Consider the following 115,343-nt stretch of genomic DNA (forward strand, 5'->3'; position numbering starts at 1 on the left):
AGCTACAGATAGATTGTACGGAGATGAAGATATTACTTACCACAACAACTCTAAAGATCATTTAGAGTATTTATGGTTACAGTTAGATCAAAATATGCGAGCTCCAGATTCTAAATCTCCCTTGGCAGAATCTAATGCAGCAAGAAGTTTTCAAACTCCTGATAAATTTGTGAGTGACAATATGGATAAACCAAAAGCATTTGGTTTTAATATTGAAGCCGTAAAATATGCTGATGGTAGAGATTTATCTCATACTATTAATCGCACAATGATGCGTATTAACTTACCTAAACCATTAGCTCCTGGTGAGGTTTTTAAATTCAAAATTAAGTGGAACTACTTAATTAACAACTCTGTTGAAGACGGTGGTCGTTCTGGTTTTGAATCTTTTCCTGACGGAAATAAAAACTATACTATCGCTCAATTTTTTCCAAGATTATGTGTGTACAACAATGTTGAAGGATGGCAAAACATGCAATTTTGGGGGCGTAGTGAATGGGCTTTAGAATTTGGTGATTACGATGTAAAAATTACTGTTCCTGCCGATCATATTTTAGAGGCTACAGGTGAACTACAAAACGAAAAAGAGGTATTAAGTAGAGAACAACGTAAACGTCTTGAAAAAGCTAGAAAGTCTTTTAAAGACCCAGTGTTTATTGTTACTCAAAAAGAAGCTGAAGAAAACGAAAAGCAAGGAACTACTAAAACTAAAACTTGGCACTTTAAGGCAAATAAAGTACGTGATTTTGCTTTTGCTTCATCAAGAAAATATATTTGGGATGCTATGGCTGTAGATATTAATGGTAAAACCGTTATGGCATTATCTTTATATCCAAAAGAAGGAAACCCGCTATGGGAAGAGCACTCTACTCGTGTTGTTGCGAATACATTAGAAGAGTATTCTAAAATGACTTTTGACTATCCATATTCTAAAGCTGTATCAGTACACGCTAAGCGTCAAGGAATGGAGTATCCTATGATTTGTTTTAACTACGGACGCCCAAATCCTGATGGAACCTATTCTGATAGAGTTAAAAATGGAATGATTGGAGTAATTACTCATGAAGTTGGTCATAACTTCTTCCCTATGATTGTTAACTCTGACGAGCGTCAGTGGACTTGGATGGATGAAGGCTTAAATTCATTTGTTGAAATTTTAGCTGAGTTAGACTACGACCCAAACTTTAACACTGGTAACTTACCTAAAGATATTGTTCGTTACATGAGTTTAGATCAAGATAGGTTAAGCCCTATCATGTCTCAAGGTGATTATGTACATAATTTCGGGCCTAATGCCTATACAAAACCAGCTGCTGGTTTATACATGTTGCGTCAAACAATTATGGGACCTGAGTTATTTGACTATGCTTTTAGAACATACTCTAAAAGATGGATGTTTAAGCACCCTACCCCTGCCGATTTCTTTAGAACAATGGAGGATGCTTCTGGTATGGACTTAGACTGGTTTTGGAGAGGTTGGTTCTACACCACTGATTATACTGATATTGGAATTAAAGAGGTTAAGCCTTTATATTTAACCAATAAGCCAAATGAAGAAAGTAAGAAGTTACAACAGCAATATCCTTCTTATTTTGCGCAATTAGGTAAGTTAGTTTACTTAACTACTAAAAAAGAAGATGCTGATAAATCTGAAATAGAAGCGTATATTAATAGCTTACCTTCAGACAAGAAAGCTAATTTAAAAAATATACCTAATTATATTTATCAAGTTGAGTTTGAAAAACCAGGTGGTTTAGTAATGCCTATTATTGTGGAATTAACGTATGCAGATGGTTCTAAAAAACGCCAAACTTTCCCTGCTCAAATTTGGAAAAAAAATGAGCATAAAGTAAAAAGAGTATTTACATCTACTCAAGAAATTAAAAGTATTGTTGTAGATCCTGATTTAGAAACTGCCGATATTGATACTTCAAATAACAGTTGGCCTAAACAAACAACAAATAAGTTTGATGCTTTTAAAAAGAAAGCTAAAAACTAATATAGTTTTATTTAAACCTAACAAAAAAGCAGCCTATAGGCTGCTTTTTTGTTGCTGTTATTTTAACTATTTGCTAAATAACTTATTTACTTCTTCATATGTAAGTAACTTAGAAACTGTCATAATATCTGGATCTCTACTTACATACTGTTGAATTTGTAACATTACTACTCCATCAACTTTAGTATATTTTAACCAGATTACATCTCCATTTGCTTTAATTTTATAAGGATCTCTAGGGTTTTCTTCAAAGCCTTTTACAATTATTTGATGTAATTTTTCTACATCATTATCTAAGTTTTTAAATGAAAAATGAACATATTCATGAATAGGATCATTTATATTCTTATAGTAAAAGTTGTAAGCTTTATCTCCTATTTTCTCTAAATAAACGTACTCTATTTTTCCTACTATTTCTGTTTTAGTAGTTTCAATAAATTCAATCTGAGAATACGAGGCTACAGAAAATAAAAGACCTGCTAATAAAAAAAGTTTTTTCATGAAATTTAAGGGTTTAAGTTTTATATTACTTTTTAAAAATTTTTTAAATATAACTAAAACAACAACGCTTTTTACTTATAAAAAGTATTTTCTCTTTTTATTTACATATTATCTTATTATGTTCTTATAACATTTTTTTAGAAATAAACTAACTTACTGTAAATCAAAAATAGAATAGAAGAAATAGCTTTCTTGTTAAATTATTTTTATTTTGCAACTACTATTAATTTTCCTCTAACCCTTCAAAAAAATTATGTTAAAGCAAATTTTATTTCTCTTCTTAGTAATTTTTAATTGTATTCTTTCTTTTTCTCAAGAAATAGAGAAGTATAACGAAAGTGACTTGATAAAAATTAAAAAAAAGTTCTATTTAAATAAAGAAATTGGTGTTGATAGTTCTTTATACTACATGAACAAGCTTCTACTAAGTAATAATACTGCTTATAAAACTTTTGGATATGCTGCTATAGAATATTTAAAAGTAAGAGAAAAACAATCTATAAACACTTCTTTTAAAGATAGTATTAATAAATATCTTCCTAAAATAGTAAGAGTAAATAAAAATTTTCCTTTACTGTTTGATATTCATATTCTCTTAGGCAACTCTAATAAAAGAAGAAAGTTAATTAAACCAGCTTTACAAAATTATATTACAGCCGAAAATTACGCTTTGTTAGCCAAAGATATTGAGCGAATTATTAAAATAAAAGGGAACATCGCACTTATTTATCAAGACATGGGAGAGCTTGATAAAGCTCTTAATAAAGCAAAAGAAACTCTTGACCTTATAGAAGCTAATAAAGAATCCCTTTCAAACAAGTATTATAGTAGCAAATATAAAAGAATGTTTAATGTTGCTGCTATTTACGCTACTTTATATAAAAAAAATAGAGAAAAACAGCAGTATGCAGACTCTTCTTTACATTACTATAATTTGATACTAAAAACAAAAGAGTTTAATCTTAATAGCTATTATACCGGCAAAGTTTATTATGGAAAAGGGACTATTTATACTTTAAAAAAAGAATACTCTAAAGCTAGTTCTTTTCTTGAAAAAAGTTTAGCGTTATTCGAAAAAAGCAAGTCACAGTCTTATTTATACAAAGGATACTACAACAATGGTCTAAACTATTATAATTTAAATAAATTCGAAAAGGCTAAACATAACTTTTTAACTGCTCTTAAAATAAAAAAAGACACCATTTTAGATGATAATTATATAAAAATGAATGGATACCTTTCACAAATTTATACTTATCAAAATAAAGTAGACTCTGCAAATTATTATTTAAACACATATGTAAATAATCATTCAAAAGTTTCATTAAGAGATAAAAAACAGTTTAAAGAAGCAATTAAAGTTGATTTTGATAAAAAAATTAAAAAGTTAAAAGAGGATAGTAACAAAAAGAATTTTTATTATGAAATTATAGTTATAGGATTAATATCTACAGTAATAGTTATCTCTTTTTTAGTATTTAAAAACGCTAAAGAAAAAAAGAAAACAAAGAAAAAGTTAAGTGAACTATTAAATAAAATTTCAAAAAAAGAAGACCTAACTGAAAAGCCCTTTTCTTTACCTAATCCATTAAAAATAAAAGACGAACAACATCAACAAATTATTAGCGGCTTATTAAAAATAGAGGAAAAGAAATACTTTTTAAAAGAAGAGTATAATTTATATAATGCAGCTAAAAAAATAGGAACCAATACTACTTACCTATCAAAAATCATTAAAGATTATAAAAAAATGAGCTTTAATGATTATACGAATGAGTTACGTATTAATTACATTATTGGAATATTGAGTAATGATAAGAAAGTGAGGTCTTATACAACACAAGCTATTGGAGAAATTGCTGGATATAAAAATGCGAAGTCTTTTACTCGAATTTTTAAAAAATATATAGGTATAACTCCTTATCAATTTATAGAGAAAATTAATAAGGAGTTATAATACTTTCTTGTAATTATTTTAAACCTTAAAATTATTTTTACGATCGTAGCATTTATCTTTTTCTGCACTTGGTGGTAAAACAAAACAGTCTTCTTCTCCATCTGTATCTGGTCCGCCAAAATCTATTTTTTCATAATTCGCCTTAACTGGATCTCCTGCTAATATCTTTGTTTTTTCCTCTAATGTTAATTTATACTTTGCTAACATCTCAATAGATAAACATTTCATAAGTTTTAATTTTTAAGTTATATGTAAAGTTAATTTTTTAATCTATTGTTTTTGTTTTTATCAAACTCACCAAAAAACAAAACACACAAAACACTACAAAACAACAACTTAAATCAACAATAATAATGTCATTATTTTTAAATAGTACCTCCTGTTTTCATAAATAGTACCTGTTTTTACTTCTTTTGTAACTAACAATGTTTAATATTTGTTATAAATCAAGCTTGTTTTAATGCGTCCCCCGAAAAGCATTTAATAGAGTAGGGATAACTCAAATTAATTAATCATGTTAAAATCAATTTCTAAATTAGGAAACGTTCTGAATAAATCAGAACAAAGAACTATTAATGGTGGACAAATTGTTTGCCCTAGAGGAACTTATTTAAAATGTAATTGGATAAGATGTTGGTGTGAACCAGAATATGTTGAAGAATTACCTGTAGACTTTGACCACTAAAAATTATCAATAACCAAAACTAATTAATTATGAAAACAAAAGTTTTAAACCTAGGTACTATTATCAGTAAAACAGCACAAAAACAAATTTTAGGAGGTGAATCTCCTATGAGGTGCCCAGGAGATGGAGTATTAGTATGCAAAGGTGAAAAACCTCACACCAATTGTTGGTGTTATTATAAAGCATACGAAGTACTTAGACCTGAGTAACAAATTAATAATTATGAAAACAAAAATTTCAAATTTAGGTACTATTATTAATAAAGCAGCGCAAAAACAAATTTTAGGAGGTACACCTGCAAAATGTCCTGGAGATGGAGTATTGAAATGTAGAGGAAAAGAGCCTTATATTATGTGTTGGTGTGAATATGATAAGAAGAATTTTTTTGAACCTAACTATTAGTAATTAATTAAAAATATAATTATGAAAACAAAAATTTCAAACTTAGGTACTGTTATCAATAAAACAGCGCAAAAACAAATTTTAGGAGGTACACCTATAAAATGTCCTGGAGATGGAGTATTGAAATGTAGAGGAAAAGAGCCTTATATTATGTGTTGGTGTGAATATGATAAGAAGGATTTTCTTGAACCTAACTATTAGTAATTAATTAAAAATATAATTATGAAAACAAAAATTTCAAACTTAGGTACTGTTATCAATAAAACAGCGCAAAAACAAATTTTAGGAGGTACACCTATAAAATGCCCTGGAGATGGAGTATGGACATGTAGAGGAAAAGAGCCTTATATTATATGTTGGTGTGTATATGATAAACACTATGACCGTGAACCTAACTTTTAAGTAACAAAGCAATGTATATTCATGAAGTTTCTTAAGTAAAACTCTACTTAAAAAACAGCCAATAGAACTATATTGGCTGTTTGTTTAGTTTTTCTAATATTATAAAAGTTTCTTAGCTTTTTTTACTTTTTGCTTGGTAAGTGCTATATCAATTACCTCACTCATGTCGGTTACATAATGAAATGTTAACCCTTTTAAGTAGCTCTCTTTTATTTCTTCTATATCCTTTTTATTATCAGCACACAAAATAATTTCTTTAATATTTGCTCGTTTTGCTGCTAATATTTTTTCTTTAATTCCACCAACTGGAAGTACCTTTCCGCGTAGCGTGATCTCTCCAGTCATGGCTAATTTATTTTTCACCTTACGCTGTGTAAATACAGAAACTAAAGAAGTTAACATCGTAATACCTGCACTTGGACCATCTTTAGGGGTAGCTCCTTCAGGCACGTGAATGTGTACATCATATTTATCTAATACTTCAGGATTAATTCCAAATTCTTCAGCATTAGATTTTATATATTTCATTGCTATTGTTGAAGACTCTTTCATTACAGTACCTAAGTTACCTGTTATTGAAAGATTTCCTTTTCCTTTAGAAATAATAGATTCTATAAATAAAATATCTCCTCCAACACTTGTCCAAGCTAACCCAGTAACAACACCTGCAACATCGTTATTCTCGTACTTATCACGTTCTAAACGTGCAGGTCCTAAAATAGTTTCTATATCTTCATTTGTCAAAACAACATTGTACTCCTCTTCCATCGCAATAGACTTAGCGGCAAAGCGAACTACTTTTGCTACTTGTTTTTCTAAACCACGGACTCCAGACTCTCTAGTGTATCCTTCAACTATTTTCTCTATCTGCTTTTTACCTACTGTTAAATGTTCTTTTGATAATCCGTGCTCTTTTAATTGCTTTGGGAACAAGTATTTTTTAGCTATTTCTACCTTCTCTTCAATAGTATACCCTGTTACGTTAATAATTTCCATACGATCACGTAATGCCCATGGAATTTGATTAATGTTATTAGCTGTTGCTATAAATAATACTTTAGAAAGATCATATCCCACTTCTAAATAATTATCATAAAAAGCTGTGTTTTGTTCTGGGTCTAATACTTCTAACATTGCTGAAGAAGGATCTCCTTGATGACTTTGACTTAACTTATCTATTTCATCTAACACAAATACAGGATTTGAAGTTCCTGCCTTTTTAATATTTTGGATTAAACGACCAGGCATTGCTCCAATATAGGTTTTACGGTGTCCTCTAATTTCAGCTTCATCACGTAAACCTCCTAAAGACATACGTACGTACTTGCGTCCTAATGCTTCAGCTACCGATTTACCTAACGATGTTTTACCTACTCCTGGAGGTCCGTATAAACAAATAATTGGCGATTTCATATCACCACGTAATTTTAAAACCGCTAAATGCTCTAAAATACGCTCTTTAACTTTCTCTAACCCAAAATGATCTCTATCTAAAATTTTTTGAGCTCTTTTTAAATCAAATTTATCTTTTGAATACTCGCTCCAAGGTAACTCTAACATTAACTCTAAGTAGTTACGCTGTACACCATATTCTGCCATTTGAGGGTTCATACGTCTTAAACGCCCTAACTCTTTCTCAAAAGTTTCTCCAACCTCTTTATTCCATTTTTTAGACTTAGCCTTAGTACGCATTTCATCTAGCTCTTGCTCGTGAGAAACACCACCTAATTCATCTTGAATGGTTTTTAATTGTTGATTTAAATAGTATTCACGTTGTTGTTTATCTAAGTCAGAACGTGTTTTAGATTGAATATCGTTACGTAATTGTAACTTTTGAAGCTCTTTATCTAAATTCTTTAACGTTAATAATGCACGTTCTTTTAAATTGTCTTTCTCAAGTAATACCTGCTTTTGCGATACACTTAATTCCATGTTTGACGAAATAAAATTCACCAAAAATGAATTGGATTGAATATTTTTTATCGCAAAAGATGCTTCTGAAGGTAGCATAGGGTTTTCTTTAATTACCTCTAATGCTAAGTCTTTAATCGAATCGATAATTGCATCAAACTCTTTTTGATCATCAATTTCTCGCTCATCAACAGCTTCTTTTACTTTTGCTTTTAAATAAGGAACTTCTTGCGTAATTTCCTCTATTTCAAAACGCTTTTTACCTTGAATAATTACAGTTGTATTACCATCAGGCATTTTTAATACACGTAAAATTTGTGCCACTACACCTGTTTGATAAATATCATCAATTCCTGGATCTTCAACCTCACTATCTTTTTGTGCTACAACACCTACAACTTTATCTCCCTTGTTGGCATCTTTAATTAACTGAATAGATTTATCTCTACCTGCCGTAATTGGAATTACAACTCCAGGAAATAACACTGTATTACGCAATGGAAGAATTGGTAATTCTTCAGGAATACTTTCTTGATTTATTAACTCTTCATCTTCTGGTGTTAATAATGGAATTAACTCTGAATCCTCATTAAAAACATCTTGAAGCGACAAATTGTCTAAATGTAATATTTTTGATTTACTCATATCTTATTTATTCTGTCATAGTGGCACTTATCACTCTTTTATTGAAAAAAAACCACTTTTAAAAAACCTTAATCTACTGATAAACAAAAGAATAAACTAAAACTCTTATCTATCTCGTTATCTATATTTCAATTCTTATGCCAACGAAAGCTATAAATAATTTAATTTGTAACTTATTTGGTTCTAAATCGTCTTACTAACATCTTATTTCAACATAAAACTAACCAAAAATGAAATTTAATTTTTTAATTCTTTCACTTATCTTACTACTAATTAGCTGTACTTCAAAAACAAACTCTTCTGAGTTTATTGAAAAAGCAGCAGGACGCTATTATTTTAATGCTGATGAAATTATAGAAGTTACTTTTAATAATGACAATAAATTACTTATAAAATGGCGTAATCAAAACTTAGAACCTTTAAAAGTGAATGATTCTTCTTTTTACGTTAGAGAGTTAAATGAAAAACTAATTTTTAATACTTCTAAGAATATGATAGGGTTAGCTGAAAAGCGTGAGCATGAAGGTGAAAAGTATGTCTTTAAAAAACTAAAAAAAGGAGAAAAAACTCCCAGCGAACATTTAGCAGAAGGTAACTTTGAAGCTGCTTTAAAAGGTTACAAAGCTATAAAAGAAAAAGACAGTTTAAATCCTGTAATCAGAGAACGAAATATAAATAGGTTAGGATATCAATATCTTAGAAAAGATGAGTTTGAAAATGCCCTTAATGTTTTTAAAATTAATATTGAATTGTATCCTAACAGTTCAAATACTTATGATAGTACCGCTGATGCTTATACCAGAATGAAAGATACAGCGAACGCTATTGAATACTATAAAAAAGCTTTAACCATTAACCCTGAAAATAGAAGTTCTAAACGTGCTTTAGAAAAACTTACTTTAAAGAAAGAGGAATAAATAATCTTGAAAGTTTTTTAAAGTAAAATTAACATCGCTATACCTATAAAAACTACAATTTGCGCCCATTTTAAATATATTCCCACCTTTTTGTGCTGTTTAATGTAATTAGAAATTTTTCCTGCCAAAATAGCAATGGAAGAAAATATTAAAAAAGATGTTAAAATGAATAATCCTCCTAATACATAAAACTGGAGTACGTTTGACAAGCTGTCAGAAAACAAAAACTGCGGGAAGAATGCCAAAAAGAAGATTGTAACCTTCGGGTTTAATACATTCATCCAAAAACCTGTTTTGAATAACTGCATTGTTGATTTTTTCTGAACATTCTCAGTAGAAAAGGCAATTTTAGCATCACTTTTATATACTTGAAATGCTAAATACAGTAAATATCCTGCTCCAAATAACTTGATGATAAAAAACAAATTCTGATTCTGTTTGATGATTTCCGATACGCCAAAAGCCACCAAAGTTGTATGAATGATGCATCCTGTCATTAAACCAGTAACCGTAGCTAATCCATATTTTTTACCATTAACAATACTTTGTGTTAAGACAAAAATATTATCAGGACCTGGTGAAATAGCTAAAGTAGCCGTAGCAAATACAAAAGATATGAGGGTTTCTAGCATAAATTATTTTAAAGAAAGATATGTACTTATATTTTTAATAGAATTTACGAGCCTATCTCTACTATTATCTCCTTAACTCCATCTTCAGGAGGACCAAATCTCAACTTTGCTTTTGCTCCTTTCATAAAATGAGTTTCCTCTAATGTTTCTTTGATTCCTTTAAAAAGAGATTCAGCATTAGAACCGTACATATAAAGAAAACCATCACTAAAATCAGTTGCCATTTCATGTCCATCATATTCACCTAATTGGTTTTTATTTATAACTAACTCCAGTTTATTTTTTAATTTATATAATTCGTCCATTCCTTGAATTCCATAGTCAAAATGAATTATCACAGCATGCTCAATTTCTTGTACTCTATTTATATTTTCTTTTTTATTTGAACCAAATATTTTGTTTAGAAACCCCATTCAGCTTTATTTATTTCTATTAACTTTCAGCTAAAATAGCCTTATTGATTCTTTTTACCAAGCTTGGTCCTTCATAAATAAATCCTGTATAAATCTGCACTAAGTCTGCTCCTGCTTTTAGCTTTTCTAAAGCATCTTCTTCAGAATGGATACCTCCTACTCCTATAATTGGAAACGCTTTATTAGAATTATCCGTTAAGTATTGAATTACTTTGGTACTTCTATCTTTAACTGGTTGTCCGCTTACACCTCCATTACCTATTTCTTGTAAACGTTCTTTAGAAGCTTTTAAATTATCTCTATTTACCGATGTATTCGATGCTATTACTCCATCAATTTTAGTTTCAGCAACCAACTCAATAATTTCATCTAATTGTTGGTTATTTAAATCTGGAGCTATTTTTAATAAAATTGGTTTTTGCTGTGCTTCTACATTATTTAATTTCTGAACTTCAGTTATCAATTCCTTCAAATAATCAGCATCTTCTAATTTTGCATGGCTAGATACATTCGGGCAGCTTACATTCAATACAAAATAATCTACATACGGATGCAACCCTTTAAAACACGCTACATAGTCTTCCGTATAATTTTCAGGGGCTGTATTCGTGTTCTTACCAATGTTTCCTCCAATAATTATTTTTCCTTTGTTCTTTTTTAATTGCTCAATCGCTGCTTCTAAACCTTCATTATTAAAACCCATTCGGTTGATAATTCCTTTATCATCTTTTAAACGGAATAAACGTTTTTTCGGGTTTCCTTCTTGACCTTTTGGTGTAACCGTACCAATTTCAACAAAACCAAAACCAAAATTAGCCAACTCATTATACAGTACTGCATTTTTATCAAATCCTGCTGCTAACCCTACAGGATTTTTAAACGTTAATCCGAATAAATTACGTTCTAACTTTTTATCGTTTACTTGATACATTCCTCTAAAAATAGAAGACATTCCTGGTATTTTAGATAGAAACTTTACGAGTGAAAATGTAAAGTGGTGAATCTTTTCAGGATCAAAAAGGAAAAAAATTGGGCGAATCAGTAATTTATACATTAGTTTATTTTAAGTATTGTTCTTTATTAAATATAAAAAAAGCTCCAAAAATGGAGCTTCTGAATTATCGTAATACAGCATCTAAATTCTTTTCGAATGTTTGCTGTAGTTTCTGCATTATTTTGTCTATTTGCTTATCTGCTAATGTTTTGTTTTCATCTTGTAATACAAAGCTTACTGCATACGACTTTTTACCTTCTGGTAATTTGTCTCCTTCATACACATCAAACAAATCTACTTCTTTTAAAAGCTTTCTTTCTGATTGAAATGCTAAGTTATAAATTTCTTTGAATTCAACTTTATTATCCAATAACAAGGCTAAATCACGTTTTACAGCTGGAAACTTAGGTAAATCGGCTACTTTTATTTTTTTCTTGCCTACTAAATCTAAAATATTCTGCCAGTTAAAGTCTGCAAATAAAACCTCTTGTTTTATTGAAAACTCTTTTAAAATTGCTCTTTTAACAACTCCTAACTCTACTAACTTAGTTTTTCCTAAACTTAACGTAATTCCTTCAGAAAACACATCTGATTTTGTTGGAGTGGTTTTTAATTTATCAATTCCTAAACGGCTTAATAAAACTGTTACAATCCCTTTAACATAAAAGAAATCTGATGTCTGTGTAGCTACCTTCCAGCTATCTTGTGTTCTATTACCAGTAACAAATAATGTTAAATGCTTGTCTTCTTGGTATCCGCTTTCATATTTATGATACGTCTTACCAAACTCGTAAAACTTTAATGAATTATTCTTTCTGTTAATATTGTACGCTACAGATTCTAAACCACTAAATAGTAACGATTGACGCATTACTTTTAAGTCGTTACTTAACGGATTCAACATTTCAACGTTAAAATCAGCGTTTAAGTTCTCAGATAACTCAATATAGTCTGCCTTTGTTAACGAATTTGCCATGGTTTCATTAAACCCTAACGATGTTAACTGGTCAGCAATAATATTCTCTATTTTAACTTCTTTATCACTATCAAAAGAAATAGACGTATTTAATTTATGAGAAAATTCCACATTATTATATCCGTAAACACGTAAGATTTCCTCTATAATATCTGCTTCACGTTGTACATCTACACGATACGATGGTACTACCAATCCTAAACCAGCTTCAGTAACACTATTAATTTTAATATCTAATGAAGCTAAAATCTTTTTAATCGTTTCCTTAGGTATTTCTTGACCTATTAATTTATACGCATTTTCAAACGATAAAAACACTTCAAAATCTTCCACCTTTACAGGATAAAAATCTAAAATATCAGAAGACATTTTTCCTCCTGCATATTCTTCAATTAATAAAGCAGCACGTTTTAAAGCATATTTTGTTGTGTTGATGTCAATACCTCTTTCAAAACGGAAAGAAGCGTCTGTATTTAACCCGTGACGTTTTGCAGTTTTACGAACAGACACAGGGTTAAAATAAGCACTTTCTAAGAAAATAGAAGTTGTATGCTCTGTAACTCCTGATTGTGCTCCTCCAAATACACCTCCAATACATAATGGATTATCATCTGCATCACAAATCATAATATCCTCAGATGACAACTCTCTTTCTGCATCATCTAACGTAGTAAACTTAGTATCTTCTTCTAAAGTTTTCACTACTACTTTGCCTCCTCTAATTTTAGAGGCATCAAAAGCGTGTAGTGGTTGTCCTAACTCATGCAATACATAATTAGTAATATCTACAATATTATTTTTTGGAGTTAACCCAATTGCTTTTAATCTGTTTTGAATCCATTCTGGTGATTCTTTTACTTCAACATCAGTAATGGTTATACCACAATAGCGAGGTGCTAAATCTTTATCTTCAATTTCAATATCAATTTTATGAGTACGCTCATCAACATGAAAATCAGAAACAGAAGGAGATATTAACTCAATATTAGTTCCTTGCTGAATTAATCCAGCTCTTAAATCGCGTGCAACACCGTAATGACTCATGGCATCTGCTCGGTTTGGTGTTAACCCAATTTCAAAAACATAGTCTGTCTCAATGTTAAAGACCTCCGAACAAGGAGTACCTGGAGCTAAATTCTCGTCTAACACCATAATACCATCATGACTTTGTCCTAAACCTAATTCGTCTTCGGCACAAATCATTCCGTGACTCTCTTCTCCTCTTATCTTTCCTTTTTTAATTTTAAAGCCTTCTCCTTTTTCATCATACAACATGGTACCAACAGTAGCCACAGGAACTTTTTGTCCTGCCGCGACATTTGGTGCTCCACATACAATTTGTACAGGGGTACCATTTCCTAAATCAACAGTAGTAACCTTTAACTTATCTGCATTAGCGTGCTTTTCACAAGTTAAAACCTCTCCTACAACTACCCCTTTTAGGCTTCCTTTAATACTCTCTACAGTTTCTATTCCTTCAACTTCAAGACCTAAATCAGTTAATAACTCACCTGTTTTCTCTGCCTCCCAGTCTGTCTGTAAAAATTGTTGTAACCAATTGTATGATATCTTCATAATCAATCTCTAATTTTAGCGTGCAAATTTACGCAAAATAAAGGAAAAACTATAAACTAGTTACCTACAAAAGATATACTATTGATTATTAACCTTTTGATAACATCAAAAAATTATATTTTTTATTGATTTGCAGGAGGTTAACAAAAATTTAACTTTTTTCAATAAAATATTATGAAACACAAACTACTCTTCTTCTTTTTAATAGCTTCATTAGCTGTTTTTTCACAAATTCCTTCATATTATAACGATGTTAATTTGAATTTATCTGGTTCAGCATTAAAAAATGAGCTCGCTACTAAAATTATTAATACACATACAACAAACCTGTCATACACACCTGGTGTGTGGAATGCACTTAAACAAACTGATTTAGATCCTAACGACGCTAGTAAGGTTTTATTAATTTATGGGTATAGTGATACTGACGGTAATTATGTAACCGATAGAACTAGAAGTAAAGATGCTAATGGTGGTAGTGCTGGTACACAATGGAACAGAGAACATGTATACCCTAAATCATTAGGAAGTCCTAATTTAGGAACTTCTGGTCCTGGTGCAGATGCACATCATTTAAGACCTTCTGATATTTCTTTCAACTCTCAAAGAGGTAGTAAAAAATTTGTAAATGGTTCTGGTAATGCTGGTAGTGTTTCTGGAGGTTGGTATCCTGGAGACGAATGGAAAGGTGATGTTGCTCGTATGATGATGTATATGTATTTACGTTACGGTAACCAATGTTTACCTACGGGTGTTGGTACAGGAGCTACGATGGCTTCGGACTCTAACATGCTTGCTTTATTTATTCAATGGAATGTAGACGATCCAGTATCAGACTTTGAAAAGCAACGTAACCCTATTTTAGAAGGAATTCAAGGAAATCGTAATCCGTTTATTGACAATCCTGCATTTGCTACTAAAATTTGGGGTGGACCACAAGCTGAAGATTTATTTGGAGGCGGTAGTGGATCAGACACACAAGCTCCTACTGCTCCATCTAACTTAGCTGCTTCAAATATTACAGAAACTACAGTTGATTTAACTTGGTCTGCATCTACTGATAATGTTGGTGTATCAGGGTACGATGTGTACAATGGAGCTACGAAAATTGCTACCGTTACAACAACTTCGTATAGCATTACAGGTTTAACAGCAGCAACTAATTATACTTTTTCTGTAAAAGCTAAAGATGCTGCAGGTAATCAATCTACTTCTAGTAATTCTGTTTCTGTTACAACTAACACAAGTTCAGGTGGAGGAAATGGAACAGCTACGGATTTATTAATTTCTGAGTATGTAGAAGGTTCTTCAAATAATAAAGCTATTGAAATTGCTAATTTCACTGGAGCCAGTGTAAACTTATCAGGGTATTCATTAAAGAAAGCTGCCAATGGTGGTGGATGGACCAATACATTAACTTTAAGTGGTCAACTAACAAATGGTGATGTTTATGTTATAGCTAATAGCAGTGCTTCTAGTACGATATTAAATAAAGCTGACAGAACAGATACTGGTGTAATTTCTTTTAACGGAAACGATGCTGTTGGTTTATTCAAAGGAAGTACTCTTATCGATTTGATTGGAGATCCTAATAGCTCTTCAACTTTTGCACAAGACAAAACAATGCAAAGAAAATCTTCTGTTACATCTCCTAACAGTACATATACAGCTTCTGAATGGAATATATTAGCAAAAGATACATTTAGCGGCTTGGGAAACCACAATATTAATGGTGGAACTTCTACCCCAGACACAACTGCTCCATCTGTGCCAACTAATGTTGCTGCTTCAAATATTACACAAACTTCTGTTAATTTAAGCTGGACTGCTTCAACTGATAATATTGATGTTACAGGATATGACATATATCAAGGAAGTTCAAAAATAGCCACTGTTACTACTACAAGTTATTCTGTAAGTGGATTAACAGCCTCTACAAGCTATACTTTTTCTGTAAAAGCCAAAGATGCTGCAAACAATATTTCTTCTTCAAGTAATACGGTAAACGTAACAACTCTAGCAAACACAATTTCTTATTGTAGTACTAAAGGAAATAATGTAAATTATGAATGGATTGATAATGTTGTTATTGGTGGAATTTCAAACGCTACTAGTGCCAACGGTGGATATGCTGACTTTACTTCTTTAACTGGAAACTTACCTTACGGAAGTAATACTATTGTAGTAAGCGCTGGATTTGCTAGTTCTTCATACACAGAATACTGGAAAGTTTGGATTGATTTTAATAAAAATGGAACTTTTGAATCTTCTGAAGAAGTTGTTAGTGGTTCTTCATCTAGCTCTGGTAATTTATCCTATAATTTTTCTATCCCTACCTCTGCTTTAGCAGGTACCACAAGAATGCGTGTATCAATGAAATGGAATGCAGCTCCATCTGCTTGTGAGACTTTTTCTTATGGTGAAGTTGAAGATTATACTGTTAACATAGGTAGTAGCTCTAAAGGTTTAGGATACAACAACATCACTATCGATGGAAAGTTGGGCAATGAAGCTTCTATTTTTGATGCTAATGTTTCACCAAACCCTAGTATAGACTTCGTAAGAATTAAATTAGCTGATGACAGAAATGCTACTTTTAAAGTTACGACCTTAACAGGACAACAAGTTTTAACAGGAAAAGTTACTCATAATAATCTTGATGTTTCAAACCTACATAACGGCATATATATTCTTGAAGTAAACGATGGTCAAAAATCATTTACAAAAAAAATCATCAAGAAATAGTTTATAAGTTATAGAATACTAAAAAGAGCTTCCTAAATTGGAAGCTCTTTATTCTTTTATTCGACTTAAAAGGCTAAACTTCAATCGTAGTTTTTGTTTCCTTTGAAGAAAAAACATAAGTATATAACCACATAAGAGTAAATGTTGGCACAACATCTAACCCAGGCATCGCTTCTTCAATAAAAGCAATAGCTCCTGCGACTTTACCTTTATTTCCTTTATACATTTTTGTCATTATGTACGCTGACGCTGGTGCCCAAACAATATCAGACAACTCTCCAAGCCCAGGTATTAAATAAGATACATACCCAATAGCGTCAAACAACAAACTTAATGCTAGTTTTTGGTACTTTTTTTCTTTATTCATTTAGTATTAAATTAATTCCACACCTAACAAATCAAAATTCAAGCCAAATTTTATAATTTTTATCTTGTAAATTGATAAGTTTGTTCTAAAATACTAAAAACGAATGACTTTTTCTGATTTTATCAATCAAATAGAAAGATTGCAGCAAAAGCAACTAGGTGGTTTAACTTCTCAATTTAAGTTAGCTCCAAAATTAAGAACACGGTTTTCAGAAGAATTAATACTAAGCAAAAATCCAAGAAAAGCAGCTGTTTTAGCGTTATTTTACCCTGACAATGATAACCAAACACGCTTTTTACTTACTGAAAGAGCGAGTTATAATGGAGCGCATTCATCTCAAATTAGCTTTCCTGGTGGGAAATTTGACAAAGAGGATAGTAGCCTACAAACAACTGCTTTACGGGAAACTTTTGAAGAAGTTGGTATACACTATAAATCTATTGAAATAATACGACAAACTTCAGACGCATATATTCCTCCTAGTAACTTTTTAGTAGCTCCATTTATAGGTGTTTCAGAAAAAACACCTCATTTCACTCCAAACGAAGAAGTTGCAGAAATTATTGAAGTTTTATTAGCTGACTTATTAGACGATTCAAACTTGACTTCAGTAGAAATGGAAACCTCATACATGAAAAATATTGAGGTACCATGCTTTAAATTAAACGATTACATTGTATGGGGTGCAACTGCCATGATGCTTTCAGAAATTAAAGATTTATTTAAATAGTTTTTTTTATGGTTTTCTTTTGTAATTTAGCATTTACACTAATAAAACCAGATTATAAAAATGCCTTTATTTAAAAGGAATCCTTTTGGACATATATTGTTCATTAAAAGATTTTTAATACAAGTTCTCGGAGTTATTTCTCACGGACGTTACCGTAAGTTTAATGACCTGCAAATAGAGGGAATGGATGTTTTAAGAAGTCTCCCCGACCAAAAAGTACTATTTATCTCCAATCACCAAACCTATTTTGCCGATGTAGCAGCCATGTTTCACGTATTTAATGCCGCTTTAAAAGGTAGAGATGACAATATTAGAAACGTAGGGTATTTATGGAAACCTAAACTAAATATTTATTATGTTGCTGCAGGTGAAACCATGCGTTCTGGTTTGCTTCCTAAAATTTTTGCTTATGTAGGTTCTGTCTCTGTTGAAAGAACTTGGAGAAGCGCAGGAAAAGATGTAAACAGACAAGTAAAAATGTCTGACATTTCTAATATAGGTAAAGCATTAGATGATGGCTGGGTAATTACCTTTCCACAAGGTACAACTACCCCTTTTAAGCCTATTCGTCGTGGTACAGCCCATATCATTAAAACCTACAAGCCTATTGTAGTTCCTATAGTAATTGACGGATTTAGACGTTCTTTTGACAAAAAAGGATTGATGATAAAAAAACGTAACGTGCTACAATCTATGGTTATTAAAGAACCTTTAGAAATTGATTACGAAAATGAAGATGTGGCTAGCATTGTTGAAAAAATTGAGTATGCAATAGAGCAACACCCATCTTTTTTAAAGGTGTTAACACCAAAACAACTTCAGGAACAAGAAGAGTTTATTGAAAAGAGACGTTTTTGGGGAGCTGATAAACCTAAAGAAAAAGAAAAGAAAGATTAATAACATTAAAATTAACGTTTAAGTTATGGCTGATAAATCTATTTTAAATGAAAAGTCTATTGACTTTTTAGAAAAATACTTGAATAATGCTGCTCCTACAGGATACGAGTGGGAAGGGCAAAAAATATGGATGGACTATTTAAAACCTTATGTTGACGAGTTTATTACTGACACTTATGGTTCTGCTGTAGGAATTATAAACCCTGATGCTAAATATAAAGTAGTTATTGAAGGACATGCTGATGAAATTTCTTGGTATGTAAACTATATTTCTGATGACGGATTAATTTATGTAATCCGTAACGGAGGTAGCGACCACCAAATTGCTCCTAGTAAAATTGTAAACATTCACACTAAAAACGGAATTGTAAAAGGTGTTTTCGGATGGCCAGCAATTCATACACGTAATAAAGCGAAAGAAGAAGCTCCAAAACCAGACAATATTTTTATTGATTGTGGTTGCAGCACTAAAGAAGAAGTTGAAAAATTAGGTGTGCATGTTGGTTGTGTTATTACCTACCCAGATGAGTTTCACATTCTAAACGAGAACAAGTTTGTATGTCGTGCTTTAGATAACCGTATGGGAGGTTTTATGATTGCTGAAGTAGCACGTTTACTACACGAAAACAAGAAAAAATTACCTTTCGGTTTATATATTACAAACTCTGTTCAAGAAGAAATTGGTTTGCGTGGTGCGGAAATGATTACCGAAACCATTAAGCCTAACGTAGCTATTGTTACTGATGTAACACATGACACTACCACACCAATGATTGATAAGAAAAAAGAAGGTCATTTAGAGTTAGGTAAAGGTCCTGTAGTAGCTTATGCTCCTGCGGTACAACAAAAATTACGAGATTTAATTATTGATACTGCCGAAGCTAACAAAATTCCTTTCCAACGCTCTGCCCTATCAAGAGCTACAGGAACTGACACTGATGCATTTGCATACAGCAATGGTGGAGTTGCTTCTGCTTTAATCTCTTTACCATTACGTTACATGCACACTACCGTTGAAATGGTACACCGTGAAGATGTTGAAAATGTAATTAAAATGATTTACGAAAGTTTATTAAAAATTGAAGACGGAGAAGATTTCTCTTACTTTAAATAATATAAATAATCAAACGTCATTACTTATTTGTAATGACGTTTTTTTTACCAGCTTTTTATGGATGAACTTATAGATATTGTCGATGAAAATGGAAACTATACAGGAAAAACTTGTTTAAAATCTGAGGCTCATAAACATGGCTACTTTCACCCTACTATCCATGTTTGGTTGTACACTTCTAATAAACAAATACTACTTCAAAAAAGAGCACTAACTAAAAAAGTTTTTCCTGGTTTATGGGATATTTCAGTTGCTGGTCACATAGCTGCCGGTGAAAACATTAAAATTGCTGCTGTTAGAGAGGTTAAAGAAGAAATAGGTTTTGATATTCTTCCTGAAAACTTACATAAAATAGGTACTCGAAAACACATGGTAAATCACCCGAATGGAATTATCGATAATGAGTTTCATCATGTATTTATTGCTGAATTAACAGTTTCTGTCCAAGAATTAAAACTTCAAGAAGAGGAAGTAGCAGACTTAAAGCTATTTAGCTTAGAAACAATACTGCATACAAAAAACTACGAAAACTTATTACTTCCTCAATATCAAGACTATTATTCTTTTGTTCATAAACATATTTTAAATATTTTAACTTAATTTTTTAGCTTTAATAATTTAGTTTTAATTTTAAAATCAATTAGTTATATTTAGAATGAAAACTATCAAACTATGCTATCAAAACAAGAAAAGTCTGCGTTAAGGAGTAGGTTGTTTCGTCACTTAGACGGAATTGTTACTTGTCCAGCAGCTTACACTTTACATGAAAAAGGAATTACTAACTACTTATTAAAGAAGAAATCTGTTAGTTTAAATGAAATTACTTCCGAATTTAACGCTAATGACGGTTATTTAAATGTGGCTTTAAGAACATTGTGTTCTCAAGGCTGGTTAACACAACATGTAGATAATACACATAACACTGTTCAGTTCGAAATCAATGAAGCTTCAGCTATAGCTTTTTCTTATTTTCACTTATATAAAGAAGCTTTTTTATTGTTGAAATTTTCAGAAAATTATAGCGCTCGAAAATTTGAAATTGAACCTTATGAGAAGCTTGAAAAGCTTTATAAAAACTTTACAAACAACTTCGGAATTAAAACTCCATCAACTTCTGAAGAAAAAGAAGCTCTAGCTCAGATCCTTACACATATCGAAGGTATTATTGTTGGTCCAACAACAGTTTTATTAGGTATGAGCGGTATGTTTCATAAATACTTTATGCAAACAAAATTCAGTGCTGATGAGTTTCATAAAGACGCTGATAATTTTAGTCGGCTACTTGATTTATTAACCAATCTAGGTTGGTTTTTCAAGACTAAAGACTCTTATGAGTTTACTGATGAAGGCTTGTTTTTTGCTCGAAGAGCAAGTGCTTACGGAGTTACAGTTTCCTACATCCCTACTCTTAGAAAATTAGACAAACTTATATTTGGAGACCCAGACATTTTTAGAACTTCAGAAATTGGAAATGACGAAATTCATGTAGATAGAGAAATGAATGTTTGGGGAAGTGGTGGCGCGCATTCTACCTACTTTAAAGTAATCGATGAGATTATTATTAACCTATTTAATAAACCTATCAACGAACAACCTAAAGGTATTTTAGATGTTGGCTGTGGTAATGGTGCATTTTTAAAACATTTATTTAATGTAATTGAACATCAGACTAAAAGAGGTACTATGTTAGAGGATTATCCTCTATTACTTATTGGTGTCGATTATAACGAAGCTGCATTAAAAATCACTCGAAAAAACCTAGTACAAGCAGATATTTGGGCTAAAGTGATTTGGGGAGATATTGGAAATCCGAAAGCGTTATCAGAAGATTTACAAGATAAATACGGAATTAACCTTTCTGATTTATTAAACGTTCGTACCTTTTTAGATCACAACAGAATTTGGCAAGAGCCTGCTCCTAATGATAATTCAACTATTACCAATTCAACTGGAGCTTATGCTTACAGAGGAAAACGTTTGAATAACAACTTGGTAGTAGAATCTTTAAAACAGCATTTTACCAAGTGGAAACCGTTTATTAGTAAATTTGGCTTATTGCTAATTGAATTACACACATCAAAACCTGAATTGGTTGCTAAAAACTTAGGAAAAACAGCGGCTACTGCCTACGATGCTACACATGGTTATTCTGATCAATACATTATTGAGCTTGATGAATACATGAATACTATGGAAGCTATTGGGTTGACTTATGATAAAAACACGTTTAGAAAATTTCCAAACTCGGAATTAGCAACGGTTTCTATAAATCTTTTTAAATAGAAAAGCGGGGTTTAAACCTCGCTTTTCTATAATTTATATGACTCTTTTCAATATTCTATTTCTCCACGGTATTTTCTTTTACCGATAATAAGTTTGCAAATAACTTATAAGCACCTGAAACTCCTGCTGGAAGCTCTCTAAAGAAGCTTAACCCTGTATAGATATAGTTTCCTTTACCATATTTAGCAACTAACAAACTTCCATCTTTTGCTGACTCTCCTTTATCATGCATAGATAATATCGAAGTGTATTCTTTACTCCATTTGTTAGGAAAATATAAGCCTCGTTCTTGTACCCAACCATCAAAATCAGCTTCAGTAATTTTGTTTGGGTAATTTAAAATAGAATGTTCTTTAGCTAACAAGGTTACTTTAGAATGTTCGTCTGTTACTCTATCACGTGATAATTGTAATTCATACGGCGCTTGTACATCTACCCCTCTATTCGTGTTGTATTGCACTATTAAATTTCCACCATTTTTTACATATTCTAACAAGTATTTTTGCTTAAACTGCAATTCTTTTATAGTGTTATATGCCCTAATACCAACAACAATTGCGTCAAATTGCTCTAAATTTCCATTAATCTCATTTACATTCAATTCTGTTACCTCGTAGCCAATTTGTTGTAAACTTTCTGGAATAGCATCTCCTGAACCTTGTATATACCCTATTCTTGTACCGTTCTTTTTTATATCCATACGTACAACTTTTGCTTGTGATGGTAATAATACTGACTGTTTAGGAATATGACTATAATTAATTTCTATCAATTCTTTATCATAACTTTTACCTTCAACTTTTGCTATAGCTTTTAAAACTCCTTCTGATTCATTTTGTGTTGGAGTAACCATAAAGTCAATCAACTGAATATCTCCCTTTTGGTCTATAGAAAATTTTGCTTCGTTTGGAGTAACTTTCCACCCTTTTGGTGCTTTTAGAGTAACTATTCCATTTGTATTTTTCGCTCCAGAACGAACTTCTACAGTTACTTTTTGAGATTTTTCTGAAGAAAAAACAAGTACCTTATTCAATAGCTTTGTTGTTACTTTCGGTAACACCTCAAAAGGTTCATAAATTTCTCCTTTATCTCTTTTAGCGTATCTATGTACCACTGGAATTGTAAATGCAATTGGTTGGTCTTCAATTATAATATTGTATTGAATTTGAATTGGCCTTAAAGACTCTGGATTACCTATTAATTTTTGATCGTTTACTTTGTACATTCCCAAATCCCACTGAGTAGCTAACCAATATGGCGAAGAGTAAGAAACATCTTTAGCGATATTGATTTTACTTTTAAAGTTTTGTTTTCTATTGGGTGCTAAATCCAATTCTTTTTTGATGTTTTTCCCTTCAGGAAGAATGGTAATTGACGACAACTCCATAGAAATAAAGCTTCTATTTAGTGCTTCAAAATTTACATTAATTGTACTACTTGGAATTGAACTAGAACTTTCTGCCGATGCTTCTAAATATAAACCTGCACAAGCTTTGATAATTTCATTCAATTCTTTTGTCTTAATAGTTCTCCAATGAGTATTTTTTAATTGCCTAACTTTTTTGTATGCCTTTAACAAGTCTGGCAGGTGCTTTGATGGATTTACAAAATCAAAATTTTGTTCAACATCATATAAAATATCTCCTATTTCTCCTCCACCATCTACTCTATTCCATGTTGTATTTATTCCTGAAAAAATATCTTTTTTGTCTTTAGGAAATTCTCCTTTTAAAAACTCTACATATTCTGTTTGACTTCCTCTAGTGGTTAACCTTCCAAACCCTTGGCATAAATGTTGACTGCTTGCTATTGCTGCTACTTCATTATTAGACAATCCTTTTAAAGGGTAGTACGTTCCCATATCAAAGCTTAACATATTACTTTTGTCTGCTTTTTCAAAAGCTTCTTCACTTCCGTAAAACCACCAAGAAGTATTAAAAAACAACCTATTAGGCCTCCATGTATCTGTATACTTTAATTGCTCAGGGTATTTTGATTTATCATTAGCTAAATCAAAAGCTTCAACACTTAACATCGCTGATGAAGTATGGTGACCATGCGTTGTTCCTGGTGTTCTATGATTAAAACGATTGATAATCACATCGGGTTTGAAAGTACGAATTGCCCAAACTACATCGGCTAAAACTTTATCTTTATCCCAAATTTTTAACGTTTCATCAGGGTGTTTTGAATATCCAAAATCATTAGCTCTAGAAAAACGTTGTTCTCCTCCATCTACATTTCTTGCAGCTAACAGCTCTTGAGTACGAATAACTCCCAAAAGTTCACGCATTTCAGGACCTATTAAATTTTGCCCTCCATCTCCACGGGTTAACGACAAATATCCTGTTCTTGCCCTTTCATGATTAGATAAATATGCGATCAAACGAGTATTTTCATCATCAGGATGCGCAGCGATGTATAATGCAGAGCCTAAAAAGTTTAATTTTTGAACTTTCTCGTAAATCTGATTTGAAGTAAGTTTTTGTGGTTTTTGTGCGCTTATTGTTAGTGAAATCAATAAAAAAGATAGTAATAAAAGTACTTTTTTGTGCATTTTTAATAGTTTGAATACTACACAAATGTAACTTTTTTAACTAAAGTATAAAGCACATTAACAAAATGCTAACATATTGGAAAGTAACATCTATATGTTAAGCAATAAAAAAACTCAAACTTCACTTGAAGTTTGAGTTTTTTTTGCCTTTTAAAAATATGTTTTATTGTATATAGTAATATTTTCTGTCATATCTATTTCCGATAACTTCAAATTCTATGGATTCACCCTTATACCCAAAATTCATATCTACTAAGTAAAAATTTTTATCAAAAATAAACTTATACTTATTAACCCCTACTCTTTCCCATTGAAATTCTTCTAACTCTTCTATACATTCGCCTGTTGAACTATTAGAACTAAACCAGTCTCTTTTAACCTTGTTATTACTGAAAAATTCAATAGTACTTAATTTTTCGCAACTTGTAAGAGTCATCGGAATATCTGTCTCCTCTAACTTATCAAATACTTCTGCTTCTCTTAAAAATCTTTTTCCTAAAATAGGATCCTCAATAACAACTTCATTACTTTTAGTTTTGCTTCCTCCACCTTTAACAACTAGATATATAGTAACAGGAAAACTCACAGTATTATCTAAGTATAAACTTCCATTATAGTTATTTCCTCCTTCATATCCCGTAGTTATTGTCTCTGAGTCTTTTAATTGCCCATTCATGTATAACTCAAAAGTTAATTTCCCTCCTTCTTCAAACTCATCTGACCGAATACTTAACGAGCTTCCTACATTACTCCAGTTTATTTCTATAAACGGATTACTAGACGCTAAATCATCACTATTACTGCATGAAGAAAATGACAATAGTAGTACTAAGGAAAAAATTAATGCAATTTTTGTTTTTGTAAAATACATTTTCATAGTTTTAAATTTTAATTTGACGCGAATATAGTTTTTTAATCTAAAAAATACTCATCTTTAAAACCTATTAAATACAATTTTTCTTGTGCACGGGTAACAGCCGTATATAACCAACGTAAATATTCAACCGAAGCTCCATCTGGCAAGTATGGTTGTTCTATAAAAACTGTTTTCCATTGACCTCCTTGAGATTTATGACAGGTCATTGCGTAAGAGAACTTTACCTGAAGCGCATTGAAATACTTATTTTTCTTAACACCCATAAATTGCTTGTACTTTGATTTTTCATGTGCAAAATCTTCTTTTACAGCTTCATATAATCGGTTAGATTCTTCATACGTTAATGACGGACTTTCACTTGTAAGAGTATCTAACAACAACACTGTTTCAAAAGGTTTCATATCAGGATAATCAATCATGCGAACTTCAACTTCTGCAAACTTAAAGCCGTATAATTCTTTAATTGAATTGATACGCATAACTTCACAAATATCTCCATTTGCTATAAATCCTGCCGAAGAAGAGTCTTTTAACCAGTAGTAATTATTTTTCACTACCATCACGTAATCTCCTGTAGAAATTTCATTTTCTTGTCCGCGAATTTTAGTTCTAATCTGTTGATTGTATTGATTAGCTCTCTTATTTGAACGTACAATAATAGCAGTATCTTCCACTCCTATATCTCCATCATAAGCCATTGTTATAGCATCTTGAATATCATAACCATCTTGTAGACGAATAATGTCGGGATAATTTAAATCAAATTGAAAATGTATTGAATCATTCTGAATTAACAAACGTAAATCGGTTGCATTAGCCAAAATCCCTGAGCCTTCTTCTTGTCTAACCACTTCGTCTAACTCAATTTCTGTAACTTCTTTATTAAACTCAAACGAAAGTTTGTCAGCTTCTAAAGCTGGACTCATAGTTAACTTTACAGGTGGTAACTGTGCCGTATCTCCAATAAAAATAATTTTACAATTTTTTCCTGAGTATACATATGAGATTAAATCATCCAATAAAGAACCATTTTCAAATAATTTCGCGTTCTGCTTTTCATCAGAAATCATAGAAGCTTCATCTACAATGAAAAGAGTATCAGTATGCTTATTAGGTTGCATTACAAAATTTACAGCTCCACTACTTTGCTTTTTAGGAAAGTATATTTTTTTATGAATCGTAAATGCCTGTCGGTTAGAATATCCTGAAATTACTTTCGCTGCACGACCTGTTGGCGCTAGTAAAACTGCTTTTTGTCCTATTTTCCATAAATTATGTACAACAGTACTTATTATTGTTGTTTTACCTGTTCCTGCATACCCTTTTAATAAAAATAAAGCACGATTATCATCTGAAAAAATAAAATCTGTTAAGACATCTAGTAACTCATTTTGTTTTTCTGTAGGCGAATACGGGAATTTTTGTAGTATTTCTTTATAAAATTTCGGAGCAGTTTGTATCATATATCAAATAATATTCAAAGATAAGTCTATTTCTAAATAATTATTTTCATCATTGAAAAAAAATTGTAGATTTGCGAATATCATACATTAAAAATTAAAAAAATGAATTTATTATTAATGATTTTAGCAGCTGTTGTAGTTGCAGTTCTTTTAGCATTACTTGTTGTTAAGTTTGTTCCTCTAAAAATGAGATGGTTAGTCTCTATATTATTATTAGGAGCAACTGTCTTTTTAGTATATAAAATTTATAATGGTGTTATGGAACCTATTAATTTTAACAAAGACAAGAGAGTACGTTATGCTAAGGTTATTAAGAATTTAAAGTTGATTCGAGACGCTGAAGTAAAATATAAAGAAGTTTACGGAACATATACTAATAATAAAGATACTTTGCTTGCCTTTATTAAAAATGGTCAATTAGCTATTACAGAAACTAAAAACGTTGAAAAAACTGTTGAGTTAGGTGGTGGTATTACTAAAGATATATCTGTTAAAGTTATTGATACTGTAGGGTACGAGCCTGTTTTAAAATACTTTGAAGGTAAAGAGTATGCTACTATGTTTGATGTTCCTGGTACAGAAGAAAAATTTGAATTAGCTACAGGTAGAGTTGAAAAAGTTGCTGGCTTAGAAGTTCCAGTTTTTGAGGCGAAGGTTTCTAAGAAACCTATCTTAAAAGGAATGAATCCTTCTTTAATAAAGCAAGAATTAGAAGCCATTGAGACAGATCAAATTAAAGGTGAGTTTGTTTCTGTTGGTTCTTTAACTGAAGTAACTGTAGGTGGTAACTGGCCTCCTTATTACGATAAAGGTGACGCAATTGCAAAAAAAGAGTAAAAAAATTAGCGCTAATGCGCAGTATAAAAGTTTATCCATCCAATTTAGTTTGGATGGATTTTCTTTTTGTATATCAAACTCAGAAACAAAAGAAACTCTTCTTTTTACCAAGTATACATTTTCTGACTCTATTGCTTCTCCAGAACTATTACTAGATAAAATCATCCGTGTTTTTGATACTGACAAAGATTTACAACAAGACTTTACAGCTGTTTTTGCCATTCATCAAAACAATTTAGCTACGTTGGTTCCTAACAAGCTCTTTGATAGAAATAATTTAGTTCCATATTTAAATTATAACGTAAAAACGTTAAAAACAGATTTTATAACCTACGATTTACATACTGTAATAGCTGCTAATACAGTTTATATACCTTATGTAAATATCAACAACTACCTTTTTCAAAATTTTGGGGAATTTGAATACAAACATCATTCAACGGTTTTAATAGATAAACTACTAAACTATTCTGAGAATGATTCTGAAGATCAATTCTTTGTATATGTTTCTTCTTCTTATTTAGATATCGTTGTTTGTAAAGAAGGCAAACTGTTATTTTATAATTCATTTTTATACAATACAAAAGAAGATTTTATATATTACATTCTTTTCACTGCTGAACAATTACAAATGGATCCAAATTCTTTCCAATTGACATTTATCGGTGATATTGAGAAAGAATCAGATATATATTCTATTACTTATTCATACATTCGAAATATTCACTTTATTAATCCAATTAATAGTTTTTTTGCCGATAGTAAAGACTTTTCGAATCACTCTAATTTTATACTCATAGCCTAATGCGAATTATTTCTGGAAAATATAAAAGTAAAAGAATTACAGCTCCTAAAAACCTGCCTGTAAGACCCACAACAGATATGGCAAAAGAGTCTTTATTTAATATTTTAAATAACTTCTATTATTTTGAAAACATTTCTGTACTAGATTTATTTGCTGGAACAGGAAACATAAGTTACGAATTTGCTTCTCGAGGTACTGAAACCATTAATGCTGTTGACGCTCATTATGCTTGTATAAAATTCATTAATCAGACAGCTAAGGATTTAAACATGTCTATTAACAGCTATAAAAGTGATGTATATAAGTTTTTAGAAAAAACGCCCCTTAAAGTAGATGTAATTTTTGCTGACCCTCCATATGACTTTGAAGAAAAACAATTTTTAAAAATAGCTGACATAGTTTTTGATCGCAACTTGTTAAATAATGATGGGCTTTTGATAATTGAACACTCAAAACATACAGATTTATCTCAACATCCCTATTATAACTATGAAAAACGTTATGGTGGTAACGTTTTTAGCTTCTTTGAAATAGTTAATGATAACCAAGAGTAATACTTATAACTAATTTATCTATTAAAACAACCTAATCAACTATAGAAAACTGAATTCCAACGAAATAAGCTATTTATTTTAAAAGCAAGTTATAATTTTATAATATAAATTTAAAACTATGTATTATGGAATTTAAAATTAAAAGCTCTAAAAATTATTTAAAGATATCAGGTGACTTAACTCTTACCAACGTTCAGCTTTTTGAAGTAATGATTTATTCTTTTATAAAAAAATATAAAGACATTAGCATAGATATTAGTAATGTTACTAATATTGATACTCTAGGGGTTAACTCAATTGTAGAAGCTTATCAGTTTTCTTTAAAAAATAAAAAGAATTTGCTTTTTTGTGGCAAAGGCTCAAAAGATATTATGGATGAATTATATTACAGAAATGTGGCATAAAAAAACAGCCATAATTTTATATGATATTATGGCTGTTTTTTTTAATTAATAATTTAAGAATACATTTTCTCTCTTAATTCTTTTACTTTAGAGTCCTCTAAATATTCATCGAAAGTAGCATACTTATCAATAATCCCTTTAGGTGTAATCTCTATTATTCTATTAGCTACTGTTTGTGCAAACTCATGGTCATGTGTAGTAAACAATACAGTTCCCTTGAAGTTTATTAATGAATTATTCAACGCTTGAATAGACTCTAAATCTAGGTGATTTGTTGGTTCATCTAGCATTAAAATATTAGCTCTTGTCATCATCATACGAGATAGCATACAACGTACTTTCTCTCCTCCAGATAATACATTACTTTTCTTTAAAGCCTCTTCTCCTGAGAAAATCATTTTTCCTAAGAAACCTCTTAAAAATACTTCCTCTCTCTCCTCTTCAGTTTGTGCGTATTGACGTAGCCAATCTACTAAATTTAACTCTCCATTTTGAAAATAAGCAGAATTATCTGCTGGCAAATATGATTGTGTTGTGGTTACTCCCCAACTATACTTACCTGAATCTGCTTCTTCATTACCTGAAATTACTTGATAAAAAGCTGTAGTTGCTTTAGAGTTTTTAGAAATAACGGCAACTTTATCTCCTCTATTCAAATTAATATCAACATTTGAAAACAATAAATCTCCTTCTGCATCCTTTTTTGATAAACCTTCAATATTTAAAATCTGGTCTCCCGCTTCTCTATCTCTTTCAAAAATAATTGCAGGATAACGACGTGAAGAAGGTTTAATTTCATCAACATTTAGTTTCTCAATCATTTTCTTACGTGAAGTTGCTTGTTTAGATTTAGCCACGTTTGCAGAAAAACGACGAATAAACTCTTCTAATTCTTTCTTTTTATCTTCTGCCTTTTTATTTTGTTGAGCTCTTTGTTTAGCTGCTAATTGAGAAGACTCATACCAGAAAGTATAATTTCCTGAATAATGATTAATTTTTCCAAAGTCTATATCAGAAATATGCGTACAAACAGCATCTAAAAAGTGACGGTCATGAGATACTACAATTACTGTGTTATCATAATTTGCTAAGAAATTTTCTAACCAAGAAATAGTTTCAAAATCCAAATCGTTTGTAGGCTCGTCCATGATTAATACATCAGGATTCCCAAATAAAGCTTGTGCCAATAATACACGTACTTTTTTCTTAGAGTCTAATTCTGATAATAATGTGTAATGATCTTCTTCTTTAATACCCAAATTTGACAGTAAACTTGCAGCAGAAGCATCGGCATTCCAACCGTCCATTTCTTCAAAACGAACTTGCAACTCACCAATTTTTTCTGCATTTTCGTCAGAATAATCAGCATATAATGCATCTATTTCTGATTTTATTTTGTGCAGTTCTTTGTTTCCCATTAACACAGCTTCTAAGGCAGTATACTCATCAAAAGCATAATGATCTTGTGTTAATACAGACATTCTCTTTCCTGGTTCTAAATGAACTTGCCCTGAAGTTGGTTCTTGTTTTCCTGATAAAATCTTTAAAAATGTAGATTTTCCCGCTCCATTTGCTCCGATAATTCCGTAGCAATTTCCTTGAGTAAACTTTGTGTTTACTTCATCAAACAAAACACGTTTTCCAAACTGAACTGATAAATTAGAAACTGATAACATGTATATTTTTTTAAATTCCGTGCAAAAATATAAAAACTAAAGACTATAAAAGAATTTGCATTAAAGTTTTTAACATCTTACTTTTGGCTCGTTTTAATTCGTTTTTAACAACGAATTAACAGCCTAATATTAAAGAGTTATCTATTTTTGAACTTTAATATTTAGGATAATTTGAATTATGATTAAGTATTTTATACCTCTTATATTAATTGTGTTTATTGGATGTAATAAGTCTGATAAGGATAAGCCTACCTATTTTGGAGGTAAAATTATCAATCCTAAATGTGATTTTGTTGTATTATCAGACAATTACGATTTTAACGACACTATACCTCTTAGCAAAAACAATACGTTCCTAGGTAGCTATAAGAAATTTAAAGAAGGTTTATACATCTTTCATCATGGTAATGAGCTTCAATATGTATACATGCAACCTTCTGATAGTTTGTTAATTAGACTGAATACATGGGACTTTGATGAATCATTAGTTTTTAGCGGTATAAATGCTGAACGTAATAATCTCTTGTTAGAGTCCTTTTTACAATATGAGCAAGATTTTAAAAATACCTTCGCATATCTTTCTTTACCTAAAAATGAATTTTTGGCTAAGATAGATTCAATGAAATCAGATAAAAAGATTATTCTTGAAAACTATAAAACTAACAGTAATGATGTTTCTGGTTTTTTAGATGTTTTTGATATATCTTTAAACTTCCCTTTATATACTAGATTAGAACAATATGCTATTAAAAATTTAAATAATAACATTCAAAATTTTAGTAGTTCTTATTACAGTTACCGCGAAAAGGCTCCTAATAAAGACTCTTTGATGTTTTATGGACCTTACTACAGATTCGTGATGGAAAAAATTAATAATGATGCTTATCAGAAAAGTAACGGAGTGAAAACTGATAAATTCACACAAAATCTTTTGCATGCCATTAACGAAAATGTAACTCTCGAGACGGTTAAAAATAAAATGTTGTACAATGCTGTTATTCGTAATTTTTACGAAGAGCCTAGTAGCGAAGTTAAAAGTGAAGCATTTTTTACTTTTTTTAAGTTAAACACCAACAACGAGCATAAAAAAAATGTTCAGCGTTTGATTAATGATTTAAAAGTTCTAAATAAAGGAGAGAAATTACCTCCTTTCAAACTAATTGCAGCAGACGGAGAGTTAAAAGAGTTTTCTAACATTTCTAAAAATAAAAACACTGTTGTTTTATTAAAAAACTACGAGTATGCATCAGATGATTGGGTTTCTTCTCGTTTCAATTATTTAGTTAAAAAAAATCCTGATATTAATTTTGTTCTTGTTAATTTGTGCGACTCTTCTAAAAGATTTACAAAAAACGTAGATGTAAAATATCAATACACCATACCTAGCGAAAGTGCCGTATGTGATTTTACCACCAGTAAATTTCCTCGTATGATTTTAGTTGATAAAAACGGAATTATTCAAAATGGTTATACTAGCTTATCTGCTAAAGATATAAATCTAGAAATAAGCAACTTACAAAAAACAAAATAGTTAGCCTCTATTCATTTTATTTAGTGTACTTTTGCACCGTCCAAAAAAAATCGTGCTAAAACGATTTAATTAATATTAATTATAGAATTCGCGGAGGGGCATCTGTGGGTTCTCTAAAAACACAGTATGTCAACATTTTTAGATTTAGGTTTACAAGAACCTATCAATAAGGCATTAACCGATTTAGGTTATGAAAAGCCAACAGTAATTCAAGAAAAAGCAATTCCACAAATAATTTCTTCTACAGAAGATTTAAAAGCATTTGCACAAACAGGTACAGGTAAAACTGCTGCCTTTAGTTTGCCTATTATTGAACTTGCTGATCAAACAAGCACACACACACAAGCAATCATCTTATCTCCTACTCGTGAACTAGCAGTACAAATAGGAAAAAACATTGAAGACTTTTCAAAGTATTTACCTAACTTAAAAGTAGCTACTGTTTATGGTGGAGCTAATATTGAAGAGCAAATAAGAAAACTTAAAAAAGGTGTTCAAATAGTTGTAGGTACTCCTGGTAGAACTGTAGACTTAATTAAAAGAAGAGCTTTAAAGCTTGGTAATGTACAATGGTTAGTACTTGACGAAGCTGATGAAATGCTTAACATGGGCTTTAAAGATGAACTAGACCAAGTTTTAGAAGCTACACCAAACACCAAACAAACATTATTGTTTTCTGCAACTTTTCCTAGAGAAGTAGAAGATATTGCAAAAAACTACATGACTAACCCTGTAGAAGTTACATCAGGACAAAAAAACCAAGGTTCTGATAACGTTAGTCATGAGTATTATTTAGTAAACGAAAAAACTCGTTACCCTGCTTTAAAAAGAGTAGCTGATTTAAACCCTGATATTTACGGAATTGTTTTCTGTAGAACACGTAGAGAAACACAAGAAGTAGCTAATAATCTTATTAGAGATGGTTATAATGCTGATTCTTTACATGGTGATTTATCACAAGCTCAACGTGACTCTGTAATGGAGAAGTTTCGTAAAAAGAACATTCAAATATTAGTAGCTACTGATGTTGCTGCTCGTGGATTGGATGTTAACAACTTAACACACGTTATTAATCATAAATTACCAGATCAAATTGAAAACTACAATCACCGTAGTGGTAGAACTGGTAGAGCCGGTAACAAGGGAGTTTCTATTGCTTTAGTAAGCAAAAAAGAACAAGGTAGGTTACGTCCTATTGAACGTATTATAAAAAAACAATTTGTTCACACTCCTATTCCATCTGGCAAGGAAATATGTCAAAACCAATTATTTCATTTAATTGATAAAGTTCATAATACTGAGGTAAACACAGAACAAATTGAAGGTTTTTTACCAAGTATTTACGAAAAATTAGAAGATTTAAGTCGTGAAGAGTTAATTCAAAAGTTTGTTTCTTTAGAGTTTAACACCTTCTTATCTTACTACGAAAATGCTCCTGATTTAAACAACTTATCTTCAAGAGAAAATTCAAGAGGACGCTCTTCTAGTGAAAACATGACCCGTTTCTTCATCAATTTAGGAAGAAAAGATCGTTTAAACCCAGCCAAGTTAATTGGTTTAATCAACGATCAGAACATAGGTGATAAAATTGAAATTGGAGCTATAGATATATTAGATACTTTTTCTTTCTTTGAAATCGATAAAAACTTCGAAAAAGAAACTTTAGATGCCTTTGCAGCAAATGATCCAGATTTTAATGGGCGATCAGTGAATATCGAAATTACTAAAAACGATCGTAGTGGTGGTGGAAGAAAATCACGTAGAAGTGGTGGCGGATTCAATGGTAAAAAACGTAGAAGTGATAAGCCTACTGATAGCAGAAAAAGTTTTGGTAGAAGACGTAACGAAAACAACTCCTCAAGAAGAAATGATAACAAACCTGCTGCAGGTTTTGGTAGAAAACGTAGAAGAGATTAACACGAAAACTTATTATAAATAAAAAAAGCAGCTCAAATGAGTTGCTTTTTTTATTATAAAATTCAAAATAAAGTTTATTGATTCCCTAAAATAATTGGCATTCCACTTTTACCAGAACCAATAATAACAACTTTGCTGTTAGTAGAATTAGCTAACCTGTTTGTAGCTTCAATACCTTTATCTTGTAAAATTTTATCTGTTAACGATGCACTTAAAATTCTATTGGCGTCAGCTTTACCTTTTGCTTCAATAATTTGCTTTTCTGCTTCTTTTTGAGCTGTTACTAATCTAAACTCATATTCTAAAGACTCTTGCTCTTGTTTTAATTTTCGTTCAATTGCTTCTTTAATAGTTGATGGCAAGGTTACATCTCTAACTAAGATTTCATTTAACTGAACATACTGTTTTTCTAATATTTTTTTTGTCTCTATAAATATTTCGTCTTGAATAGCATCTCTTTTACTAGAATATAATTGCTCTGGTGTATAACGACCTACTACACTACGCGCTGCAGAACGAATAGCTGGTTGAATTACACGTTGTAAATAATTTTCACCTAGTGTTTGATGTAAGTTTCCTAAATCTTTATAAACTGGTTGGTACCAAGCGGATGCATCTATTTGAATTTCTAATCCGTTAGATGACAATACTTTCATTTTTTCAAAAAGCTCTTGCTGTCTTACCTCATATACATGTACTTTATTCCAAGGAGCAACTACATGAAAACCTTCTCCTAATGGTGGCTCATCTGTTACAACTCCTCCTCCAAACGTTTTATACAACACTCCTGCTTCTCCTGAATTGATTGTTACCGTAGATTTTGCTACAAAAATTATTAAAACTATGGCTATAGGAATTAACAATCCAAATTTCGGAAACTTTAACTCTACTTGATTTCTTGTCATTTTTTATATGTTTTACTCAAATGTACAATTAAATTTATGAACCACAGTTTTCATAATCGCATTCTTGTGATGTAAATTCAAGTTCAAGAGTAATATGTTCAAAATGAAAATCATCATGCAAAACCTGTTTAATTTCTTGCTTCATTTTATACCATTTTTCCCAAGAGATCTCTTTGTCTTTAAGTACTAAATGAGCTGTAAATACATTATACTCTCCATCCATAGTCCATAAATGACAGTCATGAATACCCTCTACATCTTTCATAGAAACTATTCTTTGTTGAATTTCTTCTACAGAAATATTCTCGGGAGTTCCTTGTAATATGATTCTAAGACTCTCCTTAATATTTTTATACACATTATACAGTACAAAACCAGCAATAGCAATAGATAAAACAGGATCTAATACTGGTATATTCCAAAACTGCATTACAATACTTGCAATCAATACTACTCCCCAGCCTAACACATCTTCTAATAAATGTAATGAAACTACTCGTTCATTAATTGAAGTTCCTTTTTTTAACTTCAATACAGCAGCACCATTTACTATAATTCCTAAAACGGCTAACCACATCATGCCTTTGGCATCTGCGCTTTCTGGATTGATAACTCTAGGAATTGCTTCTTTAATAATAAATACTGAGCCTATTACTAATACTATCGAATTAATAATAGCACCTAAAAGAGAAAATCGTTTATACCCGTAAGAATACTTCTTGTTTGCCTTTTTTGTCGATTTTTTTTGAAAATACCAAGATAGCCCTAAACTTAAGCTATCGCCTAAATCATGCAGTGCATCTGACATAATAGCCAAACTATTGGTATAGAAGCCTCCAATAAATTCAATAATTGTAAAAGCGAGGTTGAGAAAAAAAGCTACAGCTATATTCCCTGTAGAGTTTCCATGTGAATGATGGTGATGGTTGTGTCCCATGTTTTTATAAATTGACTTTAAATGTATAAAAAAGATGCATTACAACTAAACAAGCGATTATGGATTAAATAATCGCTTGTTGTTTTGTTAATGGGCATGACCTTCCATTCCGCCTGCCATTTGTAATAGTTTTCCTTTTAAAAAGTGTGCTCCTTTAGTTACAATAGTTACGTTGTAATTATCTTCTTGAATTGTTTTTATTGCTACAAATCCATTATCCGCCCCCCCTACAGTTACCTCAACAGGTACGAATTCATCTGCTGACTTTTTAATAAAAACAAAATACTCTCCTTCATTTTCTATGACTGCTTCTTCAGGAACTGCATACGCTTCCTCTCCTCCTAACAAAATCTGAGCATTGATAAACATTCCTGCTTTTAATCGATTTTGCTCGTCTTCAAAATGTCCATGTACATTTACTGTTTTTGTTTGTTCATCTACTTTTTGACTTACTAATTTTATATATCCTTCATAAGTAAGATCTATTCCGGAAGGCTGAAATTCGAACTCATCTCCCTTCTTTATTTTAGTTATGTCTGTTCCAAAAACATTTAACTCCGCATGCATATGATCATTATCTATTATTTCCATCATTTCTGAATTAGCTGCTAAAAACATTCCTTTGTTTAAATTATTCTCTACAACGTAACCAGAAATCGGAGCCTTTACATACACATATTGTTGAATCCCGTTAGCTGCAACTGTAGTAGGTGATAATCCTGCCATTTTTAATTGTGCTACATAGCTATTCGCTAAACTTTTTGCAGATCGATAACTTCCTTCTGCTATTTGAAATGATTTTTTTGAGGTAATATCATTTTCTAACAACATTTTCTTTCTTTCATAATCTGCCTTAGTTACTTTTAATTTATTCACCGCTTCAAGGTAAGCATATTGTAACTCTATAAAGTTAGGATGCTGTAATACCGCTACTGTTTGTCCTTTTTTCACCTTATCACCAGGCAACAAATCTGTTTTATAAACAAACGCTTCTAAAGGCGCATATATCGTGGCTTTACTTTGTGGTGGCACCTCTATTGTTCCGGTTACTGCTACTTTCTCTCTAATCTTTCTCTTTTCGATTGTAGCTGTCTCTATTTTAGCTGTTACAATTTGTTGTTGGGTTAAATGAATTCCATTTTCATTATGATCTTCATCGTTCGTTACATTTTGTGTTGTTTTTTCTGCTGTTGCATGATCGTGATCAGAATGATCTTCTTTTGTTGAGTTACAACTAACAACAATAATGATAGTTACTAATATTATTACTAATTTTTTCATGTCTATATTTTTATTCTTTTATATAAAACTCGTAGGCTATTACAGTTTGGTTAAAATTATTAACCAGTGATAAATAGTTTTGCATTACCTGAAAATAAGCGGTAAAACTCTGATTATATTGGTAGGCGTCAATCTCTCCTACCTTATAAGCTAATGCTAGTTTTTTTATAAACTTTTGTGCTTGTGTAACTGTTGAATGAATACTTACCAACTCTTCATTTAAATAAACAAGCTGTTCTTGTAAGCTTTTATAATTATTCTGAATTACCATAGCTTTGTTATTATTCTCATAAGCTATTTCTTCTTGTATAATTTTTTGCTCTTTAATTTTTGCTTTATTAGACCAAAAAGAAAGCGGAATACTTATCCCTACATTAAAACCTGTATAACTGTTCTCATTTCCTGTTTTTCTATTAATTACACCAGCTGTTAAAGCAGGAAAATATGTTGATTTGGCTACCGATACATTTTTAGCTGCTACCTTGTTTTGTTGCGCTAAACTTTTAATAAAGTCATTTGATAACGAGTCTTTTTGAATTAAAAACTCCTTTTTTTCTGGTAACTTTTTAAATGGTTGTATTACATAATCTATTTGTAATAACTGTTTTAGTTCATTTTCTACTTGAATGAAGTCTTTGTATACTTTATTCTTTTGTGACTGTACTCCTAACGATTGTAAAGAGGTTAAATCGTTTTCTAATCCTCCTATTTCTCCAGAGGCATGCAACTTACCAGCTATTTCTTTTATTTGATTGGTACTAAGCTGTTGCTCTTCCATTAACGATAACAATCCATATAAGTAATTCCATTGTTGATATAAACTTCTAGCCTTTCTTACTGTTTCTTTCTTTGTTATGTTATTATTAATCGTTGCTAAATTATTTTTCTCTTTAGCCAACTTCTTTTTTTGAATATGCGTTAAAATAGAACCGAAATTCTGATTCACAGACCATTCTTTTTCCGCTATACCATTGGCCACACCAACATCTTGATATTGAACTGTTGTCGGATTCAATTCAATCGCTCTACTTATACCTGCTTTCGATTTTTCAATAGATAAAGCTGACTTTTTCATCAATACCGATTTTTGCAACGCTAATTCAATAACTTGCTGTTCTGTTAACTTTTGAGGCACTTCTTGTGCTTGAACTCCAAAAACTCCAATTGCAAATACTACTACAGTTACTATACTCTTTTTCGCTTTTAAGTTTACTTTCTTTTCAAAAAGCATATACAACACAGGTAAAATAAGTAAAGTTAGTAAAGTTGCAGACACCAATCCTCCAATTACGACGGTAGCTAAAGGCTTTTGTACCTCTGCTCCTGCTGAGGATGATAATGCCATAGGTAAAAACCCTAATGAAGCTACAGCTGCGGTCATAATTACAGGACGCAAACGCACCGAAGTTCCTCTTTTTACAATTTCTGTAAGGTCTGATACTCCAATGGTCTTTAAACGATTAAACTCAGCAATTAAAACGATTCCATTTAACACCGCTACACCAAATAAGGCTATAAAACCTACTCCTGCTGAAATTGAAAAAGGCATTCCACGTAACCATAAAGCGAAAATTCCACCAATAGCAGACATCGGTATCGCTGTAAATATCAATACACTTTGTTTAATAGATTTAAACGTAAAATACAATAACAAAAAGATGAGTAATAAAGCTACAGGTACTGCAACGCCTAATCTGGCACGAGCTTCTTCTAAGTTTTTAAAAGTTCCTCCATAGGTAATATAGTATCCTGGGTCGAATGCTATCTTATCTGAGACTTTACCTTTTAGTTCTTTAACTATACTAGCTACATCGCGTCCTCTTACATTAAAACCAACTGTTATTCTACGTTTAGCATCATCTCTTTGAATTTGATTTGGTCCCGTTTTAAAGTCCACAGATGCTACAGCTGTTAACGGAATTTGTGCCCCTGTTGCAGTTGTAATGTATAGCTTACGAATATCTTCAATACTAGCTCTTCTATTTTTTGCTAAACGCACTACCAAGTCGTAACGTTTTTCACCTTCATATACTGATCCTGCACTTTGACCTGCAAAAGCTGCATTAACAGTGGTGTTTACGTCTTCAATGTTGAGTCCATAATAGGCTAACTGACTTCTGTTATACTCAATTACAATTTGCTGTAATCCCGTCATTTTTTCAACATACACATCTTCTGCTCCTGCTACATCTGGAATAATTCTACTTAACTGATTGGCATATTTTACCAATCTGTCTAAATCTTCTCCATAAATCTTAAGTACTACATCTTGCCTAGCACCTGTCATCAACTCATTAAATCGCATTTGAATAGGTTGTTGAAAGCCGAAAGAAACACCTAACATGTTTTCATCTAACAATTGCTGCATTTTTTCTGTCAGTTCATTCTTTGTGCTAGCTTTTGCCCAATCATCTTTCTCTTTTAAAATAATAATGATGTCTGAAGCTTCTATGGGCATTGGGTCTGTAGGAATTTCAGAAGAACCTATTCTACTAACTATTTGCTCTATTTCGTCTGGAAACTCCTTTATTAACAGCGCTGATGCTTGGTTGGAAACATCAATAGTATACGACAGCGAACTTCCTGTTGATACAGTAGTTTGTACTGCCAAATCTCCTTCATCCAAAGAAGGAATAAACTCTGACCCCATTTTAGAAAAAGTGACTAAACTGAGTATAAAAATGGCGACTGAACCTATCACTACTTTTACTTTATGAGTTAGCACAAAGTTGAGTATTGGAGTATATACATTTTGTAATGCTGTGATGATTTTATCTGAAATATTCTTCTTGTTATTGATTGTTTTCTTTAAAAACAACGAACTCATCATAGGTACATAAGTAAGCGATAGTAAAAAGGCTCCTAAAATTGCAAAACTTACGGTTAATGCCATTGGTTTAAACATTTTTCCTTCAATACCTACCAAGGCAAGAATTGGTAAGTACACAATAAGGATAATGATTTCTCCAAAAGCCGCACTTGTTCTTATTTTTGAAGCCGACTCATACACTTCATCATCCATTTGGTCTTGGGTTAATTGCGTTCCTGATTTTTTTAACCCTAAGTGATGTAGTGTTGCTTCTACAATAATTACAGAACCGTCTACAATAATACCAAAATCGATAGCTCCTAAACTCATTAAGTTTCCTGAAACTCCAAAAACATTCATTAAACTAATAGCAAACAGCATTGCTAACGGAATAACCGATGCTACGATTAACCCCGCTCGTAAGTTTCCTAATAGCAACACCAAAATAAAAATGACAATTAAAGCTCCTTCAATAAGGTTGGTTGATACCGTTTTTATAGCTTTGTCTACTAATTTAGTTCTATCTAAAAAAGGTTTTATGGCAACTCCTTCTGGCAAACTTTTTTCTATTTGTGCTATTCTTTCTTTTACATTCTCAATCACCTTTGAAGAATTAGCACCTTTTAACATCATAACAATAGCACCAACCACTTCTCCATCGGTATTTCTTGTCATTGCTCCATATCGTACCGCATGCCCTAGTTGAACTTTCCCTATATCTTTCATCAAGATAGGGGTTCCATTTACATTGTTTTTTATGACGATATTCTGAATGTCTTCTGGGGTTTTTATCAACCCTTCACTTCGAATAAAGTACGCTTTCGGGTTTTTATCAATATATGCTCCTCCTGTATTTTGATTGTTCTTAGATAATGCCTCAAAAACCTCGTTTATACTAACATTTAACGATTGCAAGCGTTCTGGTTCAATAGCTACTTCATATTGCTTTAAAAAGCCTCCAAAGCTACTTACATCAGCTACTCCTTCAATTCCTAAGAGTTGGCGACGAACAATCCAATCTTGAATAGAGCGTAACTCCATTGCATCGTATTGTTTTTCATATCCTTCTTTGGTATATAACGTATATTGATAAATTTCACCCAATCCTGTGGTCACTGGTGCCATTTCTGGTGTTCCTACTCCATCAGGAATTTGATTTTTGGCTTCTATCAACCGTTCACTAATTTGTTGACGCGCCCAATAAATATCGGTACTTTCTTTAAAAACGATTGTAACGACACTTAATCCAAATCGAGAGAAAGAACGAATTTCTTCGATATCTGGAATGTTTGACATGGTAATTTCTATAGGAAACGTCACTAGACGTTCTATATCTTGAGCTGATTGTGAGGGTGCTGATGTTATTATTTGCACCTGATTATTGGTAATATCTGGTACTGCATCAATAGGTAATTGTTTTAGAGAATAGATTCCCCAGCCTATTAATGCGACAACCAATGCTCCAATAATCAATTTATTTTTAATTGAAAATTTTATAATGTTATCTAACATTTTGTATTGATTTAATTCTATTGTAACATAATTTCTACCGGTTATTATTAAATAATCGGTACAACAGTTTGTAGTTCTTGCTTACACAAGAGCTACCGCTGTTTTTAATAATAAAATAGAATTAAGACTTTGGTGGCTGAAAAATAGCCGACAAGTATGAATTGTAGTATGTGTTTTGATAGAAGTTAATCCTGCTTCTTATTTCAAAAAAAGGAATAATATCAAAACTATAATCAATCGGGATAAAGTCTGCTGTAACAGTAATTACATTACAATGATGGTGATGTTCTTTGTTTTTTTCTTCTTCAGTATCATTTTCATGATGCTCATCTTGATGCAAGGTATTAAAACTTTCAACATGAACCTCAGTTTCGCTTTCAAAAACAATAGCATCTACATGTGCTTCTAAAGGAGGCACAATTAACAGTAAAGTTAATAATATGATGATGCTTTTTTTCACTAATCTAATTTAGAGTTACAAAATTATAAAAATTTATGAATCTTCGTTATCTAATCTATCTTTAACGTATTCAATTTTTGTTTTACCATGCGCAAAAGGGCTTCCTTCTTCATCTAAACTTACCATAACAATTTTATCAATTGCGATAATTGTTTTTCGAGTTATTTTGTTACGAACCTCACAGCTTAAGGTAATAGATGTTGTTCCAAACTTTACTACATCAATTCCTATTTCAACAATGTCTCCTTGCTTTGCTGAACTAACAAAATTTATTTCAGACATAAACTTGGTTACTGTTTTAGGAATTTCTAACTGAATAATAGCGTATAACGCTACTTCCTCATCAATCCATTGTAATAATCGTCCTCCAAAAAGTGTTCCGTTAGGATTTAAATCTTCTGGTTTTACCCATTTACGTGTGTGAAATCTCATCGTATTTATTGTTCTATATTTTTAGCTTCAAAAGCTATTAAATCGTTATTTACAAAGGTAAACGTTATTTGTATAGGATTGCAACATACCTCACAATCTTCTACATACGTTTCAGATGTACTGGCGTCCAGTAACATGGAAATTTCTTCCCAACAATGCGGACATTGAAAAAAGTGCTCATACATCATATTTTACCATAGTATTTTCTAACAAACCACTCTATTGACAATAAAACTATAATCAATAATAACAACCATTTCCAATCAACTAAACTTTGTTTTTTGGTAATAGACTTTTGAGTGGTATAAAAAGATGCATCTTCTTGTATCTTTTTTAATAATTCGTCAACTTTATCTACATAAGCAATTGCTCCGTTTGTTTTTAACGCTAGCTGTTCTAATTTTTTAAAATTAGCATTGGTAAACTGCTCTTCTATCTGATAATCTTCAATTTTAAACCTACCTGAGCTACTTATATTTTGATTCTTTACAGTTACGGTATATGAATATTCTCCCGAGGCTAATCCTTCAACAGCAACTTGATATGAGTTATTAAATAGCGAAAACGGAATACTTTTTTTAGCCTTTGTTTCTAAATTAGTTACTGTCAACTCTAAAGATGCTCTGCTATCAAATTGATAGTTTTTATCAACATAAAATGCACTTATGGTTATCGGTTCATTGGCTGCATACAAACGTTGCGCTTTTACATCTAAACGTTTTCTCTTTTTGGTGGATGCTAAATACTGAACCAAATTTCCTACAAACGTGTCAAAACTTTCAAAGTTTTTCTCTTTTAAATAACTGGCAGCTCTCCATTTCCAAATACCTTCACCAAATAGTACTGCATACTTTTTATCATTTTCTTCAAAGGTTGACAATAATGGTTGTGTAGTTTCTACGCCTGCATACTTCTGATACAACAAGCTTTGAGACTCTTTTTTAAGCTGTACTTCTCCAAACTTATCTTTTAGTGGTGGAAATCGATCAAAACCGATATCCTCTTGATAAAAAGTTAAAAAGTCTGGATTGTAAATAGCGGTATATTCTTCTTTTTGATTGATAGCTCTTTTTTGAACTCCCAAACCTTGACTATTCAAAAAGTTCCAATCTGTTTTAGTTCCTGATACCAGTAAAAAATTAGAGGGTATTTTTTCTAAAGTGGTTTTAAAATAACTGTTAGGCTGATACAAAACAAAAAACTGATAGGCATCTAAATCTATATTTCTATTTTGTATCAAAGCAATGTCTACTTTGCGTTGTTTATTGCTCTCAATCGCTTTTTTTAGCGCTCCTAAATCTGGGTGTAAAAAAGAACTTAATAGTAAAACCTTGGTTTGTTCATCTAAAACTTCAACTGAAAAGCTTTTATAATTGTTCTTTGTGTTTTTTTCATTCGCTATACTACTTATCGATGCTGTATAATAGTGTACTCCTTTGGTATTAGACACTAAGTTAGCAGTAACAGTTTGCACAGGATTTTCTGGTGAAAAACGTACTCTTTTTGAAAAAACTCTGCTCCCGTTTTTTACGATTGAAAAAGTAGTATTCACTGTTTCTTTTCCTTCATAATACAACAACGCCTCTACAGGAAACTTGTTCTTTACATAGCTATACTTATTCACATTTAACTGCGAAATTTGAATGTCTTGATACTTAATGGTATCCCCTATAACTACAGGAAATATTTTATGCTTCGCTGATGAAAACTCGTAATCATTTCCTTGGGTTTGATTTCCATCTGTTATTAAAATGGTAGCTGCATTTTTATCTTTATTCAATTCATTAACAGCATCAATTGCTTTTGAAATATTGGTTTGTGTTTCAGCAAACGATAAACTATCCAACACCTTAATATCATTCCCGAACGAAAAGTACTGTACTTCAAATTTATCTTGAAGTTCTTCGTTGCTTTCTACTTTTGATATTAATTCTTGAACCTTTTTTTCTTCTTTAAAAAACTGAGTAGATAGTGAATTATCTACCAATACAGATAATACAGGTTTTATGTTCTCTGTTTCAAGAGTTGTTATCTTCGGATTAATAAGTAGTAACCCAATTAAAAAAAGACTTAGTGCTTTTAAGCTAAAAAGTAAGATATGTACTTTCGGAGTCCTTTTTACCTTATAGAAATATTGAAAAAAAGCAATGGCTACGCTTATTAATACGGCTAATACAATGTAAATTATAGTTATTGACTCCACTCAGCTTATTTTAGTATGTGAAGATAAAAATATCTAACAAATAAAAACACCTTTTCTTCTTTTTCATTTATGACTTGAATCATAAAAAACTAATTATCAGTTATATAATTTTATCAAAACTATTATATTATGGTAACTACTGAAAACTTAACCACTGAAAAAACACTTCAAAAAACAAATAGCATGGGAATTACGGCTTACATCAATAAAAAAATTGCTGAAGGAGAGCGAAATAGCATTGGTGTATCTATTATATTAATTACTGTAGGCTCTATGATTGCCTCCATTACAGCTGCTTTAGCCGTAAATGGTGACGTTAATTTATTCGCCCTAATTTTTGCTTGTGTAACAGCTATGGGAGCTAATGCTGCCGCCATAAGTCAACGCCCTTTTAAAATAATTGCATGGGCATTTATTATTAATATACTCGGTAATATTTCATTGATTTTTTACCTACTTATGTCGTAGTTGTAGGTTTCGGCTTAGCTTCAAACATTCTAAAAAAGAGCATAGAAGCTATGTTTCGCGCTCTTTCTTTAGCTTCATGAGCTTTTGTTCCATCAAAAAGTTCATCAACCGTTTCAAACCACAATTGCAGCCAGCGTCCAAAATGTTCCTGATAAATAGAATACTCAAAATCTCTATCTACATCTTTGTGTGCTTTCATTGGATTTCCTTTAAACTTTCTAACAAAAAACAAATTCGTTTCCCAAAAGTCGGTGAGTTTTTGTAAATGAGGTTCCCAAGTTTCTTCTGGTATTGTTTTCAAAAATATAGGACCTATAAAATCATCCTTTCTAATTTTATCATTATAAAAGGTTGATACCAACTTATACACATCTTCCCTATTTTCTATGTCTCTTTTATCCATTTACAAATCGTTGTTGAAATACGCTACAAAAGTATATCTTTATGTAATTGCAATTTATGACTTAAATCATAATGATTCCAGAAGAACTCTTATTAAAATATACCGCTGAAACCAAAAGTTTTCAAAAAGACGAAATCATTTTCTCTGAAAAACAAACCGCACACTACTACTACCAAATAGTAAGCGGAGTGGTTAAAATGAATAATTTTAATGATGACGGTAAAGAATTTATTCAAGGGGTATTTTATAAAAACCAAAGTTTTGGTGAACCGCCTTTATTTATTGATGTAAAATATCCTGCTAATGCAGTGGCAATTTCTGATAGTACGGTTCTAGCTTTATCTAAAAGCAACTTGTTTAAATTACTGCAAGACAATCCAGAAATTCACCTAAAAATCACCCAGAGTTTAGCCAAACGTTTGTACTACAAAGCTATTATTGCTTCCGAAATATCGAGTCAAGAACCTGCTCATAGAGTACTCCGCTTTATAGATTATTTAAAAGACGATGTATATAAAGTTGAAGGAAAATATTCTTTTAAAGTAGCCTATACACGTCAGCAAATAGCAGATATTTTAGGTTTACGCGTAGAAACGGTTATTCGAGTCATAAAATCTTTAGAAAAAAAGGGAGACCTAAAAATTAGCAAACGAAAGGTATATCGTTAAAGCTTTCTTTAAAGAAACCATTCAATTAAGTGTGTTACAAATCATAAAAATTAATTGATTTATGGAATTCCGTAAGAATTTGTACACGCCTTGTAGTAAGTTCGTTGGAATTGTATAATTAATTAACAAATAACAATAACTCGTTAATAACTTTATTTTAGGTAACCTATTGGTTATACTATATTTGATAGCGTATAAAAATTGCTAAAAATTCCGCTTATCCTACCGTTAAGAGAATATAACAGTAATTTTATTACGTATATAAACAAGTTAGCCACAAGCTGAAAAAACATAAATATGAAATTAATCAAAGCACGAATTCAAAACTACCGCAGTATAAAAGACACAGGCGAATTTGATATTGAGGAGTTGAAAACCATTATGGTTGGTCCAAATGAGGCTGGCAAAACAGTTATTCTGCAAGCTCTACAAAAGTTAAATCGTCCAGATGGAGTTGATGGCTTTGATGATATTAGAGATTATCCTCGTTCACTCTATAATGATATAACGACTGGAAAGGTAAAACCAGAGGAAATTGAAGTAGTTAGAGGGTATTTTAAAATGGATGAAGAAGACAAAAAAGTTCTTCCTAAAGAATTCCACGATTGCATATATGTGCTTTATAGAAAATTGAACAATGATGGACTATACTATTTAAAAAATGCACCCAACAAAAAGAAATATTCAGATGTTAAAAATGATTTAGCTAGGTTATCTGCCCATATAGACAAAGAATTTTTAAAGGATGCAGATAATGCCGAAAAAACTACACCAAGTGAAAAGCTAAAGCTCATTACGAATGAATTTGGAGACAATTTAATTCTTGACAAAGAAAGCATTGATAAAATCAATAAATGGCTAGAAGATAACTACCCATTAATTGATGAGGATAATGAAAAAGAAGAAGCTAGATATTCTAAATTAACTGAAGAAATTAAATTTAACATTGAATTTGAAAGAATAGAAAAACTTATAAATAGCAGAAAACCTGTTTTTGTTCTATTTAATAATTTCTTCAAAGTTAAACCTCTTATACATTTAGAACATTTGTCCGATAGAGTCGAAAAAAAGCTTTTGGATGATGATAAATACTATGATTATGGAAATTTATGTCTTTTAAAACTATTAGGTTTTTCCCCAAGGGAACTTTCTGATATTGGTAAAACGGCAAGTCCAAGCAAAGACGATTCAGATGCTTTAAAAAAATACCGAGACACACTAGACAAGCGTTCATATCAATTAGATGCTGCTAGTATAAGACTTACAAAAGAAATTAAGTCAATTTGGAATCCAAATCCAAATAGACCAGAAGCTGAAAAAATCAACATATCTGCTGATGGTCAATATCTAAAAGTTTCGGTTGAGGATGATATAGGTGTAAAAATAGAATTAGACCAACGTTCTGAAGGGTTTCAGTGGTTAGTTTCATTTTATGTAGTGTTTTTTGCAGAGGCAATGGATAAACATAAAAATGCAATTCTACTTCTTGACGAACCAGGAATGAGTTTACACGGTTTGAAACAACGGGATTTTAGAATGACTCTTTCTAAACTTTCCGAACAAAATCAGACTATATATACAACCCATTCACCATTTTTAGTTGGACCAGATGAATTAGATTTAGTAAGGGTAGTAGAACTTAAAGACCGTGAAGAAGGAACTAAAGTACACACTACCATTTCTTCAAGCGACCCTGCGGGTTTATTACCATTACAAGAAGCTTTAGGCTATGACTTGGCACAAAGCTTATTTACTCAAACGAAGAATTTAATCCTTGAGGGACTAACAGACTATTGGTACGTTGAAGCAACCTCTTCATTGTTGCGAGAGGATAAAGTAGCAAATCTTGACAACAAAATTGCTCTTGTTTTTGCAAATTCAGCAGGTAAAGTTGTTTATTATGCAACAATCTTACACGCACATAATTTAAAAATCGCAGCATTACTTGATTCTGATGCCGCTGGAGACCAAGCAGCCCAGCAAGAAACTTTAGTGCATACTTTAGGCAATAAAAATATCTTAAGAACAAAAGATTTTTGTTCAGGTGTTGCTAAACCTGAAATTGAAGATTTGTTAAGAGAAACTTTAATTGAAATAGTAAAAAAGGAATACTCAAAAGACTGCAAGGTTTTATCAGATTCACAACCAACTAGACCAATTATAGATATTTTCAACCAAGAAGTTCCAAATTTTTCAAAATATAAATTGGCTAAAGCGTTTTTAAGGTGGTGTAAAGACAATGATTCAACAAAACTGACAACCGTTGAAATTGAAAATTGGAAGAAATTAATTGAACAAATTAATAAGGCTCTAAAATAAAGCCAGTGGCTAACAATGTATATAAAAAATAGGCGAAACAGTGATAAATTTAAAGGTTTTGGCTCGTATCAAAGTTCGTGCTTAACCGAAAGGTTAGTGCCCCGAAATCGCCTACTTTTCATATACTAACCGTTAACTACAGTTCGTTTATAAAATTCTCTACGCACTTTATTGTATTTATATACCCGTGAGGAAAGCTCACTAATATTGCGGCACGGGTCGCTAATATTACGGCACGCTCCGTTAACATCACGGCATGGGTCGCTGATACTACGGCACGCTCCGTTAACATCACGGCACGGGTCGCTGATACTACGGCACGCTCCGTTAACATCACGGCACGGGTCGCTGATACTACGGCATGCTCCGTTAACACCACGGCATGGGTCGCTGATATCATGGCATGCTCCGTTAACATCACGGCACGCTCCGTTAACATCACGGCATGGGTCGCTGATACTACGGCACGCTCCGTTAACACCACGGCACGGGTCGCTGATATCACGGCATCCTCCGTTGACACCGCGGCACAGGTCGCTGATACTACGGCACGCTCCGTTAACACCACGGCATGGGTCGCTAATACTACGGCACACTCCGTTAACATCACGGCATGGGTCGCTGATATCACGGCATGCTCCGTTAACATCACGGCATGGGTCGCTGATGGTTTCGTTGCGTTGAGAAAAGCTCAGCGTGACGCGCTGATAGTTTCGTTGCATTGAGGAAAACTCAGCGAAGCTCACTTATGGTGACTATCCAATAAGGTGTGTCATAAATAATAAAATTGATAGATTTATAAAACTCCGTAATATTTTATATACATATTGTAGTAAGTTTATTGGAGTTACATAATTAATTAACAAATACCGATTACTCATTAATAACTTTACTTTAAATAAAGTATTAGTTTTAATACATTTGAAAACGTATAAAAAAAGGCGGATGCAAAAACTGAAAAGTTAAGTATTAAACCATGTTATTCATATCAGAGTTCGTTATGCTTCATATGAACAAAAAACAAAGAAATGGCAGTTCCAAAAAATAAAGAAGAATTGATTTTTGAAATTGAGAATAACTATTCCAAACTGAAAAAGGACTTAGAAAGTATTCCAACGGAACTGACCAAAGAAAAAGAACTCGAAGGACATGCAAAAGAAACTAAAATGAGTGTGTCAGATTTGGTTGCTTATCTTGTTGGTTGGTCTGAACTCGTCCTGAAATGGAATCACCGAAAAGATAAAGGACAAATTGTGGAATTTCCAGAAACAGGATTTAAGTGGAATGAATTAGGGAAACTTGCTCAAAAATTTTATTCTGATTACGAAAATTTTGATTACAAAACAATTCTAACCGAATTGGACAGAAATGTAGGAAAAATATTAGAGTTAATTAAAACGAATGACAACGCAGATTTGTATGAAAAACCTTGGTACGAAAAGTGGACTAAAGGAAAAATGATACAATTAAACACTTCATCACCATACAAAAACGCAAGAAGCAGAGTTCGAAAGTGGAAAAAACAGAATGAAGAAAAAATACGAACGTACAACAAAGAATTAAGGTAAAAACTAATGCGTTTACTAAAAATACTTTTTAAAGAACACTCTAAACGAAGCACTTACTTATCATTTACTCATAAATACAAATTAACAACTTAAAAAAAGAAGTAAAACACATATCAGCCCTAAAAACATACCATACATTGTAGTTTTTACCGTAAGTTTGTCTAACAAATTTAAGTATTCAACATGACAACTTTATTCATAAACATTAAAGAATTAATACAAATAAGAGAAACAAGTACTAAAAAAGTAGCTGGAGCTTCGATGAACATTTTACCTACCATAAAAAATGCTTTTTTATTGGTTGAAAATGGTATTATTACCGACTATGGTAGTATGAAAAAAGCTCCTATTTCTGCTGATAAAACGGTGGATTGTACTGGTAAAATGATGTTGCCTACTTGGTGCGATTCTCATACACACATTGTATATGCAGGCAATCGTGAACAAGAGTTTGTAGATAGAATTAATGGTTTGAGTTATGAAGAAATTGCCAATCGTGGTGGTGGTATTGTAAATTCGGCTAAGAAATTACAAGAAACTTCAGAAGAAGAGCTATACCAACAATCAGCAAAACGCTTAGAAGAAGTAATTGCTTTAGGTACTGGTGCTGTTGAAATAAAATCTGGTTATGGTTTAACCGTAGATGCTGAGTTAAAAATGCTACGTGTTATAAAAAAGCTACGAGAGAATTATAACGTTCCTGTAAAAGCTACTTTTTTAGGGGCACACGCCTTCCCTACTGAATACAAAAACAACAGAGAAGGATATATCAATGTAATTATTGAAGAAATGTTACCTAAAGTTGCTGAGGAAAATCTAGCGGATTTTGTAGATGCTTTCTGTGAAACGGGATACTTCTCAGTAGAAGATACCGACAGAATTTTAACCGCTGCGCAACAATACGGATTAACACCCAAAGTACACGTAAACCAGTTTACAACTATTGGCGGGGTTCAAGTGAGCATAAAACACAATGCCTTGTCAGTAGATCATTTAGAAGTAATGAACACAGAAGACATTGAAGCCTTGAAAGGAACCCAAACCATGCCTGTTGCCTTACCTTCTTGTTCGTACTTTTTAAGTATTCCATACACCCCTGCTCGTGATATTATAAATGCAGGATTGCCGTTAGCCTTAGCTACCGATTACAACCCAGGGTCTACACCATCAGGAAATATGAATTTTGTGGTAGCAACAGCTTGTATTAAAATGAAAATGACACCAGAAGAGGCTATTAATGCAGCAACTATTAACGGAGCGTATGCGATGAATTTATCAAACGAGGTTGGAAGTATTACCAAGGGAAAAAAGGCGAATTTAATCCTAACAAAAGAAATTCCTTCGTATGGATTTTTACCGTATTCCTTCGGAAGTAACTTAATCGACGCTGTATTTATCAACGGAAAAGAGGTTTAGTAAGCTAAACTATGTGTAAACTGTCATTCCGAATAGTAATAAGAAGCCGTTTAGATTTCTCCTTTCGTTACACTTTAGTTCGAAATGACGTTTTCTAAAAAAACAATACAATATGCTAACAATATTCAACGAAAAAGACATACAAGAGTTTGTTGCCCCACGTGAAGGCGAAACAAAATTAGGTGAGTGCGTTGCGGTTATCGACTCTAAAAAAGAACTACAATCAGAACTTAAAAATTCCTCTGCTTCTTTTGTTATTTTAGGAGTTCCAGAAGATATTGGTGTTCGTATGAATGGCGGAAATGGTGGTGCACACACTGCTTTTATTCCTGCTTTAAAGTCGTTTTTAAACACCCAGCAAAATCAATTTATTAATGGAAACGACATCCTAGTGTTAGGATATTTAGATTGTTTGGACGATGTATATAGTTTTGATGTTTCTGACAGAGAAAAAGGTGATTTATTAGTAAAAGCAATAGATAAAGAGCTTTCTAAGCTTATTAAAATAATTGTTGAGAGTGGTAAAACTCCTATTATCATTGGTGGTGGACACAACAATGCTTACGGAAATATTAAAGGGCTTTCTGAAGGGAAAAATCAACCTGTAAATGTGATTAATTTAGATGCGCATACCGATTTACGTCGTTTGGAAGAGCGTCATAGTGGTAACGGATTTTCGTACGCCTTACAAGAAGGCTTTATTCAAAATTACTTTATGTTCGGGTTGCATGAAAACTACACGCCTCAATATGTGTTTGAAATGATTCATGATAGTTTAAACTTAGAGTATAATACGTTTGAAGAGTTAGAAGTGTATCACACTACTTCTTTTAAAGGCGAATTACAACGTGCTGAAAGTTTTATAGAAAATGCTCCTTTCGGAATTGAAATTGATTTGGATTGTGTGCAGCATTTTCCAAGTAGTGCTATGACACCTAGCGGATTTACTCCACAACAAGCTCGTAGATTTACACATTATTTTGGAACGCTACAAAATGCTTCTTATTTACATATTTGTGAGGGAGCCCCAGCAGTTGTTAAAGATAAAATAGCTAACGGGCAAGTAGGAAAATACATTAGCTACTTAATTTCTGATTTTATTAAGGCTAAGAGTAATTAATTATACTACAGTTAATTTTTTTAGTAAAAAATAGAACCACACCGTTTAACTTTAGGTGTGGTATTTCTTGTTTAAAGAAGTTCTGAGGTAAAAAACAAGTAAGTTTTATACTCTTTATAAACCAATACATTTATTTATACTTGGTAATGTAAGGTTACTTCCTTTTTGTATGAACTTGTTTTAGTAATTTAAATAGGCTTTTAAGTTTTCAAAAGAAACAAATTATAATAGAGTTCGTTATAAAGTTTTTAACTACACTCCTCTTTATTCTTCCAATTTTGAATTTTCTGAATAAGTTCGCCATTTTTCTAAACAAGCGGTAATATCTTCTGGTACTTCAGAGTTAAATTGTAAAAACTCTCCTGTTGTTGGATGTGTAAAACCTAAAGTTTTTGCATGCAAAGCTTGTCTTGGCAACACTTTAAAGCAATTATCTACAAATTGTTTGTATTTAGTAAACGTAGTTCCCTTTAAAATAGCATTCCCACCATAACGTTCATCGTTAAAAAGTGTATGTCCAATGTGTTTAAAGTGAGCTCTAATTTGATGCGTTCTACCCGTTTCTAACTTACATTGTACCAAGGTTACATACGTAAGTCTTTCAAGTACTTTATAATGAGTAACAGCATGCTTACCATGCTCACCATCAGGGAAGACATCCATTTGTAAGCGATTTTTAAAACTACGTCCTATATTTCCTTCAATAGTTCCTTCATCCTCTTCTATATTCCCCCAAACTAAAGCGTAATATAAACGTTCTGTAGTACGGTCAAAAAACTGCTTAGACAAATGTGCCATTGCGTATTCTGTTTTTGCAACTACCAATAATCCGCTTGTATCTTTATCAATACGATGTACTAAACCTGGTCGCTCGTTAGAGTTGGTGGGTAAGTTTTCTATGTGATGAATTAGTCCGTTCACTAATGTTCCAGAGTAATTTCCATGACCTGGGTGAACTACCATTCCTGCTGGCTTGTTTACCACTATCACTTCATCATCTTCATACACTATATCAATAGGAATATCTTCTGCTACTAATAAGTTTTCGTGAGGAGGATATGTTAACACCACTCTAACTACATCTTTTGGTTTTACCTTATAGTTAGACTTTACTGCTACATCATTTACTAAAACATTTCCTGCTTTAGCTGCTTGCTGTATTTTATTTCGAGTTGCATTTTCAATAAAGTTCATTAAAAACTTATCTACTCGCAATGGTACTTGACCATCTGTTGCTACAAACCTATGGTGCTCGTATAAATCATCATTTTCTATCTCTGGAGTGTTATCTTCCTGCATCAATCAATTTATAAAAATTAGTATCCGTTACCATCCCCTAAAATCAAGTCGATGGTTGTTTGTTTTGGTAATTTAGTTCCCGGTTCAATTTTTTGTCCGTTATACTTTAATCCACGAACCACATCTTTTCCTATATCGTGAACCCAAGTAACCTTAGTTCCTACTTTAAACCCTATTGAACGTAGGTGTGTTGTTGCCTGACGTCTGGTACGTCCATTTAAATTAGGCACTTCTACATCTCTATACTTTGACGGATTTAAGGTTAAATATATTTTACGCTTTTCTTTTACAAAATCACCTGCTTCCGGATCTTGCTCAATAATTGACTTCTTAGGATAATCTGGATTATAACTTGCACTGTCAATTACCACAAAATCTAAATTTAATTCACTTAATTTTTGCTCAACATCAACTAACGACATTTTATGTAGGTCAGGTACTTGTATTTTTTGATTATGGTTTGTTGTAACTCCTAACCACCATTGTAGAACAAATACAAAAACTAGTATTGAAACAACTGCTATAATTATATTTTTTAAAAAAGATTTACTTTTAATAAATTCAAATAAACCTCCAGATTTTCCTGTTAAATTACTCATATCATTTTTTTGTAAGATCGCACAAATTTACAGTAAAAATATTACTATTTTAAATTCAACAAGTCTTAAACGAGTTTTTTTGGTAAGTTTGTATAATCCAACGATTGGATTTTAGATAAACAATGATAAAAACAGTAATTGAAATACATTTGAAGTGAAAAAAAACATCGCTATTATTATGGGAGGCTATTCCTCTGAAGTAGGAATTTCTCTAAAAAGTGGTAATGTAGTTTACAAACATATTAATACAGAAAAATATAACGCGTACAAAGTTCATATTTTAGAAAATAAATGGGTGTATGTTGATGATAACGAAGAAGAATATCCAATAAATAAAGAAGATTTTTCAATTGAAATTAAAGGTCAAAAAATTACATTTGATTGTGTTTTTAACGCTATTCATGGTACACCAGGAGAAAACGGTATTATCTTAGCTTACTTTGATCTTATTGGTTTAAAACACACCTCTGCCCCATTCTACCAAATGGCTTTAACCTTTAATAAGCGTGATACCTTAAGTGTAGTGAAACAATACGGAATAGCAACAGCTGTTTCTATATATCTAAACAAAGGTGATGAGATTGATTGTGATGCTTTTATTAAAAAAGTAGGACTTCCTTGCTTTGTAAAACCAAACGGAGCAGGTTCTAGTTTTGGCATATCTAAAGTGTATACTAAAGAAGAGTTAATTCCTGCTATAGAAAAAGCATACGAAGAAGATACTGAAATATTAATTGAAAGCTTTTTAGATGGAACTGAGGTTTCTGTTGGAGTAATTCAATACAAAGGAGAAACAAAAGTACTTCCAATAACAGAAATTGTTTCTGAAAATGATTTCTTCGATTATAAAGCTAAATATGAAGGTCAATCTCAAGAAATCACTCCTGCACGTTTAACTGATTCTCAAAGAAAGAGAGTTAAAGAAGTAGCCAAACGTGTATATGAAATTTTAAATATGCGTGGTTTTTCTCGCTCTGAATATATTTTAGTTAACGATGAACCACATTTTATAGAAATGAATACTGTTCCTGGATTAACAGAAGCAAGTATTTTACCACAGCAAGCCAATCATGCGGGTATTTCTTTAACTGAATTATTTGGAAACGCTATTGAAATGGCTTTAAATGACAAGATATAATGAAAAGAGCAATTTTTCCTGGATCTTTCGATCCAATTACTTTAGGACACTTAGATATTATTGAACGTGGTGTTACCCTTTTTGATGAATTAATTATTGCAATTGGGGTGAATGCCGATAAAAAATATATGTTTTCTCTAGAGGAGCGTCAACGTTTTATTGAAGAAACTTTTAAGCATGAGCCAAAAATAAAAGTACTTACTTATAGTGGACTTACTGTAAACTTTTGTAAAGAACAAGACGCTCAATTTATTTTAAGAGGTTTACGTAATCCTGCCGATTTTGAGTTTGAAAAAGCCATCGCACATACTAATAGAAAACTTTCTGAAATTGAAACTGTGTTTTTACTAACCTCTTCAGGTAAAAGCTATATTTCTTCATCTATTGTAAGAGATGTTATCAGAAACGATGGAGACTACACAGGCTTGGTTCCAGATGCAGTTAGAATTTAAACTTTTTAAAACTATTCTTTTGAAAAAACTATTTGTATTACTCCTAATATTAGTTACCGCTTGTAAACAAAAACCTACAAAAAAAAACATCGAATTCACCACCCTGTTTGAAACATCAAACGGAACGGAGACTCCTACTTATAAAGAGGTTATTTCTTTTTATGAAGAGTTGGCTAACACTTACCCTGAAATTTCATTGTTTGAAATAGGCACTACAGATATTGGAAAACCTTTACATTTAGTTGCTTTTAATACTGATGGAAAAACCAATATTGAAGAACTTAAAAATTCTTCAAAAAATAGAATTTTAATCAATAACGGTATTCATCCAGGGGAATCTGACGGAATAGATGCTTCGATGCTATTATTACGAGACATCGTTCAAAATGATTCTTTAAAAAACAAGTACAAAAAATCTTTAATTTGTGTTATTCCCATATACAATATTGGTGGCTCCCTAAACAGAAACTCACACACAAGAGCCAATCAAAATGGTCCAAAAGAATACGGTTTTAGAGGAAATGCTCGTAACTACGACTTAAATCGTGATTTTATTAAACAAGATACTAAAAATGCCGCTACATTTGCTGAGATTTTTCACACTGTAAATCCAGATGTTTTTATAGATAATCATGTAAGTAATGGAGCAGATTATCAGTACGCAATTACACATCTATTTACACAACACAATAAATTGGGAGGAAATTTAGGTGAGTTTATTGAAACAAAAATGCGTCCTGAAATAGAACATTCTTTGGCTGAGAAAGGAATTATTATTACTCCTTATGTAAATGTTTGGGGAACAACTCCAGAAAGTGGTTGGTCACAGTTTTTCGATTCACCTAGATATTCTACTGGGTACACTACCCTCTTCAATACCTTAGGATTAATGGTTGAAACTCATATGTTGAAACCGTATAAAATTAGAGTAGAACAAACCTATGAATTGTTGTTTTCTGCTTTAGATTTTTCTAAAGAAAACAGTAACAAAATAAAAGATTTACGAAAAAATGCTGTTGAAGAAATAATAAACAAAAAAACATATCCTATTCTATTTACAGTTGATAAGAACAATCCTACTGCTCTTCATTTTAAAGGATACGAAGGAACTTTTATAGACAGTAAAGTTACCAATGGAAAACGTTTGTTTTATGATAGAACAAAACCTTACAATAAAAAAGTTTCTTATTATAACTACTTTGTTCCTACCAAAGAAATCGCCATACCCAAGGCCTATATATTAGAACAAGGTTGGCATGACGTTGTAGAACGATTAGAAAATAATAAAATTGAATTTACTCGTTTTGAAAAAGATACCTTATTAACTGTAGAAGTTCAGCACATCAAAGAATTTGAAACTCGAAAAACGGCATACGAAGGTCATTATTTACACTACAATACTGAAGTTACCCAAACAAGAGGTCTGCAAGTTAAATTTAATAATGGAGATATTTATATTCCTACAAACCAAACAGGAATACGTTATATAATAGAGACCTTGGAAGCTGAAGCTATTGATTCTTTCTTCAACTGGAATTTCTTTGATACTATTTTGCAACAAAAAGAGGGATACTCTTCTTACGTTTTTGAAGATATTGCTGAAGAGTTTTTAAATAACAATCCCTCATTAAAACAAGAGTTTCTTCAAAAAGTAAAAACAGAAGAAGATTTTGCAAAAAATGCGCAAACACAATTATATTGGGTTTATAAAAAAACACCTCATTATGAAAAAGCTCATAAGAAATTACCAATTTATAAGTTATATTGATAATTTTTTAACCTCTTAGTTACATTTTCATACATTTGTCACCGATTAGGAACTTGATTTAAATGAATAAAGACCCATTAAAATCTGTTTGTGAGCAAAAAAATTTTGAAGAAGTTTTTAACCAACATTCGCAAACATTGAGAAATTATATATATTACAAATGCGGCGATCTCCAGCAAGCTGAAGATATCGTACAAGAAGCGTATATAAAACTATGGAATAATTGTGCTAAAGTTGTTTTCGAAAAAGCTAAATCTTATCTATATACAGTAGCCAACAATCATTTTTTAAACGATGTTGCTCACAAAAAAGTTGTTTTGGAACATCAAAAGAAAAATGTTTCTTCTGGTAAAACTAATGAAACTCCTCATTTTATTTTAGAAGAAGAAGAATTTCATACTAAGCTTAAAAAAGCAATAGCCAACTTGCCTGAAAAACAACGAGAAGTTTTTTTGCTTAGTAGAATAGATAAGAAAAAGTATGTTGAAATTGCAGATATTGTTGGAGTTTCTGTAAAAGCTGTAGAAAAAAGAATGAGTAAAGCATTACTTACTTTAAAAGAACAGATAGGTAAAGTATAACAAAAGTAATATTTGTATTAATTAGGTAGGGTAATTAATCTTTTACTTGTTTTTAATACAAATAGCACGAATAGATTAGAAAATGAATATAAATTATAAAGAAGAAACCTTTTTAGCAAGATGGATAGCCAATGAGCTAACAGCGGAAGAATTAAAAGAGTTTCAAAAAACAGATGTTTATCATCAATTTAAAGCTATTGATGATGCTTCTCTAAATTTAAAAACACCTTTTTATGATAAGGAAGAGGCTTTTAATAAACTCAAAACAGACTTCAAACAATCTAAAGCTAATAAAAAAGTAGTGCAATTAGTTCCTAAATGGATGTATGGGGCGGTTGCTTCTGTTATATTATTAATTAGCTTCTTGTACTTTAATAATAATACTGTTGATTTTTCTACAAAATACGGAGAGCAATTAACTATTACATTACCTGATAATTCTATAGTATATTTATCACCTAAGTCTGAAATTAGCTATGATAAACAAAACTGGAATAATAAAAGAGAGCTTTTTTTGACAGGAAAAGCTTATTTTGAAGTCGAAAAAGGAAAGTCTTTTACTGTAAAATCTAATGAAGGTAATGTAACTGTACTAGGAACAAAGTTTACAGTAAATACATCAAAAAATTATTTTGAAATTGAATGTTACGAAGGTAAAGTTAAAGTTACGTCAAAAAGTAAAGAAGAAATTATACTAACTAAAGGGAAAGCTTATAGAAATTATAATAACTCTGGTGAAAATTGGGAATTTGTAGGCTCTGTTCCCTCTTGGATAGAAGGAGAAAGCTCTTTTAATAATACTCCTTTACATCAAGTTATAAAAGCTTTAGAAAATCAATTTAAGTTAAAGTTCGATACTTCTAACGTTGACACTTCTAAACGTTTTACAGGTACTTTTACACATAAAAATGTTGATGTAGCGTTACAAACTGTTTTTGCTCCTATGAAAATTTCTTATAAATTAGCAGAAAATAGTTCAGTTATATTGACGTATTAATAAATGAAGATAAAATTAAGTATACTTTTTTTATGCTTAACTATGTCTATTTTTTCTCAGGAAAAGGTAGACATTTCTTTTATTGATGCTCCTTTATTAAACGTTTTAAAAGAAACAGAAGCTCTTTTTAAAGTAAAATTTTCTTTTAGTACAGAAGTCATTAATGATAAAAATATTTCTTTTAAAAAAAAGAAATGTGAACTTGTTTATCTTATCAATGAAATTCAACGTCAAACATCATTAATTTTTAATAAAATTAATGAGCGGTATTATTATATAACAATAAATTCAACATTTAAATCAAATGAGTATAATCTTTTAAAAGAAGTTCTTGTAACTAATTATATTACTTCTGGTATTAATAAAAAAAGAGATGGAACTATATCTATTATTCCAAAACAATTAGGTGTTTTACCTGGTTTAACTGAACCAGATATACTAGAAAGTTTAAAAATTATTCCTGGTGTTCAAAGTCCTAATGAAACAGCTGCAGGAATATATATAAGGGGCGGAACTCCCAATCAAAACTTGGTTTTATGGGACGGTATAAAAATGTACTATTCTGGTCATTTCTTTGGAATGATTTCAGCATTTAACCCTTATACCACTAAAGAGATTAACCTTTCTAAAAGCGGTACAGGAGCTAGGTATGGTAATAGAGTATCTGGTGTAATAGATATTAAAACTACAAATAAAATACCGCACAAAATAACTGGAAGTTTCGGATTGAACATGACGCATGCTGATGCACTTCTTACTATTCCTTTTTCAAAAAAAACTGCTTTTTCTATTTCTGCAAGAAGGTCTTTTTCTGATGTTTTAAAAACTTTCACCTTTGATAAATTGTCTATGCGTGTTTTTCAAACATTTGATGATAATCAAGAAAGTCAAATAATAGATAAAAACATTAAATTTAGTAGAGATAATAAATTTAATTTTTCAGATTATACCACAAAATTTATATACACCCCTAGTAAAGACGAATCTTTAAACATTAGTTTCTTATACACAAATAATCAAATGCTTAACAATTTTGTAATTCCTAGGTATAAAGACAAATATAATGATGAGTTAGACATCCATAATACCGGTGTAAGTGTAAATTGGAATAAACAATCTTCGGAAAAAAAGACTCATAATATAAAAAGTTATTTTTCTAACTTTAAATTAAAATATAAAGGAAACTATAACTATATAGATGATTATTTAATTTTATTATCAACTAAAAATAATTCTTTAACTGATTTTGGGCTTTCCTACAATATGAATTATTCTTTTAACGATAAAACAGATTTATTTTGGGGTTATGATTTTACATCTACGAAAGCTGCTTACGAATTAAAATATCTCATAGACTTAGAAGGAAATAGGAACTCTTCGATACAAAAAGATAAAGTTACAAACAATACACATTCAATTTTTACGGAATATATATATGATAACAATAACTGGAATATAAATTCTGGCATACGATTGAATTACTTTTCAAAAATCGATAAATTTGTTTTTGAACCTAGATTATATTTGGAGAAAAAACTTACATCAAGCTTAAGTTTTAAAGCTTCTTTTGAACAAAAACACCAAACATTGAGTCAAATTATAGAGTTTCAAACTTCCAGATTAGGTTTTGATTTAGAAAATCAGATATGGGCTCAAGTAAATGATGATAATATTCCTCTACAAAAAAGCTTACAAGTTTCTTCGGGAATACTTTTTAATAAAAATAATTGGAAAATTGATATTGAACCTTACTATAAAAAAGTTAGTGGTATGACTTCTCAAACAAGTGGTTATAACGACCAAACCAATGACTTTTCTAATGGTAAAGGTAAAATACATGGTATTGATATACTTATAAATAAAAAATTTAATAATTATAGAACTTGGGTTAATTATTCATACACAAAAAATAAATTTAAATTTTTAGACTTAGAAAATAAGTTTTTTCCTGCAAATCATGATATAACTAATTATCTTTCTTGGTCTCATGCTTACAAATTAAACAGCTATGAGTTCTCTCTTGGGTGGATATTTAGAACAGGAAATCCCTATACTGCCGTTAAAAGATTTTATACAGATGATGAAGGAATTCCTCGTATTATTATAGATTCAGACAATATAAATGGGCTTCGACTTCCTAATTATAGTAGATTGGATGCATCTATGACGTATTCTTTTAATTTTTCTAAAAACTGGAAAGGTAAATTGGGCTTCTCTTTACTTAATCTTTTTAATAACAAAAATATTTTAAGTAGAACTTATAATGCTATTCCAATTAGAAATTCTGATAATGAAATTGAATATAAGTTAAAAGAGGTTAACAAAATATCTCTAGGAATTACACCTAACTTTGTTTTTAGAGTTAATTTTTAATAAAAAAAGACTTTACATTTTGTAAAGTCCTTCCTTTTGGTTTAATAATTTCTGTATTGTTTTGTTTCTTCAAAAACGTGTTCTAGAATTTGTTTTTCTCTCTCATCAAACTCAATACCTCGTCTTTTCATTACCACATCTGCAACTTCAAAGACTTTATTTGTTTTATATTCAGTAAACCCTGATGCTCCTCCCCAACTAAATGAAGGAACAAAATTTCTTGGAAATCCACTTCCAAAAATATTCGCAGAAACACCAACAACTGTTCCTGTATTAAACATTGTGTTAATTCCACATTTTGAATGATCTCCCATCATCAAACCACAGAATTGTAATCCAGTTTTAGCGAAACGTCCTGTTTCATAATTCCACAACTTAACTTCTGCATAATTATTTTTAAGGTTAGAATTATTACTATCAGCTCCAATATTACACCATTCGCCTAATACTGAATTTCCTAAAAACCCATCGTGTCCTTTATTTGAATACCCAAATAATACTGAGTTGTTCACCTCTCCTCCTACTTTACAATAAGGTCCTAAAGTAGTAGCTCCATAAATTTTAGCTCCCAATTTTAATACTGAATTTTCACACATAGCTAAAGCACCTCGTACAACTACACCTTCCATTATTTCAGCTTTTTTACCAATATAAATTGGTCCAGTTGAAGCGTTTAACGTTGCAAAAGTTAGTTTAGCTCCTTTCTCAACAAAAATATCGTTTCTATTAACACAATTAACAGTTTCTGGAATTGGTTCCGATTTTCTACCTTCAGTTATTAAATCAAAGTCAGCTCTAATTGCTTTGTCATTTAACGAAAAAATATCCCAAGTATTTTTTATTTGAATTATATCATCTTCAAACTCTATATGTTCATAAGAAGAAAAATCTACTTCTTCCTGAGTATCTGTCGTATAAAAAGCAATAACATCTTCACCTTTAAAAATAGCTTGATTGTTTTGTAGGTTTTTAACCATTTCAACCAAAGGTTTAGTTGGCAAGAAAGAGGCATTTAATAATACATTTTCTTCCATTTCAACCATAGGATATTTTTCCTCTAAATACTCCTCTGTTACGGTAGTTGTTGTTAAGCCTAAATATTTTTCCCACTTTTCTCTAATAGTTAAAATACCTACTCTAATATCAGCTACTGGTCGTGTATATGTAAATGGTAGTAGAGCTGTACGTACATCACCATCAAATAAAATATAGTTCATATTAATCATTTTTTGAAGCAACACAAACTTACCACTTTCAATTCATTTTACAAGTCAAAATATAAACCTTACTTTTGTTATTATATATTCTTCAATATCTTACTATGAAAAAAATTTTAGGATTAATTTTAATTGGTATTGCTCTTATAGCAGCACTATACTATGCTTTTATTTATTTTGTTCCTTATAGTGAAGGGGTTCGCTCTGGTGAACTTATTAAAATTAGCTACAAAGGTGTGGTAGTAAAAACATGGGAGGGTGAAATTAGCCAAGGTATTTCTGGAGCGCAAATTTTTGCCTTTTCTGTAGAGGACAATCAAAAGGAAGTCATAAAAAAACTTCAAGAATATCAAGGTCGTTATGTAAAAGTTACTTACAAAGAACGTTTTGGAACTTTCTTTTGGTTAGGTGATACAAAGTATTTTATAACCCATGTTGAAGAAGAACAATCTCCTCATTTTAGAGGAATAAGAAAAGATAATGAACAATAATATTTATAGAAATATAGAAGATACTCGCATTACTATTTCTGAGTTAATGCTTCCTTCTCATGCCAATTTTAGTGGCAAAATTCACGGTGGATATATTTTAAAACTAATGGATCAAATAGCTTTTGCATGTGCATCCAAACATTCAGGTACCTATTGCGTAACAGCATCTGTAGATACCGTTAACTTTATAAACCCTATTGAAGTAGGCGAATTAGTTACCATGAAAGCGTCTATTAACTATGTAGGTAAAACTTCGATGGTAGTTGGTATACGCGTAGAAGCACAAAATATACAAACTGGAAAGACCAAACATTGTAATTCTTCTTATTTTACAATGGTAGCAAAAAAAGACAATGGTGATAATGCTGAAGTACCAGGAATTATTATTAATGATGACAATGAAATGCGTCGATTTTTAGAAGCTATACACAGAATTAAAATGAAAAAAAATAGACAAGAAAAATTTGATAATAATAATTTTACTGCTCAAAACTACATTGAAGAATTAAAAAATTATAATGTTAAGATTGATTTAAAATAAAATTTAAACACAAAAAGAAAGCTTATAAGTCAAACTCTTTTTCTATTTGATTAAGCCAATTCGCTAATCTATCTGGTGTTTTTTCAGGTTCATTATCTTCGTCGAGAGCTAAACCATAAAAATAGTCTTTATCTTCTTCTATTTGAGCTTTTGACTCTTCAAAATCATACTCCTTGCACGACCATTTTCCAATAAGTTCGCCTCCATTTTTAACCACATTTTTAGCTAAAATTCCTACACCATCAACAAAATATTCACCATAACCATATTGATCTCCTAATCCAAAAATAGCCACTTTCTTTCCTGTAAAATCAATAGTTTGAAACTCATTTTCATAATAGGTCTCCCAATCGCTTTGTAAATCGCCATCGTACCAAGTTGATAAACCTAAAATAAATTTATCAAACCGATTATAATCTTCCTTCTTCATGTTAGAAACTTCAATAACTTCTATTTCAGATGCCTGCCAATCATCAACTATTGAACTTACAATTTCTTCAGTCATTCCTGTATCAGAACCATAAATTAATCCTATTCTGTTCATTTTATTTAGATTTGTTTTAAATAACAAATATACAGTAAGAAATTATACTTAGAAAGTAAATAAGTTTAATATTGTCCTATATAAAATATAAAAATCCGAAGCATATTTACTTCGGATTTTCTATATTATTATTCTAAAATGCTTTTATTTACTTAAATACATTTTACGTCTTGCATATAAATCGTAAAAGGCATCATCTCTAAGTGAATCTATAAATAAAATACTTTCTCCTGTTGATTTCATCTCAGGTCCTAAGTTCTTATTTACATTTGGGAACTTGTTAAAAGAGAATACTGGTTGTTTAATTGCAAAACCTTCTAACTGAGGATTGAATTCAAAATCAGTTACTTTCTTCTCTCCTAACATTACCTTTGTAGCATAGTTTACATAAGGTTCTTTATAAGCTTTTGCTATAAATGGAACTGTACGAGAAGCACGTGGATTTGCTTCAATAATATATACTTTATCATCTTTAATCGCAAACTGAATGTTAATCAACCCAACAGTATCAAGTGCTAAAGCAATTGTTTTAGTGTACTCTCTAATTTGCTCTAATACTAATTCTCCTAAGTTGAACGCTGGTAAAGTTGCATTTGAATCTCCTGAGTGAATTCCACAAGGCTCAATATGTTCCATAATTCCAATGATGTATACATTTTCACCATCACAAATCGCATCTGCTTCTGCTTCAATTGCTCCTTCTAAGTAATGATCTAATAATAATTTGTTATTAGGAATTTTACGTAATAAATCTACTACATGCTCTAATAACTCTTCTTTATTAATCACTATCTTCATTCCTTGCCCTCCAAGTACATATGATGGACGTACTAAAATTGGAAAGTCTAACTCGTCAGCTAAAGCTAAAGCTTCATCTGCATTTTCTGCAACTCCAAATTCTGGATAAGGAATGTTATTTTCTTTTAATAAAGTTGAAAAACTTCCTCTATCTTCAGCTAAATCTAATGCTTTATAGCTTGTTCCTAAAATTGGAATCCCGTAACGCTCTAGTTTCTCTGCTAACTTTAAAGCTGTTTGTCCACCTAATTGAACAATAACTCCTTCTGGCTTTTCATGCTTGATTATATCGTAGATATGTTCCCAAAAAACTGGCTCAAAGTATAATTTATCTGCCGTATCAAAATCAGTAGAAACAGTTTCAGGATTACAGTTAATCATTATGGTTTCGTAACCACATTCTTTTGCAGCATAAACCCCATGAACACAACAGTAATCAAACTCGATTCCCTGACCTATTCTGTTTGGTCCAGAACCTAATACTATTACTTTTTTCTTATCGGACACCACACTTTCATTTGACACAGAAACTTCACCTTCAGCAGTTTCAATTTCACTTTCAAATGTTGAATAATAGTAAGGAGTTTGTGCTTTAAACTCTGCAGCACAAGTATCTACCAACTTGTATACACGCTTTATTTTTAATTCTTCACGCTTTTTATACACTTCACTTTCTAAACATCCTAACATGTGAGCGATTTGACGATCTCCATATCCTTTTTGTTTGGCTTCTAGTAAAAGCTCTCTGTCAAGGGTATCAATAGTATAGGTAGAAATTTCTTTTTCTAACATATACAACTCTTCATATTGACGTAAATACCACATATCAATCTTAGTGATTTCATGGATTTTACTCAGCGGCATTCCTATTTGAATAGCGTCATAGATAGCAAATACACGATCCCAAGAAGCATATTTTAACTTGTCTTTAATTTGGTTATAATCTGTATAACTTTTACCATCAGCTCCAATTCCGTTACGTTTAATTTCTAACGATTGCGTTGCTTTGTGCAATGCTTCTTGGAACGAACGTCCGATCCCCATTACTTCACCAACCGCTTTCATTTGTAAACCTAAAGTTCTATCAGAACCTTCAAACTTATCAAAGTTCCAACGAGGTATTTTTACAATTACATAGTCTAATGTTGGTTCAAATAAAGCTGAAGTAGACTTCGTTATTTGATTATCTAACTCATCTAAAGTATAACCAGTTGCTAATTTAGCAGCAATCTTTGCAATTGGGTATCCAGTTGCTTTTGATGCTAATGCTGATGAACGAGATACACGTGGATTAATCTCAATCGCAATAATATCTTCTTTCTCGTCTGGTGAAACCGCAAACTGAACGTTACATCCTCCTGCAAACTCACCAATAGAACGCATCATTTTAATTGCCATGTCACGCATTTTTTGGAACGTCTTATCCGATAATGTCATGGCTGGAGCTACTGTAATAGAGTCTCCTGTGTGGATTCCCATTGGATCCATGTTTTCAATAGAACAGATAATTACAACATTATCATTATCATCACGTAATAATTCTAACTCGTATTCTTTCCATCCCATCATTGCTTTATCAATCATTACTTCGTGAATCGGAGAAATTTCTAATCCTCTAGATAATGATTCTTCAAACTCTTTCTCATCATATACGATAGATGCTCCCGCTCCTCCTAAAGTAAACGACGCTCTAATACATAATGGAAATCCAAATTCTTGTGCTATTTCTTTTCCTTTTAAGAATGATGTTGCAGTAGCTTGAGGAGCCATAGGCACCCCTATTTCTTCCATTAATAAGCGAAACTTATCTCTATCCTCTGTAATATTAATAGCGTCAATATCTACTCCTATAATTTCAACATCAAAATCTTCCCAAATTCCTTTTTCATCAGCTTCAATACAAAGGTTTAGTGCTGTTTGCCCTCCCATTGTTGGTAGAACAGCATCAATTTGTGGGTGTTCTTTTAAAATTTGAACAATAGACTTTGTGTTAAGTGGCAACAAGTATACATGGTCAGCCATCGAAGGATCTGTCATAATTGTTGCAGGGTTAGAATTAATTAAGATAGTTTCAATTCCATCTTCTCTCAAAGATCTTAACGCTTGAGATCCTGAATAATCAAATTCACATGCTTGACCAATAACAATTGGTCCTGATCCAATAATTAAAATCGATTTAAGGTCTTGTCTTTTAGGCATTTTAGTCTGTGTTGTGTTGTGATGTAAAAATAAAAATTGTTTGGTTATAAAAAAAGGCGATACTTAATAGTAACGCCTTTAAAATATTAACAATAGTTAATCATTATTTCTTTGGTCTAGATTCAGATGAAACAGACAACTTTTTTCTTCCTTTTGCTCTTCTTCTAGCTAATACTTTACGTCCATTAGCAGAAGCCATTCTTTCGCGGAAACCGTGTTTGTTTCTTCTTTTTCTTTTCGATGGTTGGTACGTTCTTTTACTCATTACAGTATATCTTAAATATCTTCTTTAAAAATGTTTTGCTTTTGTGAAATTCCGTCTGCTAAAAGCGTGGGCAAATATACAACAGTTTTTCAGTCTGACAAACCCTTATTTTATTTTTTTTCAAAAAAAGTTTGTTTGACAAACATACATAATTTTTCTGCACGTTTTTTATCTTTTTTATTTGTTCTAATTGCCAGACTTCTTACTTTTGCGCAAACCTAACAGTACCATGAACAACACAAAATACGTTTTTGTAACCGGAGGCGTAACTTCATCACTAGGGAAAGGAATTATTGCCGCTTCTCTAGCCAAATTATTACAAGAAAGAGGATACTCTGTAACCATTCAGAAGTTAGATCCATATATTAATATAGATCCAGGAACATTAAACCCATACGAACATGGAGAATGTTATGTAACTGATGATGGAGCTGAAACCGACTTAGATTTAGGACACTACGAACGTTACTTAAACATTCCTACTTCACAAGCTAACAATGTAACTACAGGTAGAATATATCAATCTGTAATAGACAAAGAGCGTAAGGGAGAGTTTTTAGGAAAAACCGTTCAGGTTATTCCTCATATTACTGATGAAATTAAAAGCAGAGTTCAAATTTTAGGAAATACTGGCGATTATGATATTGTTATAACTGAAATTGGAGGAACGGTTGGTGATATTGAATCTTTACCATATATAGAAGCTGTTCGTCAATTACAATGGGATTTAGGAGAAGATAATGCAATTGTTATACACCTAACCCTAGTACCTTACTTAGCAGCCGCTGGTGAATTAAAAACAAAACCTACACAACATTCTGTAAAAACATTAATGCAAAGTGGTGTGAGTCCTGACATATTAGTATGCCGTTCGGAACACGAAATTTCTGATGATATTAAACGCAAATTAGCATTATTTTGTAATGTTAAAAAACAAAATGTAATACAGTCATTAGATGCTGAAACTATCTACGATGTTCCTAACCTTATGTTTAAAGAAGGGTTAGATTATGTTGTTTTAGATAAATTAAACCTATCTACACGTAAACAGCCTAACTTAAAAACTTGGAATAAGTTTTTAGAGCGTCATAAAAACCCTACCTCTAGTATTGAAATTGGTTTGGTTGGAAAATATGTTGAATTACACGATTCGTATAAATCAATTACAGAAGCGTTTATTCATGCAGGAGCTGCAACTACTAATAAAACAAAGGTTAACGTTCGTTGGATTCATTCTGAAGAGTTAACACCTGAAAACGCTGCTAAACAACTAGAAGGTTTAAACGGTGTACTAGTTGCTCCTGGATTTGGTGATAGAGGAATTGAAGGTAAAATAGCAGCAGTACAATATGTACGTGAAAACAATATACCTTTCTTAGGGATTTGTTTAGGTATGCAAATGGCTGTTATTGAGTTTGCTCGTAACGTGTTAAATTTAAAAGACGCTAACTCCACTGAAATGAATCCTGATGTAGCACACCCAGTAATTAATTTAATGGAAGAGCAAAAAGATGTTACTGAAAAAGGTGGTACTATGCGTTTAGGAGCTTGGGACTGTCAATTAACACAAGATTCTAAGGTTTTTCAAGCTTACAAAGAAGAATTAATAAGTGAGCGCCATCGTCATAGATACGAATACAATAACGACTACAAAGAACGATTAGAAAATGCTGGTATGAAAACAGCAGGTGTTAACCCTAAAACAGGGTTAGTAGAAATTGTTGAGATTGACTCTCACCCTTGGTTTGTTGGAGTTCAATATCACCCAGAATACAAGAGTACGGTGTTGAATCCGCATCCATTGTTTGTTAGCTTTATTAAAGCGGCTTTAAAACAATCAAAGAAATAAATTTTAAAATCCTGTAATTAAGTTTACAGGATTTTTTATTGTTTATAAAAATTGGAATACTGTTTGAACTACCATTACTAACAAAATTATTCACCGTAAAACCTCAAAAAAACTATAGGGTTTTACTACCTTTGTCGGGTTTTTCAGCTTTTAAGAAAAACTTTAAATGACAAGTTGACATTTTAACATATATCAATGGAACAAAAAAAATTTGATTTAAATTCCTTTATAGGAATGCTTTTATTAGGAGGAATTATGCTTTGGTGGATGAATACTCAAAAGCCAGAAGAAACTCCTGAAGCTACTACCCAGACAGAGCAAACTGCTAATGCTACTAACACTGAAAACAATTTAACCGATAATGTAATTGTAAACGACTCGTTACAGCAAATTGCTTTACGAAATAAGTTTGGTGCTTTTGCATACGGAGCTTCAAAAAGCCAAGAAGGAAACACAACATTAGAAAATGACGTTGTTAAGTTAACTATTGATAACAAAGGGGGGCAAATCATAGAAGCTTTAGTTAAAAACTACAAAACATACGATTCTTTACCTCTATACTTGGTTAAAGATAATAATGCTTCTTTCAATATCAACTTCGGAACTACTGATAACCGAATTTTAAATACTAAAGATTTATTATTTACTCCTACTCTAACCAAAAATGGAGATACGCAAGTACTTTCTATGAAGTTAAAGGTTTCTGAATCTAAGTTTTTAGAATACCGCTACGAAATGAAAAAAGGTGATTACCGTGTAGGTTTTGCCGTTCGTTCACAAGGGTTGAGTAATACAATTAATAGTTCTCAAGAAATAAATTTAGATTGGAGTTTAAAAGGTTTTAGACACGAAAAGAGTTTGAAAACCGAAAACATGTACTCTTACTACTATTATAAAGCTGATGATGAAGTAGATTACTTACAAATGAATGATGATGATGTTGTGAGTGATATTGATTGGGTTGCTTATAAACAACACTTCTTCTCTTCTATTTTAACATCTGATACACCGTTTAGTAATGCTACATTGAAATCTGTTGATTTTGCAGGTGAAGATAAAGATAGTGTATACACAAAAACTTACGGATTAAAAACTCCATTAGCTTTAACAAATGGAGAATTAAATTATAATATGCAATGGTTTTACGGACCTACAGATTATAATTTATTAAAATCTTACAAAGGAACAAGTTTAGACGAAATTGCTGATTTAGGTTGGGGAATTTTTGGTTTCTTAAACCGTACCATATTCTATCCTGTATTTAATATGTTAAAAGGATTTATTGGGAACTACGGATTAATTATCATTTTAATGACAATTGTAGTACGTATAATCATGTCTCCAGTATTATACAAGTCATACCTATCAAGTGCTAAAATGAAAGTGATTCGTCCAGAAATGGAAGAAATCAATAAAAAGTATCCTGGGAAAGAAAACGCTATGAAGCGTCAGCAAGAAATTATGGCTGTACAGCGAAAAGCAGGAGTGAGCATGATGTCTGGTTGTATACCCGCATTAATGCAAATGCCTGTGTTCTTTGCTTTATTCAAATTTTTCCCTACCAATATTGATTTTAGACAAGAAGGTTTCTTATGGGCTAATGACTTATCTTCATATGATACTATTTTTAAATTACCATTTAAAATTCCTTTCTATGGAGACCACGTAAGTTTATTTCCAATTTTAGCTTCTGTAGCTATTTTCTTCTACATGAAAATGAACCAAAGCCAGCAAGCTAATATGCAAGCTCCTACTCAAGAAGGAATGCCTGACATGAGTAAGATGATGAAATGGATGATTTACTTCTCTCCTATTATGATGTTATTCTTCTTTAATAACTATGCTAGTGGATTAAGTTTGTACTATTTTATCTCAAACTTATTAACTATCATTATTATGTTTGTTATTAAGAACTATGTTATTGATGAAGCTAAGATTCATGCTAAAATTGAAGAAAACAAAAAGAAACCTGTTAAAAAGAGTAAATTCCGTGAGCGTTTAGATGCTGCCATGAAACAAGCTCAAGAACAACAAGCTGCACAGCAACGCGCTAAAAATAAAAAATAGAGACACTTAACCTTATAAAAAAAATCCCAAAACATATTGTTTTGGGATTTTTTATGTACATAACAAAAAATATTATTACTAATTTGGCTTTTATAAATATTACAAATACTAAAGAATACAAATGCTTAAAACCATTCAGATAGCAGCTTTATTACAAGGAATGTTTTTACTTTTTATTTTATTTCAAAGAAAAAAAGAATACAACAAAGTTAATTTTTGGTTGTTATTTAGTTTTGTTGTTTCGGCACTTCTATTTACAATTGGTGATGATAATTATAATTTGTTTACTGAAAACTCTAATTGGTTTTTCTTTCATGAGCCTCTTATTATTACAACTTTCTTCTTATTTGTCCATTATCATAAATCAGACAAAAAGAAAGTTGACAAAAAAGTTTTTTTATTTTTCACCCCATATTTATTAAACATTCTTATTCATTTTTCTGAAGAATTTTCTGCTCTTTCTAACAACTTAATCTTCATAATTCTTGAAGAGGTTATAGAATTTATTTTTATAGGGATCCTTATTTATACTATATATGACATTATAAAAAATAATAAAGAAAAATGGCTCCTTTTTTTTATTATCCCATTTAGTTTTATCTTTATAATAAGTGAATTTAACTTTCTACTTACCAAATCTCATGACGCTCCTTACTTCTTAGATAGTTATGGTACAATACTCATTATTATATTTTTGTTTTATTTTGTACTATACAAGTTAATTATTACTCCGAAATCAATACTGCCAAAACATCAAAGTAATAGCTATAAGTCTACTAATCTAAATAATACTTCTATAACACATTTAAAAGCTGCTTTACACCGTTTAATTGTAGAAGAAAAATGGTTTAAATATCAAAAAATAACAGTTGATGAAGTAGCTAAAGAATTAGGAGTTCCAAGACAGCAAATTTCTGAAGTTTTAAACATTCATATGAAAACTGGATTTCAAGATTTTTTGAATAAAAATCGTGTAGAAGAATTTATAACTTGTCTAAAAAAAGATTCATATAAAAACTATACACTTTTAGCAATTGCTTATGAAGTTGGGTTTAGTTCAAAATCATCTTTTAATACTATTTTCAAAAAACTAAAAGGTATAACTCCCAGTCAATACAAGAAACTATTAAACATACAAACTTCTAACTAAGATAATTCCCCTACTTTAAAAGAACAAACAAAGTTTACAATCGTTCATAAAGCTTATTTTGAACGATTTTTTCTTTTTAAGAATAAGAACATAAGACAATAAAAACAAACAGCTTAACGTCTAAAAAAAACGAGATACGTCTATAAAACGTATTCTGTACTTATACTATTTTCAAACAATAGTTTCTCTATATACTTTTGAACCAAAATTCATTTTTAGTAAACTACCTACAAGCGAGTTTACAAATCTCTTATGATAAAAAGCTCTTAATTTTCTAAGCATACTTCGGGATATTAAATCCTCTAAAGGTGTCAATAAAGTAATAGCTACTATATAAATTTTTGAGGATAAAAATCATATTTCTAAAAATCTAAATCTATGTAACATTATTACTTAAATTATTAAACATGAATACAAATTTTAACTTAGTTATTGTAATTCCCTGTTACAATGAAGCCAAACGACTTAAGGTCAATTCTTATACAAATTTCCTACAAAACCACAAGAATGTTCTTATATACTTTGTCAACGACGGTTCTACAGACACTACAAATCAAGTTTTAGAGAAAATCAAAAATTATACTCCTACTCAAGTATTTTTAATGAATCAACCTAAAAACTTAGGAAAGGCAGAAGCTATTAGAACTGGTGTTTTACAATGTGTAAATAAATTTCATACTGAAAAGATTGCTTATTTAGATGCTGATTTATCAACCTCATTAGAAGAGTGTGTTCATATTAGTAAAAACATTTCTGAAACAACTTATTTTGCTTTTGGATCTCGTATTGCAAAATTAGACAGCACCATTCAAAGAAAATTATATCGTTTTTTAATTGGTAGAACTATTGCTACCCTTATCTCTAAACAACTCCAATTAAAAGTATACGATACACAGTGCGGTTGCAAAGTCTTTAAACAATCACTAAGCTTTCTTCTTTTCCAAGATAAATTTATTTCTCGTTGGTTATTCGACGTCGAATTATTCCATCGATTAATAACTATTTATGAAAGAAATCAATTAAAGCTTCTTGCTAAAGAAATTCCTTTACAATCTTGGCATGATACTGATAGTTCAAAAATTCCATTAAGCTACTTCTTTAAACTCTGGATTGATTTACGAAACATTGGTAAAACTTATAAAAATAATCGCAAACAACTTGTTATACAACATGAAACAATACTTAAATAAACACATTTTTTTTAGGTATGCCGTTATAGGGTTATTAATTTTAAGAGTATACCTTAACTCTGTACTTCCATTAATGGATAAAACGGAAGCACGCTATGCTGAAATTGCCCGTATTATGGCAGAAACAGGTAATTGGATTACTCCCCAAATAGATTATGGAATCCCTTTTTGGGCAAAACCTCCCCTATCTACATGGTTATCAGCTCTGAGTTTTAATATTTTTGGTGTAAATGAATTTACAGCCAGATTTCCTTATTTACTATTAACTATAGTTATGATTTTTTTAGTAGGTAAATATGCGAAAAGAGTACAACATCCTTTTTTTCTTCCAGGATTTATATTACTCACTACACCAGAATTTTTACTACATGCTGGTGTTGTTTCTACTGATACAGCTTTGGCTTTTTGTATCACTTTAACTATGCTTAGTTTTTGGGAAGCGATGCAAAATAAAGCACAATGGTATTGGAAATACCTTTTATTTATTGGTCTTGGCTTTGGTTTATTAGCTAAAGGACCTATCGTTTTAATTCTTACGATTCCTCCAATTTTTATTTGGATTCTTATTTATAAAAAAACAAGAATCTTTCTACAGAGAGTTCATTTGACAACTGGGGTACTACTTATTTTAGCTATTGCACTACCTTGGTATATATTAGCTGAAATAAATTCTCCTGGTTTTATAAATTACTTTATTATCGGCGAGCACTTTAAACGTTTTTTTGATTCAAGTTGGTCAGGAGATAAATATGGATTTCCAAAATCACAACCTATAGGAGTTATATGGGTTTTCTTATTATTCTTTGCTCTTAAATGGATTCAAATAACATTGTACAAACTATGGAAAAATCGCAAAATACTCTTTCAAAATAAGTGGGTCTGTTTTTTAACTCTTTGGCTATTTTGGACTCCCCTCTTTTTTACTTTTTCTAAAAGTCTTATACATCCTTATATTCTACCTACAATGGTTCCAATAGCTCTTTTAATTACTCATTGGTTTCATACCTTTAAGAAAAAAAAGCTACTTTTAAAATTAGCATTAATTATTCCCATTACATCACTAATCTTAATCATTCCTGCTAGCATTTTAAAATACACAAGGTACTTTGCTCCTACAGATAAATATTTAATAGAAAACAATGTACTAGTAGGCAATAAAACCTTTCATTTTAAAGAAAAAAGCTACTCTAGTCAATTTTATTCAGAAGGAAAAATAAAAAGTATTTCAACCGAAAAATTACTTGAGAAAACAACCTTTAATACCAATTCTTTTAGACTCATAATAAGCAACAAAGAGTTTAAAAAACTATCTCTATCTACACAAAAAAAACTACAACTACTTGATAAAAATCATAAAAAAAGCATTTATGGATACTTTAGGAAAACAAGATAATTCTATTTAACATTCTTTTAACTAACCTCCATTAAACTTTTAGGCAGATTTGTTGTCAAACAAGCTTTATAAATTAACATGATGAAAAAACTTACACTACTTTTTATTTTACTTATTAGTTTTACAGCTGTTGCTCAGCGTACTACAAAAGGTATCGCTTCTAAAATTACTTTAACGGGTAAGGTCTTAGAAACAAACTCTAAGCAACCTTTGGAATATGCAACTTTAGTATTAACAAACACCAACACAAACCAAGTTATTGGAGGTGTTACAGACGTTAACGGAAACTTCTCAATCGATGCTTCATCTGGCACGTACAATATAAAAGTTGAATTTATAGGGTTCAAAACTAAAAGTTTAGGAAATCATGATTTAAGTCAAAATAAAAACTTAGGAAATATATTACTATCCGAAGACGCAGAGACATTAGATGAAATTGAAATAATAGCAGAAAAATCGACAGTAGAAATACGTTTAGATAAAAAAATATACAACGTTGGTAAAGATATGACTGTAAAAGGAGGAAATGCATCTGATGTTTTAGATAACGTCCCTTCTGTTAATGTAGACGCAGAAGGAGCTATTAGTCTACGCGGTAACGAAAATGTTCGTATTTTAATAGACGGTAAACCTTCTGCTTTAGTAGGCTTAACAGGAACAGACGCTCTTAGAAATTTACCTGCAGACGCTATTGAAAAAGTAGAAGTTATCACTTCTCCTTCTGCTCGTTACGACGCTGAAGGTACAGCTGGTATTTTAAATATTATTCTTAGGAAAGGAAAAATCACAGGTTTTAATGGCTCTGTAAACCTAACTTTAGGAAATCCTGATATGGTAAGTATTTCTCCAAATCTTAATTACAGAACAAAAAAGTTTAATCTCTTTTCAAACCTAGCTTATTCCTACAGAAACGGACCTGGTAACTCTAATAGTTTTTTCACAAACTTCAACAAAGATGGTGATATTACTAGTTATAGAGATGAAGATAGAGTTTTTGATAGAAAGAGTAATAACTATAACGGATCCTTAGGGTTAGAATACTACATTAATGATAAAAGTTCTATTACCGGAACTTTCTTTTATAGAGATTCTAAAGACGATGATGTGGCTACCAACAACACCACTTTTTTTGATAGTAATAGAGTTATAACGAAAGAACAGGTAAGAATAGAAAACGAGAAAGAAGAAAATACAGATATACAATACTCTTTAAACTATACAAATAATATTGATGATAAAGGACAAAAACTAATTATAGATTTACAATACGGTGAAAGTGATGAATTTGAGCCTGCCGATATTTTTGTTGACAGAAACCTTTCTGAACGAAATAGACAAACAACAACATCTAAAGATCGCCTTTTTCAAATAGATTATGTACTACCTATTGGAGAAAAAAGTCAGTTTGAAGCTGGACACAAAGTCACCTTACAAGATTTAAATTCAGATTTTAGAGTACGTGATGCCCTTGGAAATCCATTACCGAACGATCCTTCAAATGCAATTGAATTCAAACAAAATATTTATGCGTTCTATACTCAGTTTGGAAGTAAAGTTGATAAGTTTTCATATCTATTAGGTTTAAGAGCAGAAGTTACTGATATTGATTTAACGGTGTTTACAACCGACCAGTTTAAAGAAAAGAATTATACAGAGTGGTTTCCAACAGTAAACCTAGGGTATGAAATCAATGATAGTGATAACATTTCATTAGGGTATAGTAGAAGGTTACGTAGACCACGTCATTGGTTTTTAAACCCATTTGAAACCAGAAGTTCTGCAACCAATGTATTTAGAGGAAATCCTGACTTAGATCCTACCTTTACTAACTCTGTAGACTTTGGCTATAACACACGTATAAGTAAGCTAAACTTAGGAGCTTCTTTATATTATCAATACTCTACCGATATTATGCAAGGTGTATCTATTTTAGAACAAAGAGTTATAGAAGGAGAAACAACTAACGTAACAGTTAGACAACCAGTGAACCTTAACAATGAAAGTCGTTATGGGTTTGAATTTACAACTAACTATAATCCTACTAAAAAGGTACGATTATCAGCTTCATTTAATTACTTTAAATTTAATACAGATGCTTTTACATACGTATATACCGCTGCTAATGGAGACCAAGTAACAACCCCTTTAGACGAGGTAAATGAAAGTAGCTGGTTTGCACGTTTTAACTCAAGGATTACCTTACCTTGGAAACTACAATGGCAAACACGCTTAATGTATCGTGGAGCACAAGCAACAGCTCAAGATAATAGAAAAGGAATGTTTTCTGCTAACCTTGCCCTGAGTAAAGACTTGTTTAAAGAAAAAGCTTCATTGGTATTAAATGTGAGCGATTTATTTAACACTCGTAAGCGAGAAAGCACTACTTTTCTATATGATGATGAGGGATTACTTAACACTATTAACGACGGTTCTTTCCAATGGCGTGAGCGTCAAATAACATTAAGCTTTACCTATCGCTTTAACCAAAAGAAAAAAAGAGAGCGTCCAGAACGTGAATTTGACGGTGGTGGCGAAGATTTTGGGGGCTAAACTAAATCAAGACGAAAAATAAGAATAGGAAGTTAAAAACACTTCCTATTTTTTTATTATAAATTTTTAACTCTCCATGTTATTTTTAACTAAGTTGGATTTTATAACAACTTAGTTAAAATCGTAAAAACTTTATAAATAAAAAAAGCTCGCAAAATTGCGAGCTTTTTTATTATATCATATTAAAAGCTTACTTACCTTCTTCAGCAGCTTTTTTAGCTTCTCTTTTCAACTTCATGTTTTCCCAGATAGTTCCACCAATCCAGTAAGGAACTACAAATGTTAATAAGAAAATTAACAACCAAAATCCAGCTGTAAAAATAAACATGAATAATACCAATCCTGAAAATTCTGAAAAATCTAACATTTGTTTCTTATTAATAATTGTTATGCCACAAAATTATAACTATTTTTCTTTTCCTCCAATAAAATCTGATAAAAATCACTATTAAAAACTATTAGAATTTGTAATTTTGAACATCATTAATTTTAAGCATTTTAAATCATTCCAAATGACAAAATATAGAATTGAGAAAGATACAATGGGACAAGTAGAAGTTCCTGCTGATAAATATTGGGGAGCACAAACCGAGCGTTCTCGTAACAATTTTAAAATTGGTCCTGCTGCCTCTATGCCATTAGAAGTTGTATATGGATTTGCATACTTAAAAAAAGCAGCTGCTTTCACTAACGCTGAGTTAGGTGTATTAGCTACTGAAAAACGTGATTTGATTGCACAAGTATGTGATGAAATATTAGCTGGAAAGCACGACGACCAATTCCCATTAGTAATCTGGCAAACAGGTTCTGGTACACAATCTAACATGAATGTAAACGAGGTTATTGCTAACCGTGCTCACGAAATCGCTGGGAATGTAATTGGTGAAGGTGAAAAAACCATCCAACCAAACGACGATGTAAACAAATCGCAATCTTCTAACGATACCTTCCCTACTGGAATGCACATTGCTGCCTACAAAAAAATTGTAGAAGTAACCATTCCTGGTGTTGAACAATTGCGTGATACTTTACAAACAAAAGCTGAAGCTTTTAAAGATGTGGTGAAAATTGGGCGTACACATTTAATGGATGCTACTCCCCTAACCTTAGGTCAAGAGTTTTCTGGATATGTTGCTCAATTAAACTTCGGGTTAAACGCTTTAAAAAACACCTTAGCACATTTAGCACAATTAGCGTTGGGTGGAACAGCGGTAGGAACTGGATTAAATACACCTGCTGGTTACGATGTGTTAGTTGCTAAATACATTGCTGAGTTTACAGGATTACCATTTATAACTGCTGAAAATAAATTTGAAGCTTTAGCTGCTCATGACGCATTAGTTGAAACTCACGGAGCGCTAAAACAATTAGCCGTTTCATTAAATAAAATAGCAAATGATATTCGTTTAATGGCTTCCGGACCTCGTTCAGGAATTGGAGAAATCATTATTCCTGCGAATGAACCAGGATCTTCTATTATGCCAGGAAAAGTAAACCCAACTCAGGCAGAAGCTATGACTATGGTTTGTGCACAAGTAATGGGTAACGATGTTGCGGTAACTGTTGGTGGTACTCAAGGTCACTACGAATTAAACGTTTTTAAACCTATGATGGCAGCTAACGTATTACAATCGGCTCAATTAATTGGGGATGCTTGTGTATCGTTTGATGTAAACTGTGCTGCTGGTATTGAACCAAACCAAACAAGAATCACTGAGTTATTAAATAACTCATTAATGTTAGTTACGGCATTAAATACTAAAATTGGATATTACAAAGCTGCTGAGATTGCAAATACAGCACACGCAAACGGAACTACTTTAAAAGAAGAAGCAGTACGTTTAGGATACGTAACTCCAGAACAGTATGACGAATGGGTAAAACCAGAAGATATGACAGGTAGCTTAAAATCATAAAAGCTTTACTTACCATAGATATAAAAAAACCACAACAAAATGTTGTGGTTTTTTTATTGCATATTATATTGTATTATCTCATTCTAAAATAATGTTACCCTAAAAGAAAAGACTAAGCATCTTGCATAGTATCGCAAATAACAATTTCTCTTAACAACACAGATTGTGGTAACTCATATGCAAACTTTATAGTCTTAGCAACATCTTTAGCAGTAATATTAACAGCTCCTACACTCTCTTTCCACTCATTATATCCTTTAATTATTGTATCATCCGTAGTATGCTCGAGCAATTCTGTTTTAACCGCACCAGGTTCAATTGTTATTACTCGCACGTTAAAGGGAGATAACTCTAATCTCGCTGTTTGTGTTAACCCACGAACACCAAACTTACTAGCACAATATGCTGCATGATTTTCAAAAGCTTGATAGCCTGCCATAGATGACAAATTTATTATAGTTCCACCTTTACGAGCCTTCATACTTGGTATTACCGTTTGCATACCATGCATCACTCCCATTACATTAACATCTAACATTTTTTGCCATTCATTGGCATTTTGTGTTTCAATGGATCCTAATAACATAACCCCTGCATTATTTATCAATAAATCAGTTTCTCCATAAACAGCTTCAGCCGCTCTTATTGCTTTTTCTAATCCCGTTTTATCAGTTACATCAACTTTTTTACACAAGGTATGAGGTAAATTTAAAGCCTCCATCTTTTCTACCCTTCTTGCTAATAATAAAAGAGGGTATCCGTCTTCTGCAAACATTTTAGCCATTTCTAACCCAAAACCAGAACTAGCTCCAGTAATAACTACTAATTTTTTATCTTCCATAAATCATTCCTTTGTTATAATTATTTTTTATACTAATTTAAATTCAACTTTACTACTAGCTAACTATTTTATTAGCTTTTACAAAGGTACATTTCAAAAAAAACTACTCAAAATACTATTTTTGTATCTTAATCATAATTTATAATTATAATGGAAGAGCGTTTATTAAAGTTTTTTATTGCTGTATATGAAGAAAAAAACCTTACACGTGCGGCCAATAAATGTTTTGTTTCTCAACCTAATATTTCTAACGGAATAAAATTATTTGAGAGTAAAATGAATTGTACTTTATTTAAAAGACATCAACGAGGTGTCGAGCCTACAAACGAAGCACACTACCTATACCCCATAGCTAAAAGAATTTTAAATGAATTAAATGATTTACCTAACATATTTACAAAAAGTGCGTTTAAAAATGAGGTTAAAATTGGTATTGCAGATAGTTTACCACAAGAATACAAACTACAATTTATAAAAAAGGTTAACGAATTAAATAGTAATGTATTTTGGACAGTAAATCATTGTAATGAAAATAATGAGATTAATTTATTAGTTAAAGAATGGAAGAAAGAAGAAGATTTGTTTTTACCACTATGGCAAGAAGATTATTTATTATGTATTCCCAATGGACATAAATTATTAGCCAAAAACGAAATTGATTTGGTAGCAGATTTAAAAGATGAAAACTTCATTCATTGTCCTCCTTGTGAAGCTCATAAACAATGTATTTCTATCCTAAATTTTGCTAATAAAACTATTAATACTGTAGGTAATTGTAGTACAAAAACTGAAACTTTAACTTTATTAATGGCGGGTTTAGGTTTAACTTTTTTACCTGAGTATTTTATTGATGGTTGGTATGGTTTTGAAACTAGGCCGTATAAAGGCCCTCGTTATTATAGAGAAGTAGGTTTAGCTTACTCTAGGCACAGCTTACAAAACCCTGCTATAGCAAAAACCATTAATTATTTTTCAAAAAACAAACTTAAGGCAAATAAATTTAACAATTTCGGATATTATTTTAAACCGTGATTCTTTTTCCCTCAAACCATTACTCTATAAATTTTATTTATAAACTAACAATTTTCCACATTATAAAGTAAAAGCATACATAGAATACTTTACTTTTTAAATGATGCTTTAGTTTTTTATTTTGGGCGATGATTAACTAAGTATTAGCGAACAAAATAATCATCAAAATAAGCTTAAAAAATAGAAAACCACAACAAAATGTTATGGTTTTCTGTTTAACGAACTTTTAAAATAAATTATATCTCTTGATATGTATAGGTTTTAGCTATTTCTTTTATTCTTTCATTAGTAACAATTCCTTTTTGTACCTCATAATCCTCAGCGGTTTTTCTTGGTATACGAATTGCTCCGTTAGATAATTTTACGGTGTATCCAAAATGTTCGTTTATAAAATGCTCTTTATATGAACCAATATTCTTATCTATTAAACTTGCTTGTTGGGTAATACCTATTACCCCTTTCCTATTATTTTCTGTCTTTGTCATAATTATTTATTTAGATTTTTAGTAGTTACTTTTTTACAATTACTCTTTGTGTTTCCGAACACATAAACCACGACAATACACTTTTACACCTATGCGTAGTGTACTCTTAGCTCTATTAAAAAAATAAAAGGAATGTAGTGAGGATTACTTTTGCTTTTTCAAAGTTTGAAGGTACAAATAACAAATCATACTACAAAAGATATACGTTAATTCTATAGAGAATTTCTACTATTTATATCTATAAAAAGTATTCAACTACTATTGTCACTAACATCAGTGAGTTTTACGAGTATCCTCTCAAATCTAAATATCAACAACTAATACTCGAAATCCTAACGCTTAAGAGTTTCTTAAAACCAACTCTAACTTATATTCCTTATTTTTAAAGGTATATAATGTCAAACTAAAACTAACCAAAAAATGACAAACCCCTCACAAAATCAATCTTCATCATGCTGGAACTGCGATGGAGACATTACCCAAGTTACACAACGTTTAAAAGAAATGTTTGTAGAAATGGGGCAAAAAACCCGTATTGAAAACGGACAACAACCTGCCGAGAGAGCTGTATTTAGAAAACAACATGGTATCGCTTACGGTCGTTTTGTAGTAAACAAAGACATCGAAGAACAATTCAAAATCGGAATTTTTGCTGGTGATACTTACGAATGTGCTGTTCGCTTTTCAAGTGATACTGGACCAACTTCTCCCGATTTACATTCCACCTTAGGAGTCGGTTTAAAACTCTTTGGTGTGGAAGGTCCTAAACTATTGGGAGATGGTACCAATGCCGATTTTATCTTTCAAAACATCGACCGTTTTTTTGCACGTGATGCACAACAAATGTGTAGCTTTACAACTGCTGGTGTTATTGACCGCGATTATGATTCATACATAGCAAAGCACCCTGAATTAGCCAGTATTCTAAAAGCAATGACCAAAGAAGAAGCTAGTGTACTAAGTGCTAGCTATTGGGCAATTCTTCCTTTTAAATTAGGTGATTCACAAATTGTAAAATATCGTTTAGTTCCTGAAGACACTTATAAAGGAACTCCTTTTAACGATAATAATTATTTAGGTATAGATTTACAACAACGTTTGTTAGCTAAAGAAACTACTTTCCGTTTCGAAATACAATTGCGTACCAATGATGCTACCATGCCTTTAGATGATGCACAGGTAGTTTGGAGCACAGAAGAAAGTCCGTATATCTGCATTGCTAAATTACACTTACCTCAACAAGATGTGGCTAATATTGGTCAAGCGGAGTTTGGAAGCAACTTAGCCTTTAATATTTGGAGAACACTTCCGCAACACGAACCTTTAGGATCAATCGCACAAGCAAGAAAAGTAGTATATGCAGCAAGTGCCGAAGCACGTCATCAAGCCAACGGACAGCAATTACAAGAACCTAAAGAAATCAATCCACAGTTTGAAGGTAACACCGATGAAAATAGTGACTTTATCGTAAAAGCAGGTATCTATCCTCCTATTGGCGTGATGCGTGTAGGAAATAGTGAAAACGAATACTTTATTGGTCCACTGGTTGACAATCCTAAACCACAAACCGATCCGTATGCGTATCGAGATAAAACAGGAGCTTTAAAAAGACAAGCGGCACAATTTAGAATCTACGGATTCAATGCTGCAGGAAAAGCAGTAAAGGAATTAACGACTGAAAATGCAAAAATTACGTGGCATAGCCATTTAGCTAATCAAAAATCGTCTTGGTATCAATTTAACATTGCCTTAGACATTCCTGAAGCTGCTAATATGCCTCCTTCTATGTTACGTAATATTGATGTAAAAGACCGTAACTCTTTATTAATTGATGGAGGTGCAAAATCTATTACCGGAACCAATGTTACCGAAGGCCCTTTCTTTGAAGGGCAATTTCTTTCAAAAAAAGTATACTTAGGTGAAATGCGTACGGATGAAAAAGGACGTCTAATCATGTTAGGCGGACACGGAAAATCGGAAAATATCAACGGAGATATTGCCATTACTTTTGCCAATAACGAAGGTTGGTACGATGACATTTCAGATGGTCCTGTTACTGCGGAAGTTGAATACGAAGGAACAAAATTAAAAGTAGACCCTGCGTGGGTTATTTGTGCTCCGCCAGATTATGCACCAATGCAAAAATCGGTACGTACGATGTGGGATTTAATGCGCGACGTTGCTGTAAAATCTAAAATGTTGGTACGTCCTGTAAGGCCATCGTTTACCAAAGATATTTTACCAATCTTCCAGCGTATGACTGATTTACAGTGGGTAAATGCCGGTTTTGCTGGAGCTTTTGGTTTTGGCGGTCAGTTCAACTACACCACTAATGAGTGGATAAAACGATTAGGGAATCCGTCACCTGCCTATATGGAAATGCGAAGAACGATTTCTAACAACTTCCGACGTTTTGATGTATCTGGAGCAGAAGCACCTCAATTATGGCCTTGGCTATATGGTGATGCAATCAGCATTCCTTCCACAGGCTCTGTACGTCAACATGCTACCTTATCAGACTTACAATTGGAGTTTTTAGACCAATGGGTACAAGGTGATTTTGATGCTGATTATGTTGATATGACTGGATGTCCGCACGTACCTAAACCACCTACGATAGACGAGCTTCCTGTTTCAGAACAACCAGATATGTTAACTAAAGCAGCTATGGAGTTTTGTTTAGCTGATGCTTTTCATCCTGGTTGTGAAATGACGTGGCCTATGCGTTCGTCTGGAATGTATATGGCTCCTTTTAGAATTAAACATGCACCTAAAACGCCACCTGTTAATACCACGTATTATGGTCCGATGATGAATAACGATATATTACCATTGGCAAAAGGGCCTATTTTAGGCGGACAAGTAGCTGGGGGAATTACTCGTTGGATGGCAATTCCTTGGCAAACAGATACGGCAAGTTGTAGAGACGGATATACAAGTGAATACGACCCATATTTACCTACATTTTGGCCTGCTAGAGTACCTAACAATGTTTTGAATGAAGAACGTTATAAAGAAACAATGGATTCGAATTTATCTGAAGAAACCCGTATTCAAGCCTTTAATTTCCGTTCCGATTGGCTAGATAATCTTCCCTTAGATGGTCAAGCACCAACTTATACAAATCAAATTAATAGCATGATTAAGTATTTTGATAAATTAGCCGTGGTTCAAAAGCGTCCAGGAGTTCAGCATGATCCTAATTTCCCTGAAGAAATGCAGGTGGGTATTACTCCTACTCCAGAACAAGAGGCAACATTATTAAAAGCTACCATAAAAGAATTACAAAGTGTTTTAACTGCTAAACATGCGTTAAAGAAAGGACTTCAAAATACAATAGATACAGCCGTAGAAAAACTATCACACGATAATTTATTAAACGAGCAATTTGTATTGGAAGATGCTCAGCGTAGTTTATTAAGCTTAACGGAAGATGAACTAGAAAAAGACTTTAAAGCAACACCAAATGTTATTAAAACCATACATTTAATTGCTTCTAAGTTACATCATATGAAACAGTCTGATTCGCATCAAGAAGCAGCTCCTAAAAGAGTTGAAGTTGGTATTCCTGAGAAGATGACACGTTTTTCAAGATATATTCCTAAATAATATACGAATTGAAAGAATATACTAGTACTACTGACATACTAATTATAGGTGGTGGCATTGCAGGTTGCATTGCCGCCATTTCTTTAGTTAATTATTATAATGTTACATTGCTAGATAAACTAGTGGAACCTGTTGATAGAATTGGAGAATCACTAGCACCTGCTGCACAACGAATTTTAAAAGAGTTAGATTTATTAGAAAATGAATCGGAAGCCATAAAACAAACCATATTTCGTAATAATTTAGGAATGCAATCCTATTGGGGAAATAATCAACTTCAAATTGTTGACCATATGAGGAACCCCGATGGATTCTCTAGAAGTTTAGACAGAAAGAACTTTGAAGTATATCTAAGAAATGTTGCTGCTAAAAGAGGAGTTAATTGTATTTGGGGAACACGACTTTCTAATAGCTCTTATGAAAATAATTATTGGAAAATAACCACAAAGTCTGATGATTTAAAAAACAGAACCACACATACTATTCATGCAAAATTCGTAATTGACGCCACTGGTAGACAATCACATTTCACCAAAAGCTTAGGTATTCAACGTACATCGTATGATAAGTTAATATCTTGCTGGATGAGCTTACCTAATACTCAAGAAAATACCATGAGTACCATTGTTGCTAATGAGTTAGGTTGGTGGTATAGTGCTGTAGTTCCCGATAATAAAAGGGTCATCGCTTTTCAAACGGATCCTGATTTAGTGGATAGAAACACTTTTAAGCATGTAAATACATTTTTATCCTTTGCCAAAGAACACAAACTCATTCAGCCTTTAATTGAAGGTAACGAAACTACTGTTAACTTTCATGGTACGGTAAGTGCTAACTCTACTCGTTTAGACCAAGTAACAGGTAAACAATGGGTTGCTTTGGGTGATGCAGCTATGAGTTTTGATCCGCTTTCTTCTCAAGGAATGTTCAACGCTATGGCAAATGCAATGCAGCTTCAAAAACTACTTATTAAGTATGATTTTATTAAGGATTTGGACTCCACCAAGGAGGGAAAATTCAATATATTGTATGAAAATCAACTACAACAAGTTTGGAATCATTATCTAAAACATAAAAACTTTTTCTACAGTACTGAGACTAGATGGAAAGAAGCTACTTTTTGGAAAAGACGAGGTATTAGCTGATAGTTTTACGGACAGATTACTTCGTCATATCTTCCTCTTAATGAGGATAAAAAGAAACAAAAATAAAGACTTACAATAAAAGAATAAGAGTAACTCTTTTGAGTGAGATTCCTCACTATCGTTCGGAATGACTGTTCTTTTAGGTAAAACATACCAACAACTAACAAAAATAAAACCTCCCCAGTAATGAAACAAACTGGAGAGGCTTCTTAATAAAGTCAATCTTAAAAACGTTACTTTAAGCTGTTTTTCATAAAGTCTTCTACTTCTTGCTTCGCTTTAATAGCTTCAACTTCATTAAATGTTTTTCCTTGTCCTCTTAATAAGTAAGCGTTAAACACATGACTTATATACAATGGTGATTTATTATCTGAAAAACCAACTGTATTATGACAACTAAAACAGTTTGCTAAATTGTCTGCTTCAATATCTTTTAAACTACTTTTAAAAGTTTGTGTGTAGGTTTCCATAGTAACATTAGCACAGTTTACCGACCCTCTTGCTAACGAAGTAGATTTTGGTGTTGCCTTTCCTATATTTTTTCCTAAACTATTTATTTTCGCTGTTTGCTGTTCAGGAGTCATTCCATCAGTATCAATCCATAGAGAACCATTATAAAAATAGTTTTTCCATACATCGGTTAAGTTTTCTTTTACACAAGTATTAAGATTTTCTATATTATCAAAGTTCATAGGTTCTTCTTGACTTGTCTTCATAAAGTTTCCTACACTATCTCTTGGAACTCCATACTTAAATAAATCGTATGCTTTGTATGGTAATTTCACACTATCATTACTCCATGTAATTCCATCAATTCCAGTAGTGCTAATTTTTTCAAAAAGTAATTTATCAGTAGCAGAAATTGCTTTGTTTTCTTTCCAATTGTAGTTTGGTGCTAAATCGTCGTGTTCAAACGTAGCCCAAATAAATTCGGGATGATTTTCTACAATTCCTACAACATGCATTCCTAATAAAGCTACCTCAGTATTCGTATATGTTTCTCCATCTCTACTTAAAGCCGCTACTGTAGTATAATAATTACCTATCTCTTCTTCAGCAATTGCAGTTACTGGTGTCCATGATACTTTTAACTCTAAAGAACCTACCGGAAAAGATGCTTGGTTATTTCCACTTAAAGTTCCGCTAATTATAGAGTCTCTATACTTTCTTGAAGATTCTTTCATCGTAGGGCTTACGTGAATTGAGTAAAATACTGTTTCTGAAACCCCTTCTTTGTTATACGCAGGGTTTGTTTTTAACGTTCCCCCCGATCCTGCCTGAGCAGTATCTACTAAAACCAAAGCAGCTCCTTCTTTTTGCTTTACATCTTGCATATGAGCCGTTACTTGATGCATTTCTTTTGGGTTTAAAAATAGAGGTATTTTTACCTTTAATTTTATTGGTGTAGGTTCACCTCGTGTTATAATAGGCAATAACACAACTTCTTCAGTTGGTTTTGTAAGCCATAAAAACTTTTGCCAAGACCATTGGTGAAAAATTGCATTGGTTGTGCTCGATACATCAAACGGACTTCCTTTTCCTTCTGCAGGAGGTGGAGTTTGTGTATGAGGAAACCAATTACTTTCACATAAACTATCTTTGGCTGTTTGGTTATAAGCCATTTTGGCTATTGGTTCTAAAACATCATTTTCTTTTTTCTTCTTTTTACAAGAATTCAAAAACACAACACCCATTACAAGCATTGCATTTAAAATAAGTTTGGCTGTTAATTTCATTGTTTAATTTTTTAATAATAATTACAAATTAGGTAGTTTTATTCTTGTTTGTTAAAAAGATGCCATAAACTATTAAATTACAGTTATAAAGAGCTTTTTTTTGACACCAAGTGTAAGTAATATTTATACCTTATACTTAAAAAAATATTTTATTTATTAAATTGAGCCAAAGAAAAGACTTAGTTTTGTAATCCTTTTTTTAAAAAAATTAAACAATGAATACACACGAAGAATATATGAGTGAAGCTGTAAAAGCAGCTTTAAAAGGAATGCAGAACAATGAAGGAGGTCCTTTTGGGTGCATTGTAGTAAAAGATGGAGAAATTATAGGCCGTGGAAACAATAAAGTTACCTCTACCAATGACCCAACAGCTCACGCAGAAGTAACTGCTATTCGTGATGCTTGTAAAAATATAGGTTCTTTTCAGTTAGATGGTTGCGTGGTGTATACCTCTTGTGAACCTTGCCCTATGTGCTTAGGTGCTATTTACTGGGCTCGTCCTGATAAAGTTTTTTACGGTAGTAATCAACAAGATGCTGCTAACATTGGTTTTGATGATGAGTTTATTTATAAAGAAATTCCGTTACCATACGAAAAGAGAAGTATTCCGTTTGAGCAAATAGGACGCGATATTGCTTTAGAACCTTTTCAGAAATGGTCTGAGAAAGAAGATAAGATTGAATATTAGAATAAAATCCCTTTGTAGCTTTTACAAAGGGATTTTTTTAGTATCTTAATATACTTCTACTTCTTTGGCGTATAGTTTATTTTTGATAATTTCACACCAGTATTAAACTCAACTAAAAAAAGCTATGCAATTAACACAAGAAGAAATTAAGGAATTAGAAAAACAATTAAGTTGTCCTGAAGGAAAATTAGGCGTTGAAGTTGGAAAAAACATGAACGAGACTAATATTAACATGACTTTAAATACTATTGATTCTTTAGAGTTAGAAGACAATAACTCAGTTTTAGAGCTTGGTCATGGCAATTGCGGACATTTACAAAAGTTATTAGCCACAGCTAACAATATAAATTACTTTGGGTTAGAGATTTCTAAGACAATGCACAAAGAGGCTAAAGCTATTAATACAGCTACACAAGCTGAATTTTCTTTATATGACGGAGAAACAATTCCGTTTAAAAACAATTCTTTTAATCGTGTTATGAGTGTAAATACAGTTTACTTTTGGTCTAATCCCCAAAAACTAATAACTGAAATTGAACGCGTTTTAAAACCCAGTGGTATTTGTATTTTAACCTATGCTAATAAAGAGTTTATGAAAAGCTTACCTTTTGTGGGTGATAAGTTTCAGCTTTTTGGTACAAAAGAAATGGAAACACTTGTTAGTGCTTCTTACTTAAAAATTGACGAGCTTATCCATAAAATTGAACAAGTTACAAGTAAAACAGGTGATTCTGTAGAACGAACCTATACCTTAACCAAATTAAAGAAAGAATAACACTATTACATACTAAGTAAAGTAATGGCTATTTATTATCTATGAATAAATAGTTTTAATTCAAACCATTTATTTATAGATTTGCATCATGCAAAAATTTACAACAGGAAAACTTATAGGTAAAACATCACGTTTATTAAATAAAAGCCTTACAAATTCTTTATCTGAAGAAGACTTATTTATTACATCTGAACAATGGATTATACTACAAATTTTAAGTACAGATTCAAAAAATCAAAAAGAATTGTGTGACATTACTTTAAAAAATAAATCTAGTATTAATAGCCTTATTAAAGGTTTATTAAAATTAAAATTAATTACAAAAACTACTTCTTTAGAAGATAAAAGAAACTCTATAATTTCTATATCAAATGAAGGAATCAATATAAAAGAAAAATCTAACAATATAGCTTCAAGTATTTTAGATAAAGCTCTAAATGACTTTACTGAGGAAGAAATAAATGAATTAAACAATTACTTATTAAGAATAATAAAAAACCTAATTTAAAATATGAATATTTTACTTATCGTTGCACATCCTAAAAAAGAGAGCTTCTCTTTTGCTATGGCTGAAAGAATATTAAAGCAAGCTTATGAAAAAAAACATAATATTGATATAATTGATTTATATAGGGATAAGAATCAACAACCTTTTTTTTCATTTAATAATGCCAACAATGTTCCTATTACTAAGGAAATGAAATATTATCAAGATAAAATTAAAAATTCTGATCGACTTATTTTTATTTTTCCTTATTGGTGGGGAGGTATGCCTTCAATTCTTAAAAACTTTATTGAATGGAATTTATCTAAAGGATTTGCTTTTAAATATGTAAACTCAAAACCTGTTGGATTACTATCTAATAAAGAAGTAAGTGTTTATACTACAACCGGTGCTCCTTCTTTTATTTATAAAATTACTGGCGCAAATAGTAGGATTAAAAAAACTTTTAAACAACAAATTATTAATTTTTGTGGTATGAAACTTATTTCTTTTAATATTTATGGTGGACTTGATAAAAGTAATATTAATACTGAAAAGATTCTTGAAAAAATTGTTTTATAACTACTTTGAAAAAAATTGTTTTTTGTATGAAATCAAAGAATTAAATGTATATTTAATCCACCTCCAAAATGCTGTTTACATTTATCTAAACAGCATTCATTTTTTTATAGTCTCTTTATATCTCACAACACCTAACAAACATTTTTCTACACACGCACCTATTTTTATCTTTTTTGTTGTTTTAAGTTACTCCTCTTAGGCTTGGGGTGTCGTCCCAATAAAAAGTTACACTTTTTTATCTTCCTTTTTTTATATTTGGAGAAGTAAAAATTGCTATATCCTCCATTTATTCTACTCTGTAAAGTACGTATTGGTAATTTTATCACGTATATAAACATGTTAGCAAAAATTAAAGAAAATGAGAATACTAAAATTAATATTATGTCTACTCTTACTTAATAGTTGTAATAAAAAAACTAAAAACCCTATACTAATTGATAAAAGTATTATATCCAAAATTGACAGTATTGTGGAAATAAAACAATATGGAAGTCACAGTATTGGACAATTAAATTTTAATATACGTGATATTAAAAACGTTAATGAATTTTATAATGATAAGTCTTCTGACTTATTTTCTTTTCTTAAAACTCAAAGAGGCTTAAATATGAAATTCATAAAATCTGTTTGTAATTGTAATTTATCTAATGATACTATCAAAATTATTGGTGGACAAGGGTACACAGGAGGTGTTGGTTTCTTTTTAAAAATCTATAAAGATAGTATTTCAGGAAAAGTATCTTTATCAACTACTAAGAAAGTTTATTCCAAATCAAAAGAAGAAAAAAAAGACCTCTTTGACAACATTAATCTTTTAACTGACGAAATTAAACTGACAATAACAAAACCTATAGAATATAAGCTAAACGAAACTATAAAAGGAAAAATATACTTAAAAACAGAGCCTTTTTATCAAAAGAATATAAAAGGAGAAATAAAAAAGGTAGTACCCTCTTTTGATATTATTTTCACTTGTAAATTAAACAAAATAACTTACAACAATATATAAAGAGAGTTGCCTGATTCTACCCTATTTGTAAAGCCATAAACAAGACTATTGAAATGACTCACTTTTTATTAAATGATTCTCAAGAATATATTGAGGAAACTTATGAGGAAGCTAAAACTAGGTATGTGCTATTCGGGAAAGATATTTATCAGATTCTAAAAGAACATGAACCTGAAATTTTCAATAATTTAAAGTTTTATAAAGCAACTAAACTTATTGAAAAGACTACTTGGGGAGAAGCTGAGACCGAAAATAGTTATGTAATATATGACGATGGAAAAGTATCTTTTGCCATACAATTAGAGCCTATGCCAGCTGTTATTTGTTTACATAATGAGCAAACTCAAATAGAAATTGGAGACTGGGACGGAAATGATTATTACGCGGAATCTATAGAGTTTATAAAAAAAGAATTAATGACAGCTGTGATAAAATAAAAAGGTGTGAAATGAGAATAACAAATACATTACTAATTGCATTCTTCTCTTTAAGTTTATTAAGTTGTAACTCAAAAAAGTAATTAGAAAACAAGTGGGATAAACTTACTAAAGCTGATAGTGAACAGGTTGAAATTAAAAGGATAGAAGAATTAAGTGATTTTATTTCTAAAATAAATGGGCATTTTAAAATGAATGGAATTACTCAAAATAAAGACACTTTAAACCTATTAACACAAACAAAGGATTCTATAAAAATAGACCATATAAATCTTATAATTTACTGGAAAGAAAACAGTTTCCATGCAAAAAACTGGAAGCCTATAAACCAAAATAATATTTACTTATTTTTTAGAGAATAAATAATAGTAATGCTATCTGCTAATTTTAATGACGTATATAGACTATGTTACTTAAAAATATCTTATTCTATTGCGTTAGTTTTATGTCGTCTATTGTTATTGTATAAATCCAATCAATTAAATGTATATTTACCTCATAGCTAACTGTTTTTTTATCAAATTAATAACAAGTTTAATAAATATTGTATGAAAAAAATTGCCTTATTATTTCTTTTTTTTCTTGTAAACCTAAATATTTTTAGCCAAAAAAAAGAAAACTTTAAGCCTGGTGTTTCTTTAATTGAATATAAAATAATGTCAGATTTAACTTCTCAAAATTCTATTCTTTTTATTTTTGAAGGCGATACCCATCTAATTAATTTTTACCTTGATTTAAAAGAAAATTTAGTGAAAAGGTTTAAAAATTCAAAAGTAAAGGTTGACTTTAATTATGAGTTATTTTCTAAGAAACCATTTAAATCTGATTTAAGTTTAATTCCTAAACAAACATCTTCTAAAAATAATTACGATCTTATTTGTTCAATCTCTTTATTAAATTTTAAAAGTTTTGACGAGCATTTAATAAAAAAAAGGAAACAAAATTATAATTTAAATCTAAAATTTAAAGAGAAGAAAACTAATGAACTTATTAATACAGCCATCATAAATGTAAATAGTTTTTATACAATTACTACTCAAAATAAAAACTTAAGTAAGGTAATTTATAATTTAATTAGCAATTCTCCCCAATCATACAAGTAACTTATAAATAATTGTAAGAAAAAGAGCGCAATTAATAAAATATTTCAAAAGATATATTACTTAGACTACAAACCTTGTAATGTGAATGATTATTGACGAAAAGACTTTGTTAAAACAACATTATAAAAACTAAAATTGATAAAAAGTTACATATAAAAGCAATAATTAAGTATTTATGACGCCTCAAAAAGATCAAAACCAATTCAATGTATTAAAAATATACCTAAAACAGTTTGAATACTTGTTCGATAATAAACCTAACATTTCAGTTCTAAAAGTTGGAGAAAAATTTATTCTAAAAAAAAGTATTGATAATTTTTTAAGTGAGAATAGTATTTACTTTTTTGAAAATAATACTTCTAGAGTTGAGCAACTATTTAAACAATTAATTTATAATATTGAACCAATATATTTGAACATAATTTCAGATTTAGATAATTACCAAACCTTACGTAACAACTCCTTTACTAAATTAGTTCAAATAATTTCCTACTTCACTATAAAAAGTAATAACTGGCATTCAATGATGCATTTTAATTTAAATTCCAATAATAAAACAAACTTTTTAAAACAAATTTGTGCTCATCATACAAATAGCTTAAAAGATATAGAAGCTACAAAGTTTTACAGAGATGTAGCTAACCTTCCAGTTTATGATATAATAAGTTACACGTTACTTTTTTCTGCTGAATATCTAGTAAGAAAGATTGAAAGTTGTAAAATTATATTTCTTAAATCTACAGATGACGCACCTTGGTTTACTAGCGATAGTCCTGTTGTTATAAAAAATGAAATTATTACAGAAAAAAGTGAAATCTACTTTCCTATAAACCGCACATACCTCGCTTACTTATATTTTGAAAATTCTAACCTTAAAAGAAATAAATTACAAAACTTGAAGACAAACAGTATTCATTTAGTAAATGATCAACTTAGTTGGAAGTTACAACAAATAACTATGAAAAATGCTGGCAATAATATTATCTTTTAAATATTAATTAGATTATAGTTTATTAAAAAATTTCACCACTAAAAACAAAAGAATAGGTTAATACCAAATATTAACTTGAATAAAAAAATTGGTTTGATTAAATATAAAAACTTATTCAGCTTCTTATCAAAAAATATATTTTAGTTAAGAAACAGCCTTTTTGATAGTTATTTTATAATCCCTAAATGAATAATACGTCCACCTGATTGATTTACGGGGTTTACACTCTTTCCTACTACAACACCTCTTTCTGGAGCGTAATATTTCTTAATTCTATTACCAAACACATCTCGTAGTGTAGCAATATGATCTCCTTCTTCTACAATATCTCGTAAATCTACATGTACTGTGAGCAACCCTCCTTCTTGTGTGTATAACCAATAGGATTTTTTACAAACTATTGTATTTCTCTTAGAGGTTTCATATTCATCATCCGTAACTCCTAAATATGCCAATACATTATGTACTCCTGCTACTCCACTTTTAATTATTTTCTTTTGAAAACTATTTGGGTTACCCACTTCGATAGTAATAGATGGGATTCCTAACTCTTCTGCAGCTCCTCGTAAAGTACCGTCTGATGGTGGTGTATGTACTATAATTTCAGCATCTTGTAATAAGGCTAATTTTTTGGTGACTTTATTGTTCATATCACTTCTAATATAAAATGAATTCACTCTACCAAAACTAGCTGTATGTAGGTCTAACAAATAATCAAACTTCTTTATTACCAAATTTAAAAAACGATTGGCATATACTTCACTTGTATTTCCATTATCTTTTCCTGGCATAATTCTGTTAATATCAACTCCATCGCTAAAAACTCTTGTCCCTCGAACAAATGAAGGCACATTAACCACTGGAATTCCTACAATTGTTCCTTTTAAATTTTCTGTATCTAAATCTTTAAACAATCGCTGAATAACTGATATTCCGTTTAATTCATTTCCATGAACCGCAGCTGTAAGTCCCAATACAATACCATCTTCTTTTCCTCTAGCTACCATGACAGGAATACACGTGGGAATTCCCATTGCGTTAGAAGTAACCTTTAACCAATAATTTTTAATAGAATTTTTAGGTGTTTGATTCACATCAAACTCGGTAATATATTCAATCTGGTGTCCCATACTCATACTTTTAATATAATTCGTTTAACAGCGTACTATCGTTGTTTAATGAAGTAAATAGTTTCTTTTTAAACTTTTTATTCGAGTTTATTAAACTAATACACATTTTGTCGATAGCAATGGTAGAAAGTACAGTTTGTATAAAAGTTTCTATTAAATCGTCTATACCTAAACCTAGTTTATTATAATCTCTTCTGTCCATAATTAACAAACGATTAGTGTCTGACGTCCATTCATTTTCTCCTAACTTAACCGATAAGTTTGTTCCTAACATTTGCCAAGAATCTTTACTACTTTCTAAGTCGTTTTCCAACGGTAGTAATGCTCTTCTCGAGTACATACACAATGGTTTTATTCCATCTTTTGTACTACTAATCATCATACGAATGTCTGACACAAACGTTTCTCCTTTAGCATTTGGCATTGTACCAACATGATAATATTTGCCTTTTGTGCTTACTGAACTCCAATTATAGTTACCTATTAAACTTTGTACAATAAAACGTTCATATTCGATTTCTAACTTCATAAACTCTTCTAGTTCTTGTTCGTTAACAATCGTAAAAACTCCTTGTCCTGCATTACTATAAGGTATTTTTATAACTGCTTGTCCTCCCATTTTCTTTACCCACAACGGAATTTCATTCTTGCTAACATCCCAAATAGTATCTGGGATATTTATTTTCATTCCATATTCTTCTAATTCCGTGTTGTAAATATCATATGCTTTGGCAGCTACCATTTTATTTCTTCCTCCAGCCAAACAAGTAATAATAGGGTTTAAAATCTTTGTTTTACTATTAATTGGAAATCTATTCCAAGGCTTTTGAGTTACATATCTAAAAATACCTCGTAACGGAATCCATTCTTCTTCTTGTTTTAGATAAAAGATTTCATTTTCTATTTTTATATGATCGTTATCTTTATTTGAATAATAAGGTACAAGAAAAACATCTTCTTTAAAAACATCAGCTATAACGGCTGCATAACCTGATGTTTCCATATAATTTTTATCATAAAGTACCGCTAACCTACCATCTTTAACAAGTTTTCGCTTTTTCTCTAAGATAGGCTTAAACGTTCTTTCAATTAACAAGCGATATACTCCGTCTTCTTTATTATCATCTAACAAAGGCATTGATTTTTGACCTGATGGGCATGAATTATTCTCTATAATAACCATATTTTTATCTCCATCTGCTGATGTTGAATTAATCAAATCTGCTCCTCCCCATAAAAAGTACTTACATTCATACGATAAAATTTCTCTAAGTTTATCTGCATTTACTTTTGGATGTAAGTGACAATACCTAGCAATAATTCGTTCCTTATCAAGATTTAAAAAAAAGTTTACCATTGGATGAATTGTGGCATTCAGCACCTTAGGATACCAATGGTTCTCGTTATTAAATGTATTAGGTTTTATAAGTTCTATTGTTTTCATTCTTTTTTATTTTTGTTTTTAAAAATAGCTAAAAACGATTTTTTTATTTTTTAAATATACCAACTATTTTAAATATTAAGTATTATAAAAAGTAAGATTCTACATTCATAAATAATTTAGTAATTTCGACCCTCTAAATTACTTTCATGAAAGTTTGTATCGCCGAAAAACCTAGTGTAGCCCGTGAGATTGCTAATATCTTAGGAGCCAGTACCAAACGAGATGGATATTTCGAAGGGAACGGCTATGCAGTTACGTATACATTTGGTCATTTATGCACACTTTTAGAGCCTAAAGACTACAAACCGCACTGGAAAAGCTGGGATTTAAATAACCTACCGATGCTTCCTGAGCGTTTTGAAACGAAAGTTACTAATGATAGTGGTATTCAGAAACAGTTCAAAATTGTTAAGTCTTTATTTGAAAAAGCCGATGTGGTTATCAACTGCGGGGATGCTGGACAAGAAGGAGAACTTATTCAGCGATGGGTTATCAATCAAGCAAATTACAAAGGTAAAATTCAACGGTTATGGATTTCTTCTCTAACGGAAGAAGCAATTAAAGAAGGATTTGAAAACCTAAAAGACAACGACGATTATAATAATTTATATTACGCGGGATTTTCTCGTGCTATTGGTGATTGGCTATTAGGTTTAAATGCTACTCGTTTGTACACTGTAAAATTTGGCGGTTACAAACAAGTGTTATCTATTGGTAGGGTACAAACTCCTACCCTAGCTATGTTGGTAGATCGTTATAAAGAAATTCAAAACTTTAAACCTGAACCTTATTGGGAGCTACAAACGCAATACCGTGAAACTTTATTTAGTTGTGAAGAAGGTCGCTTTTTAAAGAAAGAAGACGGACAAGCTTTTGCCGACAAGGTAAAAGAAAGTGATTTTGAAATAACCTCGGTTACTAAGAAAAAAGGAAAAGAATACGCACCTAAACTTTTTGACTTAACAGGTTTACAGGTATACTGCAACAACAAATTTGGGTTTTCAGCAGATGAAACCTTAAAAATTGTTCAGAAATTATACGAAATGAAAGTAGTTACATACCCTAGAGTGGATACTACTTTTTTACCGAATGATATTTATCCTAAGGTTCCAAATATTTTAAAAGGACTAAAACAATATGCTTCGTTAACACAACCTTTATTAGGAAAAAAAATACGTAAATCAAGTAAAGTTTTTAACGATAAGAAAGTTACCGATCACCATGCTATTATTCCTACAGGAGTAGAAATCAATCTGCAATACAACCAACAACAGGTATATGATATTATTGTAAAACGATTTATTGCCGTGTTTTATCCTGATAGCGATATTTCAAAAACCGAAGTTAAAGGTGAAGCTGATAAAGTGCCTTTTAGAACTTCAGGAAAAGAAATACTTACCAAAGGTTGGCGAGCTGTTTTTGAATATGGAAACGATTCTAAAAAAACAGAAGAGAAAGATGTGCTTCCAACTTTTGAAAAAGGAGAAAAAGGTCCGCACGAACCTTCTTTTTTAGAAAAAGAAACCAAACCACCTCGTAATTATACCGAAGCGAGCTTGTTACGTGCCATGGAAACTGCTGGGAAGCAAGTAGATGATGATGAAATGCGTGAATTGATGAAAGAAAATGGTATTGGACGACCATCCACACGTGCGAGTATTATTGAAACGTTATTTAGAAGAAAATATATTGAACGCCAAAAAAAGTTAATTATTCCTACCCAAACTGGTATTGATTTAATTGATTTAATTGACAATGAACTTTTAAAATCTGCTGAATTAACAGGACTATGGGAAAAACGTTTGAAAGAAATTGAACGTGGTGAATACCATGCTGCTACGTTTATCAATCAAATGAAAAAAATGGTAGACGATTTGGTCTATGAAGTTCGTTCGAGTTCTAAAACCAAACGAATTTCTTACGAAGCTCAAAAAACAAAACAACCGCCAAAAAAAACAGCTTCTAAAAAGAAAACCGTTGTTGGTAAAGAATGTCCAAAATGTAAAAAAGGTCAATTATTAAAAGGAAGTGCTGCTTATGGCTGTTCTGCTTATAAAAATGGTTGTGATTTTACACTGGCTTTTGAATTTATGGACAAAAAAATATCCGAAAACCAACTAATTCGTTTACTTGATAAAGGATGTACAACCAATTTAAAAGGCTTCAAACAAAAAGGTGAAAAAGTTGAAGGTTTGGTTCGTTTTGATGGTAACTTCAATTTAAAATTTGAACCAAAAAAAGGAATTACTACAAAAGAAGAGATTACTTCGTCACAAACTCCTCGTAATGACAGTGAAAAAATAACCTGCCCTAAATGTAATAAAGGAACTGTTTTAAAAGGAAAATCTGCTTACGGATGTTCTGAGTATAAAAATGGTTGTGGCTTTGTGTTTACTTTTGAAAACATCAAAAAAATGGCTAACGGACAACCGTTAACCAAAGAATTAGTATGTAAAATATTGACTTCTAAGTAAGTTCTTTATAATAGTACTCTATTAATTTATCTATATTTTTTTTTAATTTACTTAAATTACTATACCTCTCTTTTCTTACTATTTTGCTCTTATATGTGAACGAATTATCCCTACAATATTGTTGGTTTAAGACCATGTATTTTTTAGTTTAGACCAAATGCTATTAGTGTTACTATTTTGTATTTTAGTAATATTCCAACCATTATTTTTATAGGTTGTTTGCATCTTTTTTAAAGCTTCTTGTGATTCTAAAGAATACTCTATATACTCTTGTTCTTTACCCAAAGGAATAACCAATTCAGGAGCGGTTACAATAATCTTATTCCATGGCTTCCAATATTCTTTTAACTCGCCATGTGTTAATGCATAATGTGTTAAGATTGCTTCAATAAAATACTCTTGTAGCTCTAATGGAAGAATACGTTTTTCTCCTTGTAATGATAGCTCTATTTTATAATATACTTCTTTGGCTTCTATATTTATTATAAAAGTAAACAAACCACTATCCCAAGATTTTTCATGGTCACAAACCGCTCCTTCTTCATCATATATGGGTGTACGTAAATTATTGGCTATTTCATAATCATAAATCTGCGTACGCATGTCCTCATAAACATAATTTGAGAATATTTGTGCAGAACTTTGTAATTCTTCTTTTATCCTCTCTTCATTCATTCTATATTCAACAGAAAAATCATCTTTAGTAATTCTTATAAATACATCATTAAAATCCCTTTTTTTGTTTTCTTTTAAATAGTCATCGAAAACTTCATCTAAAACAGGACCGAACTCAAAAATATCTTCAACAAAAATAAACTCTTGTTCATTATGATAATATTTAACTGAAGGGCCGTAACTTCCTGTATAAAATGCCACTTTACAGACAATAGTATCCCAATTTTTATTAACAAATTTATTTTTAAGGTACTCTACTATAATTTTATAATCTTCTTTAATCAGATTCATATCTAAAATGGGTTATCGATTAATTTATATTTTTCTGGTATTTTAACAGGTGTTCCCTTTTGAGATATTTGGACACGGAATTTAGTTGGTCTACTAGGTCTGTTAGCATCTCCGAAAATAGGAACTACTTCAAATTTAAATGTATCTCCAAGGTTTTAAAGTTTGCTTCTTTTAAACTTTTACAAAGTATTTGTTAGCAAATTATCAAGGTCTTTATAATAGTACTCTATCAGTTTCTCTGGATTTTTAATCGTATTTTTTATCCATTTAAAGTACAATACTTTCTTTTCTTCTTCTGAAAGTTGCCAATGTATATCTGTTCTTTTCAAACGTGTAGTTACATCTTGTAAAGTAATAGCTGCTGCTACCGATATATTTAAACTCTCAGTAAAACCTACCATTGGTATTTTTAAAAAACCATCCGCTTCTTGTTTGATATAATCTGAAATCCCATCTTTTTCAGCTCCAAAAACAAATGCCGACTTTTTTGTCACATCAAAATCAGGTAAAATGCAAGAATCAGTATGTGGAGTGGTTCCTATAATTTGGTATCCTTTTGCTCGTAAATCTTCTAAACAAGCTTTGGTATTGTCTCCATCTTCTTTATACCGATGAATATCTAACCATTTCTGGCTTCCTTTTGCTACATGTCTTGAAACCTTGTTCGTAAACTTATTTTCAATTGCATACACATCTTGTACTCCAAAAATATCGCAACTTCTCACCACCGCACTGGCATTATGTGGTTGGTAAATATCTTCTAACACTACCGTGAAATGACGTGTGCGTTCATTTAAAACCTTATAAAAGGTTTCTTTTCTTTTCTCAGTAATGTAGCCTTCTAAATAGGCTAATAATCCTTCATCAATCATACAACAAACATAGTAATTTTTCCTATTTTTAAGCGCAGAGCGATAGCCCAGTATTTATTTTCTTAAACTTGCAACAAAATTTATATTTATGAAAAAACGATTGGTTGTATTAACAGGTGCTGGTATTAGTGCTGAAAGCGGTATTAAAACTTTCAGGGATGCTGATGGTTTATGGGAAGGACATGATATTTATGAGGTGGCTTCACCTGAAGGGTTTCGTGCTAACCCTGAGTTAGTGTTAGATTTTTATAACCAGCGTAGAAGGCAACTTTTAGAAGTTTCTCCTAATAAAGCACATCATAATCTAGTTTCTTTAGAAAATAATTTTGAAGTTGATATTATTACGCAAAACGTAGATGATTTACACGAACGGGCAGGTAGTTCTAATGTGATTCACTTACACGGTGAACTATTAAAAGTACGTAGTACCCAAAATGAAAACTTAGTATATCCTTGGAAAAAGGATATTGCTTTAGGAGATGTTTGTGAAGAAGAAGCTCAATTACGCCCACATATTGTTTGGTTTGGTGAAGATGTTCCATTATTGGAAAAATCTGCTGAAATTACTTTACAAGCTGATATTTTAGTAATTATAGGGACTTCTATGCAAGTATATCCTGCTGCTAGTTTGGTTAATTATGTACAGCATAACACACCAATTTATTTTATAGATCCTAAACCTGCTGTAAATAAAAACGCCTTCAATAACTTAACTATTATTGAAGACGTTGCTAGTTCTGGTACTGATAAGTTAATTACAATACTTAATAAGGCTTTATGAATTTGATGTTAATCGATCAAAATACTCGTACAGTTCTCCTTTAGAAATAGTACTTCCTTTCTCAATTAAGTCAAAAATTTCAGCATTTCTTTCTTCTTGATATGCTTTTGAGCCTCTTAAAAACTCAATTGCTTCATCATTTGGATTTTTTAATAGCCATTCAAATCCTTCTTGCTCTAAAACATTAACCTCTTTATCAATTTTTATCACAATGCGATGCATTTCTTTTTCTTCGCATTTAAATAGGTTTACTAAATTTGGAGAAAAATGTTCTAAGTACTCTGTTTTGGTTAATACATCATCCCAAACAACATCGCTAAATACATTCATTTCATCTTCTGCCACATGTGGTTTCTCTTTTTTTAATTCATCCCATTCTTTTTTATCAATGTTTTGTGATGCTAAAAAACGTGCGAACTCTTCGTGTAATCCTTCAAACTGCTCCTTTGTAAGTTGTCTATATTTCAAAAATTCAAATTTTAATAATTAACTAACCCTAACTTTTATTCATTTTCTTTACTTAGGGCGATTATATTGTTTTGCATCATCCCTCTATGAGGGTTTCATGGGGCAATTTTAATAATAAATTAGGATTAGGGCAATTTTGCTTGTAAAAATCCAACGTCTTTTTTGAAGACACTCCTGGATAATCTCCATAATAATCTTCAATATCTATTATTAACTGAAAGTGTAAATGCGGAGCATAATCTCCATTTACAGAACTATCTCCTAAAGTTCCAATTTTCTCTCCTTGTTTAACTTTTTTACCAACTGATATATCTTCTAAAGATTCTAAGGATAAATGACCATACAATGAATAAAATTCATTTCCTTCTATTGAATGTTTGATTATAATTGTTGGTCCATAATCTCCATAGTTTACATTGTTTTTAAAACTATGAATTTCTCCATCTAATACTGCTAAAATATCTGTACCTGCATCACACCACAAATCAATTCCCAAATGAATATTTCGTTGATTTTCTTCTGATAATTTATTAAAATGTTCACTTCTATTATAAATATCTCTTACTTCTAAATATCCTCCAAAAGCAACTGTTTTTTTATGTTTAAAAAAATAGTTTTCTAAATATGCTTCCCATTCTTTTGATGAAGAAACGTCAAAAGTTAACTCTTTGTTAGATGCAGCTATTGAGATTGGAATGTACTCATTAAAAGGTATGTTGGCATTAATTACATGCAATGGTTTTTGAGATATATTCTTAAAAAAATCTGTCATAAATAGTTTTATATATAAAAAAGAGTAATCAAAGATAATTGATTACTCTTACATATGTAAATTACACAAATTATTCTATCGTGTTACAGTTCCGCTAATTTCTCTAACAGGCCCTGCTTCCATATCAAATGTTACATGATCTTCTGCATCTGCTGGTACTCCATGTGCTAAAGGTTTTAATGTAAATGGAGCTGGACTGTTATCTGGATAGGGTTCAACAGAAATAACAGCTGTTGTTCCTCTTAAATCTGTTGGAAAAATAAATCCATCTGGAGCATTTTGTATAAAATCTTCTCCCGGGTATCCTGGTCCATTATTTTCATTACCTTTAAATGGTGTTGTTGTTGCATTATCATCTGCCATTGCTACATCTGTAAAAGTTCCTGTACTAATTGGCGTACCATTAATAACTACCCAACCTTCATATTTCCAGCCCTCAGGTAAAGTTGGTAAAGAAAGTCCTGTTGCAGGACTCCCTCCTATTAAGTCTAAAAACCAAATACCACTTCTTTCATTATTCATCATTCCATCAGTTGGGGTAGCTAAAATGTATTTACCTGTTGAAGTTGAAAAGTCTCCTACAATTCCTGTAGATGATATTCCTGCTGAATTTCCTGAAAAATCTCCTGCTAGCACTTTAGTATTTGCTGGTGCTGGATCTGGGTCGTTTGCTGGTTCAATGGTTAAAACAAATGTAGTTGCTGCTGATAGCATGTCAGAATCAACTACAAAAGAGCTTTCAGACAATTCTCCTGAATCATTTACATTAAAAGTTCCTGTTGATACAGGAGCTCCTCCTACAATTATCCAACCTTCATACACATAATCAGTTCCTAAATTCTCTAGACCATTAACATTTAAACTTAAGTTTGATGTTTTTGGTGTATTATCGTCATCATCATTACAGGCAACAAAAGTTAACGCACTTACTGCTGCTATTGTTAAAAGTATTTTTTTCATTGTTTTTGTAATTTTGAGTTTATACAAAAACAAAGTTACTTGCAGTTTTTCTAATAAAATGTTAGCTAGCTTACACTTACGCTACTTTTTTAAGTAGTCGTATCTCCTTTCTATTAAAATTAATAATTTTTTCTTCTTTTAACTCGTTCATTAAGGTGTTTAAAGTTGGCCTTGAAGTACCTATAAGTGTTGCTATATCTTTTTGTGTATATGGGTGTTCTATTACTTGATCTCCAGTTTTTTCACATTCATGTCCATATTCTTCACACAACTCTTTAAAAAACTCTAATAAGCGAGTACGTGTGTCTTTAAAGAATAATAACTGAAGCCTTCTTTCTAACTTTTTTATTCTCAAACCAATAAATTTATAAATCTTAAAACTTACAGGTATATTATCTCTCATCAAAGAATACATAGTTTCTCGTGACACTGGACAAATTTCTGTTGTATTATCTATAGATTGAGCAAATTCATTTCGTTTTTCAATACCCAAAATAGCTTTTTCTCCAAATATTTCTCCTTTGGTTAAAATAGCCTTAATTACTTCTTCTCCTTCTTCTGTATAATAACCTAGTTTAACCTTTCCTTTATCTATTAAATAAATTTTATTTGCGACATCTTCTTCAAAATAGATATAGTCTTTCTTTTTATAAAGACTTAAAGTATGTGTTTCTTTATAGGCAGGATATTTATGTGGGCATAATATTTTAAATAAGTTAACATCTTCAAAATACCAAAGTGCACTCATAGTTTTTACTTTTAAATTTTAAGTCGAAAAAGCTAAAAATACATTACAAAAAAAGCTCTGGAGTTTTCCAGAGCTTTTTTTACCTTTATTTTGCGAGTAGCCTTTTAAGCGTTTTGCTTTTTTATTAAGTTTAAAGCTGAACCTTCTTTAAACCACTCTATTTGCCCTTTATTATATGTATGGTTTGTAATAATAATATCTTTTGAACCGTCTGCATGAACAACTTCTATTGTTAATGGTTTGTCTGGAGCAAACTCGTTTAAATCTAAAAAGTTGAAAGTATCATCTTCTTGAATTAAATCATAGTCATTTTCATTGTCAAATGTTAACCCTAACATTCCTTGTTTTTTTAGATTTGTTTCATGAATACGGGCAAAAGACTTTACTAAAACTGCTACTACACCTAAATGACGAGGCTCCATAGCTGCATGCTCACGAGAAGATCCTTCTCCATAATTATGATCACCTACAACTATAGTTGGAATTCCTTTCGCTTTGTACGCTCTTTGTGTTTTTGGTACTGCATCATATTCACCTGTTAACTGACTTTTTACAAAGTTAGTTTGCTTATTAAAGGCATTTACAGCCCCTATTAAACAGTTATTAGAAATGTTATCTAAATGACCACGATAACGTAACCATGGTCCTGCCATAGAAATATGATCTGTAGTACATTTACCGTGAGCTTTAATTAATAATTTAGCTCCTTTTATTTCATCTCCAATTGGTGTAAATGGAGTTAACAATTCTAATCGTTCAGAATTTGGATCTACTACAACTTCAACATCACTACCATCTTCTTCTGGAGCTAAATATCCATTATCGTCAACTTCAAATCCTTTTGGTGGTAATTCCCAACCTGTAGGTTCATCTAACATTACCTCTTCTCCATTCTCGTTGATTAGTTTATCTTTCAACGGATTAAAATCTAAGCGTCCTGCAATAGCAATGGCTGCGGTTAATTCTGGAGAAGCAACAAAGGCATGTGTATTTGGATTACCATCGGCGCGCTTTGCAAAGTTTCTATTAAATGAGTGTACTATTGAATTTTTAGGAGCATTCTTCGGGTCTTCATAACGTCCCCACTGACCAATACATGGTCCGCACGCGTTAGTAAATATTTTTGCATCTAAGTTTTCAAAAACTTGTAAGATACCATCTCTTTCAGCAGTATAACGTACTTGCTCAGACCCTGGGTTTATACCAAACTCTGCTTTTGTTTTCAATCCTTTATCTATTGCTTGTTGTGCAATAGAAGCCGCACGCGATAGATCTTCATAAGAAGAGTTTGTACAAGAACCTATCAATCCCCATTCTACCTGCAATGGCCAATCGTTTGCTTGAGCTTTCTCTGTCATTTCCTTTCCTACTGGAGTAGATAAATCTGGCGTAAAAGGTCCGTTTAATAATGGGCCTAATTCTGATAAATTAATTTCAATTACCTGGTCAAAATATTGTTCAGGGTTTGCATATACTTCAGCATCTGCCGTTAAGTATTCTTTTATTTCATTTGCTGCATCTGCTACATCACTTCTATCTGTTGCTCGTAAATAACGCTCCATAGATTCATCGTAACCAAAAGTAGAGGTTGTTGCTCCAATTTCTGCCCCCATATTACAAATAGTTCCTTTTCCTGTACACGACATTGCTGTTGCACCAGGTCCAAAATACTCTACAATAGCACCTGTTCCTCCTTTAACTGTTAAAATTTCTGCAACTTTTAAAATAACATCTTTTGGTGCTGTCCATCCAGATAATTTACCTGTTAACTTCACACCTATCAACTTAGGAAACTTTAATTCCCAAGGCATTCCTGCCATAACATCTACAGCATCTGCACCTCCAACACCAATAGCTACCATTCCTAAACCTCCTGCATTTACCGTATGAGAATCTGTACCAATCATCATTCCTCCCGGAAAAGCATAGTTTTCCAAGACTACTTGGTGAATAATACCCGCTCCTGGCTTCCAAAAACCAATTCCATATTTATTAGAAACTGACTCTAAGAAATTAAAAACTTCGTTTGAATTATTTAATGCTGTTTGCAAATCTGTTGAAGCACCTACTTTTGCCTGAATTAAATGATCGCAATGCACCGTTGTTGGTACAGCTACTTTATCTTTTCCTGCTTGCATAAACTGTAACAATGCCATTTGTGCTGTTGCATCTTGACAAGCGATACGATCTGGAGCAAAATCAACATAATCCTTTCCTCTTTCGAAAGCTTTCGTTGGTGTTCCATCCCAAAGATGTGTGTATAAAATTTTCTCTGCTAATGTTAAGGGTTTTCCAGTAATTTTTCTTGCAGTATCTACTCGTTCTACTACTTTACTGTATACCTCTTTTATCATTTCTATATCAAAAGCCATATTTATTAATTTTTGTTATCCTACGAATTTACCAAAAAAAAATAGTATAGAAATGAAGCTACTATATAATTATAATGAGTTTAAATAGTTATTATCTATAATAGATTTTCTAATTTTATATGTAGTTAACAGTATAAAAAAAGCTCAAGTATTATACTTGAGCTTTTAGTTACTTTATTTAATAAATAAATTATACTACTAACTGCTTTTGAGATGGCTTAAACTTAGTTAAAACAATACCATCAACTGCTTTTTCGTACTCTTCCATAGTTGGAGTTCTTCCTAAGATAGTAGACAAAACAACAACTGGTGTTGAAGATAATAGTGATTCTCCTTTTTTCTCTCCTGAATCTTTTACAACTCTTCCTTGGAATAAACGTGTAGATGTTGCCATTACCGTATCTCCTGGTTCTGCTTTTTCTTGGTTACCCATACATAAGTTACAACCTGGGCGCTCTAAATATAGCATGTTTTCATACTTTGTACGTGCTAAGCCTTTTGGAGCATTATCATCAAATTCAAAACCTGAGTACTTCTGTAACACTTCCCAATCGCCCTCTGCTTTTAATTCATCAACAATGTTATAGGTTGGAGGTGCTACTACTAACGGAGCGTTAAATTTTACTTCTCCTTGTTGAGATTCAATATTTTTTAACATTTGAGCTAAAATTTTCATATCTCCTTTGTGTACCATACAAGATCCTACGAAACCTAAATCTACTTTTTTAGTTCCTCCATAAAAAGATAATGGACGAATAGTATCATGTGTGTAACGTTTAGAAACATCTTCATTATTTACATCAGGGTCTGCAATCATTGGTTCAGCAATTTCATCTAAATCAATAACTACTTCTGCGTAATAATTCGCATCAGCATCTGGTTTTAAAGCTGGTTTTGTACCAGTTTTAAGCTCTTGAATTCTGTTATTGGCTTTATCAACTAAACCTTGTAACATTTGCTTTTCGTTATCCATACCTTTATCAATCATGATTTGGATACGATCTCTTGCAATTTCTAAAGATTCAATTAACGTTTCTTCTTCTGAAATACAGATAGAAGCTTTTGCCTTCATCTCAGCAGTCCAGTCTGTAAATGTAAAGGCTTGATCTGAAGTTAAGGTACCAATGTGTACCTCAATAACACGCCCTTGGAATACGTTTTCACCATCAAATTGCTTTAACATTTGTTGTTGCGTAGCGTGTACCACGTCACGGAAATCCATGAAGCTTCTCATATTTCCTTTGAAGGTTACTTTAACTGACTCTGGAATTGGCATAGTTGCCTCTCCTGTTGCTAAAGCCAATGCTACTGTACCTGAATCGGCACCAAAAGCAACTCCTTTAGACATACGAGTGTGAGAATCTCCACCAATAATAATATCCCAATCATCAACAGTAATATCATTTAATACTTTATGAATTACATCTGTCATTGCATGATATTGACCTTTTGGATCACGCCCAGTAATTAAACCGAAGTCGTTCATAAATTTCATTAAACGAGGAATATTAGCTTTTGACTTATCATCCCAAACAGAAGCTGTGTGACACCCCGATTGGTAACCAGCATCTACAATTGGTGAAATTACCGTAGCTGCCATCATCTCTAATTCTTGAGACGTCATTAAACCTGTAGTATCTTGAGACCCTACAATGTTTACTTCTACACGAACGTTAGAACCTGCATGTAATGTCTTACCTGGTGTAGTTCCAACAGCATTTTTATTGAAAATTTTCTCAACAGCTGTTAAACCTTGGTTTTCAATAGAGATTTCTTTTGATGCTGCATATACTTGAGGTATATCAATACCTAAAGCTTTACAGGCAAAAGTTTGTAATTTTTTACCGAAAACTACAGCATAAGATCCTCCAGCCTTAATAAACTCCATCTTTTGAGGAGTTAAAGCAGTAGAAATATCTTTTAACTCTTGATCTCCGTTATATAATTTTTTCTCTTTTGTATTGATTGTTAAAACAGTTCCAGTTTTAACAGAATACATCTCTTTTAAAATTGGTTCTCCATCTTTATCTACAACTGTATTACCGTTTTCATCTTTTTGTTTTACCCAGTTTTTTAAATCGATTCCAATTCCTCCGGTTACTCCAACTGTGGTTAAGAAAATAGGTGCTATACCATTAGTACCGGCAATTACTGGCGCAATATTGATAAATGGTACGTATGGAGAAGAAGGAACACCTGTCCATAATGCCACATTATTTACTCCAGACATACGAGAAGATCCAACTCCCATAGTTCCTTTCTCAGCAATTAACATTACACGCTTATCTGGGTGTTGTTCTTTTAATGCTAATAATTGCTGTTGCATTTCTTTATCATGCTCAAAAATAGATTGTCCGTGTAACTCACGATCAGATCTAGAGTGAGCGTCTGCTCCAGGAGATAATAAATCGGTAGAAATATCACCTACACCTGCAACAAAAGTTACTACTTTTATTTCTTCTTCTACTTCTGGTAACTTAGTAAAGAATTCTGCCTTAGCATAGCTTTCTATTAATTCTTTAGCTATTACATTGCCATCTTTATATGCTTTTTCTAATCTTTCTGTATCTGCTTCATATAAGAAAACTTGAGTTTTTAATACTTTCGCTGCTTCAACGGCAATATCAGCATTATTTCCAAGTGCTAAATCTAATAACACTTCAACAGATGGACCACCTTTCATGTGTCCTAATTGTTCAAAAGCAAAAGCAGGAGTTATCTCTTCTACTACAGATTCACCTAGAATAATTTCTTTTAAAAAGTTTGCTTTTACGCCTGCAGCACTTGTTGTACCCGGTAAAACATTATAGATAAAGAAATTAAGAGAGTCTTTTCTGTGAGGATTGTTTACATCTTTAATTTGTGAGATGATTTCAGTTAACAATTCACTTCCATCGATAGGTTTAGGGTGAAGACCTTGACCTTTTCTTACTTCAATCTCCTTTAGGTAATCTGAGTATGTGTTCATAAAAAGTTTTGTTTTTAAATATTTAGAAGGAAATAGTAAAAGTTATTACGTATTAAAACCGTTCTTTTACAGCTTTATCCTGTTAATTTTTGCTTAGCAAAAGTAATATTTTAACCTCAATTTTAAAAATAAACAACAAAACAGTCAAAAAAGCAAATTAATTTAATTAGAAAGACCTATTTTTAAAAATATATCAAAAAAACAAGTGTAAAAACACGCAATAATTATCAAATTGATAATTCACTATTTTTAAGTGTATTAAAAAAAATGCTATAATGATTCTAAATAAGAAAAAAAGCAGACCCATAAGCTGGATTCTGTCCCTTAAAAAATAAGGTTCTTATCATTTATCTAGTTCTGAAATTACTCTCAGAATCAATCTGCCTACCCCTTAGAATCGCGCGAGTAGCGCTCAAGCTCTAATGTACATGGCATTGCACCGCATAGAGTTTACCTGGTTTCACTACAGCATTACCTGTACATTCTTTCTGTTGCACTTGTCCTCGGTTTACACCGGACGGATGTTATCCGCTATGCTACTCTATGGTGTCCAGACTTTCCTACTTATATTTTCTACAAGTCGATAAGATAGGTCTGCTATTATATTGTTATAATCAAATAAAAGTTCACACCTCTATTCATAAAAAAACCCACTCAAAAGAATTGAGTGGGAAAATTGCTATGAAAAAGAAAAAGTGTCTAGAACGTCTCCTAGACACTGCAAATATATAACTGTTTTTCGTTTAAAAAAAATTTTATTTAAAAAAATTATCTTTTTTATGATTTTTTTAAGAAAACATGTCTTTAACCTTTTCAAAGAAAGATTTGTCTGATTTCTGAGGGTTTGGGCTAAAGTTCTCATCTTCTTGCATTTCCTCAAAAAACTTACGTTGATCTTTCGTTAGTTCTTGCGGAGTCCATACATTTATATGAATTAAGAAATCTCCATTACCATAACGCTCAATACTTGGTAATCCTTTTCCTTTTAAACGTAAAATCTTACCTGATTGCGTTCCTGGTTCTATCTTAATCTTTACTTTTCCTGTAACAGTTTCTATTTCTTTTGATACTCCTAAAACTGCTTCTGAAAAATTAATATATAAATCGTAGTGAATATTACTACCTTCACGCTTTAAATTTTCGTGTGGTACTTCTTCAATTAATACTAATAAATCTCCTGGAATTGAGTTTTTACCTGGAGCTTCATTTCCTTTACCTCCTACTTTTAATTGTACACCTTCTGTAACACCCTCTGGAATATTGATAGAAACGGTTTCTTCTTTTACTACCATTCCTTGGGCATCTGCTCCACTTGGTTTTTTATCTAGCATCTCTCCTGCTCCATGACAGGTACTACAAGTAGTAGCTGTTTGCATTCTGCCTAAAATAGTATTGGTAACACGCATTTGTTGTCCGCTACCATTACATGTTGAACATGTTTTATAGGTTACTCCGTCTGCTTGAACTTTTCTACGAACTTTTACCTTCTTTTCTACACCTTTGGCAATTTCTTCTAGTGTTAACTTTACACGGATACGTAAGTTACTACCTTTAACTCGTGCTTGACGGTGACCTCCACCACCAAAACCACCGAAACCTCCTCCGAATGCTCCTCCGAAAATATCTCCAAATTGGCTAAATATATCATCCATATTCATACCTCCACCACCGAAGCCTCCATGACCTCCTTCAAAAGCAGCATGACCGTACTGATCGTAACGAGCTTTTTTGTTATCGTCACTTAACACCTCATAAGCTTCTGCGGCTAGTTTGAATTTTTCTTCAGCTTCTTTATCATCAGGGTTTTTATCTGGATGGTATTTAATAGCCATCTTACGATATGCCTTTTTAATTTCAGCTTTTGATGCTGATTTTGATAATCCTAATATTTCGTAATAATCTTGTTTTGCCATAACTTTCAATGTTCAACTATTAGTAAGTATCGTTAGTGACCAATAGTTGTATTAATGATGATTGTTTTACGCTTGCCCCATTACTACTTTAGGGTGACGAATAATTTTATCTCCTAGCTTATATCCTTTCTCCACACAATCTATAATTTTTCCTTTTAATTCATCTGAAGGTGCTGGTATTTGTGTTATTGCATCATGAACTTCTGCATCAAAATCATCTCCTGGTTTTACTTCTATTTCAGTTAACCCTTTTTGAGTTAAGGTGTTTTTAAACTTATTATTAATAAGTTCCATACCTTTTAATAACTCAGAGTCTTCTGTTTTTTTAATTTCTGCCAAACCTCTATCAAAATCATCCATAATTGGCAGTAAAGCTGTCATTAATTCTTGACTTGCAGTTTTAAAAAGTTCAATACGTTCTTTTGAAGTACGTTTTTTATAGTTTTCAAACTCTGCAAATAAACGCAAATATTTATCTTTCTCTGCTTGAATTAATTCTTCTGCCGTTGGCTCTTCTTTAGCTTCAACCTCTTTATTTTCTTGAGTTTCTTCTTGATTCTCTCCTAAGTCGCCATTTTTAATAGCGTCGTTAATTTCGTCTTCTTTTGTATATTGATCTTTACTCATTGTAAATCGTTTCATGTATTTAACACTTTTTGATTAACAATAATACTGCCAATAAAAGAAATGTGTCATAATGACATTGTAGCATAACTTCTCAAAGAAACTCACGGTATAAGGTGTAAAAAAACACATTTATCTTTTGTTCAAAGATTTCAAAACTATATATTTAAGAAATTTTTATTAATTAATTTATAACATAAAAAAGTTCCTCATTATGAAACAGAATTTTTTAAACATTTCAGGAGTTACCGTTCTTTCAAAGAACCAACAAAAGAACTTAACAGGTGGTGCTGCTATTGATCTTAATAAATGTGGATGTGACTGCTCAGGAAGCGTTACAGGTCCTATTTATTGTCATCAATATTTTGCTTGTACACAAGAGTACACTTGTAATGAAGAAATGTAGAGAAATAAAAAAGCTGTTATTTTAAAAATAACAGCTTTTTACTTCATTATAAGTTTATAACTTTATAAAGGTTTAACTAATTTAGCCTTTGTAGGTATAACAAATTCTGCTTCTTCAATAAACTTTATGTTTGATAACTTAACCTCTCCTATCTCTTCTCCATATCCGTTTTTTAATGACCACATATGAAAAGTCCAATTAGTTGCAAAAGGAATTGAATTAACTAATTCGATATTGTTATACTTAATAGCATGCGGTTCTTTTTCTGCTTTTTCCTTTCCTTTACCAAAAGTAACAATATACGCCGCTCCTTCTAAAAAGTTTGTACTAGGATTTTTATAAATTACATACCAGTCGTCTGGTGCATCACCTGTTCCAGAAGCAAAGGTTAGTTTACCTGTATCAAAGTTTTTAGTTCCCCATTTATTTTCTTCAAAATTAGACCAAATAGTTCCATCGTCGTTTAGTTTATAAGGTAACCCTAAAAAATAAGACCATGTAAAAATATCAAACCTTGCTGCTGCTAAATCTTTCTCTTTTATTCCAACTGAATACACTTCTTTTCCGTCAAAAAGTATTATTTCTCCATTATTTTTCTCTATCTTTATTTTACCTCCACCTGGTTCTTGTGTTATTGTTCCTGTTAAGCGATTTTTTCCACCAAAAGTTATGTCTATATCATACTTTAAATACTTTTGATTCATAAAAGCTTTTTTATGATGCGCTTTTTCTATTGAAGACGTAAAGTCTTTCTCTTGAGCTACAAAAATTATTGTTTGTAATAGTAAAATAACAAGTGTTATTCTTTTTTTCATAATGATTCATTTAAGTTAAAGCGGCTTAGTCGAAACAAGTTTCTTTTAATTACACTGTGCTTTAATTT

Annotated in this window: 100 protein-coding genes and 1 other RNA gene (1 of these 101 running past the window's edge); 55 read left to right on the plus strand and 46 right to left on the minus strand. The window is 31.5% G+C overall.

Translation table 11 applies throughout. The features are described from left to right. Positions 1–1,999, plus strand: the 3' portion of a protein-coding gene (locus tag ABMY20_RS05990; protein ID WP_253680327.1) for a M1 family metallopeptidase. 230 nt of this gene lie to the left of the window's left edge; the window shows 1,999 of its 2,229 coding nt (coding positions 231–2,229); its start codon lies off the left edge, out of view; the stop codon is at positions 1,997–1,999. A gap of 66 nt (positions 2,000–2,065) precedes the next feature. On the opposite strand, the gene ABMY20_RS05995 is transcribed toward ABMY20_RS05990, so the two are convergent. Continuing rightward, positions 2,066–2,500 (minus strand): hypothetical protein, encoded by a 435-nt coding sequence (locus ABMY20_RS05995; protein ID WP_047789560.1) that lies wholly within the window; start codon positions 2,498–2,500, stop codon positions 2,066–2,068. 253 nt (positions 2,501–2,753) lie between these two features. On the opposite strand from ABMY20_RS05995, the gene ABMY20_RS06000 reads away from it, so the two are divergent. After that, entirely contained in the window at positions 2,754–4,457 is a 1,704-nt protein-coding gene (locus tag ABMY20_RS06000; protein WP_073182853.1) for a helix-turn-helix domain-containing protein, read from the plus strand. 18 nt (positions 4,458–4,475) lie between these two features. On the opposite strand, the gene ABMY20_RS06005 is transcribed toward ABMY20_RS06000, so the two are convergent. After that, positions 4,476–4,685, minus strand: a complete 210-nt coding sequence (locus tag ABMY20_RS06005; RefSeq protein ID WP_073182855.1) for a hypothetical protein — start codon at positions 4,683–4,685, stop codon at positions 4,476–4,478. A gap of 486 nt (positions 4,686–5,171) precedes the next feature. On the opposite strand from ABMY20_RS06005, the gene ABMY20_RS06010 reads away from it, so the two are divergent. From ABMY20_RS06010 to ABMY20_RS06025, 4 genes are read left to right on the plus strand one after another with little or no spacing between them, the layout of a single operon-like run. Beyond that, the gene (locus tag ABMY20_RS06010; protein WP_073182857.1) at positions 5,172–5,351 is read left to right on the plus strand and encodes a hypothetical protein; all 180 of its coding nucleotides are present in this window, start codon (positions 5,172–5,174) and stop codon (positions 5,349–5,351) included. A gap of 13 nt (positions 5,352–5,364) precedes the next feature. Then, on the plus strand, positions 5,365–5,544 hold the full coding sequence (locus ABMY20_RS06015) for a hypothetical protein (protein ID WP_349264854.1): 180 nt from the start codon (positions 5,365–5,367) through the stop codon (positions 5,542–5,544). Positions 5,545–5,565: 21 nt separating this feature from the next. Beyond that, positions 5,566–5,745 (plus strand): hypothetical protein, encoded by a 180-nt coding sequence (locus tag ABMY20_RS06020; RefSeq protein WP_349264855.1) that lies wholly within the window; start codon positions 5,566–5,568, stop codon positions 5,743–5,745. A 21-nt stretch (positions 5,746–5,766) separates the two neighbouring features. Beyond that, the gene (locus ABMY20_RS06025) at positions 5,767–5,946 is read left to right on the plus strand and encodes a hypothetical protein (protein WP_047789555.1); all 180 of its coding nucleotides are present in this window, start codon (positions 5,767–5,769) and stop codon (positions 5,944–5,946) included. Positions 5,947–6,045: 99 nt separating this feature from the next. On the opposite strand, the gene lon is transcribed toward ABMY20_RS06025, so the two are convergent. Beyond that, the gene (lon, locus tag ABMY20_RS06030) at positions 6,046–8,502 is read right to left on the minus strand and encodes an endopeptidase La (RefSeq protein WP_349264856.1); all 2,457 of its coding nucleotides are present in this window, start codon (positions 8,500–8,502) and stop codon (positions 6,046–6,048) included. 230 nt (positions 8,503–8,732) lie between these two features. Here lon and ABMY20_RS06035 point away from each other — a divergent pair, with 230 nt between their 5' ends. Then, the gene (locus ABMY20_RS06035) at positions 8,733–9,419 is read left to right on the plus strand and encodes a tetratricopeptide repeat protein (RefSeq protein ID WP_253680332.1); all 687 of its coding nucleotides are present in this window, start codon (positions 8,733–8,735) and stop codon (positions 9,417–9,419) included. A gap of 17 nt (positions 9,420–9,436) precedes the next feature. Here the strand turns inward: ABMY20_RS06035 and ABMY20_RS06040 are convergent, their stop codons facing one another. The 4 genes from ABMY20_RS06040 to pheT form a co-directional block, all read right to left on the minus strand. Beyond that, a complete protein-coding gene (locus ABMY20_RS06040) occupies positions 9,437–10,051 on the minus strand; it encodes a LysE family translocator (RefSeq protein WP_349264857.1) in 615 nt (204 codons plus the stop codon). 44 nt (positions 10,052–10,095) lie between these two features. Then, the gene (locus ABMY20_RS06045; RefSeq protein ID WP_159495255.1) at positions 10,096–10,464 is read right to left on the minus strand and encodes a hypothetical protein; all 369 of its coding nucleotides are present in this window, start codon (positions 10,462–10,464) and stop codon (positions 10,096–10,098) included. A gap of 19 nt (positions 10,465–10,483) precedes the next feature. After that, complete coding sequence (locus tag ABMY20_RS06050; protein ID WP_349264858.1) at positions 10,484–11,518, minus strand: quinone-dependent dihydroorotate dehydrogenase; 1,035 nt, start codon at positions 11,516–11,518, stop codon at positions 10,484–10,486. Between the two features lie 64 nt (positions 11,519–11,582). Then, a complete protein-coding gene (gene pheT / locus ABMY20_RS06055; protein WP_349264859.1) occupies positions 11,583–14,009 on the minus strand; it encodes a phenylalanine--tRNA ligase subunit beta in 2,427 nt (808 codons plus the stop codon). Positions 14,010–14,183: 174 nt separating this feature from the next. Between pheT and ABMY20_RS06060 the strand changes: the two genes are divergently transcribed. After that, the gene (locus ABMY20_RS06060) at positions 14,184–16,754 is read left to right on the plus strand and encodes an endonuclease (protein WP_349264860.1); all 2,571 of its coding nucleotides are present in this window, start codon (positions 14,184–14,186) and stop codon (positions 16,752–16,754) included. Between the two features lie 73 nt (positions 16,755–16,827). Here the strand turns inward: ABMY20_RS06060 and ABMY20_RS06065 are convergent, their stop codons facing one another. Then, on the minus strand, positions 16,828–17,121 hold the full coding sequence (locus ABMY20_RS06065) for a hypothetical protein (protein WP_073182871.1): 294 nt from the start codon (positions 17,119–17,121) through the stop codon (positions 16,828–16,830). Between the two features lie 103 nt (positions 17,122–17,224). Here ABMY20_RS06065 and ABMY20_RS06070 point away from each other — a divergent pair, with 103 nt between their 5' ends. From ABMY20_RS06070 to ABMY20_RS06090, 5 genes are all read left to right on the plus strand, one after another. Further along, entirely contained in the window at positions 17,225–17,851 is a 627-nt protein-coding gene (locus ABMY20_RS06070; RefSeq protein ID WP_167713922.1) for a CoA pyrophosphatase, read from the plus strand. A 60-nt stretch (positions 17,852–17,911) separates the two neighbouring features. Then, positions 17,912–18,748, plus strand: coding sequence for a lysophospholipid acyltransferase family protein (locus ABMY20_RS06075; RefSeq protein ID WP_047789545.1), 837 nt, complete (start codon positions 17,912–17,914; stop codon positions 18,746–18,748). A 25-nt stretch (positions 18,749–18,773) separates the two neighbouring features. Further along, positions 18,774–19,862 carry a M42 family metallopeptidase gene (locus ABMY20_RS06080; RefSeq protein WP_047789544.1) on the plus strand — a complete coding sequence of 363 codons (1,089 nt, stop codon included), beginning with the start codon at positions 18,774–18,776 and terminating at the stop codon, positions 19,860–19,862. Positions 19,863–19,919: 57 nt separating this feature from the next. Beyond that, positions 19,920–20,462 (plus strand): NUDIX domain-containing protein, encoded by a 543-nt coding sequence (locus tag ABMY20_RS06085; RefSeq protein WP_239179522.1) that lies wholly within the window; start codon positions 19,920–19,922, stop codon positions 20,460–20,462. 72 nt (positions 20,463–20,534) lie between these two features. Next, positions 20,535–22,145: a class I SAM-dependent methyltransferase gene (locus tag ABMY20_RS06090; protein WP_281979358.1), complete on the plus strand. Its 1,611-nt coding sequence runs from the start codon at positions 20,535–20,537 to the stop codon at positions 22,143–22,145. Between the two features lie 55 nt (positions 22,146–22,200). Here the strand turns inward: ABMY20_RS06090 and ABMY20_RS06095 are convergent, their stop codons facing one another. The 3 genes from ABMY20_RS06095 to ABMY20_RS06105 form a co-directional block, all read right to left on the minus strand. Continuing rightward, positions 22,201–24,702, minus strand: coding sequence for a PIG-L family deacetylase (locus ABMY20_RS06095; RefSeq protein WP_349264861.1), 2,502 nt, complete (start codon positions 24,700–24,702; stop codon positions 22,201–22,203). Positions 24,703–24,865: 163 nt separating this feature from the next. After that, positions 24,866–25,579 (minus strand): hypothetical protein, encoded by a 714-nt coding sequence (locus ABMY20_RS06100; protein WP_073182890.1) that lies wholly within the window; start codon positions 25,577–25,579, stop codon positions 24,866–24,868. Positions 25,580–25,614: 35 nt separating this feature from the next. Then, positions 25,615–27,042, minus strand: a complete 1,428-nt coding sequence (locus ABMY20_RS06105) for an AAA family ATPase (protein ID WP_167713926.1) — start codon at positions 27,040–27,042, stop codon at positions 25,615–25,617. Between the two features lie 102 nt (positions 27,043–27,144). On the opposite strand from ABMY20_RS06105, the gene ABMY20_RS06110 reads away from it, so the two are divergent. The 4 genes from ABMY20_RS06110 (at position 27,145) to ABMY20_RS06125 (ending at position 29,642) form a co-directional block, all read left to right on the plus strand. Next, positions 27,145–27,879, plus strand: coding sequence for a hypothetical protein (locus tag ABMY20_RS06110; RefSeq protein WP_073182894.1), 735 nt, complete (start codon positions 27,145–27,147; stop codon positions 27,877–27,879). Further along, on the plus strand, positions 27,854–28,684 hold the full coding sequence (locus ABMY20_RS06115) for a DUF3822 family protein (RefSeq protein ID WP_239179516.1): 831 nt from the start codon (positions 27,854–27,856) through the stop codon (positions 28,682–28,684). The genes ABMY20_RS06110 and ABMY20_RS06115 overlap by 26 nt, the downstream gene beginning before the upstream one ends. After that, positions 28,684–29,238, plus strand: coding sequence for an RsmD family RNA methyltransferase (locus ABMY20_RS06120; RefSeq protein WP_073182896.1), 555 nt, complete (start codon positions 28,684–28,686; stop codon positions 29,236–29,238). The genes ABMY20_RS06115 and ABMY20_RS06120 overlap by 1 nt, the downstream gene beginning before the upstream one ends. A gap of 125 nt (positions 29,239–29,363) precedes the next feature. Then, positions 29,364–29,642, plus strand: a complete 279-nt coding sequence (locus tag ABMY20_RS06125; protein WP_047789535.1) for an STAS domain-containing protein — start codon at positions 29,364–29,366, stop codon at positions 29,640–29,642. 53 nt (positions 29,643–29,695) lie between these two features. Here ABMY20_RS06125 and ABMY20_RS06130 read toward each other — a convergent pair whose 3' ends face one another. Beyond that, positions 29,696–31,318 carry an ATP-binding cassette domain-containing protein gene (locus ABMY20_RS06130; protein ID WP_349264862.1) on the minus strand — a complete coding sequence of 541 codons (1,623 nt, stop codon included), beginning with the start codon at positions 31,316–31,318 and terminating at the stop codon, positions 29,696–29,698. Positions 31,319–31,496: 178 nt separating this feature from the next. On the opposite strand from ABMY20_RS06130, the gene ABMY20_RS06135 reads away from it, so the two are divergent. Both ABMY20_RS06135 and ABMY20_RS06140 read left to right on the plus strand, forming a co-directional pair. Then, complete coding sequence (locus tag ABMY20_RS06135; protein WP_073182900.1) at positions 31,497–32,849, plus strand: hypothetical protein; 1,353 nt, start codon at positions 31,497–31,499, stop codon at positions 32,847–32,849. A 126-nt stretch (positions 32,850–32,975) separates the two neighbouring features. Then, positions 32,976–34,766, plus strand: coding sequence for a DEAD/DEAH box helicase (locus tag ABMY20_RS06140; protein WP_073182902.1), 1,791 nt, complete (start codon positions 32,976–32,978; stop codon positions 34,764–34,766). Positions 34,767–34,840: 74 nt separating this feature from the next. On the opposite strand, the gene ABMY20_RS06145 is transcribed toward ABMY20_RS06140, so the two are convergent. The 8 genes from ABMY20_RS06145 to ABMY20_RS06180 all read right to left on the minus strand — a co-directional run bounded on the left by ABMY20_RS06145 (position 34,841) and on the right by ABMY20_RS06180 (position 45,305). After that, positions 34,841–35,671, minus strand: a complete 831-nt coding sequence (locus tag ABMY20_RS06145) for a prohibitin family protein (RefSeq protein WP_159616770.1) — start codon at positions 35,669–35,671, stop codon at positions 34,841–34,843. A 34-nt stretch (positions 35,672–35,705) separates the two neighbouring features. Next, on the minus strand, positions 35,706–36,608 hold the full coding sequence (locus ABMY20_RS06150) for a cation diffusion facilitator family transporter (RefSeq protein WP_349264863.1): 903 nt from the start codon (positions 36,606–36,608) through the stop codon (positions 35,706–35,708). A gap of 87 nt (positions 36,609–36,695) precedes the next feature. Further along, on the minus strand, positions 36,696–37,889 hold the full coding sequence (locus tag ABMY20_RS06155) for an efflux RND transporter periplasmic adaptor subunit (RefSeq protein WP_349264864.1): 1,194 nt from the start codon (positions 37,887–37,889) through the stop codon (positions 36,696–36,698). A 10-nt stretch (positions 37,890–37,899) separates the two neighbouring features. Next, positions 37,900–42,210: a CusA/CzcA family heavy metal efflux RND transporter gene (locus ABMY20_RS06160; RefSeq protein ID WP_349264865.1), complete on the minus strand. Its 4,311-nt coding sequence runs from the start codon at positions 42,208–42,210 to the stop codon at positions 37,900–37,902. A 121-nt stretch (positions 42,211–42,331) separates the two neighbouring features. Then, a complete protein-coding gene (locus ABMY20_RS06165; protein ID WP_349264866.1) occupies positions 42,332–42,670 on the minus strand; it encodes a hypothetical protein in 339 nt (112 codons plus the stop codon). A gap of 33 nt (positions 42,671–42,703) precedes the next feature. Continuing rightward, a complete protein-coding gene (locus tag ABMY20_RS06170) occupies positions 42,704–43,102 on the minus strand; it encodes a hotdog domain-containing protein (RefSeq protein ID WP_349264867.1) in 399 nt (132 codons plus the stop codon). A gap of 5 nt (positions 43,103–43,107) precedes the next feature. Further along, positions 43,108–43,287 (minus strand): CPXCG motif-containing cysteine-rich protein, encoded by a 180-nt coding sequence (locus tag ABMY20_RS06175; RefSeq protein ID WP_167714310.1) that lies wholly within the window; start codon positions 43,285–43,287, stop codon positions 43,108–43,110. Continuing rightward, a complete protein-coding gene (locus tag ABMY20_RS06180; RefSeq protein ID WP_349264868.1) occupies positions 43,287–45,305 on the minus strand; it encodes a VWA domain-containing protein in 2,019 nt (672 codons plus the stop codon). The genes ABMY20_RS06175 and ABMY20_RS06180 overlap by 1 nt, the downstream gene beginning before the upstream one ends. A 129-nt stretch (positions 45,306–45,434) precedes the next feature. Between ABMY20_RS06180 and ABMY20_RS06185 the strand changes: the two genes are divergently transcribed. After that, positions 45,435–45,773, plus strand: coding sequence for a hypothetical protein (locus ABMY20_RS06185; RefSeq protein WP_125345143.1), 339 nt, complete (start codon positions 45,435–45,437; stop codon positions 45,771–45,773). Here ABMY20_RS06185 and ABMY20_RS06190 read toward each other — a convergent pair. After that, positions 45,763–46,176 (minus strand): group III truncated hemoglobin, encoded by a 414-nt coding sequence (locus ABMY20_RS06190; RefSeq protein ID WP_125067730.1) that lies wholly within the window; start codon positions 46,174–46,176, stop codon positions 45,763–45,765. The two genes, ABMY20_RS06185 and ABMY20_RS06190, sit on opposite strands and share 11 nt — an antisense overlap. 71 nt (positions 46,177–46,247) lie before the next feature. Between ABMY20_RS06190 and ABMY20_RS06195 the strand changes: the two genes are divergently transcribed. Next, complete coding sequence (locus ABMY20_RS06195) at positions 46,248–46,844, plus strand: Crp/Fnr family transcriptional regulator (protein WP_159494605.1); 597 nt, start codon at positions 46,248–46,250, stop codon at positions 46,842–46,844. 297 nt (positions 46,845–47,141) lie between these two features. Further along, entirely contained in the window at positions 47,142–49,163 is a 2,022-nt protein-coding gene (locus ABMY20_RS06200) for an AAA family ATPase (protein WP_349264869.1), read from the plus strand. Positions 49,164–49,299: 136 nt separating this feature from the next. Here the strand turns inward: ABMY20_RS06200 and ABMY20_RS06205 are convergent, their stop codons facing one another. After that, a complete protein-coding gene (locus ABMY20_RS06205; protein ID WP_349264870.1) occupies positions 49,300–49,497 on the minus strand; it encodes a hypothetical protein in 198 nt (65 codons plus the stop codon). A 694-nt stretch (positions 49,498–50,191) separates the two neighbouring features. Here ABMY20_RS06205 and ABMY20_RS06210 point away from each other — a divergent pair. From ABMY20_RS06210 to ABMY20_RS06220, 3 genes are all read left to right on the plus strand, one after another. Next, positions 50,192–50,731, plus strand: a complete 540-nt coding sequence (locus tag ABMY20_RS06210; protein ID WP_349264871.1) for a ClbS/DfsB family four-helix bundle protein — start codon at positions 50,192–50,194, stop codon at positions 50,729–50,731. 183 nt (positions 50,732–50,914) lie between these two features. Continuing rightward, the gene (gene hutI / locus ABMY20_RS06215) at positions 50,915–52,147 is read left to right on the plus strand and encodes an imidazolonepropionase (protein ID WP_349264872.1); all 1,233 of its coding nucleotides are present in this window, start codon (positions 50,915–50,917) and stop codon (positions 52,145–52,147) included. A gap of 112 nt (positions 52,148–52,259) precedes the next feature. Continuing rightward, on the plus strand, positions 52,260–53,267 hold the full coding sequence (locus ABMY20_RS06220; protein WP_349264873.1) for a formimidoylglutamase: 1,008 nt from the start codon (positions 52,260–52,262) through the stop codon (positions 53,265–53,267). A gap of 264 nt (positions 53,268–53,531) precedes the next feature. Here the strand turns inward: ABMY20_RS06220 and ABMY20_RS06225 are convergent, their stop codons facing one another. Together ABMY20_RS06225 and ABMY20_RS06230 are read right to left on the minus strand one after the other, a co-directional pair. Beyond that, positions 53,532–54,566, minus strand: coding sequence for an RluA family pseudouridine synthase (locus ABMY20_RS06225; protein WP_349264874.1), 1,035 nt, complete (start codon positions 54,564–54,566; stop codon positions 53,532–53,534). 17 nt (positions 54,567–54,583) lie between these two features. Then, on the minus strand, positions 54,584–55,165 hold the full coding sequence (locus ABMY20_RS06230) for a PASTA domain-containing protein (protein WP_349264875.1): 582 nt from the start codon (positions 55,163–55,165) through the stop codon (positions 54,584–54,586). Between the two features lie 154 nt (positions 55,166–55,319). Here ABMY20_RS06230 and ABMY20_RS06235 point away from each other — a divergent pair, with 154 nt between their 5' ends. The 6 genes from ABMY20_RS06235 (at position 55,320) to ABMY20_RS06260 (ending at position 62,474) form a co-directional block, all read left to right on the plus strand. Further along, a complete protein-coding gene (locus tag ABMY20_RS06235; RefSeq protein ID WP_349264876.1) occupies positions 55,320–56,303 on the plus strand; it encodes a D-alanine--D-alanine ligase in 984 nt (327 codons plus the stop codon). Next, positions 56,303–56,755, plus strand: coding sequence for a pantetheine-phosphate adenylyltransferase (coaD, locus tag ABMY20_RS06240; protein WP_047788995.1), 453 nt, complete (start codon positions 56,303–56,305; stop codon positions 56,753–56,755). Before ABMY20_RS06235 ends, coaD begins: the two co-directional genes overlap by 1 nt. Further along, the gene (locus ABMY20_RS06245; RefSeq protein WP_239179926.1) at positions 56,739–58,523 is read left to right on the plus strand and encodes a M14 family metallopeptidase; all 1,785 of its coding nucleotides are present in this window, start codon (positions 56,739–56,741) and stop codon (positions 58,521–58,523) included. The genes coaD and ABMY20_RS06245 overlap by 17 nt, the downstream gene beginning before the upstream one ends. Before the next feature lie 62 nt (positions 58,524–58,585). Beyond that, positions 58,586–59,104 carry an RNA polymerase sigma factor gene (locus tag ABMY20_RS06250; RefSeq protein ID WP_073183625.1) on the plus strand — a complete coding sequence of 173 codons (519 nt, stop codon included), beginning with the start codon at positions 58,586–58,588 and terminating at the stop codon, positions 59,102–59,104. Positions 59,105–59,186: 82 nt separating this feature from the next. Further along, positions 59,187–60,101 (plus strand): FecR family protein, encoded by a 915-nt coding sequence (locus ABMY20_RS06255; RefSeq protein ID WP_349264877.1) that lies wholly within the window; start codon positions 59,187–59,189, stop codon positions 60,099–60,101. A 42-nt stretch (positions 60,102–60,143) separates the two neighbouring features. Next, the gene (locus tag ABMY20_RS06260) at positions 60,144–62,474 is read left to right on the plus strand and encodes a TonB-dependent receptor plug domain-containing protein (RefSeq protein ID WP_349264878.1); all 2,331 of its coding nucleotides are present in this window, start codon (positions 60,144–60,146) and stop codon (positions 62,472–62,474) included. A 41-nt stretch (positions 62,475–62,515) separates the two neighbouring features. On the opposite strand, the gene ABMY20_RS06265 is transcribed toward ABMY20_RS06260, so the two are convergent. After that, positions 62,516–63,691 (minus strand): GlmU family protein, encoded by a 1,176-nt coding sequence (locus ABMY20_RS06265; protein WP_047788999.1) that lies wholly within the window; start codon positions 63,689–63,691, stop codon positions 62,516–62,518. Between the two features lie 104 nt (positions 63,692–63,795). On the opposite strand from ABMY20_RS06265, the gene ABMY20_RS06270 reads away from it, so the two are divergent. Next, entirely contained in the window at positions 63,796–64,182 is a 387-nt protein-coding gene (locus ABMY20_RS06270) for a hypothetical protein (RefSeq protein ID WP_047789000.1), read from the plus strand. Further along, complete coding sequence (locus tag ABMY20_RS06275) at positions 64,172–64,723, plus strand: acyl-CoA thioesterase (RefSeq protein WP_047789001.1); 552 nt, start codon at positions 64,172–64,174, stop codon at positions 64,721–64,723. The genes ABMY20_RS06270 and ABMY20_RS06275 overlap by 11 nt, the downstream gene beginning before the upstream one ends. 22 nt (positions 64,724–64,745) lie before the next feature. Here ABMY20_RS06275 and ABMY20_RS06280 read toward each other — a convergent pair whose 3' ends face one another. The 3 genes from ABMY20_RS06280 to rpmH form a co-directional block, all read right to left on the minus strand. Then, positions 64,746–65,267, minus strand: a complete 522-nt coding sequence (locus tag ABMY20_RS06280; protein ID WP_073183636.1) for a flavodoxin — start codon at positions 65,265–65,267, stop codon at positions 64,746–64,748. A gap of 144 nt (positions 65,268–65,411) precedes the next feature. Further along, a complete protein-coding gene (gene carB / locus ABMY20_RS06285; RefSeq protein ID WP_167713684.1) occupies positions 65,412–68,264 on the minus strand; it encodes a carbamoyl-phosphate synthase large subunit in 2,853 nt (950 codons plus the stop codon). 103 nt (positions 68,265–68,367) lie between these two features. After that, on the minus strand, positions 68,368–68,529 hold the full coding sequence (gene rpmH, locus ABMY20_RS06290; protein ID WP_028891113.1) for a 50S ribosomal protein L34: 162 nt from the start codon (positions 68,527–68,529) through the stop codon (positions 68,368–68,370). A gap of 229 nt (positions 68,530–68,758) precedes the next feature. Here rpmH and ABMY20_RS06295 point away from each other — a divergent pair, with 229 nt between their 5' ends. The 6 genes from ABMY20_RS06295 to ABMY20_RS06320 all read left to right on the plus strand — a co-directional run bounded on the left by ABMY20_RS06295 (position 68,759) and on the right by ABMY20_RS06320 (position 78,728). Beyond that, positions 68,759–70,378 (plus strand): CTP synthase, encoded by a 1,620-nt coding sequence (locus ABMY20_RS06295; protein ID WP_047789004.1) that lies wholly within the window; start codon positions 68,759–68,761, stop codon positions 70,376–70,378. A 195-nt stretch (positions 70,379–70,573) separates the two neighbouring features. Continuing rightward, the gene (yidC, locus tag ABMY20_RS06300) at positions 70,574–72,445 is read left to right on the plus strand and encodes a membrane protein insertase YidC (protein ID WP_047789005.1); all 1,872 of its coding nucleotides are present in this window, start codon (positions 70,574–70,576) and stop codon (positions 72,443–72,445) included. Positions 72,446–72,566: 121 nt separating this feature from the next. Continuing rightward, positions 72,567–73,595: a helix-turn-helix domain-containing protein gene (locus ABMY20_RS06305; protein ID WP_159616000.1), complete on the plus strand. Its 1,029-nt coding sequence runs from the start codon at positions 72,567–72,569 to the stop codon at positions 73,593–73,595. Positions 73,596–74,002: 407 nt separating this feature from the next. Continuing rightward, entirely contained in the window at positions 74,003–74,785 is a 783-nt protein-coding gene (locus tag ABMY20_RS06310) for a glycosyltransferase (RefSeq protein WP_349264879.1), read from the plus strand. After that, a complete protein-coding gene (locus ABMY20_RS06315) occupies positions 74,766–76,178 on the plus strand; it encodes a glycosyltransferase family 39 protein (RefSeq protein ID WP_349264880.1) in 1,413 nt (470 codons plus the stop codon). The genes ABMY20_RS06310 and ABMY20_RS06315 overlap by 20 nt, the downstream gene beginning before the upstream one ends. Positions 76,179–76,256: 78 nt before the next feature. Next, entirely contained in the window at positions 76,257–78,728 is a 2,472-nt protein-coding gene (locus tag ABMY20_RS06320) for a TonB-dependent receptor (protein WP_349264881.1), read from the plus strand. Positions 78,729–78,918: 190 nt separating this feature from the next. Here the strand turns inward: ABMY20_RS06320 and ABMY20_RS06325 are convergent, their stop codons facing one another. After that, a complete protein-coding gene (locus tag ABMY20_RS06325; RefSeq protein WP_164505156.1) occupies positions 78,919–79,095 on the minus strand; it encodes a hypothetical protein in 177 nt (58 codons plus the stop codon). Between the two features lie 145 nt (positions 79,096–79,240). On the opposite strand from ABMY20_RS06325, the gene fumC reads away from it, so the two are divergent. Then, positions 79,241–80,644 (plus strand): class II fumarate hydratase, encoded by a 1,404-nt coding sequence (gene fumC / locus ABMY20_RS06330; protein WP_047789033.1) that lies wholly within the window; start codon positions 79,241–79,243, stop codon positions 80,642–80,644. Between the two features lie 112 nt (positions 80,645–80,756). Here the strand turns inward: fumC and ABMY20_RS06335 are convergent, their stop codons facing one another. Beyond that, complete coding sequence (locus ABMY20_RS06335) at positions 80,757–81,485, minus strand: SDR family oxidoreductase (protein ID WP_167713673.1); 729 nt, start codon at positions 81,483–81,485, stop codon at positions 80,757–80,759. Between the two features lie 150 nt (positions 81,486–81,635). Here ABMY20_RS06335 and ABMY20_RS06340 point away from each other — a divergent pair, with 150 nt between their 5' ends. After that, complete coding sequence (locus ABMY20_RS06340; RefSeq protein WP_073183662.1) at positions 81,636–82,517, plus strand: LysR family transcriptional regulator; 882 nt, start codon at positions 81,636–81,638, stop codon at positions 82,515–82,517. Positions 82,518–82,753: 236 nt separating this feature from the next. On the opposite strand, the gene ABMY20_RS06345 is transcribed toward ABMY20_RS06340, so the two are convergent. After that, complete coding sequence (locus ABMY20_RS06345; protein WP_047789036.1) at positions 82,754–83,002, minus strand: hypothetical protein; 249 nt, start codon at positions 83,000–83,002, stop codon at positions 82,754–82,756. 420 nt (positions 83,003–83,422) lie between these two features. On the opposite strand from ABMY20_RS06345, the gene ABMY20_RS06350 reads away from it, so the two are divergent. Together ABMY20_RS06350 and ABMY20_RS06355 are read left to right on the plus strand one after the other, a co-directional pair. Further along, a complete protein-coding gene (locus tag ABMY20_RS06350) occupies positions 83,423–86,611 on the plus strand; it encodes a LodA/GoxA family CTQ-dependent oxidase (protein WP_349264882.1) in 3,189 nt (1,062 codons plus the stop codon). An 8-nt stretch (positions 86,612–86,619) separates the two neighbouring features. After that, positions 86,620–87,756: a tryptophan 7-halogenase gene (locus ABMY20_RS06355; RefSeq protein WP_349264883.1), complete on the plus strand. Its 1,137-nt coding sequence runs from the start codon at positions 86,620–86,622 to the stop codon at positions 87,754–87,756. Between the two features lie 233 nt (positions 87,757–87,989). Here the strand turns inward: ABMY20_RS06355 and ABMY20_RS06360 are convergent, their stop codons facing one another. Next, positions 87,990–89,492: a hypothetical protein gene (locus tag ABMY20_RS06360; RefSeq protein ID WP_239179467.1), complete on the minus strand. Its 1,503-nt coding sequence runs from the start codon at positions 89,490–89,492 to the stop codon at positions 87,990–87,992. Positions 89,493–89,707: 215 nt separating this feature from the next. Between ABMY20_RS06360 and ABMY20_RS06365 the strand changes: the two genes are divergently transcribed. The 9 genes from ABMY20_RS06365 (at position 89,708) to ABMY20_RS06405 (ending at position 95,562) form a co-directional block, all read left to right on the plus strand. Continuing rightward, positions 89,708–90,181, plus strand: coding sequence for a nucleoside deaminase (locus ABMY20_RS06365; RefSeq protein WP_159616026.1), 474 nt, complete (start codon positions 89,708–89,710; stop codon positions 90,179–90,181). A 124-nt stretch (positions 90,182–90,305) separates the two neighbouring features. Further along, complete coding sequence (locus ABMY20_RS06370; protein ID WP_239179465.1) at positions 90,306–90,956, plus strand: class I SAM-dependent methyltransferase; 651 nt, start codon at positions 90,306–90,308, stop codon at positions 90,954–90,956. Between the two features lie 88 nt (positions 90,957–91,044). Continuing rightward, complete coding sequence (locus ABMY20_RS06375) at positions 91,045–91,464, plus strand: MarR family winged helix-turn-helix transcriptional regulator (RefSeq protein ID WP_349264884.1); 420 nt, start codon at positions 91,045–91,047, stop codon at positions 91,462–91,464. A gap of 3 nt (positions 91,465–91,467) precedes the next feature. Next, positions 91,468–92,022 (plus strand): NAD(P)H-dependent oxidoreductase, encoded by a 555-nt coding sequence (locus ABMY20_RS06380; RefSeq protein WP_239179461.1) that lies wholly within the window; start codon positions 91,468–91,470, stop codon positions 92,020–92,022. Positions 92,023–92,491: 469 nt separating this feature from the next. After that, on the plus strand, positions 92,492–93,031 hold the full coding sequence (locus ABMY20_RS06385; protein ID WP_349264885.1) for a hypothetical protein: 540 nt from the start codon (positions 92,492–92,494) through the stop codon (positions 93,029–93,031). A gap of 53 nt (positions 93,032–93,084) precedes the next feature. Continuing rightward, positions 93,085–93,468 carry a hypothetical protein gene (locus ABMY20_RS06390; protein ID WP_239179457.1) on the plus strand — a complete coding sequence of 128 codons (384 nt, stop codon included), beginning with the start codon at positions 93,085–93,087 and terminating at the stop codon, positions 93,466–93,468. A 191-nt stretch (positions 93,469–93,659) separates the two neighbouring features. Next, positions 93,660–93,830, plus strand: a complete 171-nt coding sequence (locus tag ABMY20_RS06395; protein WP_349264886.1) for a hypothetical protein — start codon at positions 93,660–93,662, stop codon at positions 93,828–93,830. Between the two features lie 186 nt (positions 93,831–94,016). Further along, entirely contained in the window at positions 94,017–94,571 is a 555-nt protein-coding gene (locus ABMY20_RS06400) for a hypothetical protein (protein WP_349264887.1), read from the plus strand. A gap of 175 nt (positions 94,572–94,746) precedes the next feature. Next, positions 94,747–95,562: a DUF4238 domain-containing protein gene (locus ABMY20_RS06405; protein ID WP_349264888.1), complete on the plus strand. Its 816-nt coding sequence runs from the start codon at positions 94,747–94,749 to the stop codon at positions 95,560–95,562. Between the two features lie 167 nt (positions 95,563–95,729). Here the strand turns inward: ABMY20_RS06405 and ABMY20_RS06410 are convergent, their stop codons facing one another. Further along, positions 95,730–96,692, minus strand: a complete 963-nt coding sequence (locus ABMY20_RS06410; RefSeq protein ID WP_349264889.1) for a succinylglutamate desuccinylase/aspartoacylase family protein — start codon at positions 96,690–96,692, stop codon at positions 95,730–95,732. Positions 96,693–96,702: 10 nt separating this feature from the next. After that, complete coding sequence (locus ABMY20_RS06415; RefSeq protein WP_349264890.1) at positions 96,703–98,136, minus strand: hypothetical protein; 1,434 nt, start codon at positions 98,134–98,136, stop codon at positions 96,703–96,705. A 146-nt stretch (positions 98,137–98,282) separates the two neighbouring features. Here ABMY20_RS06415 and ABMY20_RS06420 point away from each other — a divergent pair, with 146 nt between their 5' ends. Continuing rightward, positions 98,283–100,610, plus strand: coding sequence for a DNA topoisomerase 3 (locus ABMY20_RS06420; RefSeq protein ID WP_349264891.1), 2,328 nt, complete (start codon positions 98,283–98,285; stop codon positions 100,608–100,610). 126 nt (positions 100,611–100,736) lie between these two features. On the opposite strand, the gene ABMY20_RS06425 is transcribed toward ABMY20_RS06420, so the two are convergent. Both ABMY20_RS06425 and ABMY20_RS06430 read right to left on the minus strand, forming a co-directional pair. Then, positions 100,737–101,576 carry a hypothetical protein gene (locus ABMY20_RS06425; protein WP_349264892.1) on the minus strand — a complete coding sequence of 280 codons (840 nt, stop codon included), beginning with the start codon at positions 101,574–101,576 and terminating at the stop codon, positions 100,737–100,739. Positions 101,577–101,755: 179 nt separating this feature from the next. Further along, on the minus strand, positions 101,756–102,448 hold the full coding sequence (locus ABMY20_RS06430) for an RNA methyltransferase (RefSeq protein WP_349264893.1): 693 nt from the start codon (positions 102,446–102,448) through the stop codon (positions 101,756–101,758). A gap of 88 nt (positions 102,449–102,536) precedes the next feature. Here ABMY20_RS06430 and ABMY20_RS06435 point away from each other — a divergent pair, with 88 nt between their 5' ends. Continuing rightward, positions 102,537–103,229, plus strand: coding sequence for an NAD-dependent deacylase (locus ABMY20_RS06435; RefSeq protein ID WP_349264894.1), 693 nt, complete (start codon positions 102,537–102,539; stop codon positions 103,227–103,229). Here the strand turns inward: ABMY20_RS06435 and ABMY20_RS06440 are convergent. From ABMY20_RS06440 to ABMY20_RS06480, 9 genes are all read right to left on the minus strand, one after another. Continuing rightward, positions 103,224–103,697 (minus strand): DUF6495 family protein, encoded by a 474-nt coding sequence (locus ABMY20_RS06440; RefSeq protein ID WP_073183503.1) that lies wholly within the window; start codon positions 103,695–103,697, stop codon positions 103,224–103,226. The two genes, ABMY20_RS06435 and ABMY20_RS06440, sit on opposite strands and share 6 nt — an antisense overlap. A 76-nt stretch (positions 103,698–103,773) precedes the next feature. Next, the gene (locus ABMY20_RS06445; RefSeq protein ID WP_349264895.1) at positions 103,774–104,469 is read right to left on the minus strand and encodes a peptidoglycan DD-metalloendopeptidase family protein; all 696 of its coding nucleotides are present in this window, start codon (positions 104,467–104,469) and stop codon (positions 103,774–103,776) included. A 75-nt stretch (positions 104,470–104,544) separates the two neighbouring features. After that, on the minus strand, positions 104,545–105,429 hold the full coding sequence (locus tag ABMY20_RS06450; RefSeq protein ID WP_349264896.1) for an anti-sigma factor: 885 nt from the start codon (positions 105,427–105,429) through the stop codon (positions 104,545–104,547). Between the two features lie 76 nt (positions 105,430–105,505). Next, positions 105,506–106,177 (minus strand): Crp/Fnr family transcriptional regulator, encoded by a 672-nt coding sequence (locus ABMY20_RS06455; RefSeq protein WP_349264897.1) that lies wholly within the window; start codon positions 106,175–106,177, stop codon positions 105,506–105,508. Between the two features lie 104 nt (positions 106,178–106,281). After that, the gene (locus ABMY20_RS06460) at positions 106,282–108,549 is read right to left on the minus strand and encodes an aconitate hydratase (RefSeq protein ID WP_047790589.1); all 2,268 of its coding nucleotides are present in this window, start codon (positions 108,547–108,549) and stop codon (positions 106,282–106,284) included. A 190-nt stretch (positions 108,550–108,739) separates the two neighbouring features. Next, entirely contained in the window at positions 108,740–111,517 is a 2,778-nt protein-coding gene (locus ABMY20_RS06465) for a bifunctional aconitate hydratase 2/2-methylisocitrate dehydratase (protein ID WP_047790588.1), read from the minus strand. A 290-nt stretch (positions 111,518–111,807) separates the two neighbouring features. Beyond that, positions 111,808–112,118: RNase P RNA component class A (gene rnpB, locus ABMY20_RS06470), an RNA gene on the minus strand. 187 nt (positions 112,119–112,305) lie between these two features. After that, positions 112,306–113,430 (minus strand): molecular chaperone DnaJ, encoded by a 1,125-nt coding sequence (gene dnaJ / locus ABMY20_RS06475; protein ID WP_073183511.1) that lies wholly within the window; start codon positions 113,428–113,430, stop codon positions 112,306–112,308. Positions 113,431–113,496: 66 nt separating this feature from the next. After that, complete coding sequence (locus ABMY20_RS06480) at positions 113,497–114,072, minus strand: nucleotide exchange factor GrpE (protein WP_231128407.1); 576 nt, start codon at positions 114,070–114,072, stop codon at positions 113,497–113,499. A gap of 196 nt (positions 114,073–114,268) precedes the next feature. Between ABMY20_RS06480 and ABMY20_RS06485 the strand changes: the two genes are divergently transcribed. Beyond that, complete coding sequence (locus ABMY20_RS06485) at positions 114,269–114,460, plus strand: hypothetical protein (protein WP_239179435.1); 192 nt, start codon at positions 114,269–114,271, stop codon at positions 114,458–114,460. 62 nt (positions 114,461–114,522) lie between these two features. On the opposite strand, the gene ABMY20_RS06490 is transcribed toward ABMY20_RS06485, so the two are convergent. Further along, positions 114,523–115,275, minus strand: coding sequence for a DUF6503 family protein (locus ABMY20_RS06490; RefSeq protein WP_349264898.1), 753 nt, complete (start codon positions 115,273–115,275; stop codon positions 114,523–114,525). Positions 115,276–115,343: the final 68 nt, after the last annotated feature.

The sequence above is a fragment of the Tenacibaculum sp. SSH1-16 genome (genome assembly GCF_040104435.1).
Lineage (GTDB): Bacteria > Bacteroidota > Bacteroidia > Flavobacteriales > Flavobacteriaceae > Polaribacter > Polaribacter mesophilus.

What these genes read in the sequence shown, in the direction of transcription:
- ABMY20_RS06420 (WP_349264891.1), top strand. Translation starts at nt 98,283, where the DNA reads ATGAAAGTTTGTATCGCCGAAAAACCTAGTGTAGCCCGTGAGATTGCT.
- ABMY20_RS06415 (WP_349264890.1), bottom strand. Translation starts at nt 98,136, where the DNA reads ATGAAAACAATAGAACTTATAAAACCTAATACATTTAATAACGAGAAC.
- ABMY20_RS06150 (WP_349264863.1), bottom strand. Translation starts at nt 36,608, where the DNA reads ATGGGACACAACCATCACCATCATTCACATGGAAACTCTACAGGGAAT.
- ABMY20_RS06250 (WP_073183625.1), top strand. Translation starts at nt 58,586, where the DNA reads ATGAATAAAGACCCATTAAAATCTGTTTGTGAGCAAAAAAATTTTGAA.
- ABMY20_RS06040 (WP_349264857.1), bottom strand. Translation starts at nt 10,051, where the DNA reads ATGCTAGAAACCCTCATATCTTTTGTATTTGCTACGGCTACTTTAGCT.
- ABMY20_RS06245 (WP_239179926.1), top strand. Translation starts at nt 56,739, where the DNA reads ATGCAGTTAGAATTTAAACTTTTTAAAACTATTCTTTTGAAAAAACTA.
- ABMY20_RS06465 (WP_047790588.1), bottom strand. Translation starts at nt 111,517, where the DNA reads ATGAACACATACTCAGATTACCTAAAGGAGATTGAAGTAAGAAAAGGT.
- ABMY20_RS06410 (WP_349264889.1), bottom strand. Translation starts at nt 96,692, where the DNA reads ATGGGACACCAGATTGAATATATTACCGAGTTTGATGTGAATCAAACA.
- ABMY20_RS06160 (WP_349264865.1), bottom strand. Translation starts at nt 42,210, where the DNA reads ATGTTAGATAACATTATAAAATTTTCAATTAAAAATAAATTGATTATT.
- dnaJ (WP_073183511.1), bottom strand. Translation starts at nt 113,430, where the DNA reads ATGGCAAAACAAGATTATTACGAAATATTAGGATTATCAAAATCAGCA.
- ABMY20_RS06125 (WP_047789535.1), top strand. Translation starts at nt 29,364, where the DNA reads ATGGAATTTAAAATTAAAAGCTCTAAAAATTATTTAAAGATATCAGGT.
- ABMY20_RS06205 (WP_349264870.1), bottom strand. Translation starts at nt 49,497, where the DNA reads ATGTTAACGGAGCGTGCCGTAGTATCAGCGACCCGTGCCGTGATGTTA.
- ABMY20_RS06445 (WP_349264895.1), bottom strand. Translation starts at nt 104,469, where the DNA reads ATGACAGATTTTTTTAAGAATATATCTCAAAAACCATTGCATGTAATT.
- ABMY20_RS06270 (WP_047789000.1), top strand. Translation starts at nt 63,796, where the DNA reads ATGAAAAAAATTTTAGGATTAATTTTAATTGGTATTGCTCTTATAGCA.
- rpmH (WP_028891113.1), bottom strand. Translation starts at nt 68,529, where the DNA reads ATGAGTAAAAGAACGTACCAACCATCGAAAAGAAAAAGAAGAAACAAA.
- ABMY20_RS06060 (WP_349264860.1), top strand. Translation starts at nt 14,184, where the DNA reads ATGAAACACAAACTACTCTTCTTCTTTTTAATAGCTTCATTAGCTGTT.
- ABMY20_RS06485 (WP_239179435.1), top strand. Translation starts at nt 114,269, where the DNA reads ATGAAACAGAATTTTTTAAACATTTCAGGAGTTACCGTTCTTTCAAAG.
- ABMY20_RS06170 (WP_349264867.1), bottom strand. Translation starts at nt 43,102, where the DNA reads ATGAGATTTCACACACGTAAATGGGTAAAACCAGAAGATTTAAATCCT.
- ABMY20_RS06020 (WP_349264855.1), top strand. Translation starts at nt 5,566, where the DNA reads ATGAAAACAAAAATTTCAAACTTAGGTACTGTTATCAATAAAACAGCG.
- coaD (WP_047788995.1), top strand. Translation starts at nt 56,303, where the DNA reads ATGAAAAGAGCAATTTTTCCTGGATCTTTCGATCCAATTACTTTAGGA.
- ABMY20_RS06305 (WP_159616000.1), top strand. Translation starts at nt 72,567, where the DNA reads ATGCTTAAAACCATTCAGATAGCAGCTTTATTACAAGGAATGTTTTTA.
- ABMY20_RS06105 (WP_167713926.1), bottom strand. Translation starts at nt 27,042, where the DNA reads ATGATACAAACTGCTCCGAAATTTTATAAAGAAATACTACAAAAATTC.
- ABMY20_RS06275 (WP_047789001.1), top strand. Translation starts at nt 64,172, where the DNA reads ATGAACAATAATATTTATAGAAATATAGAAGATACTCGCATTACTATT.
- ABMY20_RS06460 (WP_047790589.1), bottom strand. Translation starts at nt 108,549, where the DNA reads ATGGCTTTTGATATAGAAATGATAAAAGAGGTATACAGTAAAGTAGTA.
- ABMY20_RS06190 (WP_125067730.1), bottom strand. Translation starts at nt 46,176, where the DNA reads ATGGATAAAAGAGACATAGAAAATAGGGAAGATGTGTATAAGTTGGTA.
- ABMY20_RS06085 (WP_239179522.1), top strand. Translation starts at nt 19,920, where the DNA reads ATGGATGAACTTATAGATATTGTCGATGAAAATGGAAACTATACAGGA.
- ABMY20_RS06295 (WP_047789004.1), top strand. Translation starts at nt 68,759, where the DNA reads ATGAACAACACAAAATACGTTTTTGTAACCGGAGGCGTAACTTCATCA.
- ABMY20_RS06110 (WP_073182894.1), top strand. Translation starts at nt 27,145, where the DNA reads ATGAATTTATTATTAATGATTTTAGCAGCTGTTGTAGTTGCAGTTCTT.
- ABMY20_RS06375 (WP_349264884.1), top strand. Translation starts at nt 91,045, where the DNA reads ATGCAAAAATTTACAACAGGAAAACTTATAGGTAAAACATCACGTTTA.
- ABMY20_RS06340 (WP_073183662.1), top strand. Translation starts at nt 81,636, where the DNA reads ATGGAAGAGCGTTTATTAAAGTTTTTTATTGCTGTATATGAAGAAAAA.
- ABMY20_RS06010 (WP_073182857.1), top strand. Translation starts at nt 5,172, where the DNA reads ATGAAAACAAAAGTTTTAAACCTAGGTACTATTATCAGTAAAACAGCA.
- ABMY20_RS06390 (WP_239179457.1), top strand. Translation starts at nt 93,085, where the DNA reads ATGACTCACTTTTTATTAAATGATTCTCAAGAATATATTGAGGAAACT.
- ABMY20_RS06435 (WP_349264894.1), top strand. Translation starts at nt 102,537, where the DNA reads ATGAAAAAACGATTGGTTGTATTAACAGGTGCTGGTATTAGTGCTGAA.
- pheT (WP_349264859.1), bottom strand. Translation starts at nt 14,009, where the DNA reads ATGAAGATATCATACAATTGGTTACAACAATTTTTACAGACAGACTGG.
- ABMY20_RS06140 (WP_073182902.1), top strand. Translation starts at nt 32,976, where the DNA reads ATGTCAACATTTTTAGATTTAGGTTTACAAGAACCTATCAATAAGGCA.
- ABMY20_RS06350 (WP_349264882.1), top strand. Translation starts at nt 83,423, where the DNA reads ATGACAAACCCCTCACAAAATCAATCTTCATCATGCTGGAACTGCGAT.
- ABMY20_RS06195 (WP_159494605.1), top strand. Translation starts at nt 46,248, where the DNA reads ATGATTCCAGAAGAACTCTTATTAAAATATACCGCTGAAACCAAAAGT.
- ABMY20_RS06135 (WP_073182900.1), top strand. Translation starts at nt 31,497, where the DNA reads ATGATTAAGTATTTTATACCTCTTATATTAATTGTGTTTATTGGATGT.
- lon (WP_349264856.1), bottom strand. Translation starts at nt 8,502, where the DNA reads ATGAGTAAATCAAAAATATTACATTTAGACAATTTGTCGCTTCAAGAT.
- hutI (WP_349264872.1), top strand. Translation starts at nt 50,915, where the DNA reads ATGACAACTTTATTCATAAACATTAAAGAATTAATACAAATAAGAGAA.
- ABMY20_RS06130 (WP_349264862.1), bottom strand. Translation starts at nt 31,318, where the DNA reads ATGTTATCAGTTTCTAATTTATCAGTTCAGTTTGGAAAACGTGTTTTG.
- ABMY20_RS06490 (WP_349264898.1), bottom strand. Translation starts at nt 115,275, where the DNA reads ATGAAAAAAAGAATAACACTTGTTATTTTACTATTACAAACAATAATT.
- ABMY20_RS06265 (WP_047788999.1), bottom strand. Translation starts at nt 63,691, where the DNA reads ATGAACTATATTTTATTTGATGGTGATGTACGTACAGCTCTACTACCA.
- ABMY20_RS06045 (WP_159495255.1), bottom strand. Translation starts at nt 10,464, where the DNA reads ATGGGGTTTCTAAACAAAATATTTGGTTCAAATAAAAAAGAAAATATA.
- fumC (WP_047789033.1), top strand. Translation starts at nt 79,241, where the DNA reads ATGACAAAATATAGAATTGAGAAAGATACAATGGGACAAGTAGAAGTT.
- ABMY20_RS06345 (WP_047789036.1), bottom strand. Translation starts at nt 83,002, where the DNA reads ATGACAAAGACAGAAAATAATAGGAAAGGGGTAATAGGTATTACCCAA.
- ABMY20_RS06395 (WP_349264886.1), top strand. Translation starts at nt 93,660, where the DNA reads ATGAATGGAATTACTCAAAATAAAGACACTTTAAACCTATTAACACAA.
- ABMY20_RS06015 (WP_349264854.1), top strand. Translation starts at nt 5,365, where the DNA reads ATGAAAACAAAAATTTCAAATTTAGGTACTATTATTAATAAAGCAGCG.
- ABMY20_RS06400 (WP_349264887.1), top strand. Translation starts at nt 94,017, where the DNA reads ATGAAAAAAATTGCCTTATTATTTCTTTTTTTTCTTGTAAACCTAAAT.
- ABMY20_RS06425 (WP_349264892.1), bottom strand. Translation starts at nt 101,576, where the DNA reads ATGAATCTGATTAAAGAAGATTATAAAATTATAGTAGAGTACCTTAAA.
- ABMY20_RS06430 (WP_349264893.1), bottom strand. Translation starts at nt 102,448, where the DNA reads ATGATTGATGAAGGATTATTAGCCTATTTAGAAGGCTACATTACTGAG.
- ABMY20_RS06000 (WP_073182853.1), top strand. Translation starts at nt 2,754, where the DNA reads ATGTTAAAGCAAATTTTATTTCTCTTCTTAGTAATTTTTAATTGTATT.
- ABMY20_RS06145 (WP_159616770.1), bottom strand. Translation starts at nt 35,671, where the DNA reads ATGACAAGAAATCAAGTAGAGTTAAAGTTTCCGAAATTTGGATTGTTA.
- ABMY20_RS06260 (WP_349264878.1), top strand. Translation starts at nt 60,144, where the DNA reads ATGTCTATTTTTTCTCAGGAAAAGGTAGACATTTCTTTTATTGATGCT.
- ABMY20_RS06280 (WP_073183636.1), bottom strand. Translation starts at nt 65,267, where the DNA reads ATGAACAGAATAGGATTAATTTATGGTTCTGATACAGGAATGACTGAA.
- ABMY20_RS06325 (WP_164505156.1), bottom strand. Translation starts at nt 79,095, where the DNA reads ATGTTAGATTTTTCAGAATTTTCAGGATTGGTATTATTCATGTTTATT.
- ABMY20_RS06200 (WP_349264869.1), top strand. Translation starts at nt 47,142, where the DNA reads ATGAAATTAATCAAAGCACGAATTCAAAACTACCGCAGTATAAAAGAC.
- ABMY20_RS06335 (WP_167713673.1), bottom strand. Translation starts at nt 81,485, where the DNA reads ATGGAAGATAAAAAATTAGTAGTTATTACTGGAGCTAGTTCTGGTTTT.
- ABMY20_RS06310 (WP_349264879.1), top strand. Translation starts at nt 74,003, where the DNA reads ATGAATACAAATTTTAACTTAGTTATTGTAATTCCCTGTTACAATGAA.
- ABMY20_RS05995 (WP_047789560.1), bottom strand. Translation starts at nt 2,500, where the DNA reads ATGAAAAAACTTTTTTTATTAGCAGGTCTTTTATTTTCTGTAGCCTCG.
- ABMY20_RS06025 (WP_047789555.1), top strand. Translation starts at nt 5,767, where the DNA reads ATGAAAACAAAAATTTCAAACTTAGGTACTGTTATCAATAAAACAGCG.
- ABMY20_RS06175 (WP_167714310.1), bottom strand. Translation starts at nt 43,287, where the DNA reads ATGTATGAGCACTTTTTTCAATGTCCGCATTGTTGGGAAGAAATTTCC.
- ABMY20_RS06090 (WP_281979358.1), top strand. Translation starts at nt 20,535, where the DNA reads ATGCTATCAAAACAAGAAAAGTCTGCGTTAAGGAGTAGGTTGTTTCGT.
- ABMY20_RS06230 (WP_349264875.1), bottom strand. Translation starts at nt 55,165, where the DNA reads ATGAGTAATTTAACAGGAAAATCTGGAGGTTTATTTGAATTTATTAAA.
- ABMY20_RS06225 (WP_349264874.1), bottom strand. Translation starts at nt 54,566, where the DNA reads ATGCAGGAAGATAACACTCCAGAGATAGAAAATGATGATTTATACGAG.
- ABMY20_RS06480 (WP_231128407.1), bottom strand. Translation starts at nt 114,072, where the DNA reads ATGAAACGATTTACAATGAGTAAAGATCAATATACAAAAGAAGACGAA.
- ABMY20_RS06080 (WP_047789544.1), top strand. Translation starts at nt 18,774, where the DNA reads ATGGCTGATAAATCTATTTTAAATGAAAAGTCTATTGACTTTTTAGAA.
- ABMY20_RS06405 (WP_349264888.1), top strand. Translation starts at nt 94,747, where the DNA reads ATGACGCCTCAAAAAGATCAAAACCAATTCAATGTATTAAAAATATAC.
- ABMY20_RS06155 (WP_349264864.1), bottom strand. Translation starts at nt 37,889, where the DNA reads ATGAAAAAATTAGTAATAATATTAGTAACTATCATTATTGTTGTTAGT.
- ABMY20_RS06185 (WP_125345143.1), top strand. Translation starts at nt 45,435, where the DNA reads ATGGTAACTACTGAAAACTTAACCACTGAAAAAACACTTCAAAAAACA.
- ABMY20_RS06035 (WP_253680332.1), top strand. Translation starts at nt 8,733, where the DNA reads ATGAAATTTAATTTTTTAATTCTTTCACTTATCTTACTACTAATTAGC.
- ABMY20_RS06210 (WP_349264871.1), top strand. Translation starts at nt 50,192, where the DNA reads ATGGCAGTTCCAAAAAATAAAGAAGAATTGATTTTTGAAATTGAGAAT.
- ABMY20_RS06370 (WP_239179465.1), top strand. Translation starts at nt 90,306, where the DNA reads ATGCAATTAACACAAGAAGAAATTAAGGAATTAGAAAAACAATTAAGT.
- yidC (WP_047789005.1), top strand. Translation starts at nt 70,574, where the DNA reads ATGGAACAAAAAAAATTTGATTTAAATTCCTTTATAGGAATGCTTTTA.
- ABMY20_RS06450 (WP_349264896.1), bottom strand. Translation starts at nt 105,429, where the DNA reads ATGAAAAAAATACTTTTAACAATAGCAGCAGTAAGTGCGTTAACTTTT.
- ABMY20_RS06065 (WP_073182871.1), bottom strand. Translation starts at nt 17,121, where the DNA reads ATGAATAAAGAAAAAAAGTACCAAAAACTAGCATTAAGTTTGTTGTTT.
- ABMY20_RS06315 (WP_349264880.1), top strand. Translation starts at nt 74,766, where the DNA reads ATGAAACAATACTTAAATAAACACATTTTTTTTAGGTATGCCGTTATA.
- carB (WP_167713684.1), bottom strand. Translation starts at nt 68,264, where the DNA reads ATGCCTAAAAGACAAGACCTTAAATCGATTTTAATTATTGGATCAGGA.
- ABMY20_RS06220 (WP_349264873.1), top strand. Translation starts at nt 52,260, where the DNA reads ATGCTAACAATATTCAACGAAAAAGACATACAAGAGTTTGTTGCCCCA.
- ABMY20_RS06070 (WP_167713922.1), top strand. Translation starts at nt 17,225, where the DNA reads ATGACTTTTTCTGATTTTATCAATCAAATAGAAAGATTGCAGCAAAAG.
- ABMY20_RS06255 (WP_349264877.1), top strand. Translation starts at nt 59,187, where the DNA reads ATGAATATAAATTATAAAGAAGAAACCTTTTTAGCAAGATGGATAGCC.
- ABMY20_RS06320 (WP_349264881.1), top strand. Translation starts at nt 76,257, where the DNA reads ATGATGAAAAAACTTACACTACTTTTTATTTTACTTATTAGTTTTACA.
- ABMY20_RS06360 (WP_239179467.1), bottom strand. Translation starts at nt 89,492, where the DNA reads ATGAAATTAACAGCCAAACTTATTTTAAATGCAATGCTTGTAATGGGT.
- ABMY20_RS06075 (WP_047789545.1), top strand. Translation starts at nt 17,912, where the DNA reads ATGCCTTTATTTAAAAGGAATCCTTTTGGACATATATTGTTCATTAAA.
- ABMY20_RS06380 (WP_239179461.1), top strand. Translation starts at nt 91,468, where the DNA reads ATGAATATTTTACTTATCGTTGCACATCCTAAAAAAGAGAGCTTCTCT.
- ABMY20_RS06365 (WP_159616026.1), top strand. Translation starts at nt 89,708, where the DNA reads ATGAATACACACGAAGAATATATGAGTGAAGCTGTAAAAGCAGCTTTA.
- ABMY20_RS06100 (WP_073182890.1), bottom strand. Translation starts at nt 25,579, where the DNA reads ATGAAAATGTATTTTACAAAAACAAAAATTGCATTAATTTTTTCCTTA.
- ABMY20_RS06120 (WP_073182896.1), top strand. Translation starts at nt 28,684, where the DNA reads ATGCGAATTATTTCTGGAAAATATAAAAGTAAAAGAATTACAGCTCCT.
- ABMY20_RS06455 (WP_349264897.1), bottom strand. Translation starts at nt 106,177, where the DNA reads ATGAGTGCACTTTGGTATTTTGAAGATGTTAACTTATTTAAAATATTA.
- ABMY20_RS06050 (WP_349264858.1), bottom strand. Translation starts at nt 11,518, where the DNA reads ATGTATAAATTACTGATTCGCCCAATTTTTTTCCTTTTTGATCCTGAA.
- ABMY20_RS06095 (WP_349264861.1), bottom strand. Translation starts at nt 24,702, where the DNA reads ATGCACAAAAAAGTACTTTTATTACTATCTTTTTTATTGATTTCACTA.
- ABMY20_RS06005 (WP_073182855.1), bottom strand. Translation starts at nt 4,685, where the DNA reads ATGAAATGTTTATCTATTGAGATGTTAGCAAAGTATAAATTAACATTA.